The sequence below is a fragment of the Longimicrobium sp. genome, assembly GCF_036388275.1.
Taxonomy (GTDB): Bacteria; Gemmatimonadota; Gemmatimonadetes; order Longimicrobiales; family Longimicrobiaceae; genus Longimicrobium.
Genome location: NZ_DASVSF010000061.1, coordinates 1 through 112,907, shown reverse-complemented (window position 1 = coordinate 112,907; position 112,907 = coordinate 1). Strand labels below are relative to the sequence as shown.

109 protein-coding genes and 1 tRNA gene (1 of these 110 running past the window's edge) are annotated in these 112,907 nt (G+C 68.7%); 48 read left to right on the top strand and 62 right to left on the bottom strand.

Going from position 1 to position 112,907, the window contains the following annotated elements; translation table 11 throughout:
• Together VF632_RS14200 and VF632_RS14195 are read right to left on the bottom strand one after the other, a co-directional pair.
• On the bottom strand, window positions 1-1,186 hold the 5' portion of the coding sequence (locus tag VF632_RS14200) for a two-component system sensor histidine kinase NtrB (protein ID WP_331023569.1). The gene continues 503 nt to the left of window position 1, outside the view; 1,186 of the gene's 1,689 nt are visible here — the first part of the coding sequence; it begins with the start codon at window positions 1,184-1,186; its stop codon lies beyond the left edge, outside the window.
• A gap of 219 nt (window positions 1,187-1,405) precedes the next feature.
• Window positions 1,406-2,884, bottom strand: coding sequence for a class II fructose-bisphosphate aldolase (locus VF632_RS14195; protein WP_331023568.1), 1,479 nt, complete (start codon window positions 2,882-2,884; stop codon window positions 1,406-1,408).
• Between the two features lie 191 nt (window positions 2,885-3,075).
• Here VF632_RS14195 and VF632_RS14190 point away from each other — a divergent pair, with 191 nt between their 5' ends.
• Window positions 3,076-3,441 (top strand): hypothetical protein, encoded by a 366-nt coding sequence (locus VF632_RS14190; RefSeq protein ID WP_331023567.1) that lies wholly within the window; start codon window positions 3,076-3,078, stop codon window positions 3,439-3,441.
• A 3-nt stretch (window positions 3,442-3,444) separates the two neighbouring features.
• Here the strand turns inward: VF632_RS14190 and VF632_RS14185 are convergent, their stop codons facing one another.
• The 3 genes from VF632_RS14185 to VF632_RS14175 all read right to left on the bottom strand — a co-directional run bounded on the left by VF632_RS14185 (window position 3,445) and on the right by VF632_RS14175 (window position 8,721).
• Complete coding sequence (locus tag VF632_RS14185) at window positions 3,445-5,019, bottom strand: AMP-binding protein (protein ID WP_331023566.1); 1,575 nt, start codon at window positions 5,017-5,019, stop codon at window positions 3,445-3,447.
• A 538-nt stretch (window positions 5,020-5,557) separates the two neighbouring features.
• The gene (locus VF632_RS14180; RefSeq protein ID WP_331023565.1) at window positions 5,558-6,598 is read right to left on the bottom strand and encodes a GNAT family N-acetyltransferase; all 1,041 of its coding nucleotides are present in this window, start codon (window positions 6,596-6,598) and stop codon (window positions 5,558-5,560) included.
• Complete coding sequence (locus tag VF632_RS14175; RefSeq protein WP_331023564.1) at window positions 6,595-8,721, bottom strand: efflux RND transporter permease subunit; 2,127 nt, start codon at window positions 8,719-8,721, stop codon at window positions 6,595-6,597. Before VF632_RS14175 ends, VF632_RS14180 begins: the two co-directional genes overlap by 4 nt.
• 232 nt (window positions 8,722-8,953) lie before the next feature.
• Between VF632_RS14175 and VF632_RS14170 the strand changes: the two genes are divergently transcribed.
• From VF632_RS14170 to VF632_RS14135, 9 genes are all read left to right on the top strand, one after another.
• Window positions 8,954-9,382 carry a YciI family protein gene (locus VF632_RS14170; protein WP_331023563.1) on the top strand — a complete coding sequence of 143 codons (429 nt, stop codon included), beginning with the start codon at window positions 8,954-8,956 and terminating at the stop codon, window positions 9,380-9,382.
• Between the two features lie 160 nt (window positions 9,383-9,542).
• A complete protein-coding gene (locus VF632_RS14165; protein ID WP_331023562.1) occupies window positions 9,543-9,764 on the top strand; it encodes a hypothetical protein in 222 nt (73 codons plus the stop codon).
• A 152-nt stretch (window positions 9,765-9,916) separates the two neighbouring features.
• Entirely contained in the window at window positions 9,917-10,411 is a 495-nt protein-coding gene (locus tag VF632_RS14160) for a nuclear transport factor 2 family protein (RefSeq protein ID WP_331023561.1), read from the top strand.
• A gap of 100 nt (window positions 10,412-10,511) precedes the next feature.
• Complete coding sequence (locus VF632_RS14155) at window positions 10,512-10,730, top strand: DUF433 domain-containing protein (RefSeq protein WP_331023560.1); 219 nt, start codon at window positions 10,512-10,514, stop codon at window positions 10,728-10,730.
• A 232-nt stretch (window positions 10,731-10,962) separates the two neighbouring features.
• Window positions 10,963-11,307: a DMT family protein gene (locus VF632_RS14150; protein WP_331023559.1), complete on the top strand. Its 345-nt coding sequence runs from the start codon at window positions 10,963-10,965 to the stop codon at window positions 11,305-11,307.
• Window positions 11,308-11,351: 44 nt separating this feature from the next.
• Window positions 11,352-11,486: a hypothetical protein gene (locus VF632_RS28250; protein ID WP_414682894.1), complete on the top strand. Its 135-nt coding sequence runs from the start codon at window positions 11,352-11,354 to the stop codon at window positions 11,484-11,486.
• 339 nt (window positions 11,487-11,825) lie between these two features.
• Complete coding sequence (locus tag VF632_RS28070; protein WP_349264000.1) at window positions 11,826-12,011, top strand: type II toxin-antitoxin system HicB family antitoxin; 186 nt, start codon at window positions 11,826-11,828, stop codon at window positions 12,009-12,011.
• A 536-nt stretch (window positions 12,012-12,547) separates the two neighbouring features.
• Complete coding sequence (locus VF632_RS14140; protein ID WP_331023557.1) at window positions 12,548-13,096, top strand: hypothetical protein; 549 nt, start codon at window positions 12,548-12,550, stop codon at window positions 13,094-13,096.
• Between the two features lie 65 nt (window positions 13,097-13,161).
• The gene (locus VF632_RS14135) at window positions 13,162-14,052 is read left to right on the top strand and encodes a hypothetical protein (protein WP_331023556.1); all 891 of its coding nucleotides are present in this window, start codon (window positions 13,162-13,164) and stop codon (window positions 14,050-14,052) included.
• A gap of 121 nt (window positions 14,053-14,173) precedes the next feature.
• Here VF632_RS14135 and VF632_RS14130 read toward each other — a convergent pair whose 3' ends face one another.
• Window positions 14,174-14,347, bottom strand: a complete 174-nt coding sequence (locus tag VF632_RS14130; protein WP_331023555.1) for a hypothetical protein — start codon at window positions 14,345-14,347, stop codon at window positions 14,174-14,176.
• A 198-nt stretch (window positions 14,348-14,545) separates the two neighbouring features.
• On the opposite strand from VF632_RS14130, the gene VF632_RS14125 reads away from it, so the two are divergent.
• From VF632_RS14125 to VF632_RS14090, 8 genes are all read left to right on the top strand, one after another.
• Entirely contained in the window at window positions 14,546-14,812 is a 267-nt protein-coding gene (locus VF632_RS14125) for a hypothetical protein (RefSeq protein ID WP_331023554.1), read from the top strand.
• A 58-nt stretch (window positions 14,813-14,870) separates the two neighbouring features.
• Window positions 14,871-15,419, top strand: coding sequence for a hypothetical protein (locus VF632_RS14120; protein ID WP_331023553.1), 549 nt, complete (start codon window positions 14,871-14,873; stop codon window positions 15,417-15,419).
• A gap of 433 nt (window positions 15,420-15,852) precedes the next feature.
• Complete coding sequence (locus tag VF632_RS14115) at window positions 15,853-16,581, top strand: hypothetical protein (protein WP_331023552.1); 729 nt, start codon at window positions 15,853-15,855, stop codon at window positions 16,579-16,581.
• A 190-nt stretch (window positions 16,582-16,771) separates the two neighbouring features.
• Window positions 16,772-17,713 carry a Phenylacetic acid catabolic protein gene (locus VF632_RS14110; RefSeq protein ID WP_331023551.1) on the top strand — a complete coding sequence of 314 codons (942 nt, stop codon included), beginning with the start codon at window positions 16,772-16,774 and terminating at the stop codon, window positions 17,711-17,713.
• Window positions 17,713-18,114: a metal-sulfur cluster assembly factor gene (locus tag VF632_RS14105; RefSeq protein WP_331023550.1), complete on the top strand. Its 402-nt coding sequence runs from the start codon at window positions 17,713-17,715 to the stop codon at window positions 18,112-18,114. The genes VF632_RS14110 and VF632_RS14105 overlap by 1 nt, the downstream gene beginning before the upstream one ends.
• Window positions 18,115-18,209: 95 nt before the next feature.
• A complete protein-coding gene (locus VF632_RS14100; protein ID WP_331023549.1) occupies window positions 18,210-18,506 on the top strand; it encodes a hypothetical protein in 297 nt (98 codons plus the stop codon).
• Window positions 18,503-19,351 (top strand): 1,2-phenylacetyl-CoA epoxidase subunit PaaC, encoded by an 849-nt coding sequence (locus tag VF632_RS14095; RefSeq protein WP_331023548.1) that lies wholly within the window; start codon window positions 18,503-18,505, stop codon window positions 19,349-19,351. The genes VF632_RS14100 and VF632_RS14095 overlap by 4 nt, the downstream gene beginning before the upstream one ends.
• Window positions 19,351-19,539: a hypothetical protein gene (locus tag VF632_RS14090; RefSeq protein ID WP_331023547.1), complete on the top strand. Its 189-nt coding sequence runs from the start codon at window positions 19,351-19,353 to the stop codon at window positions 19,537-19,539. Before VF632_RS14095 ends, VF632_RS14090 begins: the two co-directional genes overlap by 1 nt.
• A gap of 125 nt (window positions 19,540-19,664) precedes the next feature.
• Here the strand turns inward: VF632_RS14090 and VF632_RS14085 are convergent, their stop codons facing one another.
• Window positions 19,665-22,154 (bottom strand): TonB-dependent receptor domain-containing protein, encoded by a 2,490-nt coding sequence (locus tag VF632_RS14085; RefSeq protein ID WP_331023546.1) that lies wholly within the window; start codon window positions 22,152-22,154, stop codon window positions 19,665-19,667.
• A 975-nt stretch (window positions 22,155-23,129) separates the two neighbouring features.
• On the opposite strand from VF632_RS14085, the gene VF632_RS14080 reads away from it, so the two are divergent.
• From VF632_RS14080 to VF632_RS14070, 3 genes are all read left to right on the top strand, one after another.
• Window positions 23,130-24,263 carry a GRAS family protein gene (locus tag VF632_RS14080; RefSeq protein ID WP_331023545.1) on the top strand — a complete coding sequence of 378 codons (1,134 nt, stop codon included), beginning with the start codon at window positions 23,130-23,132 and terminating at the stop codon, window positions 24,261-24,263.
• A gap of 247 nt (window positions 24,264-24,510) precedes the next feature.
• Window positions 24,511-25,053, top strand: a complete 543-nt coding sequence (locus VF632_RS14075; protein ID WP_331023544.1) for a hypothetical protein — start codon at window positions 24,511-24,513, stop codon at window positions 25,051-25,053.
• Window positions 25,054-25,246: 193 nt separating this feature from the next.
• A complete protein-coding gene (locus VF632_RS14070) occupies window positions 25,247-25,792 on the top strand; it encodes a hypothetical protein (protein WP_331023543.1) in 546 nt (181 codons plus the stop codon).
• On the opposite strand, the gene ligD is transcribed toward VF632_RS14070, so the two are convergent.
• Window positions 25,773-27,698: a DNA ligase D gene (ligD, locus tag VF632_RS14065; protein ID WP_331023542.1), complete on the bottom strand. Its 1,926-nt coding sequence runs from the start codon at window positions 27,696-27,698 to the stop codon at window positions 25,773-25,775. The two genes, VF632_RS14070 and ligD, sit on opposite strands and share 20 nt — an antisense overlap.
• Window positions 27,699-27,930: 232 nt before the next feature.
• Between ligD and VF632_RS14060 the strand changes: the two genes are divergently transcribed.
• Window positions 27,931-30,360: a zinc-dependent metalloprotease gene (locus VF632_RS14060; protein ID WP_331023541.1), complete on the top strand. Its 2,430-nt coding sequence runs from the start codon at window positions 27,931-27,933 to the stop codon at window positions 30,358-30,360.
• A 119-nt stretch (window positions 30,361-30,479) separates the two neighbouring features.
• On the opposite strand, the gene VF632_RS14055 is transcribed toward VF632_RS14060, so the two are convergent.
• The 4 genes from VF632_RS14055 to mpl all read right to left on the bottom strand — a co-directional run bounded on the left by VF632_RS14055 (window position 30,480) and on the right by mpl (window position 35,162).
• The gene (locus tag VF632_RS14055) at window positions 30,480-30,695 is read right to left on the bottom strand and encodes a hypothetical protein (RefSeq protein WP_331023540.1); all 216 of its coding nucleotides are present in this window, start codon (window positions 30,693-30,695) and stop codon (window positions 30,480-30,482) included.
• A gap of 138 nt (window positions 30,696-30,833) precedes the next feature.
• Window positions 30,834-32,204 (bottom strand): cytochrome P450, encoded by a 1,371-nt coding sequence (locus tag VF632_RS14050; protein WP_331023539.1) that lies wholly within the window; start codon window positions 32,202-32,204, stop codon window positions 30,834-30,836.
• A gap of 121 nt (window positions 32,205-32,325) precedes the next feature.
• Window positions 32,326-33,180: a signal peptidase I gene (gene lepB / locus VF632_RS14045; protein WP_331023538.1), complete on the bottom strand. Its 855-nt coding sequence runs from the start codon at window positions 33,178-33,180 to the stop codon at window positions 32,326-32,328.
• A gap of 527 nt (window positions 33,181-33,707) precedes the next feature.
• Window positions 33,708-35,162 carry a UDP-N-acetylmuramate:L-alanyl-gamma-D-glutamyl-meso-diaminopimelate ligase gene (gene mpl, locus VF632_RS14040; protein ID WP_331023537.1) on the bottom strand — a complete coding sequence of 485 codons (1,455 nt, stop codon included), beginning with the start codon at window positions 35,160-35,162 and terminating at the stop codon, window positions 33,708-33,710.
• Between the two features lie 145 nt (window positions 35,163-35,307).
• On the opposite strand from mpl, the gene arfB reads away from it, so the two are divergent.
• From arfB to VF632_RS14025, 3 genes are all read left to right on the top strand, one after another.
• Window positions 35,308-35,745 carry an alternative ribosome rescue aminoacyl-tRNA hydrolase ArfB gene (gene arfB / locus VF632_RS14035; RefSeq protein WP_331023536.1) on the top strand — a complete coding sequence of 146 codons (438 nt, stop codon included), beginning with the start codon at window positions 35,308-35,310 and terminating at the stop codon, window positions 35,743-35,745.
• Between the two features lie 152 nt (window positions 35,746-35,897).
• Window positions 35,898-36,137 (top strand): GlsB/YeaQ/YmgE family stress response membrane protein, encoded by a 240-nt coding sequence (locus VF632_RS14030; protein WP_331023535.1) that lies wholly within the window; start codon window positions 35,898-35,900, stop codon window positions 36,135-36,137.
• A 32-nt stretch (window positions 36,138-36,169) separates the two neighbouring features.
• Window positions 36,170-36,940, top strand: coding sequence for a DUF892 family protein (locus tag VF632_RS14025; protein ID WP_331023534.1), 771 nt, complete (start codon window positions 36,170-36,172; stop codon window positions 36,938-36,940).
• Between the two features lie 84 nt (window positions 36,941-37,024).
• On the opposite strand, the gene VF632_RS14020 is transcribed toward VF632_RS14025, so the two are convergent.
• Window positions 37,025-37,243, bottom strand: coding sequence for an MbtH family protein (locus VF632_RS14020; RefSeq protein WP_331023533.1), 219 nt, complete (start codon window positions 37,241-37,243; stop codon window positions 37,025-37,027).
• Window positions 37,244-37,510: 267 nt separating this feature from the next.
• Between VF632_RS14020 and VF632_RS14015 the strand changes: the two genes are divergently transcribed.
• The 4 genes from VF632_RS14015 (at window position 37,511) to VF632_RS14000 (ending at window position 41,421) form a co-directional block, all read left to right on the top strand.
• A complete protein-coding gene (locus VF632_RS14015; RefSeq protein WP_331023532.1) occupies window positions 37,511-38,692 on the top strand; it encodes a glycosyltransferase family 1 protein in 1,182 nt (393 codons plus the stop codon).
• Complete coding sequence (locus tag VF632_RS14010; RefSeq protein ID WP_331023531.1) at window positions 38,689-39,783, top strand: lysylphosphatidylglycerol synthase transmembrane domain-containing protein; 1,095 nt, start codon at window positions 38,689-38,691, stop codon at window positions 39,781-39,783. The genes VF632_RS14015 and VF632_RS14010 overlap by 4 nt, the downstream gene beginning before the upstream one ends.
• 84 nt (window positions 39,784-39,867) lie before the next feature.
• Window positions 39,868-40,593, top strand: coding sequence for an RNA polymerase sigma factor (locus VF632_RS14005; protein ID WP_331023530.1), 726 nt, complete (start codon window positions 39,868-39,870; stop codon window positions 40,591-40,593).
• A gap of 555 nt (window positions 40,594-41,148) precedes the next feature.
• Complete coding sequence (locus VF632_RS14000) at window positions 41,149-41,421, top strand: hypothetical protein (RefSeq protein ID WP_331023529.1); 273 nt, start codon at window positions 41,149-41,151, stop codon at window positions 41,419-41,421.
• 96 nt (window positions 41,422-41,517) lie between these two features.
• Here the strand turns inward: VF632_RS14000 and VF632_RS13995 are convergent, their stop codons facing one another.
• Window positions 41,518-42,567: a Gfo/Idh/MocA family protein gene (locus tag VF632_RS13995; protein WP_331023528.1), complete on the bottom strand. Its 1,050-nt coding sequence runs from the start codon at window positions 42,565-42,567 to the stop codon at window positions 41,518-41,520.
• A 531-nt stretch (window positions 42,568-43,098) separates the two neighbouring features.
• Between VF632_RS13995 and VF632_RS13990 the strand changes: the two genes are divergently transcribed.
• The 6 genes from VF632_RS13990 to VF632_RS13965 all read left to right on the top strand — a co-directional run bounded on the left by VF632_RS13990 (window position 43,099) and on the right by VF632_RS13965 (window position 54,346).
• Entirely contained in the window at window positions 43,099-46,131 is a 3,033-nt protein-coding gene (locus VF632_RS13990; protein WP_331023527.1) for a SusC/RagA family TonB-linked outer membrane protein, read from the top strand.
• Between the two features lie 47 nt (window positions 46,132-46,178).
• Window positions 46,179-47,759: a RagB/SusD family nutrient uptake outer membrane protein gene (locus tag VF632_RS13985; RefSeq protein ID WP_331023526.1), complete on the top strand. Its 1,581-nt coding sequence runs from the start codon at window positions 46,179-46,181 to the stop codon at window positions 47,757-47,759.
• A 106-nt stretch (window positions 47,760-47,865) separates the two neighbouring features.
• Window positions 47,866-49,455 (top strand): alpha-amylase family protein, encoded by a 1,590-nt coding sequence (locus tag VF632_RS13980; RefSeq protein WP_331023525.1) that lies wholly within the window; start codon window positions 47,866-47,868, stop codon window positions 49,453-49,455.
• A gap of 23 nt (window positions 49,456-49,478) precedes the next feature.
• Window positions 49,479-51,524: a glycoside hydrolase family 97 protein gene (locus tag VF632_RS13975; RefSeq protein ID WP_331023524.1), complete on the top strand. Its 2,046-nt coding sequence runs from the start codon at window positions 49,479-49,481 to the stop codon at window positions 51,522-51,524.
• Window positions 51,525-51,595: 71 nt separating this feature from the next.
• Window positions 51,596-52,792: an alpha/beta hydrolase-fold protein gene (locus VF632_RS13970; protein ID WP_331023523.1), complete on the top strand. Its 1,197-nt coding sequence runs from the start codon at window positions 51,596-51,598 to the stop codon at window positions 52,790-52,792.
• Window positions 52,793-52,969: 177 nt separating this feature from the next.
• The gene (locus VF632_RS13965) at window positions 52,970-54,346 is read left to right on the top strand and encodes an MFS transporter (RefSeq protein WP_414682895.1); all 1,377 of its coding nucleotides are present in this window, start codon (window positions 52,970-52,972) and stop codon (window positions 54,344-54,346) included.
• A gap of 95 nt (window positions 54,347-54,441) precedes the next feature.
• Here VF632_RS13965 and VF632_RS13960 read toward each other — a convergent pair whose 3' ends face one another.
• From VF632_RS13960 to VF632_RS13945, 4 genes are all read right to left on the bottom strand, one after another.
• Window positions 54,442-54,723 (bottom strand): helix-turn-helix transcriptional regulator, encoded by a 282-nt coding sequence (locus VF632_RS13960; RefSeq protein WP_331023521.1) that lies wholly within the window; start codon window positions 54,721-54,723, stop codon window positions 54,442-54,444.
• Window positions 54,720-55,070: a type II toxin-antitoxin system RelE/ParE family toxin gene (locus VF632_RS13955; RefSeq protein ID WP_331023520.1), complete on the bottom strand. Its 351-nt coding sequence runs from the start codon at window positions 55,068-55,070 to the stop codon at window positions 54,720-54,722. The genes VF632_RS13960 and VF632_RS13955 overlap by 4 nt, the downstream gene beginning before the upstream one ends.
• A gap of 251 nt (window positions 55,071-55,321) precedes the next feature.
• Window positions 55,322-58,021, bottom strand: a complete 2,700-nt coding sequence (locus VF632_RS13950; RefSeq protein WP_331023519.1) for an MGH1-like glycoside hydrolase domain-containing protein — start codon at window positions 58,019-58,021, stop codon at window positions 55,322-55,324.
• Between the two features lie 7 nt (window positions 58,022-58,028).
• On the bottom strand, window positions 58,029-59,651 hold the full coding sequence (locus VF632_RS13945; protein ID WP_331023518.1) for a sodium:solute symporter: 1,623 nt from the start codon (window positions 59,649-59,651) through the stop codon (window positions 58,029-58,031).
• Window positions 59,652-59,920: 269 nt separating this feature from the next.
• Here VF632_RS13945 and VF632_RS13940 point away from each other — a divergent pair, with 269 nt between their 5' ends.
• Window positions 59,921-61,141, top strand: coding sequence for an ROK family transcriptional regulator (locus VF632_RS13940; protein WP_331023517.1), 1,221 nt, complete (start codon window positions 59,921-59,923; stop codon window positions 61,139-61,141).
• A gap of 733 nt (window positions 61,142-61,874) precedes the next feature.
• On the opposite strand, the gene VF632_RS13935 is transcribed toward VF632_RS13940, so the two are convergent.
• From VF632_RS13935 to VF632_RS13845, 19 genes are all read right to left on the bottom strand, one after another.
• A complete protein-coding gene (locus VF632_RS13935) occupies window positions 61,875-62,507 on the bottom strand; it encodes a nucleotidyltransferase domain-containing protein (protein WP_331023516.1) in 633 nt (210 codons plus the stop codon).
• A gap of 175 nt (window positions 62,508-62,682) precedes the next feature.
• Window positions 62,683-62,753, bottom strand: a tRNA-Gln gene (locus VF632_RS13930).
• A 36-nt stretch (window positions 62,754-62,789) separates the two neighbouring features.
• Window positions 62,790-63,704, bottom strand: coding sequence for a 4-(cytidine 5'-diphospho)-2-C-methyl-D-erythritol kinase (locus VF632_RS13925; RefSeq protein ID WP_331023515.1), 915 nt, complete (start codon window positions 63,702-63,704; stop codon window positions 62,790-62,792).
• Window positions 63,688-64,749, bottom strand: coding sequence for a lysylphosphatidylglycerol synthase transmembrane domain-containing protein (locus VF632_RS13920; protein ID WP_331023514.1), 1,062 nt, complete (start codon window positions 64,747-64,749; stop codon window positions 63,688-63,690). The genes VF632_RS13925 and VF632_RS13920 overlap by 17 nt, the downstream gene beginning before the upstream one ends.
• 13 nt (window positions 64,750-64,762) lie before the next feature.
• Window positions 64,763-66,214: an Hpt domain-containing protein gene (locus VF632_RS13915; RefSeq protein WP_331023513.1), complete on the bottom strand. Its 1,452-nt coding sequence runs from the start codon at window positions 66,212-66,214 to the stop codon at window positions 64,763-64,765.
• Window positions 66,215-66,231: 17 nt separating this feature from the next.
• Complete coding sequence (locus tag VF632_RS13910) at window positions 66,232-66,957, bottom strand: pyridoxine 5'-phosphate synthase (RefSeq protein WP_331023512.1); 726 nt, start codon at window positions 66,955-66,957, stop codon at window positions 66,232-66,234.
• Window positions 66,954-67,841 (bottom strand): DUF2520 domain-containing protein, encoded by an 888-nt coding sequence (locus VF632_RS13905; protein WP_331023511.1) that lies wholly within the window; start codon window positions 67,839-67,841, stop codon window positions 66,954-66,956. The genes VF632_RS13910 and VF632_RS13905 overlap by 4 nt, the downstream gene beginning before the upstream one ends.
• Window positions 67,838-68,089 carry a DUF433 domain-containing protein gene (locus tag VF632_RS13900; RefSeq protein ID WP_331023510.1) on the bottom strand — a complete coding sequence of 84 codons (252 nt, stop codon included), beginning with the start codon at window positions 68,087-68,089 and terminating at the stop codon, window positions 67,838-67,840. The genes VF632_RS13905 and VF632_RS13900 overlap by 4 nt, the downstream gene beginning before the upstream one ends.
• Window positions 68,090-68,093: 4 nt before the next feature.
• A complete protein-coding gene (gene hflX / locus VF632_RS13895) occupies window positions 68,094-69,335 on the bottom strand; it encodes a GTPase HflX (protein WP_331023509.1) in 1,242 nt (413 codons plus the stop codon).
• Window positions 69,336-69,410: 75 nt separating this feature from the next.
• Complete coding sequence (locus VF632_RS13890; RefSeq protein WP_331023508.1) at window positions 69,411-69,623, bottom strand: type II toxin-antitoxin system HicA family toxin; 213 nt, start codon at window positions 69,621-69,623, stop codon at window positions 69,411-69,413.
• A complete protein-coding gene (locus tag VF632_RS13885; protein WP_331023507.1) occupies window positions 69,620-69,826 on the bottom strand; it encodes a type II toxin-antitoxin system HicB family antitoxin in 207 nt (68 codons plus the stop codon). Before VF632_RS13885 ends, VF632_RS13890 begins: the two co-directional genes overlap by 4 nt.
• Window positions 69,827-69,866: 40 nt before the next feature.
• Window positions 69,867-71,669 (bottom strand): TonB-dependent receptor, encoded by a 1,803-nt coding sequence (locus VF632_RS13880; RefSeq protein ID WP_331023506.1) that lies wholly within the window; start codon window positions 71,667-71,669, stop codon window positions 69,867-69,869.
• Between the two features lie 114 nt (window positions 71,670-71,783).
• Window positions 71,784-72,266: a DUF3368 domain-containing protein gene (locus VF632_RS13875; protein WP_331023505.1), complete on the bottom strand. Its 483-nt coding sequence runs from the start codon at window positions 72,264-72,266 to the stop codon at window positions 71,784-71,786.
• Window positions 72,263-72,781: a UPF0175 family protein gene (locus VF632_RS13870; RefSeq protein WP_331023504.1), complete on the bottom strand. Its 519-nt coding sequence runs from the start codon at window positions 72,779-72,781 to the stop codon at window positions 72,263-72,265. The genes VF632_RS13875 and VF632_RS13870 overlap by 4 nt, the downstream gene beginning before the upstream one ends.
• Before the next feature lie 36 nt (window positions 72,782-72,817).
• Complete coding sequence (locus VF632_RS13865) at window positions 72,818-72,994, bottom strand: type II toxin-antitoxin system HicB family antitoxin (RefSeq protein ID WP_331023503.1); 177 nt, start codon at window positions 72,992-72,994, stop codon at window positions 72,818-72,820.
• Between the two features lie 79 nt (window positions 72,995-73,073).
• Window positions 73,074-75,008: an ABC-F family ATP-binding cassette domain-containing protein gene (locus tag VF632_RS13860; protein WP_331023502.1), complete on the bottom strand. Its 1,935-nt coding sequence runs from the start codon at window positions 75,006-75,008 to the stop codon at window positions 73,074-73,076.
• Entirely contained in the window at window positions 75,005-75,493 is a 489-nt protein-coding gene (locus tag VF632_RS13855) for an LEA type 2 family protein (protein WP_331023501.1), read from the bottom strand. The genes VF632_RS13860 and VF632_RS13855 overlap by 4 nt, the downstream gene beginning before the upstream one ends.
• Before the next feature lie 346 nt (window positions 75,494-75,839).
• Complete coding sequence (locus VF632_RS13850) at window positions 75,840-76,571, bottom strand: ATP-binding cassette domain-containing protein (protein WP_331023500.1); 732 nt, start codon at window positions 76,569-76,571, stop codon at window positions 75,840-75,842.
• Complete coding sequence (locus tag VF632_RS13845; protein WP_331023499.1) at window positions 76,568-77,809, bottom strand: hypothetical protein; 1,242 nt, start codon at window positions 77,807-77,809, stop codon at window positions 76,568-76,570. The genes VF632_RS13850 and VF632_RS13845 overlap by 4 nt, the downstream gene beginning before the upstream one ends.
• Window positions 77,810-78,038: 229 nt before the next feature.
• Between VF632_RS13845 and VF632_RS13840 the strand changes: the two genes are divergently transcribed.
• The 4 genes from VF632_RS13840 to VF632_RS13825 all read left to right on the top strand — a co-directional run bounded on the left by VF632_RS13840 (window position 78,039) and on the right by VF632_RS13825 (window position 82,267).
• On the top strand, window positions 78,039-78,833 hold the full coding sequence (locus tag VF632_RS13840) for a DUF3108 domain-containing protein (protein ID WP_331023498.1): 795 nt from the start codon (window positions 78,039-78,041) through the stop codon (window positions 78,831-78,833).
• Window positions 78,834-79,114: 281 nt separating this feature from the next.
• Window positions 79,115-79,687, top strand: coding sequence for a YceI family protein (locus tag VF632_RS13835; RefSeq protein WP_331023497.1), 573 nt, complete (start codon window positions 79,115-79,117; stop codon window positions 79,685-79,687).
• 99 nt (window positions 79,688-79,786) lie between these two features.
• The gene (locus VF632_RS13830; protein ID WP_331023496.1) at window positions 79,787-81,118 is read left to right on the top strand and encodes a hypothetical protein; all 1,332 of its coding nucleotides are present in this window, start codon (window positions 79,787-79,789) and stop codon (window positions 81,116-81,118) included.
• 336 nt (window positions 81,119-81,454) lie between these two features.
• Entirely contained in the window at window positions 81,455-82,267 is an 813-nt protein-coding gene (locus VF632_RS13825) for a carboxypeptidase regulatory-like domain-containing protein (RefSeq protein WP_331023495.1), read from the top strand.
• 33 nt (window positions 82,268-82,300) lie between these two features.
• Here the strand turns inward: VF632_RS13825 and VF632_RS13820 are convergent, their stop codons facing one another.
• Genes VF632_RS13820 through VF632_RS13810 form a run of 3 tightly spaced genes read right to left on the bottom strand, consistent with a single transcriptional unit; the run spans window position 82,301 to window position 85,526 of the window.
• The gene (locus VF632_RS13820; RefSeq protein WP_331023494.1) at window positions 82,301-83,425 is read right to left on the bottom strand and encodes a sensor histidine kinase; all 1,125 of its coding nucleotides are present in this window, start codon (window positions 83,423-83,425) and stop codon (window positions 82,301-82,303) included.
• Window positions 83,422-83,877 carry a response regulator gene (locus tag VF632_RS13815; protein WP_331023493.1) on the bottom strand — a complete coding sequence of 152 codons (456 nt, stop codon included), beginning with the start codon at window positions 83,875-83,877 and terminating at the stop codon, window positions 83,422-83,424. The genes VF632_RS13820 and VF632_RS13815 overlap by 4 nt, the downstream gene beginning before the upstream one ends.
• Window positions 83,874-85,526, bottom strand: coding sequence for a sensor histidine kinase (locus VF632_RS13810; RefSeq protein ID WP_331023492.1), 1,653 nt, complete (start codon window positions 85,524-85,526; stop codon window positions 83,874-83,876). Before VF632_RS13810 ends, VF632_RS13815 begins: the two co-directional genes overlap by 4 nt.
• A 236-nt stretch (window positions 85,527-85,762) precedes the next feature.
• Between VF632_RS13810 and VF632_RS13805 the strand changes: the two genes are divergently transcribed.
• On the top strand, window positions 85,763-86,176 hold the full coding sequence (locus VF632_RS13805) for a cyclic nucleotide-binding/CBS domain-containing protein (protein ID WP_331023491.1): 414 nt from the start codon (window positions 85,763-85,765) through the stop codon (window positions 86,174-86,176).
• Between the two features lie 78 nt (window positions 86,177-86,254).
• Here the strand turns inward: VF632_RS13805 and VF632_RS13800 are convergent, their stop codons facing one another.
• Window positions 86,255-86,443 carry a hypothetical protein gene (locus VF632_RS13800; protein WP_331023490.1) on the bottom strand — a complete coding sequence of 63 codons (189 nt, stop codon included), beginning with the start codon at window positions 86,441-86,443 and terminating at the stop codon, window positions 86,255-86,257.
• A 25-nt stretch (window positions 86,444-86,468) separates the two neighbouring features.
• Window positions 86,469-87,125 (bottom strand): response regulator transcription factor, encoded by a 657-nt coding sequence (locus VF632_RS13795; protein WP_331023489.1) that lies wholly within the window; start codon window positions 87,123-87,125, stop codon window positions 86,469-86,471.
• Window positions 87,126-87,316: 191 nt separating this feature from the next.
• Between VF632_RS13795 and VF632_RS13790 the strand changes: the two genes are divergently transcribed.
• Window positions 87,317-88,000, top strand: a complete 684-nt coding sequence (locus tag VF632_RS13790; protein ID WP_331023488.1) for a nucleotidyltransferase domain-containing protein — start codon at window positions 87,317-87,319, stop codon at window positions 87,998-88,000.
• A 186-nt stretch (window positions 88,001-88,186) separates the two neighbouring features.
• On the opposite strand, the gene VF632_RS13785 is transcribed toward VF632_RS13790, so the two are convergent.
• The 5 genes from VF632_RS13785 to VF632_RS13765 form a co-directional block, all read right to left on the bottom strand.
• A complete protein-coding gene (locus VF632_RS13785; protein WP_331023487.1) occupies window positions 88,187-88,495 on the bottom strand; it encodes a hypothetical protein in 309 nt (102 codons plus the stop codon).
• A gap of 23 nt (window positions 88,496-88,518) precedes the next feature.
• Window positions 88,519-89,853 (bottom strand): replication-associated recombination protein A, encoded by a 1,335-nt coding sequence (locus VF632_RS13780; protein WP_331023486.1) that lies wholly within the window; start codon window positions 89,851-89,853, stop codon window positions 88,519-88,521.
• Window positions 89,850-90,581 (bottom strand): ZIP family metal transporter, encoded by a 732-nt coding sequence (locus VF632_RS13775; protein WP_331023485.1) that lies wholly within the window; start codon window positions 90,579-90,581, stop codon window positions 89,850-89,852. The genes VF632_RS13780 and VF632_RS13775 overlap by 4 nt, the downstream gene beginning before the upstream one ends.
• Window positions 90,582-90,657: 76 nt before the next feature.
• On the bottom strand, window positions 90,658-91,044 hold the full coding sequence (locus tag VF632_RS13770; RefSeq protein WP_331023484.1) for a holo-ACP synthase: 387 nt from the start codon (window positions 91,042-91,044) through the stop codon (window positions 90,658-90,660).
• A gap of 339 nt (window positions 91,045-91,383) precedes the next feature.
• Entirely contained in the window at window positions 91,384-92,805 is a 1,422-nt protein-coding gene (locus tag VF632_RS13765; RefSeq protein ID WP_331023483.1) for an alpha-amylase family glycosyl hydrolase, read from the bottom strand.
• 251 nt (window positions 92,806-93,056) lie between these two features.
• Here VF632_RS13765 and VF632_RS13760 point away from each other — a divergent pair, with 251 nt between their 5' ends.
• Both VF632_RS13760 and VF632_RS13755 read left to right on the top strand, forming a co-directional pair.
• On the top strand, window positions 93,057-93,713 hold the full coding sequence (locus VF632_RS13760; RefSeq protein ID WP_331023482.1) for a DUF305 domain-containing protein: 657 nt from the start codon (window positions 93,057-93,059) through the stop codon (window positions 93,711-93,713).
• A gap of 57 nt (window positions 93,714-93,770) precedes the next feature.
• A complete protein-coding gene (locus tag VF632_RS13755) occupies window positions 93,771-95,750 on the top strand; it encodes a hypothetical protein (protein WP_331023481.1) in 1,980 nt (659 codons plus the stop codon).
• A gap of 85 nt (window positions 95,751-95,835) precedes the next feature.
• Here VF632_RS13755 and VF632_RS13750 read toward each other — a convergent pair whose 3' ends face one another.
• From VF632_RS13750 to VF632_RS13730, 5 genes are all read right to left on the bottom strand, one after another.
• Window positions 95,836-96,411: a hypothetical protein gene (locus VF632_RS13750; protein ID WP_331023480.1), complete on the bottom strand. Its 576-nt coding sequence runs from the start codon at window positions 96,409-96,411 to the stop codon at window positions 95,836-95,838.
• Window positions 96,412-96,581: 170 nt separating this feature from the next.
• Complete coding sequence (locus VF632_RS13745) at window positions 96,582-98,198, bottom strand: hypothetical protein (protein ID WP_331023479.1); 1,617 nt, start codon at window positions 98,196-98,198, stop codon at window positions 96,582-96,584.
• A gap of 325 nt (window positions 98,199-98,523) precedes the next feature.
• Window positions 98,524-98,982 (bottom strand): hypothetical protein, encoded by a 459-nt coding sequence (locus VF632_RS13740; protein ID WP_331023478.1) that lies wholly within the window; start codon window positions 98,980-98,982, stop codon window positions 98,524-98,526.
• Window positions 98,983-98,993: 11 nt separating this feature from the next.
• On the bottom strand, window positions 98,994-100,472 hold the full coding sequence (locus VF632_RS13735) for an MATE family efflux transporter (RefSeq protein ID WP_331023477.1): 1,479 nt from the start codon (window positions 100,470-100,472) through the stop codon (window positions 98,994-98,996).
• Between the two features lie 76 nt (window positions 100,473-100,548).
• A complete protein-coding gene (locus tag VF632_RS13730) occupies window positions 100,549-101,223 on the bottom strand; it encodes an alpha/beta family hydrolase (protein WP_331023476.1) in 675 nt (224 codons plus the stop codon).
• Window positions 101,224-101,803: 580 nt separating this feature from the next.
• Between VF632_RS13730 and VF632_RS13725 the strand changes: the two genes are divergently transcribed.
• The 3 genes from VF632_RS13725 to VF632_RS13715 are packed head-to-tail and all read left to right on the top strand — an operon-like array spanning window position 101,804 to window position 104,221.
• Window positions 101,804-103,627, top strand: a complete 1,824-nt coding sequence (locus tag VF632_RS13725; RefSeq protein ID WP_331023475.1) for a carbamoyltransferase — start codon at window positions 101,804-101,806, stop codon at window positions 103,625-103,627.
• Window positions 103,628-103,634: 7 nt separating this feature from the next.
• Window positions 103,635-104,033: an SxtJ family membrane protein gene (locus tag VF632_RS13720; RefSeq protein WP_331023474.1), complete on the top strand. Its 399-nt coding sequence runs from the start codon at window positions 103,635-103,637 to the stop codon at window positions 104,031-104,033.
• A gap of 29 nt (window positions 104,034-104,062) precedes the next feature.
• On the top strand, window positions 104,063-104,221 hold the full coding sequence (locus VF632_RS13715) for a DUF5989 family protein (RefSeq protein WP_331023473.1): 159 nt from the start codon (window positions 104,063-104,065) through the stop codon (window positions 104,219-104,221).
• A gap of 467 nt (window positions 104,222-104,688) precedes the next feature.
• On the opposite strand, the gene VF632_RS13710 is transcribed toward VF632_RS13715, so the two are convergent.
• From VF632_RS13710 to VF632_RS13690, 5 genes are all read right to left on the bottom strand, one after another.
• Window positions 104,689-105,276, bottom strand: coding sequence for a hypothetical protein (locus VF632_RS13710; RefSeq protein WP_331023472.1), 588 nt, complete (start codon window positions 105,274-105,276; stop codon window positions 104,689-104,691).
• Entirely contained in the window at window positions 105,273-105,842 is a 570-nt protein-coding gene (locus VF632_RS13705) for a DinB family protein (protein ID WP_331023471.1), read from the bottom strand. The genes VF632_RS13710 and VF632_RS13705 overlap by 4 nt, the downstream gene beginning before the upstream one ends.
• A gap of 156 nt (window positions 105,843-105,998) precedes the next feature.
• Window positions 105,999-106,316: a hypothetical protein gene (locus VF632_RS13700; protein WP_331023470.1), complete on the bottom strand. Its 318-nt coding sequence runs from the start codon at window positions 106,314-106,316 to the stop codon at window positions 105,999-106,001.
• Between the two features lie 108 nt (window positions 106,317-106,424).
• Complete coding sequence (locus tag VF632_RS13695; RefSeq protein ID WP_331023469.1) at window positions 106,425-106,955, bottom strand: hypothetical protein; 531 nt, start codon at window positions 106,953-106,955, stop codon at window positions 106,425-106,427.
• A 28-nt stretch (window positions 106,956-106,983) separates the two neighbouring features.
• Window positions 106,984-107,289, bottom strand: coding sequence for a hypothetical protein (locus tag VF632_RS13690; RefSeq protein ID WP_331023468.1), 306 nt, complete (start codon window positions 107,287-107,289; stop codon window positions 106,984-106,986).
• A gap of 135 nt (window positions 107,290-107,424) precedes the next feature.
• Between VF632_RS13690 and VF632_RS13685 the strand changes: the two genes are divergently transcribed.
• Window positions 107,425-107,895 carry a hypothetical protein gene (locus VF632_RS13685; RefSeq protein ID WP_331023467.1) on the top strand — a complete coding sequence of 157 codons (471 nt, stop codon included), beginning with the start codon at window positions 107,425-107,427 and terminating at the stop codon, window positions 107,893-107,895.
• Window positions 107,896-107,916: 21 nt separating this feature from the next.
• Here VF632_RS13685 and VF632_RS13680 read toward each other — a convergent pair whose 3' ends face one another.
• The 5 genes from VF632_RS13680 to VF632_RS13660 form a co-directional block, all read right to left on the bottom strand.
• Window positions 107,917-108,504 (bottom strand): hypothetical protein, encoded by a 588-nt coding sequence (locus VF632_RS13680; protein WP_331023466.1) that lies wholly within the window; start codon window positions 108,502-108,504, stop codon window positions 107,917-107,919.
• Between the two features lie 3 nt (window positions 108,505-108,507).
• Window positions 108,508-108,948, bottom strand: a complete 441-nt coding sequence (locus VF632_RS13675) for a hypothetical protein (RefSeq protein WP_331023465.1) — start codon at window positions 108,946-108,948, stop codon at window positions 108,508-108,510.
• On the bottom strand, window positions 108,945-109,751 hold the full coding sequence (locus VF632_RS13670; RefSeq protein ID WP_331023464.1) for a carbon-nitrogen hydrolase family protein: 807 nt from the start codon (window positions 109,749-109,751) through the stop codon (window positions 108,945-108,947). The genes VF632_RS13675 and VF632_RS13670 overlap by 4 nt, the downstream gene beginning before the upstream one ends.
• A gap of 113 nt (window positions 109,752-109,864) precedes the next feature.
• Window positions 109,865-110,200: a hypothetical protein gene (locus tag VF632_RS13665; protein WP_331023463.1), complete on the bottom strand. Its 336-nt coding sequence runs from the start codon at window positions 110,198-110,200 to the stop codon at window positions 109,865-109,867.
• Window positions 110,201-110,208: 8 nt separating this feature from the next.
• A complete protein-coding gene (locus VF632_RS13660) occupies window positions 110,209-112,773 on the bottom strand; it encodes a class I SAM-dependent DNA methyltransferase (RefSeq protein ID WP_331023462.1) in 2,565 nt (854 codons plus the stop codon).
• Window positions 112,774-112,907 lie beyond the last annotated feature (134 nt).

The window sequence follows — 112,907 nt, the reverse complement described above, 5'->3', positions numbered from 1 at the left end:
CGTCCAGCGCCTGCCGCACCAGCGGCGCCACCTCCACCCGCTCGGTGGCGCGCATCCGCACCCGGGCGAAGTCGATGAACTCCGTCAGCAGGCGGCTCAAGCGGTCCGACTCGCGCACGACGAGGCCGCCCAGGACCACGCGGTCGTCGTTGTCGATGCGATCCCCGGCCAGCTGCTCGGTGGCGCTGCGGATGGAGGCCAGCGGGTTCTTGATCTCGTGCGCCAGCGACGCCGACAGCTCGGCGACGGCCTCCAGCCGCTCCGCCCGGCGGTTGAGCTGGTCGATGCGCTTGCGCTCGGTGATGTCCTGGAAGATGGCGGTCACCGACGGCAGCTCGCGCTCGCCGCGCTGGATGAGCGTGGTGCTGACGCCGAAGACCATCCCCGCCTCCGTCTCCTCCGTCTCGAAGCGGCGGATGGCGGCTCGCGTTTCCATCGACCGGCGAATGACGCTGCCCAGCCCCGGCGCGGTGGCCTCGAGCTTGTCCAGGAATGGCCGCCCCAGCCAGTCCGAGGCGCGCACCTTCAGCAGGTCGGCGGCGGCGGGGTTGATGAATCCCAGCCGGCCGCGCCCATCTACAGTGATCAGCCCGGTGGCGATGCTGGCCAGCACGTCGTCGGTATCCAGCCGCAGCAGCCGCAGCTCGGCCTCTACCTCGCCCAGCGTGGCGCCGGTCTGCCGCAGCCGGCCACCCAGGTACCCGGTGGCGAGCGCTACCACGCTGAACAGCACCCCCTGCAGGACCACGGCGACGTCGACCGTGTGCGCGCTCCACACGACGTCGGCAAAGTAGAGCAGGCTGGCCAGGATGCCGATGAGAATGCCGCCGACGAAGGGCAGCAGGATGGCGCCGGCCACGATCACCAGCACGAACAGCGGGGCGAAGTCGCTGTCCTTGCCACCGGTCAGGTGCACGACGGCGGTCACCAGGAGCACGTCGTACAGCACCTGGCAGTACAGGTAATTGGGCCCTGGATCGTGCCGATGGACGTGCGTCCACCAGAACGAGCCGGCGGCGAACGTGGCCGAGAAAATCAGCAGAAGCGTGGCGGCCAGCGTGGTGCTGGATGGCGCCTGGTCCCACGCCAGCGCCGCCGCGAGGAAAATGCCCGTGGCCAGGCAGGTGCGCCCCAGGTACACCCACGTCAGCACGCGCCGCGGCTGGGGCAGGCGGCCGGAGGTCATCGGAAAGTAACTGCGGTAAGAACGGTCACTACGGTCACTACGGTACCCGTCGCAAAGGGAACGATGGGAGCGCCGCACGAGAATAGCGGGCCAGAACGGATCAGCGACAGCCTGCGTACACCCAAAGACAAGAGCCGGCGCCGCTTTCGCGACCCCGGCTCCCCGTCGTTACCGTTGTTACCGTTGTTACCGTCGTTACCGTAGTGACGGTCGTTACCCTCAGTCCGACAGGTCCCAGTCGTCCGCGGCGGCCTTCATCCGCAGGTCGGCGGGGGTGGCGCGCGGCACGTCGGGAAGCGGCACGTACTTCTGCGCGATGTCCATCGTATTCTCTACCGCAAGCTGGCGGAAGAGGAAGATGAACTGGTCGTACAGCGCCGCGCGAATCCGCTCGCGGTCCTCTTCCGGCAGGTGCCACAGGTCGCGCTTGAAGTGCCCCAGCGCCTTCTTGCGGGCCTTGTAGATGAACTGCTCTTCCGTATCGCTGGGCTTGCGCTCGTCCTGGAAGTTCTGCCGGCAGTGCTCGTACATCAACTCGCGCAGCTCGGCCGGCAGGTGGTCGTACAGGATGTTCTGGAAGTTGGTGGCCAGGTGAATCTCGGCCGTCTCCACCGCCGGGAAATTGCCGAAGGCGCTCTGCGGCAGCGTCGACGCGCCGTGCTGAACCGCGCCGGCCAGGCCGTATTCGCGGCGGGAGATGTCCGACAGCGTGCGCAGCGTCTCGAAGTCGATCGCCACGTCCGCGATGGAGCCGTCGGGGAGCACGGTGCCGCCGTGCGTGGTGCCCGACTGCACGCTGATCTTGCTCTGCCCGGCCACCGGCTTGCCGACCTTTGCCGACACCTCGGCCAGCGCGCGGACGTAGCCGTCCATGTAGGCGCGCAGCTCTTCGGGCGTGCTGTTCTCCGTGCCCACCTCGCCGATCTCGCCGCCGATGCTCACCGTTACCCCCGCCGGCTCGTACTTGCGCACGTACGCCGTCAGCTCGGCCGAGAGGGTGTAGTTCAGGTGCTGCTGCTCGTCGAGCGAGCCCTTGTCCAGGTCGACGAGCGTGCTGGTGTCGATGTCGATGTTGTAGAACCCGGCGTGCAGCCCCTCGCGGATGATGTCCTTCACCGCGCGCAGCTCGGCGTCAGGATCTGCCTTGTACTTCTTGGCGTTCACCTGGAAGTGGTCGCCCTGCACGAACAGCGGCCCCGTCCAGCCTTCCTTGATGGCCGCCGCCATCAGCACCGCCACGTACTCCATCGGCCGCTGGTCGGTGTAGCCGATCTCCGACCGGGCGATCTCGCAGATCAGCGCGCCCACCTTCAGCTCGTTGGCCGCGCGGAACAGCGAGCGGCCCGTGTCGAACGAGGCCGCGCGCACGTTGATGGCGGGCACCGTGAAGCCGGTGATTTCGCCGCGGCCGCGGGCCATGTACAGCTCGTGGATGGACGCCGGGGCGATGCCCACCGCGCGGCCGGCCTGCAGAATCAGCCACCGGGCGGTGTCGCGCCGGTCCTCGTTGTCGGAGAGCGCGGCGTCGTGGGCCAGGCGTTCGATGCCGTCTGCGCGCAGCGCGTCGGCGCTCACCAGCTCGAACGCGCCTGCGTCGCTCACGCGGACGGACTCGCGGACTTCTTCCAGTAACGAGCGAACGGCCGGGCGGGAGAACAGCTCCAGCCCGTCCGCGGTGGTCGCGGCGGTGTTCACCATGATCTCCTCTGGATGGATCGCATTTCGGTCTTCAGCCGGGCCCAGGCCGCGGCGGCGCTAATGTGCGCGCGCCGCGGGGCAGCGGCAAGATGCGGGCTAGGGCGGCGATCACGTCCGTGATGGCGAATCCGCGATCGCACCGGTAAGATCGAGAACCTTCGATGCAGGGAAGCCCATCCTGGGGAGCACGGATGTTCGAGCAGATGCCAACTCCACGGCGACGCGTCCGGGTGGCGTTCATGATCGGGGCGATCGCGGGCAGCGTGGCCGCGGGATATCTGTGGTGGTACTTCGGTGACACCGGCCCGGTTGCGCACAGCACGGATCGTGGCGAGGCATTCGGCATCCTCGCCATGCTGCTTGCATTCCCAACGTCCCTCGTCACGGGTTTCGTCAGCGAGTTCGTGCCCGAGGACAGATTCGGGACGGTGCTGATGATCATGCTGATGATAGGGGGAATCCCACTCAACTGGGGGCTGATATGCGGCGGTGCCGTCGCGATCATCTCGTCATGGACGCGCGCGATGGCGAACCAGACGAACCCGCCTTCAACCTGAACGTCACCGCAGAGCCTGACGGAGCGCCGCGATGTCCGTCTTCGACGCATGGCGGGGATCGCGGGGGATGCGGCGCAACGCGCGCACCTCGTCCAGCGGCATGGGGCCGAGGGCTGCGCGGATCGCGTCGTGCTCGGCCGGGGTGAGTGAGCCGGACGCCGTCTCGATGCAAAGCACCGCGCGCTGCCCCAGCGTCGAATCGACGATGCCGAGATAGGCGGCGTGGTGCACGCCGGGCACGTCCAGCGCACGCGCTTCCGCCGCCCCACCCCACCACGTCTGCCCGTTCCGCAGAACCCGCTCGCCGACGCGGCCCATCAGCCAGAGCCTGCCCTGCTCGTCCATCCACGCCGCGTCTCCGGTGCGGTGCCACACGCGGGCGCCGTCGCGGATCTTGTTCAGGCGCTCGGCACCCGGATCGTTCAGGTAGCCGGCCAGCACGTGCGATCCCGCCACGACTACCTCACCCACCTCGCCGGGCCCGACTTCCCATCCACCGAGCCCATCAGCGCCGAAGGTGATCGGCCCATCGTGCGGGCGGAGCAGCTTCACCTCGACCTCGGGCACGGGAGCGCCGACGCAGATGCCCTCTGGCCGCTCGGCCTCGATTCCCCGCTCCATCGCGGCGAGCATCTCGCGCGCATCGATGCCGGCGATCGGCTCGGCCTCGCTGCTGCCGTAGACCACGCCGACGTCGCCATCCGCCACCGCCGCCAGGAGTCGGGCGAGCGGCGGGAGGACGGGCGCGCCGCCGGTGAACATCGCCCGGAGCGGAATGCGATTGCTCGTCTCGGCGCACCAGCGGCCGAGCCGGTCGTAGAACGCGGGCGAGCCGCTGCTGGTGGTGACGCCCTCGTCGCGCATCTGGCGATGGATTCGCGCGGGGTCGATCTCGGCCGGGCGGCGCGGATTGAAGTCGGGGATAACGCTGGGGGTGCCACTCGCCAGGTTGTTGAGGACGAAGACGGGCAGCGTGGGCATGTCGATGTCACCCTCGCGCGGGCGCAGGTGCGCCGCGAGCGCCAGGTGCTGCGCCCACAGGAACTCGTGCGAGCGCGCCGCCGCCTTGGGTGCGCCCGTGCTGCCCGTGGTGAAGGTGACGAGCGCAGGCGCGGAGCCCTCGACTGCGATTGCATCCCCCGCCCCGCCCGCCTCGTATCGCTCAAGCGAAAGGAGCCGCCCGCCCGCGACGAGGTGGATGGGAATGCGACGCACGGCGGGACTCACCAGCCGCAGCAGGTGCGCCTTGGGGGTACCGATGAATGCCTTTGGATTCGCGATGCGCACCGCGGCATCCAACCGCCGCCGGTCTGCCCACGCATCGACGAACACCGCCGTGGCGCCGCGATGCAGGCAGGCGAGCAGCGCCACGTACAGGTCCGCCGACATGGGCACGAACAGCAGCACCGAGTCCCCCGGGCCGATCCCGCGGTGGGCCAGTCCGCCCGCCAGCGCGTGCACCCGCCTGTCCAGCTCGCCAAACGTTGTGCGACGGGCACGGCGCCCGGCGCCTTCCACGATGGCAAGGTGACTTGGGTGCTGGGCGGCGCGCTCGCTGAGGCGCGCGGCGATGTTCACGGCGCCCCACCCCCCCGCCCCCTCCCCGCACAAACTACGTGCGGAGAGGGGGAGAAGGGCGGCGTAGCGCGGGCTTTCGTGACGCTACCGCGCCCGGGCTGAGAAGTGACGCAGGCTAGATCCTTCGGCGCGCGTGGGGTGTGCCACGGGCGAGTAAGGCGCGCCTGCGCCTCAGGATGACAACTGGTGCGCGCCCATCCTTCTTTGAGGTGCGAGCAGCACCCGGTGGCATCCGGCGTTAAGGTCTCCCCCTCCCCTGCGAAGCGGGGGAGGGGGCCGGGGGGAGGGGGCTGCCGTAGCATGCGACGAACCCCATCGAACCGCCACCTGCCGTTCTCCCCCTCTCCCGGCGCAGTTTGCCGGGGGAGGGGGCCGGGGGGAGGGGCCACCCGCAGCATGCAAGGCACCCCATCGAACCCCCACCTGACATCCTCACAAACTCTCCCCCTCTCCCGGCGCAGTTTGCTGGGGGAGGGGGTCGGGGGGAGGGGCCGCCGCGGGGAGAGGGCCAGGGGAAGGGGCCGATGCAGATCCACGACTAATCCACCAGCTCGTACAGCGCGTACCGCCGGAACACGCGCGCGCTGTGGCGGCTGATGCGGACCGACTCGTTGTCGGCCTGCATCAGCGCGTGGATCACCGACCGATACCCGTTCTCGTCCGCCACGCGCCGCACCTCGTCCGTAAGAAACGTCCCTAATCCCATCCCACGCGCTTCCGGAGCCGACGCGAGCGTCTTGAGAACGACGCGCGTCGGGCGGCCATTCGACGCCGAGAGCAGGTCCGGGAACGCGAACACGAACCCGAGCAGCCGCCCGTCCGCATCCTCCGCCAGGCGCACCATCTCCGGATCCAGCAGCGGGCGCAGCGGCAGGTAGCGCGCGCGGAACTCGTCGAACTCGATGGGCGAGTAATACAGGTTCTCGGCGAACGCGGTGCGGCTCAGCTCGAAGATCGCGCGCAGTTCGTCGTCGAACCGGCCCGGGTCCAGCGGGCGGATGGTCGCGCCGCGCGCTCTCACCCGCTCGGCAAGCTCGTCGCGGCGCGGGTCGGCCGTGCCAAGGTCCTCCACGATGGCGCTCTCGTACGTGGCGCCCACGCGGAAGCCGGCCGCCTGAAAGTCGAGCGGGTAGTCCGCGGGATTCGAGGGTTCGGAAAGGAATGGGGGCTCGGGGTCGCCGTCTCGTGGCTCCGGCGGCAGCGCCAGGCGGTAGCGGCCCCACGTGCTGCCGTTCATCGGGCCGAGAATGCGGTCGGCACCCTGCTCGCGCAGTCGCTGGACCGCGTGCTTCAGCAGGTACGTGCCGGATTTTGGATCGGTGCTCTCGTAGTGGCCGATGAGCCCCGTGTAGCCCGGCGCCCCCTGCACTTCGACCGCGATCGTGCACGAGAGCCTTGCGATCGGAATCCCCCGTTCCTTCACCAGCATGCAGCGCGAGCCGGGTGGAACGGGCTCGTCGGGCGTCGCGTATCCCACGCGGTCGCGAAGAGCATTGAATTTCGCGATCTCGACGTCGTCCCTTTCAAACTCCTGCACCGGGCCGCGCGAACGCTTCACAGGCTCACGTTTGCGCGTCACGAGACTGCCTCCTTGCGGCCGAAGAGCAGGAGCACGGGAAGAAGGAAGAGGTCCGCGAGCATCGCTCCGACGATGGAGAGTGACGCTACGATGCCGAAGTAGGCGATCGATTGCGAGCTGCTCGTCGCCAGCACCGCGAATCCGATGGCCAGAACCATCGACGCGAACACGACGGCGCGCCCCGTCTCGCGGTACGTGCGCCCGACCGCCTCCTCGCGCGAAAGCCCGGCCTGCCGCTCGGACCGGTAGCGAAAGAGGAAGTGGATGGTATCGTCCACGGCGATCCCCAGCACGATGGCTCCGATGGTGGCCGTGGCGATGTCCAGCGGAATGCCCGTCCATCCCATGATGCCAAAGACGAGCGCCACGGGAAACAGGTTGGTCGGCACCGCCGCGAGGGTCAGCGGAAGCGAGCGGAGGAGGAGGCCGACCATGGCGAAGACGATTACGGTGGAGATCGCCAGCCCCCAGATGGTGCCGCTGACGACGTAGTCCACAATGCGCAGGTACAGCGGCAGATAGCCTGATGCGCGAAGGATGACTCCGTCGGGGAGCACCCGGTCGCCCTCCTTCTCCAGCGCGCGCACCGTCCCGGCGAACCCGCGCGTGCTGGTCATCGGCACGAAGGCCGTCACGCGCGCCTCGCGTCCATCGGCCGACAGGTACGGACCGCCGGGCATCGCGCGAAAATCCGCCACCCCGAAGGTCCGGCCTACGTCGGGGCGCGCGTCGGCCCGGCGCTGCCACTGAGCGATGCCCTGGATCACCTGCGCGTTCAGTACGCCGCCCGGCGCGCGCACCACGAACTCCAGCGGCGTGTAGTTGCCGGCGTTCTGCTCGATCCATCGGCTGTCGGTGCGCGCCACGTGGTCCGGCGGCAGCAGCTCGATCGTGTACGTATCCGCCCTCACCCGCGCGGCGCCCGCGAGCAGGATGGCGGTGATGATCGCCATCGACCCCAGCACTGCCCAGCGGCGGCGGGTAACGTGGGTGGAAAGCGCGGCGAGCACGCGATCGAGGCGGTCGCCCTGTGGCCGCTCGGGTGGGGGCGGCACGTCCCAGATGGCCAGCGCCGCCGTGCCGACGAGTAGCGTCATCACCCAGAGGATGAGCATGCCGACGGCCGCGAACATCCCCAAGTCGCGGATGGCCGGCATGCGCGAGCTGGCCAGCGCCAGGAACCCCGCCGCGGTGGTGAGCGCCGTGAACAGGTTGGGGCGCGCCACCCACGCCGCGCTGCGCGCCACCAGCTCGCGCCGCGCATCCCGGTCCAGCGCTCCCGCCGCCCGCCGCTCCGCGTAGTAGTGGGCGACCAGGTGGATGGCGTCCGAAAGGCCGATCACCAGCACCAGCATGGGAAGGATGCTGGTCACCTGCGTGAACGGGCGCCCGGTGAGCACGAACAGCCCCGTGGTCACGGACGAGACCACGACTGGCGGGATGAGCGCGATGGCGACCGCCCGCCAGCGGCGCAGGGCCACCCACAGCAGCGCGCCCATCACCAGGAAGGCGATGCCCAGGAAGAACCCGCTGTCCTTGATGGTCTGCCGGTTCAGCGCATCGTACAGCACGCCGATGCCGGCGAAGTGCGCCGGCCGCCCCGCGACCCCCAGCGTGGCCGCCACCTCCGCGCGGATGCGGTCCAGGATGTCGCCGCGCACCGCGTCGATGTCGTCGCGCGCGGCCATCTGCACCAGCAGCGTCGCCGTACGTCCATCCTCCGAGACGAGCCCGGCCTTCTGCAGGTACGCGCGCGCCTGCGCCCCCGTGCCCAGGCTGTCGGCCAGGATGGCGGGCGCCGTCACCAGCTGCACGCCGTCTATGCGCCGCAGCCGGTCCACCGTCCGCCGCTGAAGCTGCGCCTCGTCCGCCGCCAGCGCGTCGCCGGGCGCGCGATAGGCGATGGCGACCACCTCGTCGTTCGCGAACTCGCGCACGAACTGGCGGTAGCGCACGAGCGCCGGATCGTCGTCCACGAACCACACCGACAGCGAGTTGTCGGGCTTGAGCGCCGCCCCGGCCATCGCCAGCGGCGCCACGGCTACGAGCAACGCCAGGAGCGTCGTCCAGGGGCGGGTGGCGACGAGCTTCAGGATGTGGTAGAGGCGAGAGTGCGGCGGCATGGCGGGCGGGTGAGGAGGCACGCGGGGCGGAGTGGGAAACATAGTGTCCGCGGCGTGGCCGCGACACAATCCCGAGCGCTGCACGTCTGGCCCGGCGCCCGGCGAGTGGCTACCGTTCAGGCCTGTCGATGATCCGGACGAACGAGTTGTCGATTTCGCCGATGCTCGTTCGTCGCATGGATAGAACGGGGATGAACCCCGGCCACCAACCTACCAATCAGGAGCGGAAGCAATGCGAGTCATGGTGATCGTAAAGGCCAGCGCGGACTCGGAAGCCGGTGTGATGCCGCACCAGGATCTGCTCGTGGCGATGGGCGCCTACAACGAGGAGCTGGTGAAGGCGGGGATCATGCTGGCCGGCGAGGGGCTGCACCCCAGCAGCCGCGGCAAGCGCGTGCGCTTTACCAGCGGCGGCCACACGGTGGTCGACGGCCCGTTCTCGGAAACCAAGGAGCTGGTCGCCGGCTTCTGGCTCTGGCAGGTGAGCTCGATGGAGGAGGCGGTGGAGTGGGCACGGCGCTGCCCCAACCCCATGCCCGGCACCGAGGCCGAGCTGGAGATCCGCCCGGTGTTCGAGAACGAGGACTTCGGCGAGGCGTTCACCCCCGAGCTGCAGGAGCTGGAAGACCGGCTGCGCGCCGAGGTCGCCGCGCGCCAGTAGAGCCCCGGCGCCATGCACACCGGGCGCTGACGGAAGATCCCGCGGGGCACCCGAGCTGCCCCGCGGGCTTCGGCGCGGCGACTTGATTAATTTCCGACATTTCGTGAGATTGGGGAACCTGCACACGCAGGCTCTCTCCTCCCCCATCACGGAGCTCCCGATGCGCAAGTTGAAGCTGGAATCGCTGCAGGTTGAATCGTTCGACACCGCGCCGGCCGCGGGTGAGCGCGGCACCATGTACGCCCACCAGCAGCACCACACGATCGAGACCTACGACATCGTAGAGTGTGGCGACACCAGGTACTTCGATTGTACGTACGGCTGCTCGATCAACACTAACTGCGCGACCGGCTGCCAGGAAACGAGCCTCGACTGCGCCTAGTCACGGACGGATCGGGGGCGTGCGCAAAGCTTCACCTGCGCACCTCCCCGAGCCTTGCAGTACCCTCCCCACCGAAGCACAATTCTCTCCGCGGACCGTTGCTCGCCTCACCATCCTGACGGACGGCAGGCCCACTTCTGCCCAGGAACGCCATGCATCCCAACGCAGCGCTCATCCACCGGTTCTACGACTCGTTCTCGGCGCTGGACGCCGCGGGGATGGCAGCGTGCTACCACCCCGAGGTCGTCTTCAGCGACCCCGCGTTCGGCGAGTTGCGCGGGCCGGAGGCGGGCGCCATGTGGGCCATGCTCTGCGCCCGCGCCACCGACCTGGAGGTCACTGCGTCCAACGTGCAGGCCGACGATGAGCGCGGCAGCGCGCACTGGGACGCGCGCTACACCTTTGGCCAGACCGGGCGAAAGGTGCTCAACCAGATCGACGCGGAGTTCGAGTTCCGCGACGGGCTGATCATGCGCCACACCGACACGTTCTCCTTCTGGAAGTGGGCGCGCCAGGCGCTCGGCCCCGCGGGATTCGCCCTCGGCTGGACGCCCCCGCTGCAGAACAAGGTGCGCTCGATGGCGCGGCAGGGCCTGGACAAGTACATGCGGGAGAGCGGCACGAGCGCGAATGCGGAGCCGACCTGAAGCGGCAATGTCCGTAGCGGGCCGCTACGGAGTGTGCGACGTGGACCACGACGTTCGATTCATCGGAGCGTCTGGCCGTTGACTCCTCGGAGCAGGAGCCATGAAGCAACGATCGTTCGTCCACAGCCATCCCGAAATCGTGAGCGGAGAACCCGTCTTCGTGGGAACCCGCGTTCCTGCCCGGAATCTGCTCGAGTGGATCGAGGGCGGGTCCACGATCGACGAATTCCTCGACAATTTCCCGTCGGTTACGCGTGAACAGGTGGTCGGCTTTCTAGCACAAGCAGAAGTGGTCCAAGTCGGTCCGCAGTATCAGTAATCCTCTAATCGAGAATCCCCTGTTCGAGCCTCGACGGTATCGGCGCAGAGGTAGAGCACGTTGTTCCCCCGGCCGCCGAAGGTGAAGTTGGCCAGTCGGGCGCTAGAATCCCGCCGATCAGGCCAGCCTCAATCCCGTTGGCGGATGGATGTTCGCTCCACCGCCGTAGACGGATCTTCAATACGGCAGACTGCCTTCTCCACTTCTTTCCTTCTCCGGCCCCCAAGCAACCGTGATCAAGCTCGTGTTCATTCCCTTCCTGATGCTCTGCTCGAGCGCCCTGATGGCGCTGGCCTGGCTGGGGCACCTGCGCTATCGCGACAGCATCAGCTTCTGGGTCGCGCTGGGCCTGAGTTGGCTGCTGGTGCTGCCCGAGTACGTGCTCAACGTGGGCGCTACCCGGTACGGGTACGGCACCTACACCGGCGCCCAGATGGCCTCGTTTCACCTCGCCTTCGGGGTGGTGGCCGTGGCGCTGGTCGCGCACTTCGTGCTGGGCGAGGCGCTGACTGCGATGCAGTGGATCGGCTTCGCGCTGCTGGCGGTGGCGACGGTGTTCATCACCTGGCGCCCGTGACGCGCGTTGGCCATCGCAGAGCGCGGCCACCCTGACAAGTCCTCGTGGAATGGATCGCGGGTGGGGCTACCCTCGACGAACTCCTCAATAACTTCCCGTCGGTCACTCGTGAGCAGGCAGTCGGCTTCCTGGAGCAAGCCTGTGAAGCATTCTTGTTCAGGGTGATGGTCGGACGATGAAGCAGGTTCCCGCACTCGCTACCTGCGGGCCGTGCTCCACCTACACTGGATCAAGCGAAGATGGGCAAACGCAAGCGGAGGCTGACCGCGGCGGAGAAAGCCGAGAAGAAGCGCAGGAAGGCGGAGTTCAGGACCGTGTTCATCGGCGGTAAGCAGAAGCGCGTCCGTCGCCCTCCCACGATCGACGGGATGGACGTGGAGGAGTTCATCCGCCGGAACGCCGACCCGGCCTTTCTGCACGAGATGGGGATGTGGGAGCTGATGGAGGAGCCGGACTTGTCCGAAGAGGCTGCGGGGCGGGCGCCTGGCGGTCGCTATCCTGAACCCGAGGCGCTTGTGATGAAGCACAACCTGCAACTCACCGCCGTGATCGAGCGAGAAGGCGACGGGTTCGTGAGCCTGTGCCCGGAACTGGATATTGCCAGTCAGGGTGACACGGTTGAGGAAGCCCGGGCGAACCTGATCGAGGCGCTGGAGCTTCACTTCGAAGTAGCCGATGATTCGGAAATCTCGCGCCACCTTTGATCCCGTCGTGCAGCATAAGGAGCTTCGGACAGGGACTCTGCTTTTCATCATCGGACAAGCTGGCGTACCGCGGGCGCTGGTTGAGGCCTGAAGGGTGCAGCCCCGGGCTCACCTCCCGCGGCTGCCGTTCGTCGCTCTCCGTTCCGCAACGCGCGCCGCCGTACCACCTCCACCCACGCCTCGCCTGTACACCGTGACGCCAGCCAACTTCTCCCGGTGGACCAACTACCATCCAGTCTCGGTCGCCACGTAGAGATCACGCCAGCGTAGCGAACCCACTTCCGCAACACGTTGGCTGTGCTACTCGCTACCGCAACCTAACCGGCTATCTAGCACAAACTTAGATCCGAGCTTCGTTACCACGGATGGATCTGAGATTCGCAGGAAGCTGATGGTGATGAGCAGGGGCTCCAACCACGCTCATCCGGAGACCGTCAGCGAGTGCACAACAACTCGATCTTGCGGTCCACTCCCTATGCTATATTTTGCATTTTGTGTCCTCACCCGGCCCAAATACTCCCTTCTCAAGATACCAGATGCCCGACCTGACCGTCGCGCGCGGCACCTTACACAAAGGCGCGCCCTGCTGGACACTGACAACCGATTCCGGCGAAACGTTATTTGTCCTTGGTGATCTTTCGAAGGTGCGGGACGGAGACACCGTCGTGGCCGCTGGGCAGATCTCCGCGCAGGGGTTCTGCGGCGGCCCGACACTCGTGGTGCACTGGATTGGCACGAACACTGGCGGCGCTGACGCCCTGCCCGACTCCGTGATTCGGGACATCACGGTCAAGGTAACGCTCAGTTCAATGGACCTGAGCCCCCGCTTCCGCTTAGAGGGGAAGTCTCTCGCCCTCACCGCAGACGGCTCCAACTGGGTCGGGTACTTTGCCAAAGTGACTGTGCAGGGAAAGCTCGACATCTACTTCGAAAGCGCGGCTTGGGATTTTCAGGAGTTCACGTTACTGGTCGAAGCCGTTGATTCGACGAGCGGGAAAACGTACAAGTCAGATTTTCCGCCTGTTAAGGAAAAGAAGGGGTATGTAGCGATCTCAAAGACCCTCGACGTGGGAGCCCGCGTATGAAATTCGGCCTCGTAACCGCCGTGCTTCTGACTACTAGCTCTGCATCCGTAGCCGCAGGGCAAACCGTGATGGAAGACGCGAATGGTCGCTCGAGCTACATTGTTCCGAGGGCGGGTGCGCTACTCGGAATCAACACTGCAGCTTCCAGTGCCGAGCTTGGATTCTACCGTCTAAAATCGGACCGTCCGATTTTCGGTGGTGCCTCGGTACAAGCTGCCACCAAGGAGGGCCTAAGCCCCATCTTCGGTTCCGGGGACGCCCGATCCGGCGTGGCGATTGAAGCACTGATCGGCCTCAAAGGTAAGCTCGGTGGAACTGGTGCTCGCACGCCTAGTGCTGCCGTGGGTATACGTGCGCGGCGAGCCTGGTCAGAGATCGCCTTGGCGAATCTCTCGACGCCCGCATCGCCGATTGATAAGGAGATCCGATTCTCGACCGACCTGGCATTGCACTTGTCCCTCGCAATTCCAAAGTCACTCCTGCCGCGATCCATGATAGTGGCTGTAGCGGGCGGTCGTCGCACGCTCGATAACTATACTGATCTAACTAAGGTGTCGGTGCGCACAGTCTCGACGGCCCAAACCACCGACGGCCGCACCGTCGAGATAGCCACAACCGAAGAGGCTCGCACGGGATCCTACAGTCGGCAGCATCACAACTTCGTGGATGTTGACGCTACTATGTCGCTGCTTCCCAACGCCTCGATCCGTGGGTTCGGTCGTTTCCTCCCGGGGCGTGAGGAAGGTAGTGTGGGTCGAAATAGTGGCGGTTTCGACATTGGAATACACAAACGCGGTGGGGATGCGATCCTGGACAGGCGTGTCGGCTTGGTATTCCAAGTCAACGAGAATCTTCCCGGGACCAGGCGAAAAGACTTCGTCGACCGTATCAGCATTGGACTAGTAGTAAACGCAATTCCGGTAGCACGGGCTCTTCTCAACGCCCTCTCACAGTAATCCAGGTTGGAATGGGGAGGTGCACGGACTACGCGTGGGGCGCAGTGAGCGTGCCTCCCCCGCTTCCTGAGCCGGCCGCCGCGGGCGTCCGCTCCCCCGGCGGCCGTTTTCAATCGATAGCTCAACTCGTCAGCCGCCGCACCACCTCCGCCGCGCCGCGCTTGTAGACGGTCAGGCACACCAGCTCGCCTTGGGGGTCGATCACCATCCAGTCCCGGTATCCGTGGCGCTTCTTGATCGTGTAGCCGGTCTGCGGCTCTGGCGCGGGCGCTTCGGGCTTCTGCTTGGTAGGCATGCTGGTCTCCGTCTCTCTTGACCCTCGCCGCCCGGCAGGGCTACACTTGCGGTAGCGGGCGGCCTTCGGGTCCGTTCGCGGGGTGAGGCTGGCCAGTCTTCTTCGCGGGAGTAACGGTCAGCCTTTTCTTTTGTCCCTGCTGGTCACAAATATACTAAACCAGTAGGCGCTGGTCAAGTGTAACATAAACCATGAATCATGATGGATGCAGCCAGTGAGCGCGCACGATTCCGAGATGCGGTTGATCGTTTACGCGAGTCTACCGGCGTCTCGATGGATGAGGTCGCAAAGGAGTTCGGCGTGAGCCTGAACCTCGCGCATCGCTGGCGCGCTGAAACCGGCCGCCACAAGCCACGTGCGGGCTGGGAGGTGGTGCTGGCGGATATGGCTGCACAGGGCGCGGCGACGAATCGAGAGCGCGCTGAGGCAGCCGAGCGGCTTGCGCTGGAACTGCGTACGGTTTGATGCGCCGAATAGCTGCTGCTATGTAGAGTGCTTTCTACAACGGACTGGATACCACAAGATGCAAGTTGCCTTGGAAAAAACGTGGCTCGACTACCTGACCGCGATCGGTGCGATCACGACGCCAATTTTAGTCCTCGCGCTAACGGCGCTTGGATGGCGCCTCCGCACAAGAATAGAACGGCGCTTCGCGTTAGAGGATCAAATGAGGGAGGATCGGATCGCCGTTTATCACGGGATACTCGAACCGTTCATACTCCTGCTGATGACGAAAGCAGCTTGGGATTCGGAGCCGAAAAATCGGGGCAAGAACAAAGACGAGGTAGCGGCCCGCATGCTACTGTCACTCGAATATCGCCAACTTGCCTTTCGACTCTCCTTGATCGGCTCCGATCCCGTCGTAAGTGCCTATGTTCGATTGGTGACGTATTTCTCCTCGCGCGATAGTAGCCTACCTGCTGGGCGTGAGGAAGCACGCATGACCATCGAACTGCTGAGTAAGTTCCTTCTGGAGATACGGCGAAGCATGGGGAATGAACAAACAACTATCACTCAGCGCCAGATGGTCGAGTGGTTCGTTGCAGAAAAGGATCTCTTGTCAGGGGCCTAACCCGCGCAACGGTCCCTTCGTGGCTACTAAATGGATGAAGTCGCGGCGGATCGGCGTCAGCCTAAACCTCGCCCATCGCTGGCGAGCCGAAACCGGCCGCCACAGCCGAGCGCGGGCTGGGTAGCGGTGCTAGCCGGCATGGCCGAACGAGGCGCGGCTGCTAATCGCGAGCGGGCGGAGGCGGCGGGAGCGACTTGCGGCCGAACTCCTGAAAGGAATATGACTCACCACTGTTAGAAATATTATGCACACTCTCTCGGTTTACACGGGTGCGGTTCTCCTAGGCGTTACGGCGATAGCCTTGAACAGGCTAGCCAAGCCCCAAGACACTCATTTTACCCTCAGCCGTAGTACATCCCAACCGGTACTCTTTTGGCACCGACGTAAACCCCTGGATGTATTCCGCACCAAATTTCGAGATGCGCTACGTCAAATGGAGTGGTCGATTGACCGTGCGGCCCCCTTTCTGCTTCTGCTCTTCATATTCGCGTTTTTCGTTATTGTAAGTTCATTCATGGCGAGCTTACCGTTGCTTGCCTGGATAACGCTCCTTTTCTTTTTCTTTTGCATCTATCTATACGGCCGTTCCCAATATCAGATGTTGTACTGCTTGCATGCCTGCCATCACCTTGCCTTTGGCTCCGACCGTCCTAAGTGGGTGCAGTTGCAAGGCCATGCACGACTACCTTCACGTGTTTACTACGAAGATTCCCGCATTATCTCAGTGGAGTTTAGGGTTGTAAATAGTGAACTTCGACTGTTGCACCCGGCTTTTACTGCAAGAGAATCGTTTGACCACGATAACGCGGCGGTGTCTTTAACGGCTCTAGCTTCCGCTATTGACGCACTGGAATTGGAACTCGTTGCAGGTGGATGTGAGATTGCCGGCAATTTGATGCAGTCTCAGCTACTGGACGCGACGCGAATCAATTTTCAATGGAGTTGTCATTTCCCGAAGTCTGGGACTCACGAAATTGCTCTTGTCGCGCGTCAGGTCACCTCGACAGGCAAGGTGGACTTAGGCCGAGTAGAACATTCTGTTCGGGTAGTAAAGTTCGGTCCATTCACTCAGCGGCAAGTGTGGGTGGTGGCAAGTATCTCCGCGGTGTTCGCGGGTGTGATTGCAGTCGCGAAGACTCTGCAAGAACTCGGTCTGTTCTAACGCGCCGTTCCACGCCCCTGCTTGACACCCCCCCCCACCCACGCTTACGTTCCCGCTTCCCGAACGGCCGTTCGAACGATCGTTCGATAGAGTGGCGGCACGGAAACGGCGGAGGGCTCTGGCCCACCGCCGCTCGCCGTGAGCGCACCCTGAGATACTGAGCCCTTCGCCCCCGCACGGAGACGAACGGATGGCCCGCTATACCGAAGAAGAGCTGAAGGAAAAGGTCCACAACGGCTTCATCGTCGAGTATCCCGACGAGATGACCGAGGGCTACCGGAAAGCGTTGATCGTGCAGCTGATGGTGCAGGCCGACACGGAGCTCGTCTCCGCGCCGGCGTACTTCGGCGCGGCCAAGGACGCCCCGTCGACGAACACGATGGTGAGCGCCACGGCCATCATCCAGGACGAGCTGGCACACGCCAACATCGCCTACCGCCTGCTGGAAGACCTGGGGCTCGACAAGGAACAGCTGGTGTACGGCCGGCAGCCGCACGAGTTCAAGCATCCGTACGGCTTCGACCATCCGCTGGAGAACTGGGCGGAGCTCGTGGTCGCCAACGGCCTGTACGACCGCGCGGGCATCACGCTGCTGGGCGACGTCTTCAAGAACACGTCGTACGGCCCGCTCAAGCGCGCTCTGGTGAAGGTGGACCAGGAAGAAACCTTCCACCTGCGCCACGGCGAGATGTGGATGAAGCGCCTCGCCAACGCCGGCGGCGAGGCCAAGGAGCAGATCCAGCGCGCGGTGGACTGGATGTTCCCCATGGCGGTGGAGTGGTTCGGCCTGCCCGACGACATGAAGCGCCACTCGGGCCAGCTGGACTACAAGCTCAAGGGGATGACCAACGACGAGCTTCGGCAGACGTGGATGCAGTCTACGGTGCCGCTCTGCGAGGGGCTGGGCATCAAGGTACCCGCGCACTGGAGCGAGGACGAGCAGAAGTTCGTGCTGGACTTCGCCTTCCCCTGCCAGTACGACGAAGACGAGAAGCGCTGGCTGTTCGGCGAGGGCCAGATCAGCTGGGAAGCCGTGTTCGAGCGCTGGAAGCGCCGCGGCCCAGCGAACAAGCAGTTCATCGAGGCCATCCAGGACGGCCGCGGCTTCCGCGCCCAGCTGGCTGCCGCCTGATGGCCTGCGCCACGAGCCCCGACCGGTTCGGGGCCGAGGACGGCGGCGTCGCCGTTCTCGACGAGCCCCGCGCCTATCCCGTTCCGCCCGAGGCGCGCACGGGCCCGCTGTGGGATGCGCTTCGCGAGGTGATGGATCCCGAGATCCCCATCTCGCTGGTGGACCTGGGGCTGATCTACGACGTGCGCCAGGACGGCGGATCGGTGGAGGTGGACCTTACGTTCACCGCTACGGCCTGCCCCTGCATGGCGTTCATCCACTACGACATCCAGGACCGCCTGCAGCGCGAGCCGGGCGTCGATGAAGTACGGGTGATCGAGACTTGGACCCCCGCGTGGACCAAGTCGCGGATTTCGCCCGAAGGCAGGGCGGCGCTGAAGACCTTCGGCGTGTCGATGTAGGGGATAGTACCAGGTGCCGAGTACCAGGTGCCAAGGTCCGGCACATGGTACCTGGCACTTGGCACTTCAGCATTCACTAGCACTCACGCACTTCCGTGATCGAACCGGTCTTCGAAGTCTTCGCCCGCAAGAACCGCGGCGAGCCGCTGCGGCACATCGGCTTCGTGAACGCCATGAACGGCGACCTGGCGCGCATCTACGCGTGGAAGGAATACGACGAGCAGAACTGGGAAGAGATGTGCGTGATCCCGCGATCCGCCATCATCCCGGTAGATCCCGAGCACAGCACCTTCGTGACGATGATGGGACAGGACGGCGCACAGGAGATCGTCCACACGCGCGGCACCGGCTCGTATGGCGGCAACGAGATGGCCGTGAAGGAGGCCCGATGAGCGTCGCCTCTCCGGAAGCACGCATCGAATCCGCATCGGAGCTCTCCGACGAGTCGCGCCAGGCGCTGCGCGACCTGATCCTGTCGCTGGCCGACAGCAAGCGCGTCTTGGGGCTGCGCTACAGCGAGCGCATGCTGGGCGCGCCCACGCTCGAGGCGGGAATCGCCGCGTCGTCCATGGCGCAGGACGAGTGGGGCCACGCGCGCCTCACCTATGCGCTGCTGGGCGACTTCGGCGACGAGCCCAAGGTGCTGGAGCACGAGCGCCCGGCCGCCGAGTACCGCAGCCACCCCGCGCTGGACGCCGGGTTCGAATCGTGGAGCGACTTCATCGCCTGCATCCTGCTGATCGACACGGCGCTCGCCACGCAGTACGGCGCGCTGGCCGACAGCCGCTACACGCCGGCGCTCAACCGCGTGCAGAAGATGCTGGACGAGGAGCGCTTTCACTTCCAGTACGCCACCGGCTGGGTGCGCAAGATCGCCTCGATCGACGAGCTGCGCCCCGAGCTGCAGAGCTCGCTCTGCCGCTACATGCCGCAGGCGCTGCAGTGGCTGGGGGACGATGCGGCCGCGGGCACGCAGCGGCTGACGAGCGAGGGGCTGTCCGCGTACGACCCCACGACGCTCCGCCAGCGCTTCCTGGCCAAGGTGGGACCGGTGCTGGAGGAGATCGGGATGGCGGAGGCGCTGGACGTGTCGCGCGGTGCGGAGGGCTTCGCCTGCGGCACGGCGCTCGACTGGATTGGATGGAACGAGCGCACCCGCCGCACGGGTGGCGAGCTGGACGAGGTGACGGCCGCCCGCGCCCGCGGCGACAAGAACCGCGCCCTGCTGCTGGACTGATGGCCGAGCCCCGCGCCGAACCGGCCCGGGTGGACGGGCTCCCGGAGTCTGCCCCCTGCCCGTTCTGCGACGGAACGGATACGAAGCTGCTCAACCCGTTCGGCGGGCAGCTTTCGGTGGCGCAGTACTGGTGCAACCACTGCCGCACGGGCTTCGAGTTCATCAAGTGGGACGACCACGACGACTGAACCAGGCAGAACAGCAGCACGCAGAGGGCGCAGAGGATAACGGAGAGGACGCAGAGAACCGAATGGGGTTCTCTGCGTCCTCTCTTTTTACTCTGCGTCCTCTGCGTGAAACCGCCGTTCCAGGATCAGAGGCCGCCGAACGGGGTGCCGCCGCTGTCCTGCTGCTGCGGGGTCTGCCGCACGCGCGGCGGCCGGCCGAACGTGTACTGCAGCGTCAGGTGCAGCGCGCGCGAGGTCTGCGTCCGCTCGGTGAGCTGGATGATGTTGTCGTCACCCGCCTGGATGCGGAAGCGCATCGTGTTGAACGGGTCCGACACGCGCAGCGTCAGGTTCATCTTCTCGCCGTACAGCTTCTGCCGGACGGACAGGTTGGCCATCTGCATGGCGGCGAAGCGGCCGCCCTCGATCTGCATGGGAGCGCGGTACTGGTACTGCGCCGTGAACGAGGTGCGGGGCGTGAAGTTGTAGGTGCCGTTGAACTTCGCCATCCACGTCACCGCGTCGGTAGCCAGGCTCGACTCACCGCCGGTGCCCGACGTGACCATCTTGAAGACGTTGAACGACGCCAGGCCGTTGAACGTCTGGCCCAGGCGCAGCGATCCGTTCAGGTCCGTGCCCCAGGAGGTTCCCGTGTCCAGGTTCTTGAAGCTCACCGAGGTCACCTCGCGCCCGTTCACCACGTCGTCCGTGTCCACGACGGCGCGGATGATGTCGGTGGTGCGGCGGTAGAAGGGCGAGAACTGAAGCGATCCCAGCGCGCCCGAGTGCTGAAGGCTCAGCTCCAGGGCGTCGGTGTACTCCGGGTTCAACCGGGGGTTGCCCACGAAAACGTTCTGGATGTCGAAGAACGTGGGGAACGGGTTCAGCTGCCCGCTGCCGGGCCGGTTGATGCGGCGCGAGTAGCTGAGCTTGGTCTGCGTGTTGTCGCTCACCTTGTAGCTCACCAGCCCGCTCGGAAAGAAGCTGGTGTAGTCGTACGGAAAGCTTTCCCCGGAGTTGGCCAGCGAGAAGTCGCGGCTGGCGTACTCCGCCCGCAGCCCGCCCTGCAGCTCCAGCTTGCCGATGCCGTGGCTGTACACGCCGTAGATGGCGTTCACGGTCTCGTCGAACTCCAGCGCGTTGCTCAGTTCGCTGGGTGCCCACACCCCGGTGCCCAGCGGGTCTTCGCGCACGTCGAAGTCACGGTCCAGCAGGCGCGAGGTGCCCTTGTACCCCGTCTCCAGCTTCGTGCGCTGCCCGAACGACCGCGTGTAGTCGGCCTGCGCGGTGAACTGGTACATCGTCAGCGCGGTGACGTTCTGCTCCGCGTCCCTCAAGCCCAGGCCGGGGGCCGTCTGGCGCCAGAGATCCACGCGGTCCTCGTCGGCCAGGCGATTGGCGCGCACCTCGGCCGAGAACTCGTGCCGCTGCGGCTGGTACGTGCGCTTGAAGGCCAGGGTGTAGTCCGCCATGAAGGCGTCGGTCTGCGTGTCGCGCACCCGCTGGTACTCGTCGAGCAGTAGCCGCGAGCCGTTGAACACGCCGTAGGCGCTCAGCGCGTTTTCGTTGGAGTTGCGCAGGTTCAGGGCGACCGCGTTGGAAACCACGTCACGCGAGTTCAGCCGGTAGTCCAGGGTGGCGTTCAGGTTGTGGCCGGCGTTTCCGTTGCCGCCGGTGATGTCCTGCTCCGTAAAGGAGAGCGGAGTCCCGCCGGACAGCCGCGTGCGGTCGTTGATGCCGCCCACGGTGCGGTCGTCGGTGCTGTAGCCGTAGCTGCCGAAGAAGGTGACGGCACCGGCCTGATACCCCACGTTGCCCGACCCTGCGTAGCGGTCCGCCGTGGACGCCGCCAGCTGAAGGCCGCCGCTGACGCCGAGGTCCACGCCCTGCTTGAGGACGATGTTGATGATGCCGGCCATCCCCTCGGGATCGTACCGGGCCGACGGATTGGCGATCACCTCCACCCGCTCCAGCGTGTTGGCGGGAAGCTGCTTCAGATAGGCGGCCAGCTGCGCGCCGCTGATGGGCGCGGGGCGGCCGTTGATCTGCACCACCACGCCCTCGTTCCCGCGCAGGCTCACCTTGCCATCCGAATCCACCTGCACCGAGGGCACCGACTCCAGCACCTCGCTGGCGCTGGTGGCCGCGGGGGCCACGTCTCGCACGCGGTAGGCGTTGCGGTCCGGCGCGATGGTGACGGCCTGGGCCTGCCCCGTTACCTCGATGGCGTCGAGCATCACGGCGGCGCGTGGCAGGCGGATGCTTCCCGCGTTGGCCCGCGGCGCGGCGGGCGTGACCGAAAAGGTGGAGGTCTGGGGAGCGTACCCCATCATGCTCACCCGGAGCACGTAGTTGCCCGGGCGCAGCCCGTCGATGCGGAACGACCCGTCCGGACGCGCGATGGCGCCGGCGACGAGCGTGGAGTCGGCCGCCCTGCGCACCGCCACGCTGGCCGAGGCCACGGCGGCGCTGGTGCCAGCATCCACCACCGTGCCGCGGACTTCTCCGGGGCCGGCGGCGGGGGGCTGGGGTGCACCGCCCTGCTGGGGCGGGCGCTGGGGGGGTGTCTGGGCCAGGAGCGGGCCGCCGCCGCTCAGGAGCGAGCAGGTAAGGACGGCTAACAGGAATCTCTGCATCGCAGGATCTCTCGGGGTGAGTGGGTGAGCGCTGTACCAGTCTACTGGTACACTAATGATCCAGGACGGTGGAGGCAAGGGTTTCGTTTCGAAGTCGGTCCCGCAGCGCAGGCAACCGGAGTCACGTCCCCCTGACAGCGTTCGCTACGAGACGGGAAGGCCGGAGGTTTCACCCGCCGCGATGAAAGCACTTTACATCACAAACTACTTTCGCGCAAGAGCGACGCTCATGGGAGCCAGTCGAGTCCGCGAGGTCGCCAGAGCGCACCTGTCATCCTGAGTCTGTCACCGTCCTGCGGCCGACCCTGAGGAATGAAAAAGAGGCGCGCGGGCGCCGTCCAAGAATTTGGACGAACTGGATTTTTTCTATTCAGGCCCAGGCGCAGCGTGCCCGCCCGCTCGACGAGCCACGCGGGCCGAAGGATCTACCGGCGGAACCGTACAAGCCTGGGCGCGGCAGCGGTCACGGATGCCTGGACCTCGGCTCCGCGGGGGCCCTCACCCGGCCGCGCTGACACGCGTGCCACCCTCTCCCACAAACAGCCTGGGAGAGGGGGTACACACCAGAGTCGAGTGCACGTCGTCGGGCCCCCGAAGCGCAGCCTCATCACTCCACACGCCGCTTCATGTGTGGCGCGGGTGTCCCATACTCCCGGACGAACCCCGGATTCGATTGTCCGTCCTGTGGCGGGAAAAGTGTTAAAAATATTCAGTGTTTTTGTTATCCACCGTGTTCACCTGTGTTTCATGGGTATACTTCATGTGTCGTCTGTGGCGTCAACTATATCCACTTTACAGGGCCGTTTACCCCTGCTAAGTTTTGCGAACGCCACGACGTGATCTACGCGCGCTAACCCGCCACTGCCTTTCCTTTCCGCCGAGTCGGAGAACGAAAGCGCAGGGCCGCACCAGCCGGCTGGCTGGGCGGCAAATCCCCGGCGCACCCGCGCCCATTCCGCACAGAGGAACCCTCGCATGGAAACTCGCAAGTACGCCTCCCTTGTGGCCGTGGTGCAGGAACACCTGGCCGGCCGCGACTCCGTTGCCCGCGACCTGCTGGCCGGCCTGGTCGACGGCCAGCTTCAGCCCGGGCGCCCCGAAGACCTTCGCTACTTCATCTTCGCCTCGGCACTGTCGCGGCGGCTGCAGTCCGACAAGTCGGCCGAGATCAACCTGTACCTGCGCCGGTACGAAAAGACGCAGATCACCCTGTTCAACCTGCTGGCCGAGCACCTGCCCACCGTGTCCATGGCCGGCCCGCTGGCCAACGAGGTGCTGGCGAGCTTCGTGGGCGGGCACGACGAGGTGACGCTGCTGGACGTGGGCATCGGCTCGGGGCGGCAGGAGGTGGCCCTGGTGCACCTGCTGGCCCAGCGCGGCACCCTGCCCCGCAAGCTGAACGTGGTCGCCATCGAGCCCGACGCGGGAAGCCTGCTGGAGGCCTCCTTCAACCTGGGCGAAGCCGCGGAGGCGCTGGGCTTCGAGCTCGCCTTCCATCCCGTGCACAAGCTGGTGGAAGACCTGGACGAGGCCGACTGGGCGGAGTTCGCCTCGTTCGGCGCGCCGCTGGTGGTGCTGGGCGCCTTTGCCGTGCACCACGTGCGCTCGGCCCCGGAGCGGCGGACGCGCGACGACCTGTTCCACCGCCTGCGCGAGCTCGAGCCGGACGCGGTGGTGCTGTGCGAGCCCAGCAGCAACCACGACTCCCCCGACCTGATGGAGCGGTTCCAGGCCGCCTGGCACCACTTCGGGCTCACCTTTGGCCTGATCGACAGCTTGGAGGTGGATGAGCCGACGAAGGCGGCGATGAAGATGTTCTTTGCGCGCGAGATCGACGACATCGTCGGCAACGCCGAAGAGGCGCGCTTCGAGCGCCACGAGCCGGTGGACAACTGGGTGCGCCGGATGCGCGACGCCGGCTTCGAGCCCTACCCCGAGCTGGAGGCCTTCCAAGGCCGCGAGTCCGGCGGGGTGCGCGTCCGGGCGCGCGACGGCTACCTGGGGCTGGACCACGGCGACGAGACGCTGGTAGCCATCGTCTGCGCCACGCCGGGCGTGCTTGCCGGCGTCGGGGCTCCGCACCCCGCCGAGTTGGCAGCGGTCGCCTGAGGCGATCGGGGGAACGCGGGGCAAACTCCCGCTTTCCGACATCGGCGGCACAGCCGGAGTCGTTCATCCAGTCCACTCCTCCTCGTCCGCAACTGTAACGGGCGAGGGAACATGGCCGCCGCGTCCTTGACAGGGGACGCGACGGCCACATTTATTGTCATTCGCTCCGTCCGCGTCACCGCAATGGATCGCCGCCGCCGCCGTTGCGCGCGGCGGTCCGGCGGCTCTCCCGAACCATCCCTGGCCCGTGACCAACCTCGACCGCATCCCCCAGGACGCCACCGTCAGCGGGGGCAACATCCTTTCCATGCTGGCCGCCATGGGGCCGTTCCGCCGCCGCGGCGAGCAGATCCTGGGCGATCATGGAATCCAGGAGGTGACTCCCGAGGACTGGTATCCGCTGAGGCCGTACGTGGATTCGCTGCTGATGATCGGCGAGAAGATGGGGCCCAACACCCTCTTCCAGATCGGCCGGCAGATTCCCAACCACGTGCCGCTGCCGCCGGGGATCGACACGTTCGAAAAGGTGATGGCGTCGTTCGGCATGGCGTACGACATGAACCACCGCGGGGTGAAGCAGGGCGTGATCCCCTTCACCATCACCGATCCGCGCCACGGCACCATCACCACCGGCACGCCGTATCCGTGCGACTTCGACCGCGGCGTCATCCAGGGCTTCTTCGCCAAGCTGCTCTCCACCCGGCCCATCGTAGACCCGATCGAGGGCCTGCCCTGCAAGGCGCGCGGCGGCGAAACCTGCACCTACGCGATCACCCTCCCCGCGCACTGACGCGGCCCGGCGGAGAGCGACGAAGCCCCGCGGCGCACCTGGCGCCGCGGGGCTTCTTCGTCCGAGCCGTTTCCCAGGACCCGAGTATCCCGCTTGACGGGACACCTCTCACGCGATTATTCATTGAATCGCTCCATGTGCGACAATATCGACGCAACTTCCGGACGGTATCCTCGCTACCGAAAGGTTATCAATGACCGCGTCCAATCACGACTTCCCCATCGCACTCGTCAGCGGCAAAATCATCAGTTCCACGCTGGACGCCACCGGGCCCGGGCCTCATCGCAGGCTCGCCCGGAAGGTCTTCTCCCAGCACAATTTATCGGACATAGCCAGCGACGAGTGGTACCCGTTGTCCTCTTACCTACAGGCCCTCGACGAGGTGGGTATCTCGATGAAGGCGGACTCGCTCTTTCACATCGGACGGAAGCTCAAGTTCCGTGCACCCGCGGGGTTCGAGATCATGAGTTTCGAATCCTTGATGCACTCGCTCCCCATCGCCTTCAACACGCATCATCGGGGGTTGGCGCCTGACGCAATCACGTATGTCATTCACGGCCCGCACCAAGCCACCGTTACCGCCAGCACGCCCTACCCGTGCGACTTCAACCGTGGCCTGCTCCAGAGCGCCTTCACGCTGCTCGGCGCGCGGAGCATCGTAGAAACCGTGGAGGGCACGCCATGCAAGGCACGCGGCGGCGAAACGTGCACGTACCAGATCACTCTTCCGCAAATCTGACGCGGCCCGTTGGCATCCAGAGATCACCAACCTCACGAATGCGGGCGGGCATCGTTTCCACGGTGAAGTCCAGAGGATCGAGAGCGTCGGACAGCTCGCTCCAGGCGAGCGGGGCGGAGACGGTCAGCTCCGGCGTGGCGCGGACGGCGTAGGCGCCGGCCACGTTGGCGCCGCGGCGCGACATCAGGTGGTCCACATACACGCTGTCCCGCGGCCGGAGCGTCGTGGACCGCTCCACCGTCGCCAGCCCCGGCGCGCGCCGGGCTACCTCGCGCGCCAGGCGCTCGGCCACGACACCCGCGGCCCGCACCGTGGTGCCCGGCGGCAGCCGGGCGTAGACGTGCAGGCCGGATCGCCCCGACGTCTTCAACCGGCTCTCCAGCCCCGCATCGCACACCACCTCTCCCGCCACGCGCGCGACTTCCACCACGCAGCTGAACGACGCGCCCGGCATCGGGTCCAGGTCCAGCACCACGTAGTCCTGCTCTTCGACGTCGGGGACGCGCGAATGCCAGGGATCGTGCGAGATGGCGCCGCGCGCGATGGTGAACAGCAGCGTGGCCAGGCCGCCGCCCACCAGCATCCGCTTCCGCTCGCGCCCCACCTGCACGGTTTCGACGCGCACCCCGTCCGGCGTGTCGGGCGGGGCGCTCTGGCGGTAGACCGGGCGCTTGCCGGGCGATCCGGGAAAGTAGGCGACGGCAAGCGGCCGGTCGCGCATCACGGGAAGGACATAGGGCGACATACGCACGTAGTACCGCAGCAGGTCTCCGCGCGTGAACCGCGAGCCCGGATAGGCGACACGGGCGAGTCCGGCGACTTCCAGCATCGCCCCGTCCACCTCGACGGTCCCGCTCCCCTCCCCTTCCTCGATCTCCCGCAGCGCGGCCTCGATGCGCCCCAACCCGCCATCGTCCGCACACTCCGAGGCCGCCGTCACGTCGCGCAGCAGGTCCGCGGCGTTCTTGTCGTCGCGTAGCCCCAGGAAGGTCGAATCGCGCAGCTTTCCGGCGGCCGTCCACTCGGAGTAGCGGATCTCCGCAACCAGGACCGGGTCGGCCCAGTGGTGCGCCTGAACGAGCCGCGGCTTGGGATCGAACGGGCTGGATTCGCGCTCCAGCGACTGCAGCCGGGCATGCAGCGACCGCAGCATCCGCTCGCTGAACCCCTTTCCCGTGTGGCCGACGTAGCGCAGCCGGCCGTCGCCGCCGTACCGGCCCAGCAGCACGGCCCCCAGCTTCCGCGCCGGGTGGGTGGGGTCCGTCCATCCACCGATCACGAATTCCTCCTGCGGCGCCAGCTTCAACTTCAGCCAGTCGCGCGAGCGGACGCCGGGCTGGTAGCGCGCGCCGGTGCGCTTGGCGACGACCCCTTCCCACTGCTCGCAGCGGGCGGCGTCCATCATGGCCCCGCCGTCCGGCGAGGTGGCGCCCAGCCTCACCCGGTCCGTCGCGCGCCCGTCCAGCACGCGCTCCAGCGACGTCCGCCGCTCCGACCAGGGGCGCGGCACCAGCGGGTCGCGGCCGGTGAGCAGCAGGTCGTAGGCGACGTACGCCGCCGGCTGCTCGCACGAAAGGCGTGCGATGGAGCGGGGATTCTCGGTGTGCATGCGACCGGCGAGCGCCTCGAAGCGAACCACCTGGCCCGCGCGCAGGGCGACGATCTCGCCATCCAGCACCAGGTCGGCGCCGTGGCGTTCGCGAAGGTCGCGGAGGGCTGCGACCAGCTCGGGAAACTGGGACGCCTTGTCGTTGCCGTTGCGCGTCAGCAGGACCACGGCCCCCGCGGTGACGATGGCGAAGGCGCGGATGCCATCGTACTTGGGCTCGAACGTCCACTCTCCGCCCGCCGGCAGGTCGCGGGCGAGCGTGGCGAGCATGGGGCGGAACTCCGGCGCCGCGGCCACGTCAGCCCGCGGCGTGCGGCAGCGAATGAGACGCCGGTTTGACTACTTTGTCCACAATAAATCCTCTCGGGACGTCCGTCGTCCACATCGTGCACACGTTGGCTACTTCGTAGCGATAAGGGCCTTGCAGCGCCTTTTCATGTTGCCGGAACCGCCGCGCGCACCTATCGTTGCGCGGCCCCTCGCACGTGCACTTTCCCAAGCAAGGCTTATGCGATCCGCACCGCGATTCGTGACCGCAGCCGGTCTGGCCCTCGCGCTGTTTACGGCATCCCTGGACGCCGCCGCGCAAGGTCCGCTCCCCTCCATCGCCGAAAAGACGCGCGGCATGGACCGCCGCGACGGCTTCGTCCCCGTGTACTGGGACGTCGCCGCCGGCAAGCTGTGGATGGAGATCCCCCGCGCCGGCGAGGAGCTGATCTACGTCGTCTCGCTCCCCTCCGGGCTGGGCTCCAACGACGTGGGGCTGGACCGCGGGCAGATCGGCGGCGAGCGGCTGGTGCGCTTCGACCGCGTGGGCCCCCGCGTGCTGATGGTGCAGCCCAACCAGGCCTACCGCGCGGTGAGCGAAGACCCCGACGAGCGCCGCGCGGTGGAAGAGTCGTTCGCGCAGTCGGTGTTGTGGGGCTTTACCGTCGGGGCCGAGACGGACGGGCGGGTGCTGGTGGATGCGACGGACTTCGTGCTGCGCGACGCGCACGGCGTGATCCCCGCCCTCAAGCGCGCCCGCCAGGGCGACTACAAGCTGGACGCCACCCGCAGCGCGCTGTACCTGCCGAACACCAAGGCGTTTCCGCGCAACACCGAGGTAGAGGTGACGCTCACCTTTACCGGCGACGCCCCGGGCGCCCTCGTCCGCACCGTGGCGCCCACGCCCGAGGCCGTCACGATCCGCCAGCGGCACTCGTTCGTGGCGCTTCCCCCGCCGGGGTACCAGCCGCGCCGCAGCGACCCGCGCGCCGGCTTCTTCGGCATCTCGTTCTTCGACTACGCCACCCCCGTGGGCGAAGAGGTGGTGCAGCGCTACATCTCGCGCCACCGGCTGGAGAAGCGAGATCCCACCGCCGCGGTCAGCGAGCCGGTGCGGCCCATCGTCTACTACGTGGACCGCGGCGCGCCCGAGCCCATCCGCTCGGCGCTGGTGGAGGGGGCGCGCTGGTGGAACCAGGCGTTCGAGGCCGCCGGTTACCGCGACGCGTTCCGGGTGGAGGTGATGCCGCCGGGGATGGACCCGCTGGACGCGCGCTACAACGTCATCCAGTGGGTGCACCGCTCCACGCGCGGATGGAGCTACGGCAACACCGTCACCGACCCGCGTACGGGCGAGATCATCAAGGGCCACGTGTCGCTCGGCAGCCTGCGGGTGCGGCAGGACTACCTGCTGGCCGAGGGGCTGCTGGCGCCGTACGCCACCGGGACGGAGATCCCGCCGGAGATGGAGCGGATGGCGCTGGCCCGCATCCGCCAGCTTTCGGCGCACGAGGTGGGGCACACGCTGGGGCTGGCCCACAACTACGTCGCCAGCGCGCAGGGCCGCGCGTCGGTGATGGACTACCCCCACCCCCAGGTGAGGCTGCGCGCGGACGGCACCATCGACCTGTCCGAGGCGTACACGGCCGAGATCGGGGCCTGGGACAAGCTGGCCATCACCTGGGGATACCAGCACTTTCCCGCGGGGATGGACGAGCGCACCGCGCTGGAAGGGATCCTGGCCGACACCCGCGGGCGCGGGCTGACGTTCGTGACGGACGAGGATGCGCGCGCGCCCGGCGGCCTTCACCCCCAGGCCCACCTGTGGGACAACGGTGCTGACGCCGCCGCCGAGCTTCGGCGCACGATGGCGGTGCGGCGCGCCGCGCTGGAGCGCTTCGGAGAGCGGGCCATCCGCGCGGGACGGCCCTTGGCGACGATCGAGGAGGCGCTGGTGCCGCTGTACCTTCACCACCGCTACCAGGCGGAGGCGGCGGTGAAGGTGCTGGGCGGGATGTCGTACACGTACGCGCTGCGCGGCGACCGGCAGGACCCGCTGACGCCCGTTCCCGCCAGCGTGCAGCGCGCCGCGCTCGAGGCCCTGATGCTGACGCTGGACCCGGCGGAGCTCGCCATGCCTCGGCCTCTGCTGGAGCTGATCCCCCCGCGCCCGTTCACGTACGGCGCGCACCGCGAGCTGTTCAACCGCTGGACGGGGCTGGGCTTCGACGCGGTGTCGCCCGCGGCTTCGGCGGCGGACCTGACGGTGGGGCTGCTGCTGAACGACGAGCGCGCCGCGCGGCTGGTGCAGCAGAACGCCCTGAACCCGGCGATGCCGGGGCTGGAGTGGACGCTGGATCAGCTGGTGCGCGGCACCTTCGGCCGCCGCCACGCCGACCCGTACCTGGCGGAGATCGACCGCGCGGTGGAGCGCGTGGTCGTGGAGCACCTGATGCGCCTCGCGGGCACGGCGCCCATGCCGCAGGTGCGCGCGGTCGCCGCCGGGCAGCTGATGCAGATCCGCACGAGCTACGGCTTCGAGCACACGCCCAGCAGCCCCGAACAGGCGCACCGCGCCCTGCTGACGGCCGACATCACGCGCTTCCTGGAGCGCGAGTACACCCCGGAGCAGCGCATCACGCCGCCCGCCATCCCGCCGGGCGCCCCCATCGGCGACGACGGCGAGTTCTGAACGCAGACCGGCCCCGCGGATCGATTCCGCGGGGCCGGCTCATTCATCGGTGTTCAATGGCTCCTGGCCCGCGGGCCAGGAGGACCCGGGGTTCTACCCCCGGGGATGACACATCTCACCTATCGGGCACCGGCCTCACGAAAGCGGCTGCCCACGTCCCACATGCTCGTCAGCGTGCCGCGGCCAGCGTTCAGTTCCGCGATGGCGGCATTCAGCCGCGCTTCGTTCGCGCGGGAGCTGCGCAGATGCTCCGTGTCGTTGCGGCTGATGCGCCCCGCAATAACGCGGCGCGCAGGGCGGAGTACGCCCAAGAGCCGGCCGATCGTGCGGATCATGTCTACCTCCGTCGTGACAGTCTCAGGGAGTGCGTGCGGACGAAAACGGGCTCGCCAACGCGCGCGCTTCAGAGCAGCGGGTGAAATATAAACTGTACAACACTGACGGCCAAGAGTGCAGATCCGGCCGGCCCCTCCTCACACCGCCTCCACGCGCATCTGCACGCCGATGGCGCGCAGGGTGATGCGGGGCTGGGGGGTGGGCGCCGCGCCCGGGACCGGGCGCAGGCGCCAGCGGCGGGCGAGCGTGGCCAGGGCGAGCACGCCTTCCATCCACGCGAACCCCTCGCCGATGCACTTGCGCGGCCCGCCTCCGAACGGAAAGTACGCGTACCGCGGGTGCGACGCCTCGGCATCGCCCAGCCAGCGCTCGGGGCGAAACTCCAGGGGCTCGCTCCACCACCGCGCGTCGCGGTGCACCACCCAGGGGCTCACCAGCACGATGCTCCCCGCGCGGATGCGGTAGCCCCCCGCCTCGAAGTCCTCCAGCGGCTCCCGCCCGATGGTCCACGCCGGTGGATACAGGCGCATGGATTCCGCCAGCACCGCCCGCGTGTACGGCAGCGCCGGATAGTCGTCCGCGCCGGGCGCGCGGCCGCCGAGAACGGTGCGCAGCTCGTCGTGAAGGCGCGACTCGGCGTCGGGGTTCTGCGCCAGCAGGTGCCACGTCCACGCCAGCGCGTTGGCCGTGGTCTCGTGGCCCGCAAGGAACAACGTCAGCATCTCGTCGCGAAGCTGAAGGTCCGTCATCCCGCCGCCGTCGCCCTCCTCGTCGCGTGCCGCCAGCAGAAGGCCCAGCAGGTCGTCGCGGTCCTCGCCGGAGCGGCGGCGCAGGTCGATGGCGCGGTAGATGGTGGCGTCCAGCTGGCGGCGCGCACGCTTCATCCGCAGGGTGCCGGGTACGGGCAGCCGGTCCAGCAGGGGCGCGAATGGGTTGTGAAGCCGGTCGAAGAGAGCCAGCGAGTCCGTCAGCGAGCGGTTGATCTCCTCCGCCTCGGCTCCTACGTCGGCGCCCATCAGCGTGTCGCCGGCGATGGCTAGCGCCATCCGCGTCATCTCGCGCCCGGTGTCGAACTCCATCCCCGGCCGCCACGACTGGGCCGTGCGCTCGGCGTGACGCACCATGGCGGCGGCCATCGCGGCGATCTTGTCCTTGTGGAACGCGGGCTGCGCCAGGCGCCGCTGGCGCAGGTGAAACTCGCCCTCGCTGGTCAGCAGGCCGTTGCCCAGCAGCACGCGGGCACGCTGCAGGGCCAGGCTCTTGATGAAGTTGCGGTGATGGGTGACCAGGACATCGCGCACCAGGTCCGGGTGCGTCAGCAGGTACGCGCGGCGGTTGGCCAGGTGGAACATCACCACGTCGCCCCAGCGGGCGCTCATGCGCTGGAAGTCGCCCAGCGGGTCGCGGCGAAACGCCAGCAGATGGCGCAGCGAGGGACGCTTCTCCGGCCCGGGGGGATCGGGAAGGTGCGCGAGGCTCGCGGGGGCTGCGGGAAGCGACAGGCTCATTGGGGTCGACCGGATCTCGTCCAGGTGCGGAACGCAAAAGGCGCCAGGGATTTCTCCCCGGCGCCTCCGCGTCTTTCGTACCTGCACGTCCCCACCCCGTCGCGCCACGGGCGGAACGCTTCTATCGCACGCGGTCGAAGAACCGGTCCCAGCGCGCGGCGGTGATGGGCCGCGGAAACGCCGCGTCCGCATCCATCTTGTCGTACGAGAAGTAGATGAACAGCGGCTTTCCGCGAATGTCCACGCGGGGCACCGGGCCCATGAAGCGCGAATCCAGCGAGCGGTCGCGGTTGTCGCCCATCAGCCAGTACTTGCCGGGCGGAATCACCAGCGGCCCCCAGTTGTTGCGGCTGGGGCGGTAGGCGCGCTTGTCGACGGACGGCACCAGCAGCGGATAGTGGTTGTGCGAGCCGTACGCGTCGGTGCGCACCGTGGGGTCCATCATCATCCCGGAACCGAACTCGGGGATGGGGTCGTCGCCCTCGTCCAGATAGCGCGCGTAGGACTCGTCCAGCCGCTTGCCGTTGCGGTAGATCACCTTGTCGCGCATCTGCAGCGTGTCGCCGGGAACGCCGATCACCCGCTTGACCACGTCGATGCGCGGCTCGTTGTAGCCCGGGCGGAACACCACGATCTCGCCGGGGTGCGGGTCGCGGATGGAGGGAAGCTTGATGCTGGTGAACGGGATGGTGGCGCCGAACAGCGCGTTGTTCGCCATCAGGTAGTCGCCGATCAGCAGCGACTCCTCCATGCTTTCCGACGGGATGGAGTACGCGGTGATGATGAACGTGCGGATGACGAAGAACAGCAGCACGGCCCAGAGCACGGACTTGATGCCCTCGACCGCGCCGCCCGCGGTGGCGGTCGCCCCGCTCTTTACGGCCTTGCGCGCCCGCTGGCCCTTGAGCGGCGCGGAGTGGTGCGGCTCGGTGTCGGCGCGGCGGCGCGAGGGAGCGTCGTTCGGGGGTTTCGCCACGATCGGGATCTCGGGGAAAAGCGGCCGGGCGCCGTCGGTGAGGGCGGACGGCCGTTGTCGCATTGGGTCACAAACGATAGCCGCCGCGCGGTCGTGCTGGCAACCACGCGGCGTGCGCTCCCGTGTACGCCGGTGCGCCCGAAATGTTTCGGAACCGACGCCGTCCGTCCGCAAAAACAACGGGGCTCACACGGAGGGCACGGAGTACACGGAGGAACAGCGGAGGGCATCGCGCTGTCATCCCGAAGGAGCGACCCCGCCCCACCTGACCGCACACCGAGGTACGCAGCGACTGAGGGATCCGCCACACACTCGGCGGATGATCACCGCGGCTCGGCCGGCTCAGACCTCTCTCGTCTGATGACGAGGGACTTGGCACGAGCAGCCGCGGCTCTCTTGCGTCACGCGCGCTGTGTGGCGGATCCCTCGGTCGCTGCAGGCGGCGGTGCGGCCGCGGGTTCGGCTTGGCCGCTCCGTCGGGATGACAGCGACGTGTGTCCGTGCGTCTCCTTCGAGGCCGAAATGGCCTACGAGCCCAGGGCGTCCAGCAGCTTGCCATGGATGCCGCCGAAGCCGCCGTTCGACATCACCAGCACTACTTCTCCACCCTTGAACTCGGGCGTCAGGTGAGCCACGATGTCGTCCGGCTCCGGGATGAAGTCGGCCGTCTTGCCCTCCGCGCGCCAGGCGTCGATCAGCTCGTGCGGGTTCATCGCCGTTTCGGCGGTGTAGCGCTCGGGATGGAAGAGCCCCGCCAGCACCACCCGGTCGGCCCCGGCGAACGACAAGCGGTACGCCTCCTGGAATTCGCGGCGCTGCGCCGTGTAGCTGCGCGGCTCGAACACGGCCACGATCAGCCGGCCCGGGTAGCGCTGCCGCACCGCGTCAATCGTCTCTCGCACGGCCGTGGGGTGGTGGGCGAAGTCGTCGATCACCGTTACCCCGCGCACCTCGCCGCGCACCTCCATCCGCCGCTTGACGCTGGCGAAGGTGCGCAGCCCCTCCAGCACGCCCTCGCGGTTGGCCCCCACGGACTCGGCCGCGGCGATCACCGCCAGGCAGTTCCGCACGTTGAAGGCGCCGGTCAGCGGGGTGCGGACTTCCCCCCACTCCCCGCCGTCGTGAAGCACCGTGAAGCGCGTGCCCTCTTCGCCGAACGACACGTCGCGCGCCGTCCAGCGCGGGTGCCCGTCTGCCCCGGCGGACTCGTCGCCGTAGCCGAACGACTCGATGGGCGCGTGCGACGCAGGGGCCAGCTCGCGCACCAGGGGCGAGTCCCATCCCGCCACCAGCGCGCCGTTGCGGGGCACCAGGTTGATGAACCGCGCAAAGGCAAAGTTGTAGGCGATGTCGTCGCGGTAGATGTCGGCGTGGTCGAACTCGATGTTGTTGACGATGGCCGTGACGGGCAGGTAGTGCCACATCTTGGGGCCCTTGTCGAAGTACGCCGTGTCGTACTCGTCGCTTTCGATGGCGAAGAACTCCGAGTCGGTCAGCCGGAACGAGGTGCCGAAGTTCTCTGCGATGCCGCCGATGAGGAACGACGGGTTGAGCCCGGCCGATTCCAGGATCCACGCCAGCAGCGACGTAGTCGTGGTCTTTCCGTGCGTTCCCGCCACCGCCAGCACGTGCTTGCCGCGCAGGAACTCGTCTTTTATGACCACCGCCGCGGCCGTGTAGTGAAGCCGCCGCTCCAGCACGGCCTCCAGCTCGGGGTTTCCGCGCGAGATGGCGTTGCCCACGACCACGATGTCGGGGTTCACGTCCAGGTTGGCGGGCGAGTACCCCTCGGCGTAGTCGATGCCCAGGCCGCGAAGCTGGGTGGCCATGGGCTCGTACACGTTCTCGTCCGAGCCGGTCACGTGGTGCCCGGCGGAACGCAGCAGGCCGGCCAGCGACGCCATGGCCGTCCCGCCGATGCCGATCAGGTGGTAGTGGCGCGGCGTGCGGGCGCTCGTCTGGGACGCGGTGGGCTGCGGCATTCCGGCGTTCTCCTCTCGGGTTCGGGTCAGGGCGGCAGGGGCTTTGCCAGAGGCGTGCCCGCCGTCACGAACGGAGTAGATTGTGGCCGCGCCGCACGCCCGGCAACGCCGCCGGCCGCCAGAAGAATCCGGGAAGCACCAGGGGATGAACGAAGAGACCGTCCTGCAGATCAACGACTCGCTGTGGATTCCGCGCGCGGAGCTGGGCTACAAGGCCACGCGGTCGGGCGGCCCCGGCGGGCAGCACGTGAACACGTCGTCCAGCCGCGTGGAGCTTACCTGGGACGTCGGCTCGTCGCCTAGCGTGACCGAGGAGCAGCGGGCGCGCATCCTCGAAAAGCTGACGAACCGCATCAGCCAGGAGGGCGTGCTGCTGCTGGCCGCCAGCGACGAGCGAAGCCAGCACCAGAACAAGGAGCTGGTCACCGGGCGCTTCGTGGAGCTCGTCCGCCAAGCGCTCGTCATCCCCAAGCCCCGCAGGAAGACGCGCATTCCCCGCGCGGCCAAGGAGGCGCGGCTGCAGGACAAGAAGCAGCGCTCCGAGACCAAGCGCAACCGCGGCTCCATCCGCCACGACGAGTAGGAAACACCGTATCGTTCCGGGGCAAAAAAGCAAGCCGGAGAACATTTTGGCGGCGACTGCCCGATTGGGCACGGAGTCTGCGTTGAGCGGCGCCCGACGGCGGGTCCAGGGGGAGCCGCCGGGGTACACGAAAATCAGAGGGGGAGGGGCTCATGTTGTGGATGATCCTGATCGGCCTGGTCGCCGGCGCCATCGCCAAGCTCATCATGCCGGGGAAAGACCCGGGCGGCATCATCGTCACCATCCTGCTGGGCATCGCCGGGTCGCTGGTGGGCGGCATGCTGTTCGGCGGGGGCGACAACCGGGTGGGCCTCATCGGGTCCGTCGTGGGCGCCCTGATCCTGCTGTTCCTGTACCGGCTGGTGGTGGGCCGCCGCCGCACGCACGTCTGACCTGAACCCCAATCACCCCGGAGGCGCACGCCATGCCCGCGACGGAATTGAAGGAGCTGCTGAAGCACGAACTGGGCGACATGCTCTATGCCGAGCAGAAGATCCTTCGGATGCTCGGCGCCATGAACAGGGAAAGCAGCAACCCCAAGATGAAGGAGCGGCTGGACGAGCACCTGACGGAGACGTACGAGCAGATCGAGCGGCTCAAGCGCGCCTTCGAGGTGATCGGCGAAGAAGCCGTAGCGGAAAAGTGCCACGCCGCCATCGGCCTCAAGGAGGAGCACGACTCCTTCGTCCGCGAAGAAGAGCCGTCTGCGCCCATGCTGGAAGCGTTCGACCTGGGCAACGGCCTGCGCGTGGAGCACTACGAGATCGCCGGCTACCGCTCGGCCATCGCCCTGGCACAGGCCCTGGGTGAGAACGAGTGCGTGGCGCTGCTCAGCGAAAGCCTGCGCGAGGAAGAGGCCATGGCCAGCTTCATCGAGCGCAGCGCGGTCCGGTCGCTGAAGCTGATCTCGGCCGCGATGGAAGAGGGCGAGGACGGCGAAGAGGAGGAAGAGGCGCCGAAGCGCGGCCGTTCGTCCGGCGCCAAGACCGCCAGCAAGACGGCGGCGAAGTCCAGCGCCAAGGGCGGCGGCAACGCGGCCGACACCGGGGCGAAGACGGCCAGCAAGTCGGCCTCGGGCAAGGGCGGCGCGGCCAAGTCGGCCAGCAAGACGGCGTCGAAGTCGGCGTCGGGCGGCGCCAAGTCCGGCTCGGCCCGGAAGACGGCGGCCAAGAGCGGCGGGCGCGGCAAGGGCTGATCAGGCGCCGTGCCGCAACGAGCGAGGCCCCTTCCCCGTGGTTCCGGGGGAAGGGGCCTCGCTCGTTCAACAGCCGTAGAAGGCTCAACCGAGGCCGGCTTCGGCCATCTTGTCGCGGAGGCTCTTGGGGCGCATGTCGGTCCACACCTCTTCGATCCAGGCCAGCACCTGGGGCTTGAGCCCCGGCGTGCCCACCGCGGTCCAGCCCAGCGGCAGCTCGCGGTCCGCCGGCCAGATGGAGTACTGCTCCTCGTGGTTCATCACGGCGGTGTAGATCGTCGTATCCTCGCGCTCGTCGGACATCGAATCCTCTCTGGCAAATCGGGAACGTCCGGCGGCGCGGACGCGGCCGGGGTTACGCCCGCCGGAAGTGCACCCCGCCGCAAGAGCGGGGGCGGGTGCGCGGGGGGCGGGCAGGTTGGATGCGGTGAATGTATGCCGCGCGGAGATGATGTCAAGCGACGGCGGATTTGGGGTGTGCCCGTCCCTGCATCCACCGTCAGCCTGTCTGCCGCGGCGCCGACGCCGTAGATTGGCGGGGCATTCCCGCCGCAACCCGTTCAGCCAGCCGTGCAGCCGACCGAATCCGACGTGCCGGGCCGCCGCCCCATGAGGGTGGTGTACTTCACCGAAAGCCTGCTCCCCCACGTGGACGGCGTGTCGCGGACGCTGGCGCAGCTGTTCGGGTTCCTGGAGCGCCAGGGCGTGGAGTTCCGCGTCTACTCGCCCTTCGTGCCCGGATCCGAGGTGTCGTGGAGCGGGCGGGTGCGGCCGGTGAAGTTCGTCCGCTTTCCCCTGTACCCCGACTACCGCGTGTCGCTGCCGCTGGGGCGAGGGATCGCGCGCGAGCTGCGGGAGTGGGCGCCGGACCTGGTTCACCTGGTGAGCCCCACGCCCATGGCGTCGCGGGCGCAGACGTGGGCCGAACGGAACGGCGTGCCCGCGGTCAGCAGCTTTCACACGCACTTCGTCTCGTACTTCCGCTACTACGGCGTTCCCGCGCTGGAGCCGTTCGGATGGCGGATGCTGCGCCGGTTCTACGCGCGGTGCCGCAAAGTGTACGCCCCATCGCACAGCATCATCGCCGAGCTGGCGGAACAGGGGATCGGCAACACCGAGCTGTGGTCGCGCGGCATCGACCTCGCCCGCTTTTCTCCCGGCCACCGCGACCCGGAGCTGCGCCGGCAGGCGGGCGCGGGGGACGGCGTGCCCATCGTGCTGATGGTCAGCCGGCTGGTGAAGGAAAAGGACATGGCCGACCTGGTGCGGATGGACCGCATCCTGCGGCAGCGTGGAAACAACTACCGGCTGGTGCTCGTAGGGGATGGGCCCATGCGTGGCGAGCTGGAGCGCGACCTCCCCGAGGCCTTCTTCGCGGGGCACCAGTCCGGCGAGGGGCTGGCCCGCTGGTACGCATCGGGCGACGCGTTCGTCTTTCCGTCTACGACGGAGACGTTCGGCAACGTGGTGGTGGAGGCGCAGGCCTCGGGGCTGCCTACGGTGGTGGTGAACCGCGGCGGCCCGCCGGACCTGGTGGAGCCCGGGCGCACGGGGTTCATTGCCCGCCCGAACGACCCGGAAGACCTGGCCTTGGCCGTCGAGAAGCTGCTGCGCGACCCGGAAGGCCGCGCGCGGATGGGCGCCCAGGCGCGCGCCGCCGCCGCCGAGCGCGACTGGGCGGCCATCAACGGCCGCCTGCAAGAAAGCTATGCCCGAGTGATCGACACCCACCGTTCGCCCCGTCGCCCATGACGCCCACGGCAGCGCCCGTAACTGAGCCCGGCAAGCTTTCGAAGCACCTGGACCGGGTGCTGCGGATGGCCATGTTCCTGGTGCCCTTCGGCGTGCTGGGCAACCTGGCGCTGTCGTGGTTCGCCACCGACCACGACGTGCTGCGGCAATTGGGCAGCCTGGACCGGCGCTACCTGTACCTGGCCATCGTCCTGGCCCTGCTCCCCTGGGTCACCAACACGCTGCGCCTGCTGATCTGGGCCCGCTTCATCGGGCACCGCGTCAGCTTCCGCGACATGTTCCGGGTGACGCTGGGCGCGGAGCTCACCTCGTCGGTGTTTCCCACGTCGTCCGGCGGCGAGGTGTTCCGCTGGGGGATGATGGTGCAGAAGGGCATTCCCCAGGGGCAGGCGGCGTCCATCGTCACGCTGGGGTACATCGAGGACCTGGTGTTCTTCGCCTTCGCCATCCCGGCCTCCATCATCATCTCCGAGGCGTGGGAGCTTCCGGTACTGCGCTCCATCGGCCGGGAGCTGCGGGGCAAGGTGCTGCTGGTGGTGGTGGGGCTGGCGGTGCTGATCGTGCTCGTGCGCCTGCTGTTCCGCGCGATCCTTCGCGGCGCGCTGGGCCAAAAGGCGCGGGCGTGGGGGCTGAAGTTCGCCGCGCGGTTCAAGCGGCGCACGCGCAAGACCCGGCACGACTTCCGGACGGTAAAGGACCTGGTGATCACCCGGGGCAAGAGCCGGTTCGTGCTGGCGGTGCTGATCACCGCCGTGCAGTGGACCTGCCGCTACTCGGTGGTCACCGCGCTGGCGTACTTCTTCAAGGCGCCGGTAGACCCGGTGCTCTTCTTCCTGCTGCAGTGGGTGATCTTCACGGGAATGATGTTCGTTCCCACGCCGGGCGCGTCAGGCGGCGCGGAAGCGATGTTCTACGTGGTGTACCAGGCCCTGCTCCCCGCGGGGCTGATCGGCATCGTCACCGCGCTGTGGCGGATGCTGACCTTTTACCTGAGCCTGGCGCTGGGGTCGGTGATCTTCCTGGCGTTCAACGTCGCGGATGCCCGCACGCGCGTACGCCAGCGTCGCAGGGACGTTCCCGAACGTGTGTAAGTGCCAGATTAACAACGGGTTAACCAGGCGGAAAAGCTCTCCCAACCCTCGACAAAAGCTCGCCGAGGCATTAGATTCCTCGGCATGAAGACCGCAATCGACCTCAGCAAGACGGCCGCGCTTTTCGAAGCGCCCACGCACGCCCCTAGCCGGGGGCTGCGTACCGACCGTGTGCGCCTGTCCAGCATCGAAGGGCTGGACGAGGTGAACCGGGAGCGGGCGGCGCTGCGCGACCTGGCCGACGAAGAGCTGTTTACCCGATATACGCAGGGCGACCAGGCCGGTTTCGACGTGCTGGTGCAGCGGTACGAGCCGCGGATCCAGGGATTCCTGCGCAAGCGCCTGAACGACGAGGAGCGCGTGGCGGACCTTACGCAGGACACCTTCCTGCGCATCCATCGCGCGCGTGAAAGCTACGATCCGAGCCGCAAGTTCTCGACGTGGATCCACACGATCGCGAACAACCTGCTGAAGAACGAGTTCCGCAACCGCTCGCGCCGCCGCGAGACGGCGTTCTCGGAGCTGCGTCCCGACGCCACGTCGTCGGGGGCCCCGGCCCGCCCGGTGGAGTTCGCCAGCGGCGCGGCCGATCCGTCGCGCGAGGCGTACCGCAGCGAGCTGCGCAAGGCCATCGACATGGCCATCGAGCGGATGGACGAGCACCACCGCATTCCGTTCGTGATGCGCGAGGTGGAGGACCGCACCTACGAGGAGATCGCCGAGGAGATCGGGATTCCCGTGGGCACGGTGAAGAGCCGCCTGAACCGCGCCCGCAACTCGTTCCGGATGCTGCTGCCCGTTCCGGTCTGAGCTTCGGCGTGAAGGTGTGATTCGGCCCGTCCCGGCAGCTGCCGGGACGGGCCGAACTGCGTTGGGTCACAACGGTAACAGCGGTCAGGACGGTCACCACGGTAACAGCGGCCGCCACGGTAACTGCGACCGCCACGGCAGCCTGTCATCCTGAGGCCCAGGCGAGCGACACCTGCCCGTACATCATTCTCCGCGGGCCGAAGGATCTAACATTGGGCGCCTTTCAGCCCGGGCGCGGAAGCGGCCACGGCAGCCAAGGCCTCGGCCCGGCTCCTGGTTCCCCCTCCCCCGGCCCTCCCCCGCAAACTGCGCGGGAGAGGGGAGAACGTCGAGTGCGGTTCGACAGGGTGCCGGTGCATGCCGCGGGTGGGCCCCTCCCCCCGTCCCCCGTCCCCCGCTTCGCAGGGGAGGGGGAGACCTGAACCGCGCTTCGGACGACTTGGCGCACCTCACTTCGCGAGCAGTCCGCCTTGGACCTCTTGCGCTCGGCGAGGGTATCACTAATTTGGAAGGAACTCTTCCAATTACGAACCGCATAGGTTTCTGGAGGTGCGCGTGAAGACCATGATCGCCCCGGCGAACGACCCGGCCCTGCACCAGGCCGAAGATCTGACAGGCCTGCTCTTCTCCACGCCCAAGGACCTCCGCCACAAGGCCGAGGAGGTGCTGGGTCAGCTCTTCGTGCCCATCGAGGTGCTGAGCGCCGGCGAGGAGTCCGCCGACATCGTCCTGCGGCCCTCCGGCCTCGGCGAGATCCACGTGCACGCGGAGCGCGAGCGGCACTGGTATCCGTACCAGATCACCCGTGTGGATACCGTGGTCCGCTGAAACGGCGGGGCCTCACGCGAAGCGCGGAAACGCGGAGAACTGCAGAGGAAAACGGGAGCGGGCGATTCGCATCAGCGCGAATCGCCCGCTTTTCGTTCATCGGAGCTGGATGACGGTGCCCTCGTCCGACGAGCGCCGTGCGGCTTCGATGATCTCCAGGCCGGCGATGGAGTCCATCGGGTCCACGGGGGGCGGAGCGCCGTCCCGGAGCGCGGCGGCGATGCCGGCGTAGAAGGCGCCGTAGTCGCCTCGCTCGGTGCGGACCGCTGTCCACTCGTCCCCGGCGCCCAGCCGGCCCCAGTCGACCTCCGGCTCTTCGCCCCAGCCGGGACCGGGGCGCTGCCCCGCCTTCAGCGCCGCCTCCTGCACGTCGAGCCCGCGCTTCACGTACGCCGCCCGCGTGCCCAGCACGCGCATCCGCGTTCCGTGCTCAGCGGCGGTGGCGCTCACGTGCAGGTGCGAGCGCACCCCGGACGCATGGGTGAGCGCCACGAACGCGTCGTCGTCCACCCGCACCCCTTCGCGGTGCGCGCTCACCTCGGCGTACACGTGCGTCACGGGGCCGAAGAGCACCAGCGCCTGGTCCACCAGGTGCGGTCCAAGGTCGAACAGCGTCCCGCCAGCCCCAGCCGGGTCGGGATCCTCGCGCCAGTCGCCCTTGGGCGTGGGCCGCCAGCGCTCGAACCGCGACTCGAAGCGGAAGACGTTCCCGAGCGCGCCCTCCGCGATCAATTTCCGCACGGTGAGGAAGTCCCCGTCCCAGCGCCGGTTCTGGTAGACGGACAGCAGCAGCCCGCGCTCGCGCGCCTCATCCGCCACCGCCCTGCCCTCCGCCGCGGTGGCCGCCATCGGCTTGTCGATCACCACCGCGAGCCCTGCCCGAAGCGCCGCCCAGGCCAGGGGAACGTGCGTGCAGTTGGGCGAGGCGACGACGACAAGGTTCATCTCCCCCGCCCTGCCCCACAGCCGGTCCGCGGAATCGACCACCTCCACGCCGGGATTCTCCGCCCGGGCCCGCGCGGCACGTTCCGCGTTGGACGTGACGACGAACGCGAGCCGCATCCCGCGCGTCGTGGCGATCAGCGGCGCGTGGAACGCAGACCCGGCCAGGCCGTACCCGATCAGCCCTACTCTGATGTCTCCCATGCCCTTACCTCCCTGGCCTCACATTCTTTGTCAGCGACGCGGGGGAGCGGATGCGGATGGGGCGGATCGTAGCACCGGCAGCACGCGCCGAACAAGGCCGCCATCCGCCAGCCCGCGCGCATTCGGGCGGATTCGCGGAACGTGGCGTGGACCGGCCCCCGTCCAGCCCGGCGCGGTCGCTGAGCCGGGCGTAGATGGAGGGGGAAGGGCGCCCGCCGCGAATTTGTAAAATCGCCTGCCAAATTCGCGCAGGCACGTATCACTACCGCCTCGGGAACCTTTTACGATGTTGACATTCCGAGTTTGGCAGCTTACGATACAAATCATCCAGTCCGTGTTCCGCCGCACCCCGTCCCACGATCCAGGCCGATTCCGCCGAGTGAGCCAGAGAAGGCTTCCGGGATTGCTGCTCGTAGGACACCAGTACGCCCCACAAGCTAAGACGGTACCGCTCCGGGCTTCCCCGCTCGCCACACGAAGGCGGCGATCGGGGGTGGATGCACCACTTCCCACCTCTGCGAGGTCACACCCATGGCACTCGGTCGTCAGTTTTTTCTCGCGCTTGCCGTCTTCCTTCTCGGGGCGGTGCCGTTGAGCGCGCAGTCGGGCACCGTCACCGGGCGCGTCGTCGAAGGGACGACGCAGGAGCCCCTGGCGGGCGCCACGGTGAGCGTGGCCCAGCGCACCACCGTCAGCGGCGCGGACGGCCGCTTCACCGTGGGCGGCGTTCCGGCGGGCACCCAGACGGTGACCGCCACGCGCATCGGCTACGGCACGGTTTCGCGCACGGTGACGGTGACCGCCGGCCAGACGGCCACGGTAGACCTGTCGCTGTCGTCGCAGGCGGTGCTGCTGGAGAGCGTGGTGGCCATCGGCTATGGCGAGCGCCGCATCCGTGACGTTACGGGCTCGGTGGCGCCGGTTTCCGAAGAGCAGTTCAACACCGGCCGCGTGGTGAGCCCCGACCAGCTGATCCAGGGCAAGGTGGCCGGCGTGCAGGTGGTGAGCACCGGCGAGCCGGGCGGGGGCAGCAGCATCCGCATCCGCGGCGGCACCTCGGTGAACGCCAGCAACGAGCCGCTGATCGTGGTGGATGGCGTGCCGCTTCAGCCCGGCGGCGGCCTGTCGGCGGGGCGCAACCCGCTGAACTTCATCAATCCGCAGGACATCGCGCGGATGACGGTGCTCAAGGACGCCTCGTCCACCGCCATCTACGGCTCGCGCGGCGCCAACGGCGTGATCATCATCGAAACCAAGACGGGCGCCTCCACCGGTCCTCAGTTCCACTACGGCAGCTCCGTCTCGTCGTCGACGGTCACCCGCTCGCCCGAGCTGCTGAGCGCCGCGGACTTCCGCGCCGCCGTCACCGAGTTCGCCCCCGGGCGCGTGGGCTTCCTGGGCAGCGCCAACACCGACTGGCGCAGCGCGGTGGAGCGCGACGCCGCCGGCCAGGAGCACGAGCTGGCCATGTCGGGCGCGGCCGAGAACCTGAACTACCGCCTGTCGCTGAACTACCTGGACCAGCAGGGCGTGCTGCGCGGTTCGGAGACGGAGCGCGTGTCGGCCGCGGTGAACTACAACCACCGCATGTTCGCCGACCGCCTGAACGTGCGCGCCAACATCCGCGGCGCCCGCACCGACGACGTCTTCACGCCGGGCGGCGTGCTGGGCAGCGCCACCGTGTTCGACCCCACGCAGTCCATCCAGACCGCCACCGGGGGCTACTACGAGGCCACGGCGTTCCCGCTGGGGCCCAACAACCCGCTGGCCGAGCTTGCCCTCGCCGTGGACCAGGGCACCACCTACCGCAGCGTCGGCAGCATCGAGGGCCAGTACCGCATGCCCTTCCTGGAAGGGCTGTCGAGCACCCTGCGGGTGGGCTACGACGTGGCCAAGTCCGAGCGCCGCCGCTTCTTCCCCAGCGTCATGCAGTCGCAGGTGGAGAACCGCACCACCTGCCAGCGCGCCGCGACGGATCCGCCCTGCCCCACCGGCTTCGTGGACCGCAGCAACCCCAGCGAAACGGCGGGGCTGCTGGAGGCGTTCGCCAACTACACCACCCGCCTGTCGGCGCTGAACAGCGACATCGACGCCACGGCCGGCTATTCGTACGAGACCTCGCGCGGCGACCGCCCGTACTTCTACGCGCGCGGCCTGAGCACCGACCTGCTGGGCACCAACGGCATTCCCACCGCCGTGGAGAACGTGTCGCGCGTGGATGTGGACGAGAGCAAGCTGGCCGCCTTCTTCGCCCGCGTGAACTACACCCTGGCCGACCGCTACCTGCTGACGCTGAGCGTGCGCCGCGACGGCTCGTCGCGCTTCGCCCCCGGCAACCAGTGGGGCACCTACCCCGCGGCGGCCCTGGCGTGGCGCCTGGGCGACGAGGCGTTCATGGACCGCTTCGGCTGGATGTCGGACCTGAAGCTGCGCGCTTCGTGGGGCATCAACGGCAACCAGTCCATCGGCAACTACCTGTGGGTGCCCAACTACCGCATCGGCGACGCCTTTACCCAGGCGCAGTTCGGCGACCAGTTCATCACCACCATCCGCCCCACGGCGGTGGACCCCGACATCCAGTGGGAAGAAACCACGTCGTACAACCTGGGCCTTGACTACGGCCTGTTCGACGACCGGCTGACGGGCTCGGTGGAGTACTACACCAAGGACACCGACGACCTGATCTTCACGGTCCCGGTGGCGGCGGGCACGTACGTCTCCAACTTCGTGACCACCAACGTGGGCAGCGTGCGCAACGAGGGCGTGGAGTTCAGCCTGAACGCGCAGGTGCTGGATGCGCCCCGCGGCGGCTTTACCTGGAACGCCAGCTTCAACGCGGCGCGCAACAGCAATCGCCTGCTGACGGTGAACCCCTTCGGCGGTGGCGCCGAGCAGATCCTGGTGGGCGGCATCGCGGGCGGCGTGGGCGCCAACATCCAGGTGCTGCAGCCCGGCTCGCCGGTGAACTCGTTCTTCGTGTACCGGCACCGGCGCGACGCCTCGGGGAACCCGCTGTACGCCGACACCGACGGCGACGGGCAGATCGAGGACATGGAGCTGTACGAGGACGTGAACAACGACAAGAACATCACCTTCGACGACCGGGTGGCCATGCACGACCCGGCGCCCGACTGGACGTTCGGACACACCTCGAACATCGGCTTCCGCAACTTCGACCTGGGCTTCACCCTGCGGGCGCAGACGGGCAACTTCGTCTACAACAACCTCGCGTCGAGCCAGGGCTACTACAACGCCCTGAACGCCGCGGGCGGCCTGGTGAACCTGCACTCGTCGGTGCGCGAGTACGGCTTCCGCGACCCGCAGTACTACTCCGACGTGTACGTGGAGGACGCCTCGTTCCTGCGGATGGACAACCTGACGCTGGGCTACACGATCCCCCAGTTCCGCGGCGTGCAGCAGATGCGCCTGTTCGGCACCGTGCAGAACGTGTTCACCCTCACGGGGTACAGCGGCGTCGACCCCGAGGCGGGACTGAACGGCATCGACCTGACCATCTACCCGCGCTCCCGCACCCTGACGGCTGGCATCAGCTTCGGGTTCTGAACCGCGCCGGCGTGAACTCAACGCATAGACGAGGACTGATAACAGCCATGAACATCAAGGCGTGCAAAACGCTGGTCTTTGCCTCGGGGCTGCTGCTTGCGGCCGGGGCGTGCACCGACCTGACGACGGAGCCCAAGAGCTCCGTCAGCGGCGGAACCGTGTTCTCCGACCCCAGCTCGTACCGCGCCTTTCTGGCGAAGCTGTACGCGGGGCTCTCGGTGACGGGCCAGCAGGGGCCCGATGGCTCCGCCGACATCTCGGGGATCGACGAGGGATTTTCGCAGTACCTTCGCCAGTACTGGTCGCTGCAGGAGCTTCCCACCGATGAGGCCATCATCGGGTGGGGCGACCCGGGGCTGCCGGAGATGAACCGCCAGGGGTGGACGGCTAGCAACCCCTTCGTCGCGGCCCTGTACTACCGGATCTTCTTCCAGGTGGCGCTGGCGAACGAGTTCATGCGCGAAACCGCCGACGACCGCATGGCCGAGCGCGGCGCGAGCGCCGAGCTGCGCGCCCAGGTGGCGAACTACCGCGCCGAGGCGCGCTTCCTTCGCGCGCTGAGCTACTGGCACGCGGCCGACCTGTTCGGCAACGTGCCCCTGGTCACCGAGGCCAACCGGTCGGGCGCCGAGCCGCCGGCACAGGCCACGCGGCAGGCGATCTTCACCTTCGTCGAGAGCGAGCTGAAGGCCATTCTGCCCCAGCTGCCGGCCGTGGGCCAGGCCGACTACGGCCGCGCCGACCAGGGCGCCGCGCAGATGCTGCTGGCCAAGCTGTACCTGAACGCGCAGGTGTACACCGGCCAGCCCCGCTACGCCGAGGCCCGGGCCGCGGCCGAGGCGGTGATCGGTTCCGGCGCGTACCAGCTGGACCCCAACTACCAGCACCTGTTCCTGGCCGACAACCACACGTCGCCCGAGATCATCTTCCCCATCACGTTCGACGGCAGCCGCACCCGCACCTGGGGCGGGATGACGTTCCTGGCCCACGCGGCGGTCGGCGGCAACATGAACGCGGGCAGCTACGGGCTGGACGGGGGCTGGTGGGGGCTGCGGCTGAAGCCCGAGGCCTACAACCTGTACCCCTCGAACGGCGCGGACCGGCGGTCGTCGTACTTCGTGATGCAGAACTCGGTGGCGATCACCGACGTGGGCGACTTCTTCCAGGGGGTCGCGGCGCCCAAGTTCCGCAACGTCAAGGCGTCGGGCGCGGCGGGGTCGCACCCCACCTTCCCCGACACCGACTTCCCCATGTTCCGCCTGGCCGACGCGTACCTGATCTACGCCGAGGCGGTGGTGCGCGGGGCGGGCGGCAGCCGCGCGACGGCGCTGGGCTACATCAACCAGCTGCGCACGCGCGCCTACGGTAACGCCAGCGGCAACATCACCGACGCCCAGATGACGCTGGACTTCATCCTGGCCGAGCGCGGCCGCGAGCTGCTGTGGGAGGCCCAGCGCCGCACGGACCTGGTGCGCTTCGGACGCTACACCGGCGGCGCGTACGTCTGGAGCTTCAAGGGTGGCTCTCCGGCGGGAACGGCCACGCCCGCGCACCTGGACCTGTACCCGATCCCGGCGGCGGAGCTTTCGGCCAACCCCAACCTGAGCCAGAACCCCGGCTACAACTGAGCCGGCACGGCCCCGGAGCAATCCGGGGCGCGGACTGACGTTTCCTGCAGCTCCGCCGCCCCCGCGGCGGGGCTGCAGCCCTTTGTGGACCTGGTGGACGATCGCCATGCTTCTTCTTCGATTCCGCCCCGGCGCGGCCGGCCTATTCGCCCTCGTCCTGCTGGCCGGCGGCTGCAAGGAGCCCGTCGGGCCTCCGCCGCCCATCATTGAGCCGCCGCCCGCGCGGCCGTCGCTGCCGCAGACGTACCGCGCCAGCGGCCACACGGCGGCGGGCGACGTCTTCGTTCACCTGTTCGAGTGGCGGTGGTCGGACATCGCCGCCGAGTGCGAGGCCGTGCTGGGGCCGGCGGGCTACGAGGCGGTGCAGGTGTCGCCGCCGCAGGAGCACGCGGTGATCAGCGGCCATCCCTGGTGGCAGCGCTACCAGCCGGTGAGCTACAGCCTGGCCCGCAGCCGCTCGGGAACGCGCGCCGAGTTCGCCGACATGGTGGCCCGCTGCAAGGCGGCGGGCGTGGACATCTACGTCGACGCGGTGATCAACCACATGACGGCGGGCGCCGGGACGGGGAGCAACGGCACCGTCTACACCAAGTACAGCTATCCCGGCCTGTACTCGCCGGGCGACTTCCACGGCGCATGCGGCGTCAACGACTACGGCAACGCCGCCAACGTGCAGGACTGCGAGCTGGTGGGGCTGGCCGACCTGAACACGCTGCTCCCGGACGTGCGCGGAAAGATCGCCGCGTACCTGCTGGACCTTTCACGCCTGGGCGTGGCGGGGTACCGCATCGATGCCGCCAAGCACATGCAGCCGGTGGACCTGGACAGCATCGTGGGCCGGGTGAACCGCGCGCTGGCGGCGGAGGGGCGTCCCCTGCCCTACTACTTCGCCGAGGTGATCGACTACGGCAACGAGGGCGTGTCGCGCACCCACTACTACGGCCTGGCCTACGGCTCCGGTGGCGCGGCCGACATCACCGAGTTCAAGTTCCGCGGCGTGGGCGAGAAGTTCCTGGGCGCCAACAGTGGGCGCCTGGCGCAGCTGAACCCCAATGGGACCACGGGGAACCAGTTCTCCGTGGGCGCGTGGGGATTGATGCCGCCGGACAAGGCCGTGGTGTTCCTGGAAAACCACGACACCCAGCGGGACGCGGCCGGCATCGGCTACCGCTCGCCCGTGGCGTTCCGGCTGGCGAACGTGTGGATGATGGCGCAGCCGTACGGCTATCCGTCCATCATGTCGAGCTACGCGTTCACGCTGGGCTCCGGGCGCGATACCGGCCCCCCATCCAACGCGGCGGGGGAGACGAACCCGGTCTCGTGCGTGGCCAGCATGGAGGCCGTGCAGAGCGGGCAGTGGGTGTGCGAGCACCGCGACCCCACGATCCTGCGGATGGTGGGCTTCCGCCGCGCGGTAGCCGGCACGGATCTGAACCGCTGGTGGGACAACGCGGCCAACGCCATCGCCTTTTCGCGGGGCGACAAGGGCTTCGTGGCCATCAACCGCGAAGCCGCCGCGGTGAACGTCGCCACGCCGACCGGGCTGGCCGCGGGCACCTACTGCGACGTGATCACCGGCGGCAAGGCGGGCGCCGCCTGCGCCGGCACCGCCGTGGTCGTGGGTGCGGACGGCGCGGTGCAGTTCAGCCTGCCCTCCAACACCGCGGTCGCCATCCACGCCGGCACCCGGCTCTGAACGGACGGATGAGGAGAATGCAGATGCACGCTCGGATGTGGCCCCTTCTGGCGGGCGCGGCGCTGGGCCTGGCCCTGTTCGCCGTCCCCGCGGACGCGCAGGACTCCCTGCGCGTCGCCTCGCCGGACGGGAAGAACACGGTGACGGTGCACGTCCGCGATGGCGGCCTGTACTACGCGGTCAGCCGCAACGGGCAGCCGGTGCTGCTTCCCTCGCGGCTGGGCTTCGCCTTTCGCGGCGGCGACTCGCTGCGGAGCGCGCTCCGCATTTCCGGGAGCTCGCGCAACACGGTGGACCAGACGTGGACGCAGCCGTGGGGCGAGGTGGCGCGCGTGCGCGACCACCACCACGAGCTGCGCGTGCGCATCGCCGAAGACCGCGCGCCCAACCGCCGCTTCGCCGTGGTGTTCCGCGCCTTCGACGACGGCGTGGGCTTTCGCTACGAGCTGGCCGACAGCGCCGGCTTCCGCGACTTTACGATGATGGAGGAGCTGACGGAGTTCGCCCTGGCCGACAACGCGCGCGCCTGGTGGATCCCCAGCAACCGCCCCGAGCCCGACCGGCAGGAGATCCTCTACTCGTCGTCGCCGGTGAGCCGGCTTGACTCGGTGCACACCCCGCTGACGCTGCAGATGACCAACGGCGTGCAGGTGGTGATCCACGAGGCCAACCTGGTGGACTACGCCGGGATGTACCTGGCGCGCACCGGAAACCGCACCCTGCAGTCCACCCTGGCGCGCTGGGCGGACGGCGTGGCGGTGCGCGGCCGTGCGCCCTTCGTCACCCCCTGGCGCACCATCCAGCTGGCGGACCGGCCGGAAGACCTGCATCCGTCCGTCCTGACGCTGAAGCTGAACCCGCCCAGCCGCATCGCCGACACGCGCTGGATCACGCCCATGAAGTACAACGGGGTGTGGTGGGGATTGCACATCAACACCGAGACGTGGGGCCAGGGACCCAAGCACGGCGCCACGACGGCCAACGTCAAGCGCTACATGGACTTTGCCGCGGCGAACGGGCTGGGCGGCACGCTGGTGGAGGGGTGGAACACGGGGTGGGACCACGACTGGTTCAACACCATGAAGGCCGACTTCTCGTTCACGCAGTCGTACCCGGACTTCGACCTGGCGGAGGTAGCCGCCTACGCCCGGCAGCGCGGGATGACGCTGATCGGGCACCACGAGACCGCCACGATGATCGACCCGTACGAGCGGCAGCTGGACTCGGCCATGGCATTGTACAACCGCGTGGGCGTGCGCGCGGTGAAGACGGGGTACGTGGGCGACAGGACGGAGCACGGCCACGCGCACCAGTCGCAGTTCATGGTGCGGCACCACCGCCGGGTGATCGAGACGGCGGCGCGCAACGGCATCATGGTCAACGTGCACGAGCCCATCAAGGACACCGGCGAGCGCCGCACCTGGCCCAACATGCTGTCGCGCGAGGGCGCGCGGGGGATGGAGTACAACGCCTGGGGCGGCGAGGGAGGCAATCCGCCGGAGCACGAGACCATCCTGTTCTTTACGCGGATGATCTCCGGGCCGATGGACTTTACGCCCGGCATCTTCGACATCCTCATTCAGCGCCCCACCGGCACGCCGCGGCAGCCGCACGACGCGCGGCCGCGCACTACGCTGGCCAAGCAGCTGGCGCTGTACGTGGTGCTCTACTCGCCGCTGCAGATGGCGGCGGACCTGCCGGAGAACTACGCGGGGCAGCCGGCCTTCCAGTTCATCCGGGACGTGGCGGTGGACTGGGACACCACGGTGGTGATCGATGGGGAGATCGGCGACCACGTGATCGTCGCCCGAAAGCAGCGCGGGGCTGACGACTGGTTCCTGGGTGCCATCAGCGACGAGGAGGGGCGGACGTTCGAGGTGCCGCTCTCGTTCCTTCCTGCGGGCCGCAGCTACGTCGCGAAGATCTACGCGGACGGACCGGGCGCCAACTGGCGCGACAACCCGCTTCCGATCGCGATTTCGCAGCAGCAGGTGACCTCGGGCTCGACGCTGCGCATCCAGATGGCCCCCGGCGGCGGCCAGGCGATCCGCTTCCGCGCCGTGCGCTGATTTACGATCGACGGCCGGCGGAGGCCATCCGCCGGCTGCCGTGCATCGAACCTGTCCCACTCCACCGCTCCATGACCGCCGTCCATCGCCACATCCGCCACACCGGCGCGCTCGTCGCCAGCGCGTTCCTGCTGGGCGCCGCGCCGGCCAGCGCGCAGCTCACCGTGCGCCTCAGCGTCCCCCGGAACACGCCGCCGGGGGCTACGATCTACCTCGCGGGTTCGTTCAACGGCTGGAACCCCGCGTCGCTCGCCTACCGGCTGACACGCGAGGCGTCCGGGGAGTACGCGATCACCCTGCACGAGGACGTGCGCGGCCCCGTCGACTTCAAGTTCACCCTAGGCTCGTGGGACGCGGCGGAGAGCGACAGCACGGGTGCGGACGCCCCCAACCGGCGCTTCGTCGTGCCGGCCACGGGCGCCGCGACGTACGCCGGATCGGTGGCGGGGTGGCGCGACGGCAGCCCGCGCCCGGCACGGCCGTCGACGGCAAGCCGATCCGTGACGGTGCTCGACACGGCGTTCGCCATCCCGCAGCTGGGACGCACGCGGCGGGTGTGGATCTACCTGCCGCCGGACTACGCCACGACCACGAAGACGTATCCCGTGCTGTACATGCACGATGCGCAGAACGTGTTCGACGATGCCACCAGCTACGCGGGCGAGTGGGGCGTGGACGAAACGCTCGACAGCCTGCACGCCGCGGGTGACTGGGGTGCCATCGTGGTGGCGGTGGACAACGGGGGGCAGCGGCGCCTGGACGAGTATTCGCCGTGGACGCATCCCCGCCACGGCGGCGGCGAGGGCGACGCGTACGTCGATTTCCTGGCGAACACGCTCAAGCCGTACATCGACGCGCGCTACCGTACCCGGCCGGACCGGCTGAACACGGGCGTGGCGGGGAGCAGCATGGGCGGGCTGATCTCGCTGTACGCCGCGCTGAAACACCCCGACGTGTTCGGCCGGGCGGGCGTGTTCTCGCCCGCGTTCTGGTTCAGCCAGCAGAACTTCGCATACGCCCGCGCGGCGCGTCCGCTCGGGGGCGAGCGCTTCTACATGGTCACGGGCGCGCGCGAGGGCGATGCGCCGCAGGTGTACGAGAACGACCACCGGCGGATGGTGGATACGCTCGCGGCGGCCGGGTTCCGCGTGGGGCGCCAGGTCGTCGGATACGTGCGGGAGGACGGGACGCACTCCGAGGGGTTCTGGCGGCGCGAGTTCCCGGCCGCGTACCGGTGGATGTTCGGCGGGGGAACCGACTGCCCGTAGAACCGCCTGGCAGTGGCGAAAAGTCTCTGGATCCCCAATTTTGTAAGAACAACGTACAATGGCCAGCGCGCCGTGCACCGCGCTGCAGCACAGTCGCTTCCGCGCCGTCCCCCACATCCCCCTGGAGCCACCTACGTGAGCAAGAAACCGCGCCTGAAGTTCGGCGAGATGTTCAACATGAGCTTCGGCTTCCTGGGCATCCAGTTCGGCTGGGGGCTTCAGCTGGCCAACATGTCGGCGATCTACGAACGGCTGGGGGCGCGGCCGGACGAGGTGCCCATCCTGTGGCTGGCGGCGCCCATGACGGGGCTCCTGGTGCAGCCCATCATCGGCGCGCTCAGCGACCGCACCTGGGGCCGGCTGGGACGGCGGCGGCCGTACTTTCTGGTGGGCGCCATCCTGTCGTCCATCGCCCTGTTCTTCATGCCCACCTCCACCTCGCTGTGGATGGCGGCGTCGCTGCTGTGGATCCTGGATGCGTCCATCAACGTGTCCATGGAGCCGTTCCGCGCCTTCGTGGCCGACAAGCTCGATGCCAGCCAGCGTACGGCGGGCTTCGTGATGCAGTCGTTCTTCATTGGCGTGGGCGCCAGCCTGGCCAATGCCCTGCCCTACATCTTCGGCCAGATGGGCGTGACGGGCACCACGGCCAGCGGCATTCCCCTGACGGTGAAGTACTCGTTCCAGCTGGGCGCCGTGGTGTTCCTGCTGGCGGTGCTGTGGACGGTGTTCACCACCAGCGAGGCGCCGCCGGAAGACATGGCCGAGTTCGAGCGTGAGCGGCGCGAGCGGGCCGGCGTGGGCGCGCTGTTCGGCGAGATCGGCGCGGCCATCACCAACATGCCGAAGACGATGAAGCAGTTGGCCGTCGTCCAGTTCTTCACCTGGCTGGGGCTGTTCTGCATGTGGATGTTCTTCGTGCCCACGGTGGCGCGCCACGTGTTCGGCGCCACCGACCCGGACTCGGAGCTGTACGCGCGCGGCATCGAGTGGGGGGGGATCACCTTCGCCTTCTACTCCATCACCACGTTCGTGGTGGCGTTCGCGCTGCCTGCGGTCGCCCGGGCCACCAGCCGCAAGGCCACGCACGCACTGGCGCTCACCTGCGGCGCCATCGGGCTGCTGAGCGTGTCGGTGATCCACGACCAGTACGTGCTGCTGCTGACCATGGTGGGGGTGGGCATCGCGTGGGCGTCCATCCTGTCGATGCCCTACGCCATCCTTTCCACCGCCCTGCCCGCCGCGCGGATGGGCGTGTACATGGGCGTGTTCAACTTCTTCATCGTCATCCCCGAGATCCTGGCGTCGCTGGGCTTCGGTCCGCTGATCCGCGCGGTGTACGGGCAGGACAATCCGAACACGTCGCTGTACATGGTGATGACGGGCGGCGTTTCGCTGCTGATTGCGGCGGCCTCGGTGATGCTGGTGCACGACGCGGGCGACGCAGGCGTGGACACCGTGATCGGGGGCGACCAGCACGAGCCGCTGACGGTGCAGGGCTCCGTGCAGCCGGTGCCAAGCAGCGGCCTCATCGATCCCGACCCGAACGGCTAAAGCTATAATCACGCTCAGGACCGCGGAGATGAAAGAAGAGGACGCAGAGAAAAAGGTTTTCTCTGCGTCCTCCGTTCGTTCTCGCCGTCTGCGCGTCAGACCAGCTCCACCCGAAGCGTGCGGCCGACGGCTTGCGCGGCACGCTGAAGGGTGTCGAGCTGCACCTTGTTGTTGTCGGGGTCCAGCAGCCGCTCCACCTGCGTTCGGCTCGTTTGCATCCGTGCGGCCAGCGCAGCCTTGGAAAGGCCGGCCTGTTCCATGGCCTCGCGGATCTGCCAGGTGAAGACCCGCTTCTGTGCGAGTCCCTCTACCTCGTCGCGAATCCCTTCCTGCTCCAGAAAGCTCTCGAACGAGCTGCCGATGTGCGGATTGTTCATGGTTCTAGCTCCTTCTGGCGTTTCCGGGCGAGCGCCGACTCGTCGTCCGGCGTTTTCCTGGTCTTCTTGATGAACCCGTGCAGGAGAACGAGGTGCCCCTGGCAGAAGCAGAAGAGCACGCGGGCAATCCGGTTGTCGGCCAGGTTCGTCCGTACCTCCCACAGGCCTGCTCCCATCGATCGGCAGGTCGGCATGCCCACAGGCCAGCCGTACTCCACCGTCGCGATGTCTCCTCCAATCGTCCTGCGGTCGTGCTTGCCGAGACCCTGAAGCCAGTCGCGCACAGGCTCCGTTCCACCAGCGTTGCTCCAGAATCTCGCAGGAACCTTCTTGAGTCCGTCTTCCACCCCGCACCTCCTGCGGTACAGTGTACCGTACAAGGTGCAGCTTGTCAAGAGCCGCACCCAACGAGAGAGCGGCAACGATACATCACAAGTGCGCAGAGTGTACAGAGTCGTGTTTCCGCGGCTCTCCGGAACAGCCATTTCATGCGAGAACGCGGAGAAGCAGAGAGGACGCAGAGAAAACCATATTTTCTCTGCGTCCTCTCTTTTTTCTCTGCGTCCTCTGCGTGAAACTGCCGTTCAGACTGGCGACCTCATCGGCACTCCGAGGTCGGCGCAAGGTGGATCAGGCGCAGGTGGTCCAGCAGCGCCGTGTTCACGCGCCGGTCCATGTTCTCGTCCAGCGGCGTGTAGGCGAGCGTCAGGCGATGCGCGCCGGGCGACAGGGTCACCCGGACCGACGTGCCGTAGCCCCACTCGTTCCACCGGTCCGTTCCCCGCTGCGGCATCACCAGCACGCCCGCGGGTTCGCCATCCACCAGCAGCGTGCGGATGGCCGCCTTCGCGTCGGTGTTGATGGGGCCGCTGCCGTTGGCGTAGCGCGCGTCGACCACGTACTCGCCCCCGCAGGCCACGATCACCGGAAACTCCACGCTCGTGTTCGTCTCGCGCGTCACCCGCACGTAGCCCGCGCCCGTGAAGCCCTCGTGCTCGCGCTCCAGCGGCGCTCCCCGGGGCCGCGCGACGACGATCGCCTCGTCGCGCGCCATCAGCACCGGCGCGCTCAGGAACGACTGCAGCCCCGCGGAATCCACCGCCAGCACCTGGTACTCCGCCACGCGGTCCAGCCGGCCCAGCGAAACGCGCGTCTCCGTCGTCGTCGCGGCCGGGCGCCCGTTGCGGTGGACGACGTAGTGCGCCGCGCCCGGGATGGGATCCCACGCCAGCACGTCTCCGCGTAGTGTGGCGGACGGCGTCTCGGGCGCCCAGCGGTTCTCGACCATGTTGACGCGCCCCGCCGGCCACCGCCCGTTCATCGTGATCTCCACCACGTGCTCGCCCGTGAGCGTCGCGGGAACCTCCGCCCGCGCCAGCGGCTGCCCGTCCAGCGTCGCGCGCGCCACGCCATCGCCGAAGCCGCGGACGGTGATCGACAGCGTCGACCCGCGGTAGCGAAGGTTCGAAAGCGTGCGCTCGCCCTCATAGCCGCGCGGCACCATCGGGCGGAAGGCCAGCCCGTGCGGCCGGAAGCGCATCCCGAAGAGCACGCGGTAGCTGGCGGCCAGGTTGCCGGCCACGCTCCACAACTGGCGGTCGGAGTTCAGCTCCGTGCCGTCGAAGTGGCCCGTGCTGGCCATCATGTTTTCCTTGTTGGTCAGGAACAGCGCGGCGGGGCGGTAGATGGAGGCCAGCGCATGCTCCACCGCCGCCGTGTTCCCCGCCTCGGCCGCGGCCCACAGCGAGTACGCGTTGACGAACGGCCAGATCGCCGCGTTGTGGTACGACGGAGTGCCGGGGATGTACGGCCAGAACGTCGGCGCGCCGAACTCCACCATCGGCGCGCGGGCGGAGATCAGCGCCTGCTGCTGGGGGTCGGCGACGCCGTAGATCACGGCCAGCGCCTGGGCCAGGGCGTCGGAGCGCGGGGCGAGGGACGAAAAGCCACGCCCGTAGCGGAAGACGGCGTAGTACCCCGCGTCGGGCATCCACAGGTGCTGGTTGATGGCGGTACGCAGGTCCGCCGCCACCTTCGCCCACCGGTCGCCCGGCTCGCCCAGCGCCTGTGCCATGTCGGCCAGGATGCGATAGGTGGCGTGGTGGACGACGTTCGTGCTCGTGCCAGCGGAGCGGGCGATGTCGCGTGGCTCCACCCAGCGCGGGTACGACTGCTCCCGCCAGTCCATGAACGACGTTTCGCCCGTCGCCAGCCCCGTGGCCGGGTCGAAGATGGCGTGCAGGTCCGCCTCCGCCGACCGGCTGATGATGCCGTACGCCTGCCGCAGCCAGTCGCGGTCCCCCGTCACCGCGTACAGCTCCCACGCGGCGAGCGCCCACGTCATCCGGTCCGTGGAGATGGGCCACGATCCCCCCGTCCCCGTGTCCTGGATGATGCGCCCGGCCGAATCCACCTTGGCCAGCAGGCTGCGCTTCACCGCGTCCGGCGCCGCGACCGCCAGGGCGAGCACCGAGGCGTACGACACGTCGCGCGTCCACACGCCCGGCCACTTGGCCCCGGCGCTGAGCGCACCATCCTCCCGCACCAGCTGCGTCAGCTCCTCGAGCGACATGCGATAGAGCGCATCCACCAGCCGCTCCGGCGAGCGCAGCTGGGGGAACGCCGACACGTCCGCCTGCCGCGTCCAGATGGCCCGTCCCGGATCCGCCAGCGGACGCGTGTACTGCGCCTCGATGGGCAGCGTCAGCGTGTAGATGCCGTCGCCGTCCTCGTCCCGCAGCTGCGCGGGCGAGCCGGGGCGCAGGGCGCGCGCGTCCCAGCTCAGCGGCTCCACGTCGCCGATGGCGTACACGCCCCGGAAGTCCGCGCGGCGGATGGGCGGGCCCTGCGGGGGATCGTACCTGCCCGTCCGCTCCATCTCGCGCAGCACGTGGCGCAGGTCCAGGCGGATGGTCACCCGCGCAACGCCCTCCTCGCTCGTCGAGTACGCCTCGGGCGTGGGGATGAACGGCGGCTGCTCCTCCCCGAAGACGTACACGGGCGAGACGATGGCGCCGTTTGCCGGGCGCACGTACAGCGTGTGCTCCGTCCCGGAGGGGAACTCGTTGTCCGCCCCGTTGAGGCTGAAGCGGAAGTGCATCTCGCGCCCGGCCCGCGGATACGTGCTGACGATGCTGTCCCGCGAGAGCGCCACCGCCGCGAACCGCCCCTGGTGCACGGACGTGTCGGTGACTGTGAACGCGTCCGATCGATACAGCTCGCGCTGCGCGCCGAGGTCTCCGGCCGACGCGACCAGTGCGGCGGACACGGCGCCGAGCGCGCGGATGCGATGCGTCATCGGCCGATCAGGAGAAGTACAGCCAGATCGCCACGACCGTGGCCACCAGCAGCCCGCTCAGCACGATCCCCTCGGTGCGGCTGCCAGCGTCCTCCGCCGGCTGCACCCGCGCGGTCGTCTGGAAGGTGAGCCCCTCCAGCTGCTCGCGCGACGGCGCCGGGGCGGTCATCGAAGCCGCCACGAGCACCAGCGAACAGACGATGAACAGCAGCGCCGCGAAGTGAAGGAAGTTGATCTCGGCGTAGGCCAGGAGCGATCCGTCCAGGTTCGCCTTGTTCAGCTCGGCCGCCAGGCGGCCCATCCCCAGGACGAAGCCCACCAGCAGCGACGCCATCGCCCCGCGGGCGTTCAGCCGGCTCCACAGCAGCCCCAGCAGGAACACGGCGGTGATGGGGGGCGCGATGTACGCCTGCACGCTCTGGATGTACTGGTACAGCTGCCCGGAAATCAGCTTCATCAGGGGAATCCACGCCAGCCCCAGCACCACCAGCACGCCCGTGGAAAGGCGCCCGACCAGCACCAGCCGCCGCTCCGACGCATCCGGCCGCAGCTTCTTGTAGACGTCCCAGGTGATCAGCGTAGAGGTGGAGTTGAACACGGACGACAGCGAGCTCATCAGCGCCGCCAGCAGCCCGGCGACCACCAGCCCGCGCAGGCCAACGGGAAGCAGCGTGCTCACCAGCGCCGGGAGCGCCTGGTCCGGGGCGCCCAGCTGCAGCTTGCCCTGGCGCGCCAGCACCGTCGCGATCACGCCCGGGATGACGAAGATGAACAGCGGCAGGATCTTCAGGAAGCCGGCGAACACCGTCCCGCGCCGCGCTTCCTGGAGGTTGCGGGCCGCCAGCACGCGCTGCACGATGAACTGGTCGGTGCACCAGTACCAGATGCCCAGGATCGGTGCGCCGAAGAGGATGCCGGTCCAGGGGAAGGAGGGGTCCGTCGCCGGCTTCCACATGTCCATGAACTCGGGGCCGGCCGCGCGGGTGAGCTCGCCCCATCCGCCCACGGCGTTCAGCCCGACCACCGTCACCACGATGGAACCCAAGATCAGCACCACCATCTGGATGGTATCGGTGATCAGCACCGCGCGCAGGCCGCCGAACAGGGTGTAGATGCCGGTGGCGACCACCACGACGAGCGCGCCCGTCCAGAAGTTGATCCCCATCACCGCCTCGAACACCACCCCGCCGGCGAAGATGGTCACCGAGATCTTGGTCAGCACGTATCCCACGATGGAGATGCCTGCCAGGTACCACCGCGCCGCGGGCGAGTAGCGGCGCTCCAGGAACTCCGGCATGGTGTACACGCCGCTGCGCAGGTAGAACGGGGCGAACAGCCACCCCAGCAGCAGCAGGATGAAGGCGGCCAGGATTTCGAACTGCGCCACGGCCACGCCGCTCGCCGCGCCGGTGCCCGCCAGCCCCACCAGGTGCTCGGAACCGATGTTTGACGAAAAGAGCGACGCGCCCACCACGAACCACCCGGTGTTGCGCCCCGCCAGGAAGTAGTCGGCCGAGGTTTCGCCGCCGCCCTCTCGCCGTTCCCGCCAGGTGGCGTACACCGCGCCGATCGCGGTCACGGCGAAGTACAGCGCGATCACCAGCCAGTCGATGGTCGTCAGGTGCGCCAAGGTGAGTTCTCCGGGTGATGTTCCGAGGGGCGGGTGTACCGTGCCAGCCACCGTGCGCAAACCAGCGGCGGAAAAGGGCTGACGGGTGGCAAGCGGCAGGGGCCGGATGACGGCGGGCTTGACGGCGCGGGTCCGGAAGCCGACTTTCCGGTTTTGGAACGATCAGTGACAAAATGGATGGCCGTACGATAGCGGCCCTCCCACGGGTCCGCAAGCACTTTTCGCCGCGCATCCGGCGCCGCCACATCCATCCCCCGCCCCCCCGCATCGTGCGCAAGATCGACCCCCGCAACTTTCAGCGTGCCACCCGCACCACCAGCAAGGAGATCAACCGCCAGATCGTGCTGAACCTCGTTCGCGAGTACCAGCCGATCTCGCGGGCAGACCTGGCGCGCCGCATGGAGGTGGCGCGCGGAATGGTGAGCCCGCTGGTGAACGAGCTGATCGAGGGCGGGCTGCTGTACGAGGCGGCGGTGGGCACCTCGCGCCGCGGGCGGAAGCCCACGCTGCTGCACGTGCGCGCGCACGACCGGCTGGCGGTGGGCATCGACGTACGCCTGAGCGAAACGCAGGTGATGCTGGCCGACTTCGCCGGCCGCACCCTCGCCCTGGAGATGCTGAGGACGCCGGCCACGCCGGAGGAGCTGATCGCGGAGCTGGGCACGCGCGTCCGCCGGCTGCTGGAGGCCAACTCCGCCGCGGGCGAGTGCCAGGGGATCGGCCTCGTGGTTCCCGGGACGGTGGACAGCGAGACCGGGCGGCTGGTGAACGCCCCCACGTTGGGCTGGCGCGACGTGGACTTGCGCGGCGCACTGGAGGCGGCGGTGGGCATCGAGGTGACCATCGAGCGCGACGCCGTGGCCTGCGCCCTCGCGCAGATGTGGCTGGCGCACCCCGTGGGCGGCGCCCTGGACAGCTTCGCCTACGTCACCTTTTCCGACGGCGTGGGCGCGGGCCTGGTGATCAACGGGCGGGTCGTGCGCGGGCACCGCGACGCCGCGGGCGAGTTCGGTCACATCCCCCTGACGATGGACGGGCCCGCCTGCCTATGCGGGTCGCGCGGCTGCTGGGAGGCGTACACCTCCAGCCACGCCATCGTCGCGCGCTACCTGGGCCGCGAGCTGGCGACGCGCGACAGCTACGCGGCCGTCCGCGAATCAGGGATGACCGTCGCCGACGTGATCGCCCGCGCCCGCTCCGGCGATGCGGGGGCGCTGTCCGCGCTGGAGCTGACGGGGCGGCTGATGGGGCTGGGGCTGGCGGCCATCGTCAACGCGGTGAACCCGGCGAGGATCGTGGTGGGGGGCGAGGTGGCGGCGGCGTGGGACATCGTGGGTCCCCCCGCCCTGGCAGCCATGGCCGAGCGCACGCTGACCACCGGCACCGCCTCCACCCCCGTGTCGCCCGAGGCATCCGACCAGCAGACCCGCCTGCGCGGCGCCGCGGCCCTGGTCGTCGCTCCCACCTTCGCCGCGCCCGCCATCGGCTGACGGCGGCGGATCACCCGGTCGCGGCGCAGGCGCATGCGACCGGCCACGTCCGCCCTCGAAAGCGGCTCGTGCTCGCGAACCAGGTTCAGCACGATCTTGCGGTTGCTCTCCCGGGGGTGGACCGACGTCGCGCGCCAAAACTGCCCCGTGTTGATCTCGCGCATCCGTTGTTTCCGATTTTGGAAGCTTCTCTTCCACTTTCTACGGATCGCGCTCGTGACACAAGACTCTCGCTCGCTGTCCACCAAGACGCATGAAACAGCTGGTGGCTGACGGGACGCGCGGCTGTAAGTCGCGCAACCCAGCCGGTCACGTGGGCGGGCGCCGCTGGTATGCTTCCTCGGCCCACGCGCAGAACGACTCCGCCTTGCGGAGGATCGCGGACGCATCTGCCCTCGTACTGTATACTCCTGGTAGGAGACCGCGTCCTTCTTCTTGACGACGGCGCGGAGCAGGTCGACCGCCTCGGGTGAAGGGTTCTTCAGTGCGGCCAGCAGGGCGTCCGGCGCTCTGACGTGCTCGCCTTCGGTGGACTTGAACCCGCCATATGCGATGGTGATCGCGTCGTTGTACGCGATCGCCGCGTGGATGGCGATCACCGAAGTGGCGTTGCCGTAGCGAGTCTCATCCGTTGCGAGATCTTCCAGATCCTTTGCGCTCTGCAGGAGGGCCGAGCCGACGTTGCGGTACTTCGCCGCTTGGTGCCGGTCGGTATCCTTGCGGCGCCCCCGTGTTACCACAGCAGTTCCTTCAGTGGCCTTCCGTAGATCCGCCGGCCCTCGCGGATTGCGTCACGTAGAAAGCTGTCCGCACTGCCCGCCTGCTCACGAGCCGTCGCCAAGTCCAGCACCACGGGCGAGAGCACCACACCAAAGTACGTTCGGAGTGCTGGCGCACGCGCCGAAAGTGCATCGTGCACCGCTTCGGTAGCCCGAGCGTCGGGCGTGATGACGAGAACGTCGAGATCGCTTCCGGGAACGTCATCGCCCCGAGCGGCGCTCCCGAACAGATACGCAGTCAGCACATGCCCCGCCGCCGCGCCTGCCTCGTTCAGCAGTATGCGCCGCAGTTCCTCGAACAACTCTTCAGCCCGCTGACGCTCCGCCCGAAAGAGCGGCAGGAGCCCATCGCGCACGAGGTGGTGGTTCTCGTTCAGACGATAGAGATGCTGGGCCGACGTTTCCTCCATCAGAACCACACCGAGTTGCGTCAGCTCTCCCAATCCGCGTTGCGTCATCGCGCGGCTGGCGTGTGCCTGCCGCGCGATCTCACGCCCGGACAGCGGCTGATGTGCGTCCGCCAGAACGCGCAGTGCACGCACGCGTACGCCTGAGGAAAGGATACCATTGAGCGGGCTGAAAAGCATGGTCTACGGCGTCGCTGAGGCTCCCGTCCAATGATCTTGCATGTGGCCGCTCGAATAGGCCACGTGGCCTACTTTTGCGGCCACCTGAAGATGCCGGCACTCGCGACATAGCGCAAGCGCCAGGGTTGCAACGTGAAAAAAAGCAGGGTGGCATCAAAGCCACCCTGCCTGAAAGTTGCCCCCGGAGGATTCGAACCTCCACTAGAAGTTCCAAAGACTCCTGTGCTGCCATTACACCAGGGGGCACCGAGCGTAGCGACTAAGCGCTACGCACGCCGAAAATTATCCCACCTCGCCAATCGGGTCAACCCGCACGTCCGGCTCGTTTTCCAGCGTCTCCGCCGCCCACACGCTCATCCCCATCCCGCGCAGGCGCTCCATCGCCCCGTCGCGCTCCGCGGCCTCGCCGAACACGCCGAACACGGATGAGCCGCTTCCCGCCATCAGCGCGACGGATGCGCCGGCATCCCGGAGCGCATCCACGGCTTCGGCGATCAGCGGGATCTGCTCGGCGACGACGGGCTGAAAGTCGTTCTCAGCCAGCGCGGCGACGGCGTTCCAGTCCGTCAACTGCTCGATCGGGATGGATCTGGATCGGGGCTGGTATCCCCCGCCCCGTTGCTCGGCCACGCGGCGGAACGCGTCCGGCGTCGCCATCGCCACGCCAGGATGCGCGATTACTATTGGATGCGTGGGAAGGGGCGGCAGGGACAGCAGGCGCTCGCCGCGGCTCCACGCCAGGGCCAGCGGTGAGCCGCAGAGGAAGAAGGGAACGTCGCTGCCGAGCTCGATCGCCATCCCCAGCAGCGCGGCGCGGTCGAACGGCTGCCCATGGAGAGCGTTCAGCGCCCGCAGCGTGGCCGCGCAGTCCGACGATCCGCCCCCCAGCCCCGCCGCGGAGGGGATGCGCTTGGTGAGGTGGATTTCCACCGCCGCGGCCTCACCCAGCTCGCGGTGGAAGCGCTCCGCCGCGCGAACCGCCAGGTTTCGCTCGGGCGGGCCGGTATCCACGCCACCCTCGACTACAAGCCGGATTCCCGGCGCGCCGCGGCGGACGGTGACCCTATCCGCCAGCGACACTGCGCAGAACAGCGTCTCCAGCCCGTGGTACCCGCTTTCCTCGCGCGCCAGGATGCGGAGGAAGAGGTTCACCTTCGCCGGTGCGCTGACGGTGACGGATTCAGTGGGGGCGGGCATGGGGGTTCAGCGTCGGATCCGTTTCCACCGCCTCCTCCACACGCGTCTCGCTGCGGCGCAGGTCCCGCCAGCGCAGGTTCAGCCGCGCGGCGTAGTACACGCCCAGCCCCGTAACCGTGAACCATCCGCCCAGGTGAAACCCGATGGCGAACGAGGCGGCGCGGCTCTTGTCCACCCCCCACAGCCCCAGCCCCCACACGCTCGCCGCCTCGAACGGCCCGAAGAACCCGGGCCCGGACGGGACGGAGACCAAAAGCGCGATGCACGACTGCAGGAACAGCGCGCCCACGTACCCCGGCTCGTCGATCCCGAACGCGCGGAACGCCAGCACGAACGAGCCGGCGAGGAACGCCCACTGGAAGAGCGCCCACGCCACGGATACGGCCAGCAGGCGTGGATTCCTCAGCACGTGCAGGCCAGCGAGGAACGCCCTCAACGCGTCGACCAGCGGCCGGCGGAAGGCGGAGGGTAGAACGACCGCGACTCGTTCCGCCACCGACGCCGCGCGCGCGGGGAAGTAGGCCATCCACACCAGCGCTCCCATCAGCACGGCGAAGACGGCCATCACCACGCGCACGGTGGCCTGCAAATCCACCGGGCCGCCCGCTGCCAGCTCGGGAAACCCGGGCAGTGACATGGCGAGGAGCAGAAAGGCGATCATCACCAGTCCGTCCAGCGCCCGCTCCAGCACCAGCGACGCGAACGCGGCGCTCAGGGTAACGTTCGCCTGGCGCGCCAGCACCCAGGTGCGGGCGAACTCGCCCAGCCGCGCGGGGAACACGTTGTTGGCGCCGAAGCCGATGCAAACACCCGCGATGCGCGGCTTCCAGCCGATGCCCGGCGCCACCGGGTCCAGGAGCGGCTTCCAGCGCATGGCGCGAATGTGCATTCCCACCGTCGACACCAGCACGGCCGCGCCCAGCAGCAGCAGGTCCGCCTCGCGCAGGTGCCTCCAGACGTCCGCCCACTCCACGTCTTTCAGCGCCAGCCACAGGAAAAAGACGGTCGCCGCAACCCCGACGACCGTCTTCAGGTGCTTCTTCATCGGCACGGCCCCGTCACGACGGCGCCCCCATCGCCAGCTGCACCAGGCCGAACAGCTCGTCCAGCGCCTCGGTCAGCGCCGGTCCGTTCTCCCCGGCCGCCAGCTGCTCGATGCGGCCGCGCAGGCTCAGCGCCACGCGGAAGGCGTCGCCGGGATCGTAGAGCAGCGTTTCCACGGGAACGACGCCCTCCTCCTCGGCCGCCAGCGTGGATGCCGCGGGTGCGGCGGCGGTCGCGGCGGGCTCCGCCGGCTGCGCGGCGACGTCCGGAGCCGGCAGCGATTCCGCGGCGGGCGGGGGCGGCGCGCCGGGAAGGGCGTAGCGGAGGGTGCGCAGGGCCTCGCGCGCCTCGTCGGGTGTGGTGGACGCGCCGACGCGCGTAGCGGCTAGGTCTGCCGCGGCGGACATCCCCGCCACGCCGTAGGTGGTCGCCAGCTCGCGCACGGAGGCCGCCAGTTCCGCCACCTCGCGCGCAATCCGCCCGAACCGGCGCGGGCGCGCGGGAAGGCTGGCCAGCAGCCCCTCGGCACGGTCCAGAAATCCGGTGCCTTCGATGCGCAGGAACTGCTCGACCTCGGGGGAGGCCCCGCCGCCCTCGCCCGGCACCGGCGCCATGGGCGACGACACCAGGTTGCCCACGCCGCCGTCCGCGAACAGCCGGCTGATGGGCACCACGTCGGTGTCGCCCGCGTCCTGCGCGTCGTCGGCGCGGTCGCGCAGCTCGCGCATGCGCACCAGCTCGGCCGAGTCGCCCGGCGGCTCCCCGTTCGCCAGCGTGCGGCCGGCGGCATCCAATGCATCGCGGGCGGCGCCCAGCAGCTCCAGCTCGGCGGCGCTGACGGCGGAGGCGCGGCCCAGGATCTCGTGGGCGGTGTCCTCGATCCCCTCCAGTCCCTCCAGCACGGGGGCCAACACCTCCATCCCCGCCACGCCACGAACGGGACGCATCCGCCGCAGGACCACGCGAAGCGGGTCGCGCGCCTCGGGGTTCTCGCGCAGCTCACCGAGCACGCGGTCGAGCTCGGCGACAACCCCGGTGATCTCGCGCCGTACGAAGCCGAACAGTTCGTCGCCGGGCGCCTGCTGGCCGGTCTCGCGGCGCGCGCCGGCCACGTCGATCCAGCGATCGGCGGCGGCGCGGGCGCGATCGTCGTCCGCCGCGGCCCAGTCGGCGCCGAAGCGGATCACCAGCGCGCGCAGGTCGCCGGCCGTGGCCCGGGCGCGGTCGCGCACCTCGGGCGACCAGGGGAGCACGCCGTCGCGGATGGCGCGGGCGCCGTCTTCCAACCGCTCCGCCACCGTGGCGATGGCCGTGGCGCCGGCAAGCTGGGCGCTGCCGCGCACGCCACGGGCAAGGCGGAAGAAGCGCATGGGGTCCGGCCGCTCGGAGCTGGCCAGCAGCGCGTCGAGCTGGTCCAGGAACTCGCCGGCTTCCAGCGCGAAGTATTCGCTGAGCGGTTGGGCCATGGGATTGATCTGGCGGGTCAGCGGCGGGCGCGGCGGATGATTTCGGCCATGTCGCGCACCGCGCGCTCCATGCCGGTGAACATGGCGCGGCTGACGATGGAGTGGCCGATGTTCAATTCCTCGATCTCTTCCACGGCCGCCAGGGGTGCCACGTTCTCGTACGTAAGGCCGTGGCCGGCGTGCACCGCCAGCCCCAGCGAGCGGCCCAGCGCGGCGGCGCGGCGCAGGCGTCCAAGCTGGTCGTGCCGCTCGGCGCCGCGGGCGTTGGCGTACTCGCCCGTGTGAAGCTCGATGGCGTCGGCGCCCAGCTCCAGCGAGGCGCGGACGGACTCGGCGTCGGGGTCGATGAACAGCGAGGTGCGGATTCCCGCGTCCTTCAGGCGCCGCACAGCCTCGCCAAGCCACCCCCGCGTGCCCTCGCCCGCGAAGGTCAGCCCGCCCTCGGTGGTCACCTCTTCGCGCCGCTCGGGAACCAGCGTGGCCTGGTGCGGCCTCCACTCCTCCGCCAGCGCCAGCACGTCCGACGCGGCGGCCAGCTCCAGGTTCACCACCGTCCGCGCCGTTTCCATCAGCAGGCGAACGTCGCGGTCCTGGATGTGGCGGCGGTCTTCGCGCAGGTGAACGGTAATTCCGTCGGCGCCGCCCAGCTCGGCCAGCACGGCGGCGCGGACCGGGTCCGGCTCGTCGGTGCCGCGCGCCTGCCGCACCGTGGCCACGTGGTCGATGTTGACGTAAAGCCTCACTCCGCCCCTCCCAGCAGGTCCGCCAGCCGTGCCGCCGCCGCGGGATCCACCCCGGCCAGCCGCGCCAGCCGCAGGGCCTCCCGCCCGAGCAGGCAATATAACGGGCGCTCCGCCGCCGACAACCGTTCCAGGTGAAGCGCCACCGTCTCTACGTCGCCGCGCAGGATGGGCCCGGTGAGCGCCGCCACCGGGCCGCGCGCCGCCACGTTCTCCACCGCGCCCGCGGCCAGCGCCGTCAGGGCGGGCCGCGCGTCCCGGGCGTGCACGCCGGCCTGCTCCATCAGCCCCTCGGCCAGCGATAGTACAGCGACCGCGTAGTTGCTGGCGAACACGGCCGCCGCATGGTACGCCGGCTTCCCGCCCGGCGCGATCCGCAACGCCCGTCCCCCGCACGCCGCGACGATCCGCTCCGCCAGGTCCAGCGCCGCACCGTCGCCCTCTACCCCCCACGACACGCCGGCCAGGCGATCGGCCCCGTCCACCGGGTCGGAGATGGCGGCCAGGGGATGCACCGAGCCCACCGCGTGACCCAGTGCCGAGAGTGGCGCCAGCACCTCCATCGACCGGCTGCCGCTGGTGTGCAGGACGGGGAGTTCGGGGGATGGATGCAGGGACGCGAGGCGGTCCGCCACTTCGGCGATGGCGCCGTCCGGGACGGCGATTACGATGCCGCTGATCCCCTCCGGCACGCCGTCCAGCGCCGGGCGATACGCCGCGCCGGCCTCACCGAAGAGCGGATGGTCGGGCGCGGACGCGCGCCGCCCCGTGACCGTCAATCGATCGACCGCTTGGTCCCGGTGCAGCCGCAGCCCCAGCGCCAGCCCCGTCCGCCCCGCGCCGATGATCCACAGGTGCCCGAGCCGCTCTGCCGCGTGCGTGTTCAACGCAGGCGATCTCCCGCGAACGAGCTCCACGGATTGGTGGGACCGGTTCCGTACCGGGCAGCATACCGCCGCGCCGCATCGAGATCTTCCCGTTCCAGGTATGGGAAGTCGTTCAGGATCTCATCCTCGGTCATCCCGCTTTCCAAGTACTCCATCACGTTCCGAACGGAGATGCGCATCCCGCGGATGCATGGAAACCCGCGCTTCTTCCCCGGCTCCACGGTGATGCGCGATTCCCAATCGCCCATGGATTCACCCCCAGCCGTAGATCTTCACGCCGCGTGTGCGCAGGCGGCCGAGGGAGGCTTTCGACAGTCGGGCGCGGATGTGGATCTCGGCGCCCTTGTCCTCGCGCTCCAGCACCTCGCCGTCGCGGTAGATCTCCGCCAGCAGGCCCCCGTGCGAGGACGACAGCGTCAGCCGCACGTCCGGGCGGATCTTCTGAAGCTCCTCGTGAAGCAGCACGCGCAGCGGCTCCAGCCGTCCCTCCTCCACCGTGCTGACGAAGATGGAGCGGGCGCTTCCGAACGACCGCTCGCGTAGCGCCTGCTCCTCGGCGTGCGTCAGGCGGTCGATCTTGTTGAAGACGAGCACGGTCGGGCGCTCGGCCAGCCCCAGGTCTCCCAGCACCTCCGTCACTACCTCCATCTGCTCTTCCCACTGCGGATGGGACGCGTCGATGGTGTGAAGCAGCACGTCGGCCTCGGCGGCTTCTTCCAGGGTGGCGCGGAAGGAAGCGACCAGGTGGTGGGGAAGCTTGCGGATGAACCCCACCGTGTCGGTCAGCAGCACCTCGGCGCCCTCGCCCACCTCGATGGCGCGCGTGGTGGGGTCCAGCGTGGCGAACAGCCGGTCTTCGACGAACACCTCGGTTCCCGAAATCCCCCGCAGGATGGACGACTTGCCCGCGTTGGTGTAGCCCACGAGCGAGGCGCGGAGCTGGCCCTCGCGGCTCTTGCGCTGCGTGGCGCGGGTGCGGGCCACGCGCTCCAGCTCGTCCTTCAGCCGGGTGATGCGGTGGTCGATCATCCGGCGGTCGGTTTCCAGCTGCGTTTCGCCGGGGCCGCGCATGCCCGGGCCGGAGCGCGACCGCGAAAGGTGCGACCACATGCGCGTCAGGCGCGGCCGCATGTACTGAAGCTGCGCCAGCTCCACCTGCGCACGCGCCTCGCTGGTGCGGGCGCGCGTGGCGAAGATGTCCAGGATCAGCTCCGCGCGGTCCATGATGCGCGTGCCCAGCAGCTTCTCGAGGTTGCGCCCCTGCGCCGGCGAAAGCTCGTCGTCCATGATGATGAGCGTCGCGCCCGCCACCTCCACCCGCTGCTTCAGCTCCTCGGCCTTCCCCTCGCCGATGTAGAACTTGGGGTGCGGCGAGTCCAGGCGCTGGACGAACGTGTCAAGCACCTCCACGCCGGCGGTGTCGGCCAGGCGCGCGAGCTCCTCCAGGTGCTCCTCGGTTACCTCGGCGGTCTGCTGCTTGGAGGGAGCGGCCACCAGGATGGCCTGCTCCGTCGGCGCGGCCAGTTCGATCAGATCTCGCGTGGTGATGGTAGTCCCGTCGTGTAGAGGTTACAGGTCGTCGGGCCTGAGCCCCGTCCGCTTCGAGAGTCGGGCGAGCATCTTCGGGCCGATCTCGTCCGAGTCGTGAAACGAGAAAACGATGTTGGACCAGCCGTTACGAACAAGCGTACGATGCGATCCTCGTTCCCGCACAATCGACCATCCGATGCACAGCAGTGCGCCCAACACTCGCTTGGCTTTCGCCGATGGCCACTCGCTCATGCAGCCTGGATCGTAACCCGCAGAGGATCCGCAGCGGCCTCACCATGTTCGATCCGGTCTGCGATGACGTGCAACGCAAGCGCCTGGGCTTTGGTGACAGCCTGCGCGCGCGTGTCTCCATACACCATTACGCCAGGGAGCGACGGCACTTCCGCGATCCACCGGCCGTCCTCCTCGCGATCGATCTCAATTTCGAAGTCCATGCGCGTCTCCAGTTCAGAAGCACCTCATGTTCATCATGCATCACCGGCCGCCCAACCACTCCAGCCCGATCATCACAGCGCGGCCCGGGGCGGCGAGGCGGCTAATGTCGAGGTAGTCCGCGTCGGTCGCGTTCTGCACGTCGGCGAAAACGCGGAGGGCGCGAATGTCATACGAGGCGCGCGCGTCCAGCCGCAGGTACGCTTCTTCGCCCACGCGTCGCGCGCGGCGGCCGAGGAGCGACACGTTCAGCCGGTCCGCGAACGTGCGGCGCGCGCCCAAGGTGACGTTCTCCATCACCGGCCGCAGCGCGGACTTGCTGGTGAATCCCTCCGCCGCGTCCGTCGTGAACGAAAGCCACGTGCCCGTGGCGCTCCACGCGACGCCCAGCGGGCCCGCCCACGACGCCTCGGCCTCGATGCCGCGGAAGCGCGCGTCCGCGACGTTGCGCGTGCGCCAGGGCTGGTCGGCCGCCCCGTCGGGCTTGGCCCAGTCGATCAGCTGGTCGGCGTGGCGCACGAAGCCCGCGACTCCCAGCCGCACGCCGCGAGCCACGAAGGCGCTGGCGCCCAGCTCGGCGCTCCAGGACTGCTCGGGTTTCAGGTTGGGATCGCCCACGTTCGCGGGATCCTGGTAGTACCGCTCCGTCCACGTGGGCGCGCGGAATGCCCGTCCGGCGGATGCCCGCAGCCGAACCCCCTCCGCGGGCCACCACGCCGCGGCGGCGGACGGCGACCATTCCGTCCCGTAGCGCTCGTGCCAGTCGGCGCGGACGCCAGCCGTGGCGGAAAGTCGTCCCACGCGGCCAGCCGCGGCTTCCACCAGCGCGGCGGCGCGCTGCTCGGCGCGGTCGCCGAGGCGCGCGCTTTCCAACTCGTCGCTGAACCACTCGCCGCCGCCGGCCAGCCGCAGCCCGCTCGGCACCCGCCAGCGCGCCATCACCTCACCGCCCCAGCGGAGGTTCGTGTGCTGGTTGCGGTAGAACGAGGGGTCGGCGCGGCGCAGGATGAAGTCGTCGGCGTGGCGCCGCACGCTCAGCGTGGGCTCCACGGCGAACCGCGCCTCCGGGCCCGCGCGCAGGGCCAGCGTTCCCGTCGTGGTGCGCGTCTCCTCGTACGATGGGAACGGACCGTAGAACCCGTCCGCGCCGAAGTCGCGCGCCGCGTGCCCCGCGTCGGCGTTCACCGTCCACTGGCCGACCGCCATCGAGAGGGCCAGGCGCCCGCTGGCCACCTCGTAGTCCGTCCCCGCGCGATGCCCGTCGGAACGCTGCCACTCGCCGCCAAGGTCCGCCCGCACCCCGCCCACGTGAGTCGCGTACGACAGCGCGGCCGAGCGCGTATCCCACGATCCCGCCTGCGCGCGCACCCTGGCACCCGCGCCCTCGCGCCGCGTGACGACGTGGATCAGCCCGCCCACCGCGTCGGCGCCGTACAACGCCGACGCCGGCCCGCGGACGATCTCGATGCGCTCCACCTGGTCCAGCGGCACCGTCAGGTTCAGGTCGAAGTGGCCGGTCTGCGCGTCGCTGGCACGAACGCCGTCGACCATCACCAGAACCTGCTCGAAGGTCCCGCCGCGCACGGCCACGTCGGCCAGCGCGGGGGAGCGCGGCATCACGTCCACGGCCAGCGCCCACTCCAGCACGTCGGCGACGGTGCGGGCAGGCAGCGCGCGGATCTGCTCGGCGGTGATCACCTCCACGCCACGCGTGGCGGCCACCAGCTCAGCCGCGGCGCGCGATGCCGCCGTCACCTGCACCGTATCGAGGGGAACGGTCCGGTCCTGCGCGGTGAGGGCGGCCGGAAGGAAAAGAAGACCAACGATCAGCAAACGAGCACGCATCAGCATCTACCGGGACGACAGCCGCCGCCGGGCGACGAGAGCTTGCGGCGGCGAAAGGGCTTGTGAGTCGCGGGAAGATAGACGGCGGCGAGCGGAGGGGCCAGCGCGAGCAGGTCAGAGTTCGCCCGCGTCGCGAAGAGTCTGGTCGTACAACGACTTTCCCAGCCGGAAACTCAGCACCATTACGAGTTGATCCAGCACCGGGCGGACTTCGGGAATGAATCCGCGCTGCTTGGCCAGTTTGAGGACCCCTACCACGCCGATGACCTGCAAACCCATGCTGACTGCCAGTTGACGTGCGCTACGCTCGTCCAGCAGGAGCGTGTCGGCGCGTACGTCGGCGGCGAGGGAAATTGCCTCCGCCTCTCCGCGATCGAGTTCAGTTCGCAGGGCGAGCAGGTAGGAATCGTCCGCGACGGCGACGACCCTCACCCAATCTGCAGATAGAATCTCGGCAACTTCCGGTCGATCCACCTGAACGACTTCGTCCCAGACCGCGCCCGGGACGAGCACCTCTCCGAACAGAATCTGGAGCAGGTGAAGCTGGCCGACTCGAGCGAGCGCGATCAGTGGTGACGAGTCACTGACGACGATCACCGAGCGACGAGCCTGCGCACGGTCGCGAAATCCCGCGCCAGCTCCCGCTCATCGTAGTGCATCGGGATGTTTCGCTCGGCGAGCAGATCGTTGAATACCCACTTGTTCATGCCCGCCAGTTCAGCCGCGCGGCCGAGGGACAGCTTCTCGCGCTCATAGAGCACGACGGCCAGTTCCGTGGCCAGGTCGGCATCCGTCAATCCAGCCGCCGCCATCACTTTGTCAGGGATGACAGCTGCTCCCAAGCCATCGCCGGGATCCAGGAAATCTTCCCTGACCACGGCGGCACACATGCCGGAACCAGCATTGGCGTCAATGGGATCGGCCCAGTCCACCGGGACATCACGGCTCGCGAGCAGATGCTGGAACTGCAGCCTGCCCATGCGTGCGACTCCCGCGGCAGCCGCGACAGGTAACCGGCCACGGTGATACAGGACGGTGGCAATCTCCGTCGCCAGCTCCTGCTCCGTCAGGTTCGTCGCCAGGAGCAGCTTGTCCGAGATCGTAAAAGCCATGACAGCACCTCCGTCCACAGTGTACGATCCCGCAATCTACACGCCGACCCGCGGCTCGACATCCTCAATCAGCATCTCGACGACTTCATTGAGGTTGGCCGTCAACTCCGCGATGGTCTCACCCTGTGCATGCGCCCCTGGAAATCCCGGGATGTGGCCAACGTACAAACCGGTATGTGGCGACTTTTCGATGACGGCCGCGTATCTCCGCATGACTCATCCCAGGTGCAGTGCGGGCCGGCAAGCCTAGGCGGCGACGCCGATCCGTCGTCCAGAGTGTCCGACCTGCAATCTACACGCCGGCCAGCTCTTCGCCAACCTTTTCCCACGCGGCGTAGCTTTCGGCCAGCTCGGCCGTCAGGCGGTCTCGCTCGGCGGCCAAGGATTGGGGGCGCGACGGGTCGGAGCCGGCGGCGTACAGGGCGGGATCGCCCAGGCCTGTCTCGATCTCACCCACGCGCTCCTCGATCTCGGCGATGCGCGCCTCCAGCTTCTGCATTTCGCGCTCGCGGCGGCGGATCTCGTTCTTGGACATCGCCCCGCCCGCGGACGGCGAGCCCGTGGAGGCGCCCTTCGGCTCGGCGGCGCGGGCGAGCGTCGCCGTGGCCGCGGATTCGGCCTTGCGGCGCGCGCTCCACTCCAGCCACTCGTCGAAGGTGCCCGGATAATCGACGAAGCGCCCGTCCTCGTATGCCCACACGCGGGTGGAGATGGACGATAGCATGGCACGGTCGTGGGAGATGAGGATCACCGTGCCCTCGTATCCCTCCAGCGCATCTTCCAGGACCTCGCGGCTCTCGATGTCCAGGTGGTTCGTGGGCTCGTCGAGCAGCAGCAGGTTGGCCTTCTGCAGCGTGATCTTGGCCAGGGCCACCCGGGCCTGCTCGCCGCCGGACAGGTCGCCCACGCGCGCCTCCTGCTCGTCGCCCGAGAACAGGAAGCGGCCCAGATGGCTGCGCAGTTCGGTAAACGTGAGCGACGGCGCCGCTTCCGCCACCTCTTCGCGGATCTTCCTGTCCGGGTTCAGGTGCGTGAAGTCCTGGCGGTAGTATGCCGGCCGCACCCCTGTTCCCATCGTCACCGAGCCGCGCTCCGGCGGTGCGACGCCCGCCAGCACGCGCATCAGCGTCGACTTGCCGCAGCCGTTCGGGCCGACGAGCGCGATCCGCTCCGCGCGAGAGACCTCCGCGCTGAATGGCGAGAACAGCACGCGCTCACCATAGGCGCACTGCACACCGTCCACCCTCATCACCACCCCGCCGCTGCGCCCGCCGGACGCGAACTGCAGCCCCATCGCTTTCTCGTCGCGCCCAACCGCGCCCACGCGCTCCAGGCGGCTGAGGAGCGTGCGGCGGCTCTTGGCCTGCTTGGTTCGCGTGCCGGCGATGAACTTCTGGATGAATGCCTCGGTCCGGGCGATGTGCGCCTGCTGCTGCTCGAACTGCTTGCGCTGCAGCTCGCGCCGGGCCTCGCGCTGGTCCAGAAAGCTCTCGTAGCCGCCCGTGTACGGGTACGCCGTCTGTTCTTCCAGGTGAAGGACGTGGTCCGCCAGCCGCTCCAGGAACACGCGGTCGTGCGACACCACCATCACCGTGCCCGGGTACCCGCGCAGAAACTCTTCCAGCCACTCGGTGGAGCGCAGGTCCAGGTGGTTGGTGGGTTCGTCCAGGAACAGGACGTCGGGTTGGGCGAGAAGCGTCTGCGCGAGCCGAAGTCGGCCCAGCTCGCCGCCGGAGAGGGCGCGGATGGGCTTTTCCCAGGTGTCCTGCGGAAAACCCAGCCCCTCGAGCGTAGCGTCGGCGCGGGAGCGCATCTCGTAGCCGCCGCGGCGCCGGAATTCCTCGACGTGCCTGTCGTACGACTTCAGCAGGCGGCCCGCCTCGGCGGGGTCGGGCTCGGCGCCCAGCTGCTCCAGCTCGCCCGCGATGCGCCGTTCCATCTCCACCAGGTCGGCGAAGGGCTCCAGCGCCGCCTCGTGCACGGTGGCCGCGCTCTGCTCGCCCCGGTTCTGCTTGAGCAGGGTGAAGCGCAGGCCGGGATGGCGCCACACCTCACCCTCCGTCGTTTCCTCTTCACCCGTCATCGTGCGGAACAGCGTGGTCTTGCCCACACCGTTACGGCCCACGATCCCCCAGCGTTCGCGCTCGGCGACGGTGAACGAGACGTTGCGGAAAACCCAGCGGTCGCCGTACTGCTTGCCCGCGTTCTGCAGCCGGACGATGGTCATCGGCCCCCAAGCACCATCACCGAGCCCGTCTTGCGGAAGGGCACCTCGCGGCTGGCGCCGCCCGCGCGCACCCGCACCGTTCCGTTGGCGCGGTAGCTGATCTGCCCGGAGCGCAGCACCGAGCGGAAGGCGTCGCCCAGCTCGGAGTAGCGGAAGTCGACGGGCACCTGCACGGTGCGGCTCTGGCGCGCGCCCACCTCGATGCGCTCGTTGTAGGTGCCGCTGCTCATTCGCTGCCAGGCGTTTTCGTTGGCGCTGTCCCGGGGCGCGCGGATGAACAGCTCGTAGCGCAGGTCTTCGGCGCGCACGCCGATGGGGTTGGGGTTCGTCACGCGGACGTTCACCAGCACGGTTCCGCCGGTGAGGCCCAGGCTGCCGATCTCCACGTTTTCCAGCTCGATCTCGGGGCGCTTGAAGCCGGTACACGCGGCGGATACGAACGCCAGCAGCGCGAAGATCGTGAGCGTCAGGGTACGTCTGGTCATCGGGTACTACTCCGTCGTAAGTGAAATATCGACAGCCCGTTTCGGTTCGGGCTGATGTCGGCGCATTCGGCCGGGTGGCCCCTCCCCCGGCCCCTCCCCCGGCAAACTGCGCCGGGAGAGGGGGGAACTTCGATCGGGGTTCGATAGGGCGCATCGCATGCCGCGGGAGCCCCCTCCCCCCGGCCCCCTTTCCCCGCTGCGCAGGGGAGGGGGAGACCTGAATTGCGCTTCGGCTGGCCGCGCGCACCAGACTGGCTCCCTTCCCCCGCGCAGTTTGCGGGGGAAGGGCTGGGGATGGGGGGCCCCGCCCTCGCACCGGGCCTGCCTGCCCACACCTTGATCCGTGTCAGCGCGGCCGGGGGAGGGCTCGCTCCAGTGATGGTGCGCGGCGCCACGCCTCCCACTCCTCGCCCTCCAGCATCCGCCACTGCGCGCCCGGCTGAAGCATCAGGCCGCGGCTGCACCAGGATCCGACGAAATCCAGGTCGTGGCTGCTCAGCAGCACCGCGGCTCCCTCGGCGCGGCGGGCGTCAAGCTCCGCCGTCAGCCGCTCGGCGGAGGTGCGGTCCAGCCCGTTCAGCGCCTCGTCCAGCAGGATCGCCTTCGGGCCGTGCAGCAGCGCCGCGATGATCGCCGTCTTGCGCCCCATCCCCTGCGACAGCTCGCGGCACAGCGTGGATTCCGCGCCGGCCAGCCCGAGCAGCTCCAGCAGCCGCGCCGATTCCCTGCCGGCCTCGCCCGCATCCATCCCGCGCGCCGCCGCCACGAACTGCAGCATCTCGCCCACCGTCAGCTCGGGATACAGGAACGGCTGCTCGGGGACGAATCCCATACACTGCGCCGCGGCGGCGAGGTCCGTGAAGGGGTCGTGCCCGCACAGCCGCACGGTGCCCCGGTCCGGCAGCCGGTCGCCGGTGATGCAGCCCAGGAGCGTGCTCTTTCCCGCGCCGTTGCTCCCCAGCAGCGCCACCGCCTCGCCGGGCTTCAGCGCGAAGGTCACGCCGTCGAGCACGTCGCGCTTGCGGTACGCCTTCCGCAGCCCGTCTACCGCCAGCGGCGCAGATCCGTCGCCCATCATCGCCCCGCCGCGGCCAGCGACGCCGCCGAGCCCACCGCCGCGCTCGCCGCGGCGGCCAGCAGCCACATCCATCCACTCGAATCGGGCACGATCAATCCCCAGGTGATCCCCACACAAGCCGCCAGTGGCAGCGCCATCCCGAACGCCGCGGCCCAGCGCCCCAGCAGCCGGTCGCGCGCGGTCAGCCCCACCGTGCGGTCCATCCACCGCATTCCCCCACGCTCCAGCCGCCCCAGCCCGATCAGCGCGGCGGCGTGCATCGCCAGCACCAGCGCGCCGGCCCCCGTCACCCATCCCTGCACGGCGGCGCTCTCGCCCGCGCGGAGGAGCGCCAGCACGCAGATGATCGCCACCGGCCAGGTGATGCGCCCCGCCCAGCGGAACCGGCGTGACACCACGGCGGCGTCGCGCGCCCGCACGGCGCCCGCTCGCCGCGGCAGCACCCGCGCCAGACCTCGCCCGATCACCAGCCCCGCCTCACCCGCGCGCGGGGGCGGCGCGTACGCCATCTCGTTCGCCTGCGGGCCGAACCGCGGCAGCGCCCGCGCGAACCGGCCGGCGCCCAGCCACGCGAGCCCGAGCGCGCCAGCGGCGAGCAAGGCCGTCCACCCGAGGGGCGGCAGCGCGCCCACCAGCACCAGCCGCGCCGCGAACGCCCCCGCGATCACTGGCGGCAGGGGCGCCCACACCAGCGGACCGGCCGACACCAGCTCGGGATCGGGACCCATCATCCGGGACGTCAGCTCCACCCGCCGGCCGGGCGTGACGATGCGCATGGCCGCCCCGCTCAGCCCGAATAGCGCGGCGCCCCACGCCACGAGACCGGCGGCGAGCGCCTCCGCGATCGGCACCGTGCCCAGCACGCCGGTCGCGGCGTATGGGACCATCAACAGCAGCACGACCGCGAGAGTCAGCGCCAGCAGGCGGAGGGCGCGCAGGGCGTACGATGCGCGTGGCGGAATCCCCAGCCGCCGGAGCAGCGCGTCGTCCGCCGGGCGAAAGAGGACGGGATAGGTCCAGAACGCGATGGGCGATGAGACGAGCAGGCCCAGCCCAATCGCCCCGTCGCCATTCGTCGCGTCCGGCCGCACCGACTCCGCGCCCAGCCACAGTGCCGCGATGCCGAGCGCCACGGGCAGCAGCACCGCGATCCACGCACCCGGCCGCGGATGCCGGACGGGGTCCGCCAGCCGGCGAAGCTCGAGGCCAAGGAGAAGGCGGACCGCGTTGGGAGCCACGATGTATGGGTCTGTGCGATTCGGTGCCGATCAGAGGCGCGGAATATGGAACGCGCCGGGGGACGGCGGCAACGGCGCGCCAGGTGTAGGGCTTCCCCACCCGCAGGAGGGGGATGCGCCCCACGCCGGTTTCGGCCAGCGGCGGACCCGCGCCGCGTCGCGCGGGCGTAGCGTCGTGTACAGGCGCGCGCCCTTCGCTCGCGCAGGCATCACGGCAGGGACGGACCGCATGATTGCGTCACGGTGGATCGACAGGAGCGCGGGGAGGTTGCTGGTCGCCTTGCTCGTCGCGGCGGCGGCGGCACCGGATGCCGGGTCGCAGCCCGTGGAGCCGGGGCTGCCCTTTGCGCCTGGCGAGCGGTGCGTGTACCGCGGCAGCAACCGCCTGGGCCGGGTGGGCACCGGAACGATGTACGTGGAAGGGCCGGCGCGCGAGGCAGGGCGAAGCACGTGGCTGCTGCGCTTCGACTTCAACGGGCGCCTGGGGCCGGTCAGCGTCACGGACCAGACCACGTCGTGGTTCGATCCCGCGACGCGTGCCAGCGTGCGCTACGCCAAGCGCGAACGCTCGCCCGTGTCGTCGGCTACGCAGGACGTGAGGATGGACCTGGCCGCGCGGCGCTGGCAGGGGCTGAACGGCACCGGCGGCGCCATGACGACGGCGGCCCCGCTGGACGAGCTCTCGTTCCTGTACGTGCTGCGGACGCTGCGCCTGGACGACGGCGACACCTACACGCTCAACCGCCACTACGAGCCGGGGCGCAACCCGGTCACCGTGCGGGTCATCGGGCGAGGCACCGTGCGCGTGCCGGCGGGCGAGTTCCGGACGATCGAGGTGGAGCTGCGGGTGCGCGACCCCAACCGGTACGGCGGCGACGGCATCATCCAGGTGCACCTAACCGACGATGCGCGCAGGATCATGGTGCGGATGGAGTCGTCGGTGCCGCGGGCCGGGCGCGTGGTCCTGTCGCTGCAGTCCGGCACCGGCGGGTGCGCCACCCCGGGTGGCATCGCCAGCCGCTGAAGTCCGTCGCCGGAGATCCGAAGCGGACCGTCCTTCCCCGGGGTGGTCCGCTTCTTCGTTCCCCCGCCTGGGCCCCGTGTCAGGGATTTCTCGATCGGCACCATCAACGCGGACCACACCGCGGCGCGCCTGGCGCCCCACAGCGTTTCCACGACACACCCGACAATCCGCCCCCCTGCCATGCCGTAGCTTGGTTGCAGTCGGAGGGACGCAACGGCGCCCCTCCCCGCCACGGGCCGGGGGCGGATGAGATCGCCGGCCGCGCAACGGGAGAAAGCACCATGCGCAACCAACTGTTCGCCGCAGCCCTGATGATCGCCACCCCGGCGCTGCTCGCCTCGTCGGCGGCCACGCTGACCTTCGGCAACGGCAGCAAGGTGTGGGTCGAGGGCACGTCCACCGTCCGCGGCTACCGCTGCGAGAGCACGCAGGTGGCCGGCACCGCCGACGCGGCCGGCACCGAGCTGAGCCAGGTGGGCCAGGCCCGCGGCGAGATCACCATCCCCGTGCAGACGCTGGACTGCGGCAACCGGACGATGGACGCCCACATGCGGAGCGCCCTCAAGGCCGGGCAGAACCCCAGCATCCGCTTCCGCGCCACCTCGGTGCGGGTGACGCCCAGCAGCCCCACGCAGGGCGCCGTGGCGATGACCGGCCAGCTGACCATCGCCGGCCAGACGCGCGAGGTGACGATCGACGGCACGGCGGCGCGCGAAGGCAACGCGCTGCGGGTGCGCGGCAGCGAGCGGATCACCATGACGGACTTCGGCGTGCAGCCGCCCCGGCTCATGGCGGGGACCATGAGGGTGCACGCGCCGGTGACGGTGGGCTTCGACGTGGTGCTGAGGCCCTGAACGATGATCGGGCGGCGGACAGGCTCGCCGCGGCAGTGAACGGGGGCGCACCTCCGCGCCCCCGCTGGACGGGAGACTCCGGCTGACGGAGAAAGTTCGATGAAAACCCTCAATCGTACGCTGCTGATCGCGGCCGCCCTGGTGGCCGGCCCCCTCGCGGCGCAGGACATCCCCGGCGGCGGCGTGGCCACCCCGGCCGACACCACCCCGCCCGCCGCCGCCGTTCCGATGGCGGTCGTCACGGTCGGCTCGCCGGCGGCCGGCGCCATCGGCCAGTTCGAGGCGCCCAAGCAGGGGCTGGAGTTCAACGGCCTCAGCATGCAGATCGGCGGCGCGTTCGCGCAAACCTTCCAGTCGCTGGACCACGAGAACACCGCCACGCCGGCGGCGAAGACGGTGCTGGGCGAGATCCGCCCCGGCTTCAGCCTGGCGAACGCCAACCTGAACATCGGCGTGCAGCTGGCGCGCGGGATCCGGGTAGACCTGGAGAGCTACATGGCCAGCCGCCACCACAACGAGTTCTGGGTGAAGGGCGGCTTCGCCACCATCGACGCCTCGCCCTTCGACGTGCCCGTGCTGAACCGGATCATGGAGTTTACGACGATCCGCGCCGGCCACTTCGAGATCAACTACGGCGACGCGCACTTCCGCCGCACCGACAACGGGAACGCGCTTCGCAACCCGTTCGTCGAGAACTACATCCTGGACGCGTTCACGACGGAGATCGGCGCCGAGGTGATGCTGCGCGGACCGATGGGTTCGTTCGTCCTGGGCGGCGTGACGACGGGCGAGAACAAGGGCAACATCAAGGAGGGCGCGGTCGACGCCTCGCCCGCCTTCCTGGGCAAGCTGGGCTTCGACCGCCAGTTCACCGACGCCCTGCGCCTTCGCCTGACGGGCAGCATGTACACGGCAGAGTCGTCGCCCGCGGTGACGCTGTACGGCGGCGACCGCACCGGCTCGCACTACTGGGGCGTGATGGAAGACAGCTCGACGCTGCGCCAGGGCACCGCGTTCACCAACGGGCGCATCAACCCCGGGTTCAGCAACGAGATCCGCGCCGTGCAGCTGAACCCCTACGTGGAGTTCGGGAACCTGGAGGTCTTCGGTGTGATCGAGCGGGCCAGCGGCAAGACGGCCGCCGAGGCGGAGCGCCGCGAGGTGAATCAGCTGGCCGGTGACGTGGTGTACCGCCTGTTCCGTGACCAGCTGTACGTGGGCGCCCGCTACAACCGCGTGAACGGCGACTTCGCGGGGCAAAAGGACCTGGAGGTGCGGCGCACGGCCCTCTCGGCGGGGTGGTTCCTGACGCGAAACCTGCTGACCAAGGTGGAATACGTGACGCAGGAGTACGACGGGTTCGCGGCCACGGACATCCGCAACGGCGGCAAGTTCAACGGGTTCCTGATCGAGGGCGTGATCGCCTTCTGATCCACGGCATCTCGGGGGCGCCGTCCCGGGTCATTCATGCGGGCCTGAAGGAACGACGGACGACAGGGTCAGGTACGCGACCTCCTTACCGGACGCGCGCACGGAGCGGGGAGCCCGATCAGGGCTCCCCGCTCCGCTTTCGTATGAGCAACTGCACCCTCACGCAGAGTCGCAGAGCCGCAGAGAGAGAACAGCAGAGGACCCGCGGGTGGGTCCTCTGCTGTTCTGCGTCTCCACGCCGACCGCGCCTCCGTGGGACTTGGACACATCCCATGGCCCGCCTATCTTATGTGCTCCCAATCGAAGCCCCCGCGCTCCCTCCCAATGTTTGTTCCGATGAGATTTCGCGAGTTCTTCACTCACCTCCGGTGGTTCGGGATCGTGACGGCGCTGGCGCTCGCCGCCTCCTCGCCCGTACGCGCGCAGACGGGCGAACAGACCAGCGCTCCCGCGGCGTCGCCCGGCGGAGCCGTGGTGCTGGGCCGCGTGGTGGACGCGGCGACCCTGGCGCCGCTGCCCGGGGCGCAGGTTCGCGTTTCGACCGTGCCGGGGGTGGCGCTGGCCGATGCCAACGGCGTGTTCACCGTGCGCGACGTTCCGCCGGGCGACCACGAGACGATGGTCTCCCGCATCGGCTACCGCTCCCGCGTGGCGGTATGGCGCGTGGGAGAAGAGGGGTTGGAACTCGAGGTGCAGCTGGAAGTGGAACCGCTGGTGATGGAGGCCATCCAGGTGCAGTCGCGGCGGTTCGAGCGCCGTATGAATTCTTCCGGGGCCGCGGCTCGCGGCTTCGATGCGAACGAGCTGAGGTCGAGCAGCTATCCCAACGCCAAGGAGTTCGTGCGGGCGCGGATGGGCTTCGCAGGCGTATCGTGCGGCGCGTTGGCGAAACCCGGCGACGGCCCGCAGGATTGCGTGGTGATTCGCGGGGCGCCGACGCGCGTCTGCATCATCATCGACGAGCGGCCGGCGTTCGGGGGCTGGTTCGAGATGGAGCTCCTGAACCCGCAGGAGCTCTTCCGCGTGGACGTGATCGGTGGGGGACGAGTCGTGCAGGTGTACACGACTTCCTTCGTGGCGCACATGACGGCCCGTCGCCAGACGCCCACACCCGCCGACCTCCTGTCCATGATCGCCTGTCCACGCTGAGGAGGCCGATCCGGGCTGGTGAACCGCGGGCGTTCAGGCCAGCGGCAGCGTGAAGTGGAAGGTGGTTCCCCGCCCTGGCTCGCTCTCCACGCCGATCTCGCCGCCGTGCGCCTCCACGATCCCGCGCGCGATCGCCAGGCCCAGGCCCGCGCCCGCTCGCCGGGTGCTGCGCGCCTGCCAGAAACGGTCGAAGACGTGCGGAAGGTGCTCGGGCGGAATTCCCGGCCCCGTGTCGGCCACGGAAACGCGGATCTCGCCGTCTTCCGCCACGGCCGTGACGAGGACGCGGCCCCCCTGTGGCGTGAACTTGATGGCGTTGCCGACGAGGTTGGAGAGCACCTGGTGGATGCGCTCGCGGTCGGCCCACGCGGCGGTGAGATCCGCGCCGATGCTCGCACTCACCTCCATCTCCTTCTCCCCAGCCATCCCGGCGACGCCGGCGAGCACGTCGTCCACCACCTCCCCCACGTCCAGCTCCGCGGGCTCGAACGAAAGGCGGCCCGCCTCGATCGCGGCGACGTCCAGCAGGTCCTGCCGCAGCCGGTCCATCTGCTGGGTGAGGTGGCGGATGGACTCGATGCGACTCCGAGCGTCCACCTCGTCCGCGGGCAGGGTGCGCTCCAGCACCCTGGCGTGGATCTTCACGGCGCTCAGCGAGTTGCCGATGTCGTGGGCCACGATGCGCAGCACCTCGTCGCGCGCCATCACCGCTGCCTCGGCGGCGGCGCGGGCCTCCTGCTCGTTGCGCAGCAGCCGCGCGCGCTCGCCCTCCAGCCGCTTGCGCTCGATGGCGTAGCGGATGGCGCGGGCCAGGGTGCCGCCCTCCACCGTGCCCTTCACCAGGTAGTCCTGCGCGCCCGACTGCACCGCCTGCACGGCCACCCTCTCGTCCGCCAGCCCCGTCAGCACGATGATGGGCACCTCCGGCGCGGCGTCCAGCATCCGCCCCACCGTCTCCATCCCGTGCGCGTCGGGAAGCGAAAGGTCCAGCAGCACCACCTCCGGCGCCTCGGTGGCGACGAGCTCCAGCGCCTCGGACAATCGCGACGCGTGGACGAGGTCGAACGACAGCGAGTGGGCTTCGCGCAGCGTTTCCCGTAGCAGGCGCGCATCCCCCGGGTTGTCCTCCACCAGCAGGATGCGGACGGTCTCGCTCACGGCCGCGGCTCGGGCGGCAGCTTTACGATGGTGAACCAGAAGTCCTCGATGGACTTCACCACCGTGATGAACTGGTCCAGGTCCACCGGCTTGGTGATGTAGCAGTTGGCGTGCAGGTCGTACGCGCGGGCGATGTCGCGTTCCGCTTCGGAGGTGGTGAGGATCACGACGGGGATGGTCCGCAGCGCCGGATCGGCCTTGATCTCTTCCAGCACCTCGCGCCCGTCCTTCTTGGGAAGGTTCAGGTCCAGCAGGATCAGGTCGGGCCGGGGCGCGTCGGCGTACCGGCCCTGGCGGCGAAGGAAGGCCAGCGCCTCTACCCCGTCGGGGGCGACCGACAGGTTGTTGTGCACCTTGCCCTCCTTGAGCGCCTCGCGCGTCAGCCGCACGTCGCCCGGGTTGTCTTCCACCAGCAGCACCTCGATGGGCTGCGACGCAGTGCGCGCGCTCATTCCGCCTCGTCTCCCGCGGGAAGGGTGAAGTAGAACGTGGAGCCCTGCCCTTCGGCGGATTCCACCCAGATCCGGCCGCCGTGCCGCTCCACGATCTTCTTGCAGATGGCGAGGCCGATGCCCGTTCCCGCGTACTCGGCCCGAGTGTGAAGGCGCTGGAAGATCACGAAGATGCGCTGCGCGTACTCCGGCGCGATGCCGATGCCGTTGTCGCGCACCGAGATCACCCACTCGCCGCCCGTGCGCTCGGCGGAGACGTGCACGCGCGGAGGCTCGGCGCCGCGGAACTTGAGCCCGTTGCCCACCAGGTTCTGCAGCACCTGGCCCATCTGCACGGGGTCTGCCTCCACGGTGGGGAGCGGGCCGGCGGTCACCGTGGCCCCGCCTTCCTCGATGGCCGTCCGCAGCACGTCGAGCGTGCGCTGGAACACCGCCTCCAGGTCTGCCCGTTCCACCGCGCCGCCGCCCTTGCCCACGCGCGAGTACGCCAGCAGGTCGCCGATCAGCGCCTGCATCCGCGTTACGCCGTCCACCGCGTAGCCGATGAACTCGTGGGCGTCGTCGTCCAGCTTGTCGCGGTAGCGGCGCGCCAGCAGCTGCGTGTAGCTGGCCACCATCCGCAGTGGCTCCTGCAGGTCGTGCGAGGCCACGTAGGCGAACTGCTCCAGGTCGGCGTTGGAGCGGGCCAGCTCCTGGGCCTGCCTGGCCAGCGCATCCTCCGCCCTCACCCGTTCCGTCACGTCGCGCAGCACGGCGGTGTACAGGCGCTTGCCGCCTACCTCCAGCTTGGAGATGGACGCATCCGCCGGGAACACCTCACCGCTCCACCGGCAGCCGGAGATCTGCCCGCGCTCCCCCATCCGCCGCGCGACGATGGGCGACTCGCCGAATTCATGGACGCGGGCCTCGTGGTCGGCGCGGTGCTGTTCCGGGATCAACATCTCCACGCGTTCGCCCATCACCTGCCCGGCCGTGTAGCCGAAGGTCTGCTCGGCCCCCTGGTTGTAGAAGACGATGCGCTGGTCCTCGTCGATCGAGACGATGGCGTCGGACGAGATGGAGATGATCCCCGCGAACTTGGCCTCGGAGAGCCGCAGCGCCTCTTCGGCCCGGGCGCGCTCGATCACCCGGCCCACCTGCGTGCCCACGTTGGCCATCACGCCCATCAGCGCCGGGTCCGGCGCCAGCGGGCGGTCGGCGAAGAACTCCAGCACCCCCGCCACCTCGCGCCCCACCAGCACGGGAAAAGCGACCGCGGAGTGGATTCCCTCCTCCGCCGCCACCGTACGGACGAACTCCGGGTCGCGCCGCACATCCTCGATCCACCCCGGCTCGCCGGTGCGTAGGACGCGGCCCGCCAGCCCCTGGCCGGCGGCGAAACGCGTCTGCCGCGTCACCTCGCGGAACCGGGGGAAGCGCGACGGGGCGGCCAGGTGCCAGATGCCGGTGGGCGCCAGCTCGCCCTCGGCATCAACCAGGTACGCATGTCCCGCGGGCCAGCCCGTGTGGCGGCAGACAGCATCCAGGCACGTCTGCAGGGCGCCTTCGATGTTGGTGGACTCGTTCGCCGCCACGGCCACCACTTGCAGTAGCCGGACGAGGCCGGGCTCTTCGGTGGACGCGTCGCGGATGGGGGACGGATCGGTCATGCAAGCTCTTTGATTGCGTGTGCGCGGTCGGCCAGAACTTAGGTTGCCGTCAGCGGCGCGAACAGGATTGGTCCGCTCTCCGGCCGACCCGTGATGCGCGGATGCGGAAACTTCCCCACACGGCGTTCCTGCGCCTCCCGGCGACGCGCGGCGCTCGGCGCGGCTAGCTTCAGGGCAGATCGCGCGAACTCCGGCTCGCGCTCATGCACGGTCAACCGAGTGGGGAGAAGCAGGCGATGAAAACGGCTGCCGCGCGGGCGCTGCGGGCGACCACGGTGCGCGACGTCATGAGGATGCAGATGGTGACCGTCGTCCCCGAGATGACGCTGCCGGAGCTTGCGCAGACGCTGCTGGAGTCGGGCGTACGCTCGGCCCCCGTGCTCGCGCCGACGGGAAAGATCCTGGGCGTGGCGTCGCAGACGGAGCTGGTGCGCCTGTCCATGGGCTCTGGAAACGCGCCGGAGCGCCTGCGCGTTCGCGACGTCATGGGCCCGGTGGGCCCCACCATCAGCCCCGACGAGCCCCTGCCCCGCCTGGTCCGCCGCTTCGTCCGCGACCGGGTGCAGCGCGCGCTGGTGGTGGAAAACGGAATCCTGCTGGGCATCGTCACGCCCATCGACGTGCTGACCGCCATCGACGAAGCGCACTGAGCCCACTCGGTCGAGCGGGCTCAGTGCGTATGGCGAGAAAGCCGCACGAGGTCCACGGCTTAGACGGGGGACACCGCGTCAGGCCAACTCGGCCGGCTTCGTCTTTTCCGGCGCGAGTTGCGGAGCCATTTCGATCACGGTTTCGCGTCCGGCGAGCTTTCGCCGCACAATGGAACCCGCCTCCCGCTCCCCTTGTTCGATCGCGACCGCCTGTTCGACGCTGCGCCGCAGCCTCTCAGCAAAATCCTTGCTGGTTACCCGCGCCATGGTGCTCCTAACGTTGTAGTCCTGGCTACGCCGGCTTGAGCATTCCCGTTTCCAGCGCCAGCTTCACCAGCTCGGCGCGGTGGGTCAGCCCCAGCTTCTGCATCATCCGGGCGCGGTACGTGTCCACCGTCTTGGGTGAAAGGAACAGCTTCTTGCCGATCTCTGCGCTGCTGTAGCCCTCGGCGGTCAGCGTAAGCACCTCGCGCTCGCGCTCGCTGAGCTTGTCGAGCGGCCCCACTTCCTGCGGCTCGCGCGCCTGCTGGTACTTGCGCAGCAGCACCCGCGTGGCGCTGGGATACAGGAACACCTCGCCGCCCGCGACGGTGCGAATGGCCGTCAGCAGGTCCACGTCCGCACTGGTCTTGCGCACGAACCCGCTCGCTCCCGCCTCCAGCACCGGCAGCAGGAACTCGTCCTCGGTCTGCGAGGTCAGCACCAGCACCCTCGCGCCGATCTCCAGGGCGGCAATCTGGCGCGTGGCCTCCAGCCCGTCCATCCCGGGCATCGCCAGGTCCATCACCACCACGTCGGGCCGCAGCAGGCGCGTCTTTTCCACCGCCTCCTCGCCGCCCGCCGCTTGCCCGACCACCTGGAAGTCGTCCTCCAGGCCGAGCAGGGCGTCAAGCCCGCTGCGCAGCACGGCGTGATCGTCGGCAAGCAGGATACGGATTTTCGATGACATCTTCGGATCCGGATTCAAGACGGGAAGCGCGCTCGGGTACGCGATGAATATATCGCGCCAGACCGCCGCCCGAGTCCGGGGAAGCGAATCATCTCTGAGGGAATTTTCCCCACATCAAGCAGATGCCGTGCGGGTACGGCTTGCGGCCCGATCACTATGCACCCAAATTTCGTGCGAACCATGGAGAGAGCATGAGTGCAGCAGTATATCAGACCCGGCCGTCATCCAGGCACCACGCCTCCTACGCGGTGCGCACACCGAAGCGCAGCGACGCCCTGTCATCTACCCTTGCGTCAGGCGCCATGGCGCGCGTGGTCATCGATTTCGCGGTGCATCCAGACGATGCTTCGCACGGGCGCGAAATCCAGCGTCGTACGGGGCTTACCCCGCGCTCGCTGAACGCCGAACTGGCGCGCCTGGAATTGCTCGGCGTGATCCGTCGCAGACCAGAAGGACGGCTGGTGCGCTATGGGCTCGTCGAGAGCAACCCGCGCTGGAAAGCCCTGCGCGAGTTGGTCGCGCACATGGCCGACCCCGCCGACGTGCTCCGGAATGCGCTTGCCGACGTAGCCGGCGTGGGCGCGGCATTCATCTTTGGCTCGATCGCGCGAGGGAATGCGCGGGAGGGCAGCGACATCGACGTCTTCGTTCTGGATGAGGGCGTGGACGAGGACCGGCTGGCTAGGCGGACGCTGGATGTTGGCGTGCTGCTCGGACGCGAGGTGAACGTGGTGCAGATGACGCCCGGGCAGCTGGCTGACCGGATCGCCTCTGGAAGCAGCTTCATCCGCGAGGTGCTGCGTGGAAAGAAGCAATGGGTGGTCGGCTCAGAAGCGGATCTATCACCAAGGCTGAATCACGCGGAGACGATCTGATGACAGTGAAGATTCACCCGATCCGCACAGAACCCGAGTACCGAGCGGCGCTCTCGCGAGCGGACGAGCTGATGGACTCCAAGCGAGGCACGTCAGACGGTGACCACTTGGACCTACTGGTGAAGCGGATCGAGACGTATGAGGCGCAGAACGAATTCGATGTTCCCTCCGACGACCAGATACTGGCTAAACCTCCAGGCCGTAGTCCTTGAGGCGCTTTCTTGCCGTCGCGAGTTCGTCGGCAGTAAACAGGTCCTGCCACTCGGGTTGGAGGACAACGTACTCCACGGTGAGATCCAACCGACCTTTCTCGAAGAGCTTCGAATAGCCCTCGGAAACGCCGGGGGCGTGCAGGAGTATCCTGGCGGTCTCCAGCCCCCCATGCTCCGATAGCATCTGTAGGAACCGGGTCGCGTTGTACTTGCATTCCGCCTTCGCCCGCGAGTAGGCCGTCATCAACGCCTGCGTAAGTCCCCGTTCCTGCTTCGTCTCCATAGTTGATCCTTTAGTATCAAAGTTTAGCCCGGGTCGCCGCGGTCTCGCATGCGGGCGGCGATCTTGGCTTCGTAGCCACGGTCCGTGGGCTCGTAGAAGCGCTGGTCGGCGATGTCGTCCGGTAGCGTCTGCAGGGGCGTGTAGCCGCCCGGGTAGTCGTGGGCGTACTTGTAGCCCTCGCCGAAGCCCCACTCCTTCATCAGCGACGTGGTGGGATTGCGCAGGTGCAGCGGAATGGGCGCGTCGGGGTGCTCGCGCGCTGCCTGCGCGGCGGCGCCCCCCGCCAGGTACGCGCGGTTCGACTTGGGCGCGTTCGCCACGTACAGGATGGCGTTGTACAGCGGCAGCAGCCCCTCGGGCACGCCCAGCCTCTCGTACGCCAGCATGGCGTTCACGCAGACGATGCCCGCCTGCGGGTCCGCCAATCCCACGTCCTCGTACGCGGCGGCCACCAGGCGGCGGAACACCGTCTTGGGGTCTTCGCCCACCTGGATCATCCGCATGGCCCAGTACAGCGCGCCGCTTCCCGTGCTGGCCCGCAGCGACTTGTGGAAGGCGGACAGCATCTCGTACATCAGCGAGGTGTCGTAGCGCGCGGTGGGCCGCTGCAGCGCCTCGCGCACGTCCTCGGGGCCGATGGTGCCCGTTTCCGCCAGCCGCGCCGCAATCTCCAGCCCCGTCAGCGCCTGCCGCGCGTCGCCGCCCGTGTGGCGCACCAGCACGTCCTCGGCCTCGGGGTCGATGGAGACGCCGGCGCCGCCCAGCCCCCGCTCCTCGTCCGCCAGCGCGCGGCGGACCACGCTGCGCACGTCGTCCTCGCTCAGCGGCTCCAGCACCAGCACGCGCGAGCGAGAGAGGACGGCGGGGTTGATCTCGAACGCCGGGTGCTCCGTCGTGGCGCCCACCAGCGTCATCAGCCCCGACTCGATCCACGGAAGGAGGAAGTCCTGCTGCCCCTTGTTCAGCCGATGGATCTCGTCGACGAACAGCAGCGTGCGCTGGCCGGCCTTCTTCCGCATCTCGGCCTCCTTCACCACCTCGCGCAGCCGCGGCACCCCCTCGCTGACCGCGTTGAAGGGAAGGAACGAGAAGCCGCTCTCCCCCGCGATCACCCGGGCGAGCGTGGTCTTGCCGCTTCCCGGCGGGCCGTGGAGGATCAGGTTGGGCAGGTGCCCCGTCGCCAGCAGCTTCCGCAGCGTGCCGTCGGGCCCGGCCAGGTGCTGCTGGCCCACGATCTCGTCCAGCGTGCGCGGCCGCATCCGCTCCGCCAGCGGCGCAGACGATTCTGCCACGGGCGGCGCGGCGGCGGACTTCTTCGCGGGCGGCTGGGCCTCGCCGAACAGGGACAGGTCGCTCACGGGTGCACGTAGCGGCGAAGGACGAGGTACGTGGCGTAGAACAGCCCCGCGCCCAGGAACACGGCCAGCGCCGACCCGCGGCTGGGCTTCTTCTGCACCTCGGGCACCAGGTTGGATGCGCCCACGTACAGCGTGACCCCCGCGCTCAGCGCCAGCCCCGTGGTGGAAAGCATCTTCACCTGCGACGTCAGCAGCACGCCCAGGACGGTGGAAAGGCCCAGCAGCAGCACGGCCACGATGGCACGGCGGCGCGAGTTGCCGCTGGCCAGCATGATGGAGGCGACGGTGACGCCCTCGGGCATCTTGTGGATCAGGATGGCCAGGAACACGAGCAGCCCCAGCCACTCGCCCACCGCGAAGCCGCTGGCGATGGCCACGCCGTCGAAGAAGGTGTGCAGCAGCAGCCCCAGCAGCGCGGCCGTCCCCACCCAGGGGTTCACCATCGCGTGCTGGTGCGTTTCCTCGCCGAAATGGAAGTGTGGCGTAAGGACGTGCTGCGTCAGGTGCACGAGCAGGTAGCCCACCAGGACGGCGACCGCGGCGTTGGGCCCGGCCTCCACGGCGTGCGGAATCATCCCCACGAGCGCCGTGGCGATCATGAAGCCGGCGCCGAAGGCGATCATCAGGCGCTGCGTGGCCCGCCCGGTGTTCGACGGGGCGGTGATGATCAGCCCGCCGAGCAGGTTCGCCCCGGCGGCGGCCAAGGCGTACAGCAGCGCCGTGTTCAAGTTGCCAGCGGTCCCGCGTACGGTCGGAGAAGAACGGTGCGAATGGCGGCAAAGTGGCCGCGCGACGCAAGCGCTGTCAACCGGCCTCGAGCACCACGAAGGCGGCGGCGGTGTCGTCGGTGTGGGTCAGCGACAGGTGGATGCGGACGATCCCCCGCTCCGCCGCGATCTCCGCGGCGCGCCCCGCCAGCTGCAGCGACGGCGCGCCCGACTCGGCCGACACCACCTCCACCTCCGTCCATCGACCCCCGAGTCCCCAGCCGGTGCCCAGGGCCTTGAAGAACGCCTCCTTGGCCGCGAACCGCGCCGCGAACGATTCCGTCGGCGACTTCGACGCGGCGCAGCGCTCCGCCTCGCCCGCGGTGTAGAAGCGCGCCACCGCCGCCTGGCCCCGCCGTTCCATCAGCTCGCGGAAGCGGGGGATGTTCACCATGTCGATGCCGATGCCGGCGATCACGGGCATGCCCTTGCGCGGGGGGACGGCGGGCGGCGACCTTGCCGGCCAGCGCGCGCTGGGAGGGATGCGGCACGGGTTTGGCGAAACGGCTCCGCACCGGCGGGGCGGCTGGCCGGAACTGGATTCGGAATCGAAGAGCGAGGAGACGTGGCCCGGAATCCCTGGAAGAACCGGTTTCGCCTGCTGACGCCGGTACTCATCGGTATCGTCGCGGGAATTTTCATGGGCTGGGTGCTGGTGCAGCTGCTGATCCTGCGGTGACCGCCGGCCGCGCCGGCCTTTCCTGCTGCGAGCAAAAGAGACGCCCCCGCGGGCGTCTCTTTCCGTTCCACCCCGCTTTCCTCCCTAGCGTACCAGCACGCGGTAGCCGTGCGCGGGGATGTTCAGCCGCCCGGCGGCGCCCAGCTGCACCCAGTCCTTGCTGAACCAGTCGGTGTACGCGCCGGGCTGCGCCAGCCCCTGGTACCCCACCGCCGCCGTCCTGTCGCCGAAGTTCACCGCCACCAGCACCGTGTTCGCGCCCTGCGTGCGCGTGAAGGCATACACGCGGTCGCCGCCGTCCGTCTGCAGCTTTACCTGCGGCGCGCCCCACGGGCCGTTGCCCAGCGCCGGCTGGGTGTGCTTCAGCCCGAACATCGCCGAGTAGAACGGGGCCAGCGACGGACCGCTCCAATCCACCGTGTCTTTTTCGAAGAAGCGCAGCCGCTTGTTCAGGCTGGCCTCCTGGCCGGTGTACAGCAGCGGGATGGAGTTCTGCGCGGTGGCGCTGAGCACGAAAGCCGGAGCGTGGTTGCGGCCCATGCGCTCGAACTCGGTGCCCTGCCAGCTGTTTTCGTCGTGGTTGCTGGTGAACGACATGCGGTACGCACCCCGGCCGTACAAGCTGTCCTGCCGGGCGAAGTAGGGGTCCAGCTCGGCCGTGCCCTTCTTGCCCTGCGCGATCTCGTTCAGCAGGTGGTGCATCTCCCACGCGTAGGTGGCGTGGAACCACTGGTGAAGGCGCGGGTCCTCGGCCTCGGCGAGAAGGAACAGGTCGGGCTTGGCGGACACGAGGGCGGGGCGCGCCTCGGCCCAGAACTCGTAGGGAACGCCCCACGCCACGTCGGCGCGAAAGCCGTCGATGCCCATCTCGTCCAGCCACCACCGCATCTCGCGGATCATCGCGCGGCGCATGTCGGCGTTGCCGAAGTTCAGGTCGGCCACGTCGGTCCAGTCCGTCTCCTTGCCCTGCTGGTCCAGCGGATAGGAGATGGAGCCGTCGCTCCGCAGCGTGTACCAGTTCCGGTGCTCCCGCGTCCACGCGTGGTCGTGCGCCGTGTGGTTGGCCACCCAGTCCAGGATCACCCGCATCCCCTGCCGGTGCGCCGCGTCGACGAAGCGCTTGAAGTCCGCCTCGGTCCCGTGCTCCGGGTTGATGGCGGTGTAGTCGCGAATGGAGTAGTAGCTGCCCAGCCCGCCCTTGCGGTTCTGCACGCCGATGGGCTGAATGGGCATCAGCCACAGGATGTCGACCCCCAGCCCCTTCAGCCGCGGCAGGTGCGGCTCCAGCGCGGCGAAGGTGCCCTCGGGGGTGAACTGGCGCACGTTCACCTCGTAGATCACCGCGTTGCGCGACCAGGCGGGATAGAACGAGGTGTCGGCAGCGGCGGGGGAAAGCGCGATGGTGGCCGACGGGATGCCGGCCCCGCGTACCGTGCCGGGTGCCGGCGGTGCCGCGCAGGCGGCCAGCGCGAGGACGGCGGATATGCGCAGCAGGGCTGTGTTCATCGAAAACGGCAGGTGTCGGGGAAGAACGAACCAGGCGGGGGATGAGTTAACGATTCCCGCGCCGATTGTCCACCTCGGCGCCCGCGGGAGGGGGACGTGGAACCCTCGCGCCCGTTCTCGCGTACGTCACGCGGGCGCACCGCACTTGCCAACGCCCCCCGACGTGCTAGAATTGCAGCATGTAGGAAGCCCGGCCCATTCCGCACCCGCAGGAGCCACCCGGAATGCCGTTCTCGCCCGTTCGATCCTGTTTGGCCCTCCTGGCCGCCGCCGCGCTGTCGGCGTGCGGCGGCACGACACCGGAGCCTGTCGCAACCCCGGCGCCCGTATCGGCCGCGCCCCAGCCCGTCTCCACGCCGCAGCCGGCTGCGCAGGGCGGCATGACGGCGCTGGACGTGGCACGCCACGCGTGGGTGCCGGCGGACGCCGAGTTCATGACCGGGATGATCGGGCACCACGCGCAGGCCGTCGAAATCTCGCGCCTGGTGCCCACGCGCGCGCAGAGCCCCGCGGTCAAGCGGCTGGCGGAGCGGATCATCAACGCGCAGGAAGACGAGATCGCCACCATGCAGCAGTGGCTGCGCGACCGCGGCCAGCCGGTTCCGGACGCGGCCCACGCGCACCACGCGGCCGGGCACGCGATGATGCCCGGCATGCTGACGCCGGAGCAGGTGGCCCAGCTGCAGCGGGCCACCGGCGCCGAGTTCGACCGGCTGTTACTGAACCTGATGATCCAGCACCACCGCGGGGCCGTGTCCATGGTCCAGCGGCTGTTCGGAACGCAGGGCGCCGGCCAGGACGAAACCGTGTTCAAGTTCGCGTCGGACGTCGGCGTCGACCAGACCACGGAGATCGCCCGGATGCAGCGGATGCTCGCGGATGTGACGTTCGGTACCCCATCGCCCTGACCGCTCTTAGCCGAGCGGCCGCGGCGCGCCCCACCTCACCCAGCTAAAGGAACACCCATGTCCGTCTCTCCGCCCCGCCCCGCGCGGGTACCATTCACCGCCCCGTGGGCCCGGCTGTCGCTGGCCCTCGTGCTCGCGGCGGGCGCCGTGCCCGCGGCGGCCCAGGGAACGTCGCAGACCGACCCCCGCGTGGGGCTGCGCGCCGGCATGTACGACGCCGCCGAGGCCGCGTGGAACCTTCGCGTGGTCAGCAAGTCGCGCCCGGCGCCCGGCTTCGAGCGCAGCACCAACTCCGACCTGGCGTTCAGCGGCAAGTACGCCATCCAGGGCAACTACAACGGCTGGCAGATCTGGGACATCTCCAACCCGGCCCAGCCCTCGCTGGCGACGGCGTTCGTGTGCCCGGCCTCGCAGAGCGACGTGTCGGTGCACGGCAACCTGCTGTTCATCTCCGGCGAAGGCCTTTCCGGTCGCCTGGACTGCGGCACCCAGGGCGTGCGCGACACGGTGAGCACCGAGCGGCTTCGCGGCCTGCGCATCTTCGACATCAGCGACATCCGCAATCCGAAGAACGTCGGCAACGTGCAGACCTGCCGCGGCTCGCACACGCACACCGTGCTGGCCGACCCGCGCGACCGTGAGAACGTGTACGTTTACATCTCGGGCTCGTCGCAGCTGCGCTCGCCCAACGAGCTTCCGGGGTGCGTAGGCGGCGCGCCGGGCGAAAACCCCAACTCGGCGCTCTTCCGCATCGAGGTGATCAAGGTGCCGCTGGCGCACCCCGAGCGTGCGGCCATCGTCAGCTCGCCGCGCATCTTCAACGACCTGACGGCCCCCGCGCGCCACGGCGAGGCGCCCGAAGACGTGGCCCGCGCCGCCGCGACCGCGGCCGCCGCCCGCGCCCGCGGTGAGTACACCGTGACCATCCAGGGCATGGAGCGCGTGGCGCCCGGCCAGTTCATCCAGCCGCTCCTGGACAGCATCGTCAAGCAGCGCGGCGGCACCGGCCCCGCCACGGCGGCCGACAGCGCCACCCTGCGCCGCGACCTGCAGGGCATCGTCAACAGGATGTTCGCCGAGGACGCGGGCGAAGGCCCCCAGCCCGGCCCCACGCAGTGCCACGACATTACCGTGTACCCCGGCATCGGGCTGGCGGGCGGCGCGTGCGAGGGCTACGGCATGCTGCTGGACATCCGCGACCCGGCCAACCCGGTGCGCATCGCGGCCGCGGCCGACAGCAACTTCTCGTACTGGCACTCCGCCACCTTCAACAACGACGGCACCAAGGTGCTGTTCAGCGACGAGTGGGGCGGCGGCGGCCAGGCCAAGTGCCGCGCCACCGACCGGCCGGAGTGGGGCGCCAACGCCATCTTCACCATCGAGAACGGCCGCGACCTGCGGTTCCGGAGCTACTACAAGCTCCCCGCGCCCCAGACGGCGCTGGAGAACTGCGTGGCGCACAACGGCTCGCTGATCCCCATCCCGGGGCGCGACGTGATGGTGCAGGCGTGGTACCAGGGGGGCATCTCGGTGTTCGACTGGACGGACGCGGCGCGCCCGTTCGAAATCGCCTACCATGACCGCGGGCCGTCGGATTCCACGCGCATGGGCCCCGGCGGGTCGTGGTCGGTGTACTGGTACAACGGCGCCATCGTCAGCTCCGAGATCTCGCGCGGGCTCGACATCTTCGAGCTGCAGCCCAGCCAGTTCCTGTCGCGGAACGAGATCGACGCGGCCAACACGGTCAAGCTGGAGCAGCTGAACCCGCAGGGCCAGCCCAAGTTCGTGTGGCCGCCCAGCTTTGCGCTGGCGCGCGCCTACGTGGACCAGCTGGAGCGCTCCAGCGGCCTGAACGCCGGGCGCATCACCGCGGTGCGGCAGGCGCTGACCACGGCGGAGCGCGCCTCGGGCGCGGGCCGCCGCACGGCGCTGAACAACCTGGCCACCAGCCTGGACGGCGACGCAGGCCGCTCGTCCGACGGTGCCAAGGTGCGCATGCTGGCGGGTGCCGTCCGCGACCTGGCCCGCGCGCGGTAAGCCGGGCAGTACGGTCGATGGACAACGAGAACCGCCCCGGGCACGGTGCCCGGGGCGGTTCTTCGTTGCGCCGCGCCGCACGCTCCTACGGCCGGGGCGGCTCGCGGAACCCGGTGCGGGCAAGGGCGTCGAGCCTGGACCGCGCCGCCGCGCTGCGCACCGCTCCTCGGCGATGAAGATCGCGCAGTACAGCCCGGCCGGGGTCTCCCATGCGGGCAAGACTCTCGACTGCCCAGACGGAAGCCTCGGGAAAATCCTGCCGAGACTCTGCCTGCATCGCCACGTCGCGCAGTATTGGCAGCGCGGGCCCGGGCTCCGCCAGATGCGGCAGCGACATGCCCACCAGTAGCGCCTGGAGGCCGGTATCGGAAGTGCCGCGGTAGATGGCAGCAAGGCGATTGCCGGCCCGCGGGGAGCGCGGTTTCGGCCAATGCTGACCCGCGAACGCGAGCAGACCGACGGCATCCGTCCGTACCTCCCGCCTGGGAGAGGTCAGTGCAAGGCGTTGCAGGCCGTCGAGCACGGAATCTATCATGGCAACCGGGAGCCGGTCGGCGTGCGTGAGCACCGATCCCACGACGAGGACCGGAATGTTCGCGCCTTGGTGATCGCGGTCAAAACGCGCGAGGAGAACCGGAACCGGGCCGACGTCAATACGCATGAAAGATCCGGGCGTGGACCCGGGGCGCGAGATCGTCCATCCTGAGGGCGTCCGGATTACCTCCGTCGTCGGTTGGGCGCTCACGGGAACGCAGGCGAGCACCCCGGCAGCGGTTGCCAGCGCCAGAACGGCTGCCCTGTACATCGCAATGGCTTTCATAGGTCCCATCCTCACATAGTGTGGGTAGCGGAGACGAACGATCCGGAGTTCGGATCGTACAACCAGATAACACCTGACCAGTTCCCGCTTGCACCATTGGAATGGGCCGCCGAGTAGTTCGAAAGCTCTGCGCCTCGCTCGAAGGCTCGGTTCAACACTCCCGCGCGCAGGTGCGCCTCTTCACCCGCGACTAGAGGTTCGATTGCGGCGTACGGATCGTACTGCAATGTTGCAGCAGCCGCTCGCGCAACGGATTCGTGGCCGTTTGCTCCCGTGGTTCCAAACCCCTCATGCGCCCACGCGGCACTCAGGAAAGCATCCATGGCGACGCCCTTGCAGTACTTGTTGAACTCATAAAAGTTCGCGGAGATCTGTGTTCCGGTCATTCCCCCGTTCCGGCATTCCTGTGCCTGCGCCGGATCCGACACGAGGAAGCGTGCGCCGCCTGGCAACGCATTCGGATTGATGTTGGACCCACGGTCCATTCGGTAGCTCGCCGATGTCACATACCAGACGCCGTTGTTCGGACCCGAGGGTACCTGGGCGATGGTATACCCATTTGTCACGTCCTGCCGCGGATCCGGGTCGACGCGCACTCCCGCGCACGAGCTACGGGACCTGTTCCACCCCAGCACGAAACTTGGTACCGCGGCCGGCATGCTTTCGCACACCTGTGCACCCCCTTGAACGAAGCTCCATTTGGTATTGTCCCACCGCCAGCCCCGGTTCGTCACTTCGAAGCTCGACATCAAGTCCCGCACGCCGTGCGAGTCTTCTATCGTGAGAGTGACCGTTCCGCCATGGACGGCCATTCCAGACCAGACCATCTCCGCGTTGGTCTCCTCGAAGGAAAGGTGGCTCGTATCCGCCCACCGCCACCGGATCACCCGTGTAGTAAGCTCGTCGGTGATGTTCGACGAGCAAGTGACCGTCTCACCTCTGCGGACCTGCGCCGTGCAGACGAGCATGGGATCGCCATAGGAGCAGTTCCAGCACGGCGCTTGGCCGCCCGTACCCCCACCAGCACTTTCGGTCGGTTCCGTCGACACGATGGGGCCGGTGGTGGCGTCCGGCGGACTACCGGTGCCTGCCCCGGTTGGCGGGCGCCCGACAGCCACGATGGTCTCAAGCGTAAAGCAGGTCTTGTTCTCATCGTAGATATCGCCCACCTTCGAGGCGCAATCACCTTCTTCCATGATGGTGATGTCGCCCTTGGTGCGGTGAGAGTACTGGTATCGCGCATCCGTGGGAACGCGGAGCTGCGCCTCGAGGATCCGGACAGCGAGCCTTGTCCGAGGGATCACGCAGTTGGCGAGCAGCACAGGACTTTTGCCCGGTTCTTCCAGTCGAAACTGGTACTTCAGGGTTCCACCGTCCGCAGCCAGCGCAGCGCGTGGGAAATCCACTGGTAGCTGAGAGTACGCATAGGCATAGGGCAGCCCCTCCACGGCCTTGCTGACGAAGCAGCCGTACGGGCTGCTATTTCGATTGAGGTTTGCCGCCGCACCGGCACCGGAAATCGTTGCCGTTGGTGAGGGCGCCCCGTCGGTACATGCACTCGCCGCAAGCATCCATACGAGTGCAAGCATGTACCGCCTCCAACCAAAACCGACCTTCATACGGCTCATGTAATGCTCCAAACATTGTGAGGGGTGCGCCAGGGATTGCGTAGCAGAGGCGATGGGGGGACGGCTCCGCGACGAGCCGCACAGTTCAGAGGTGACGCTCACAGCGATCAAGGTATGTCTCGATCGGTGCGCTGTCAAATGTTTCCGGAAGTTCGTGGCGAACGCCCCCGGTCCGACGCGCTACGGTGCGCACGCGCACAGTGGCGGGCGCCGTTCGCGACCTGGCCCGCGCGCGGTGAGCCTGGCAGTATGGTCGATGGACAACGAGAACCGCCCCGGGCACGGTGCCCGGGGCGGTTCTCGTTGGCGGCGCGGCGGAAGGGCTCTACCCGCGCACGAGGCCGATGTCGGAGTGGCTGACGAACTCGCGGCGGACGCAGCGCCAGCCGCCGGGCCCGCGGACGAAGAACAGGTTGTGCTTGTCGTGGTACGCCGTCATCGCCTCGTCTGGCCGTGGGGGCCAGCTCGTGCCGACTTCCACCAGCACGACCGCGGTGTCGGCCCGCATCGCGACGCCGCGTGTGCCGATCCAGCTGCGGTAGCCGGGGCGCTCCGGCAGGCTGGCCTCGGGCACGGTCCGCAGCAGCGTGGCTACGGCGGAGTCGAACGCGGACGCCGGCGGGAGCACGTCCAGCCGGTTCCGCCGCCCGATCGCGGGGACGATCGAGTCCGCCAGCAGGGCTCCCACCGTGCTCACCAGGCCCGCGGTGTCCGGCAGTGTCTGCGCAGTCCCGGACTCGGCGCCAAGCACCAGGGCCGCCACCGCGAGCGCGCATCTTCGCATCTCCTTCGCCCCTACCGCCGGACGTCCACCGCGATGTTCCGCCACTTCCCCTGCCGGAAGCGGAGGACGCTGAGCGCGCAGCGCGTCGTATGCCCCGCAAGGATCGCCAGCCAGATGTCCAGCGGGTCCAGCGTGGCCACGCGCTCCACGACGGCGCAGATACCCAGCGGTACCATCACCTGCGAGACGATGGAAATGTAGAGCGGCCCCTTGGTGTCGCCCGTGCCCTGCAGCCCGCCGGTGTAGGTGAGCGCCACGGCGATCATCAGCCCCGAAACGCTCAGGATGCGCAGCAGCTGCACGCCGAGGTCCACCACCCCAGGCTCGTCCATGCCGAACACGCCCAGCAGCGTGCGGGGAAGGAAGAAGAAGAACAGCCCCAGGAAGCCGGCGCCCGCCATGGCGATGCGCGCGGCCACGTGCACCGCCTCGTTGGCGCGGTCCGGCTGGCCGGCGCCCAGGTTCTGCCCGGCGACGGCGGCGGCGGCGCCCATCAGCCCCACCGACGTCCAGGTGACCAGCGAAAAGAGCTGCCCGTACGACACCGCGTACGCCGCCTGCGCCGCCGCGCTCTGCGCCAGCGAGCCGATGAACGCCAGCAGCAGCAGCCCGCCCACGTTCATGGCGATCCCCTGGATCCCGGCCGGCAGGCCGAAGCGGAAGAGCGACTTGATGATGCCCCAGTCGGGCGCGTATCCCCGGCCCTTGGGGAACGAGACCACCCATCCGCCGTGCCACAGCTTGAAGAGCGAGTACACGCCCAGCAGCCCGGCCGCGATGACCGTTCCCATGGCCGCGCCGGCCGTGCCGTAGGCGGGAATGGGGCCCACGCCGGTGATGAACACCACGTTCAGGGCAATGTTCATCAGCGTCATGGCGATGCCCAGCACCATGGGCGTCCGCGCGTCGCCCGCGGAGCGCAGGGCGCCGCTGGTGAGGAAGAAGATCAGCATTCCGCTGCTGAACACCATGGAGATGCGCAGGTAGGGCAGCGCCTCGGCCTGCACGGCGGCGGTGGCGTTCACCAGGGTCAGCAGTGCCGGCGCCGCAAACCATCCCACGGGCGCCAGCACCAGCAGCGAGATGCCGAGGGCGGTCAGGAACGCCTGGTAGACCGTGCGGTCCGCCATCTCCTCGTCGCCCGCGCCCACGAAGCGCGCCACCAGCACGCTCATTCCCGTGAACACCGACATGATGAAGACCACGATGACGATCCAGATCTGCGTGGCCACCCCGATGCCGGCGTTGGCGGTGAAGCCCACGTAGTGGCCCACCATCACGTGGTCGATGATGCCCTGCAGCCCGCCGAAGATGTTCGTCAGCATGGTGGGCCACGCCAGCTTCCACACGGCGGGCGCCAGCGGGCCCTCGATGATGGAGCGGTCGTAGCGCCGCCCCGGCGCGGCGATGGCGGCGGGCGCGGCGGTGCTGGCGGGCGGCGCGGCGGCCGTCTGCGGCGGATCGGTCGGTGCGGCTGCGGACGGATTCAACGAAAGCTCTCCAGGTTCAGGACGTACCACAACGGATACTGCCCATCGCCGCGTGCCGCATGGGTCAGGTGGCCCATCAGCGTAAGCCCGCGAGCCAGCCGCGCGTGGTGTCGGCCACCTCGTCCACCACCTGCTCGTCGGTGCGGCCGGACGACTTCAGCACGTGGAACGAGTGGTCGGCGCCTTCCAGCCAGTGCATCGTCCAGTTGGGGCCCACGCGCTGCAGCGTCGCCTCCATCAGGTCGCGCCTGCACAGCGCGTCGCGAGTGCCGTTGAAGCAGAGCACGGGTGCGTGGATGGACGGCAGGTGGGCGTCGCGAAGCTTTTCGGGTTGCTTGTCGGGGTGCAGCGGATAGGCGAGAAGGAGAAGCCCGTCGCACGCGAATCCCTCCGCAGCCAGCATCGACGCGGCCCGTCCCCCCATCGACCGCCCGCCAATGACCAGCAGCGGCGGGCCAACCTCGTCGCGCACCCGCGCCACGACGGCCGACACGCACTCCATCAGCCGCGGCATGGGGTCCGGCCGGCCCGACCCCTTCTCGCGATACACGAAGTTGAACCGCACGGTGGACAAGCCGCGCGCGCGGAATGCCGCAGACAGCCTCAGCATCCCGGCATCATCCATCCGGCCACCGGCACCATGCGCGAACACGAACACGCCACGCGCATCCCCCGCGGCTTCGTACACGGCCGTGACCGCGTCCGCGCCAACCTCCACCCGCCACGTGATGCTCGCTGGTGATGCCGTCATTTCACGCGGGAGAGGAGGAAGGGGATCGCGAGGAAAGTGCGCGCGAGTCGTCCCAAGCTCAGGCACCCCACCCCCGCGCGCAAGGCCTGGAAAGCCCGCGCACCTGTGGCCGCGCGAAAATCCTTGTAGAATACACTTGGCTGGGCGAAAGCATGGGCGCGCCACACCGGCGCCCCTGCACCACAGCAGGCCAGTCCGCGAAGGCGGACTTCGTGTGGTCGTTGCAGCGAATTCATTCGCCCGCGGCCGCGGGCGTTCCAAAAACGCAGGTCCGAGCGCTTCGGAGAGGGCCGTGCGAGCCCCGGCTGCCCTCTCCCCCCGGCCCCCTCTCTCGCAAGCGGGAGAGGGGGAGAACTGCACCACCTTCCGGGCGCGCGCCTGGCTTCGACCGACACCCGGGCAAGCCAGTCCGCGAAGGCGGACTTCGTGTGTTTGTTGCAGCGAATTCATTCGCCCGTGCGGACTTGCGGCTCGGATGGCATCCAGTCGCACCTCCACCCCACCGGGCGGACCCTGCGGCCTTCATGGCGGCCACCGCGACATCAAACCACACCCGACCCGCTCCCCCACCGCATCCCGAATGGCCATTCACATCCTGGGCATCTCCGCGTTCTACCACGATTCCGCCGCCTGCCTGGTGCGGGACGGCGAGATCGTCGCGGCCGCACAGGAAGAGCGGTTCACGCGACGTAAGCACGATGCGGCCTTTCCCAGCGGCGCCGTGGAGTACTGCCTGCGCGAGGCGGGGATCACGGCGGAGCAGCTGGACCACGTGGCGTTCTACGACAAGCCCTGGCTCAAGTTCGAGCGGCTGCTGGAAACGTACCTGGCCTACGCGCCATCCGGCTTTTCGTCGTGGGTGAAGGCGATGCCGCTGTGGCTGAAGGAAAAGCTGTGGATGGGCGACGTGGTGCAGGACGAGCTGGGCATCGACCGCGACCTGCTGTATCCCGAGCACCACCAATCGCACGCGGCGTCGGCGTTCTTCCCGTCACCGTTCGAACGCGCGGCGGTCATCACCTTCGACGGCGTGGGCGAGTGGGCCACCGCCTCGTGGGGCGTGGGCGCCGGCAACCACGTGGACCTGCAGTACGAGATGAAGTTTCCCCACAGCCTGGGGCTGCTGTACTCGGCGATGACGTACTACCTGGGATTCCGCGTGAACTCCGGCGAGTACAAGGTGATGGGGCTGGCTCCGTACGGCGAGCCCAAGTACGCCAGGCTGATCATGGACGAGCTGATGGACGTTCGCGAGGACGGCTCGTTCCGGCTGAACATGAAGCACTTCAACTACACGCGGGGCCTCACGATGACGTCGGAGAGCTTTCACCAGCTCTTCGGCGCGCCGCCGCGCACCCCCGAGTCGCCGCTGACGCAGCGCGAGATGGACCTGGCGCGCTCCATCCAGGACGTCACCGAAGAGCTGATGCTCCGTACCGCGCGCCACGTTCGGAAGGAGACGGGCGAGCGCAACCTGTGCCTGGCCGGCGGCGTGGCGCTGAACTGCGTGGGCAACGGCCGCATCCTGCGCGAAGGGATCTTCGACGACATCTGGATCCAGCCCGCGGCGGGCGACGCGGGCGGAGCGCTGGGGGCCGCGCTCTTCGCCTGGCACCAGGTGCTGGACCAGCCGCGGACGGTCCACCCGGGGCGCGACGCCCAGCGGGGCTCGTTCCTGGGGCCGGCGTTCGAGCCGGACGGGATCGAGGCGTGGCTGCGCGAGAAGGGCGTCCCATATCGCCGCTACGCCGGGGACGAGGCGGCCGGGGTGGCGGCGGGGCTGATCGCGGAGGGGAGCGTCGTCGGCTGGTTCGCGGGGCAGATGGAGTTCGGCCCGCGGGCGCTGGGGGCGCGCAGCATTTTGGGCGATGCGCGCAGCACCCGCATGCAGTCGGTGATGAACCTGAAGATCAAGTACCGCGAATCGTTCCGCCCCTTCGCCCCGTCGTGCCTGCGCGAAGACGCAGCGGAGCTGTTCGAGCTGGATCGCGAGTCGCCGTACATGATGCTCGTGGCCCCCGTGCGGGAGAGGTACCGGACGGCGGCGACGGACGAGGACCGAGGGCTGTTCGGGATCGACAAGCTGAACGTGCCGCGCAGCGTAGTGCCGGCGGTCACGCACGTCGACTACTCGGCGCGCATCCAGACGGTGGACCCGCGCGACCACCCGCGCTACCATCGCCTGCTCGAGGAGGTGAAGAAGCGCACGGGCTACGGCGTGGTGATCAACACCTCGTTCAACGTGCGCGGCGAGCCCATCGTCTGCACGCCGGAGGACGCGTACGTCTGCTTCATGCGCACGGGGATGGACGCGCTGGTGCTGGAGGACATGGTGCTGCTGAAGGCCGAGCAGCCGCCGCTGGCCGACGACGCGGACTGGCGCGCCCGGCTCGAGCTGGATTGAGGGGGCGATGAAGAACCGGGAAAAGACGGCCGCCGACCTGCGCAGGTTCGGCTTGGTGATGGCGGCCCCGCTGGCGCTGATCGGCGGATTCCTGCTGTGGCGCGGGCGGCCGGCGGCGCCCTGGATGCTGGGGATCGGCGCGGTGTTCCTGGTGCTGGGGCTGGTGGCGCCGGGGGTGCTGCGGCCGGTGGAGCGGTGGTGGATGGCGTTCGCGATGAAGATCTCCATCGTGAGCACCTTCGTCCTGCTGGCGCTGAGCTACTTTCTGATCGTTACGCCCATCGCCATCGTGCTGCGGCTGCTGGGCAAGGACCGCCTGTCGCTGAAGGCCGACCCGTCGCGCGCCTCGTACTGGGAGCGGGTGGAAGCCGGCGGCCCCGCCACCCGCCCCGACAAGCCGTACTGACCCGCATCACCCCCGGAAAGGAAGGCTCCATGGCATCGCAATCCAGGCTGAGGTTGCTCTTCGGCTTCATCCGCGCCCGCAAGCGGTGGGTGCTGATGCCCATCATCATCTTCATGCTGCTGCTGGGCATGCTGATGGTGCTTACGCAGGGCTCCGCACTGGCGCCGTTCATCTACACGCTGTTCTAACCGAAGCCCGTGGTCGGCTTGGCGTTGGGCGCGTACGGGTGCAGGATGCGCGACGGCCTCGCGCTGGTCCGCGGGCACGGGCACCGCGCCCGAAGTGCGGAACCACCACTTCCAGCACAGGCGCAGGCGCAGCGTTCCGCGGTCCTTCCCCTCCCAGTCGTAATACTCCACCTCGCGCCACGGCCACACGTTCTCCACCCCGCAGCGACGATGAAGAAAGCACCCAGGCAGGCGGGCACGAGCGCAATCGTCGGAACGCGCGGCCTGAACGTGATCACTGCAACGAGCAGTTGCACGGCTCCTGTGACGAGGAACGCCCACTGCGTGTGCCCACGCGGCAGGCGAACGAGCACCGCACCCAGCTTTCGGCGCCGGTGTTCGGTGATAGGCTGGTGGCCACCAGCAGAGGGCGCCCAGCCAGATGAGGGCATCGACGAAGCGGTCGAACGGAAGCATCACCACGGTCTTTATCCCAGGATCCCACGCGCGCGAAGCTCGGTACCGAGGGGCGTCGCGACGCTGTCCAGCCAGGCGATGCAGCCCTCGGGGTTCACCTCGATGCCGGCCTGCGCGTGCGGAATCAACACGGGGGGCACCCACGACACCAGGTATACGCCCCTGCCGCTGACCCTGCGGGCACCTTCATCCACGAACAACCCGGCCCAGGTATCCCACGGCGGGGTGTTGGTGAGGTCGAAAAATCCGCCGCTCTCCACCTCGGCGGCGCCGTCGGACAGGTCGGCGTCGGGGTAGTACACCAGCAGCCGCCCACCTTTCAGGCCACCGGCATCGCCCACGGGCGGGAGATGCCGGGGCACGCGGTCCTCACGCGTGTGCAGGACGAACCTCATGGCCGCACGGTCCACCACCAGCACGGGCGGCCGAAAAATCTCGGTTCTGAGCAGGCCGCGCGGATCGCTCGCCGACGCCCGCGGCCCGCACCACGCGATCGCCTGGGCCAGCCGTGCCGGGAACGACTCCCGGTCGCCGCTGGAACCGGCCTGCATGACACCCGCCATCATCCGGTCGAACAACCTGAACACGCGCGCCGTCACGGGGCCACCGGCGCGGCGAGGCGCCGCTGGACGGCGGCGACGTGGTGCTGGTTGTGGTAGAGCGTAAAGAACAGCATCTCGCGCGTCGTCAGGCGGCCCAGCAGCGGGTGCGGCATGCGGATGCCATCCAGCTGCGGCTCGGTCCAGCGTTCCAGCCCGCCGCGCAGCCGAGCGTTCGCCCGCTCCCACCGCGCCAGGATCTCCGCCCTGCGGCGCCCGGCGTCGTCGGCCGACACGACCTCGGGCGGGGGCACGAACGCGCCCGACGCCTTGCCCCCGGCCGCGAGCGCCGCGCGGTACGCGTCGCGGACCTGCACGTACGAGCGCGACGGCGCGCGCGCCCGGCCGAAGCGCAGGCGCAGCAGCAGCTTGGGAGCCGCGAGCCCCCGCGCCACGGCGTTTACGGAGGTAACGAGGTGGGTCAGGTGCTCGGCCGGCGTCCAGGCGTCCCCCGTCCGCTGGTTGAACTCGGCGCCGAGCGAGCCGAAGTACGACGCGACCTCGGCCTGCACGTGGCCGAGCGCCTCCAGGATCTCGATGCGGATGCGTGGAGCGTCCAAGGGCACGGGCGGTTCTCGCGGAGAGGTGGCGTTGAGCAGAACGTGCTGGTCGCGCGGAATGTGACGGGTCGGGCGTCCTTGCGGGCGATCCGCCCGAATGGACGAACCCCGACACGGACGCTGGCGCGCTCCGGCCGGGGTTTTTGACGTCAGGCTCGGGCGTCAGGCGAGGCCGGGCGTTCGTTCCGCGGGAGGCGCCTGGGCAGGTGGATCGGTCGGTGCTTCTACGACGGTGCGGACGGATGCCGCGGATCCGGCGGCCACGTCGTAGCGTTCCCACCGCTTGCGGGCCGGGCGCCGAACCCAGCGCACCGTCATGTCGATCGCGACCAGCGGAAGGACCAGCACCGCCGCGAACAGCAGCAGGACCCAGGAATTGTCGATGCGCCCCACCGCGAAGAACACGATGAACTCGGCGGCCACCACGGCCAGCCACAGGCCCGCCAGGAAGCTGCGGGTGCGGGTCCAGAATTGGGCCATGGGACCTCCGGGCGCTCGGGGAACGTGCCGCGGGGCAGGCGAACACGGGTGGGACGGGAAACGGAAGATGTTGAACCCTAACGCAATAGGTGGCATGGGCGCAATGGATCACGGCGCGAGGGAGGGGACGCCGCGGGGCGCTTCCGCCAGCGCGGCCTCCACTTTCTCCGCCCACTCCCGGCTGCCCTCCACTTGCAGCGTCTCCACCGTTCCGTCCCTCAGTTCCAGACGCAGGTCCGTCGCGAAGATCCCGGCGTAGCGGGTGGCACGCACCTCGGCCAGCTGCGCCAGCGGCACCGACAGGTCTTCCTTCCCGCCCACGCGGTACAGCACCAGCCTGCGGTCGGTCAGGAACAGCCATCCGAAGTACCCCGCCTGGTACCGGTCCGCCGGGCCGTCGTGAAGCACCTGCTCGCCGTCCGCCAGGACCGGGCTCCAGCTGCCCCGCAGGTGCCGGCGGTTGAGCACGCTCACCGCCGCGGGGGTGAGCAGCGTCAGCACGAGCACGGCGGCCAGCACCGCGAGAGTGCGCCCGTCCACTTCGCCCCCGGTCGCGAGGACGATTGCCAGGGCGTACAGGGCGAAGAGCGGGAGGGAGATCCCCAGGTGGCGCCGGATGGACCAGAGGAGTGAGGGCATGGCGAGGAGGGGGAACGGGGGATGATGGTCAGAGGGCCGCGGCCAGGAGCGCCAGGAACGCCGCCGTCGCGGCCCAGCACGCGGTGGTGATGCCGGCGCAGCGCAGCATGCGCCCACGCGGCGGAATGCTCCCGTCGCGCGAGACGCGATAGCAGCTGGTCGCGCCCGCCACGCCGATGACGATGGGCACCAGCCCGCCCACGGTCAACACGGGGATGATCGCGCACGCCAGGACGAAGCCCCAGCCCCACCGCGGCACGTCGGAGGTCTTCACCGCTCCGCCCGTCTCCACTGAGCGGCCATCGGCGTCATCGATCCGGATCTTTCGTGCCATGTTCGTGTCGGTGGGAGCGCGCCGGGGGGAGGGCGGCGCACGGTGGTGCCGGGCTCGAAGCTCACTTGCTCGGGGCGGGCGAAACGTCCATACTGGATTTCCCCTGCCTGCCGCACCCGCTCCCGGTTCCCCGCGATGATCCTTGAAACCGCCGCCCTGGTGGCGCTCGTCTCCGTTCCCGCGGCCGCCGCCGTGCGTGCCGGCTTCCTCTCCTGGCGCGGACGTCGGCGCAACCAGCGGGACCTGTGCGCCGACTGCGCGGGCCCGCACTACGCCGCTCCCGCCTACGACGCACCCGCGCTGGTGCAGGGGCGCACGGTCTGCGGGCCGTGCGCGGCGCGCCATCGCCGCAGGCTGCGCGTGGCGCTGGGGCTCGTCGCCGTTCTCACCGGCACGGCGGTGGTGGGCGGCGTCGCGGCAGCGGCCATGGGCGCCATCGGCTGGGGGCTGCCCGCGCTGCTGGCCGCCGAGTACGCGGCCGTGTTCGGCGGCGCGCTGGCGTGGATGAAGCGGCGCAACCGCCAGGCGCACCAGGAACTGCTCGCGGGGACCGGTGCCGCCCCGCGACTTACGTCGGGCGCGGGCACGGCGGCCAGCGCGCGCTGATTGCTTCTCGACGGCCGCGCGTCAGGGGCTCGGCCACTCCATCTTCTTGAAACGAACGGAGCGGAAGACGGCCAGCGCCTCTCGCTGGCCCGCCACGTCGGCGGTCGTGGCGATCATCGTCAGGTGCAGCGCGCCTGCTTCGTCGCCGTTCTCCAGCTCGCGCCAGGTCACACCCGCGAGATAGCCTTCCTTCTCCGAACGCGCGGTGACGATCTTCGCCAGGTGCCCGCCGATCTCCATTCGGCAGGAACGGAAGCCCGCGCCCGCGGATCGCCACTCCTGCAGCGTCGACGAGTACGGGCCGTAGTCGAAGTGGAGCGCGCGCCCCGGCGCGCGGTACTCGCCCATGAACGAGTCGATCCCCTGCACCTGCACCTTGCGGTACCCGCGCGGAAGCCTCAGCGAGAACGGACCCACATCGGCCGAGGTCCACCCGGGGCCCGGCTCCGGACGATCGAGGCAGGGCGGGAGCTCTGCGACCGAGACCAGGCCGCGCTCGTGCGTTACCTTCTCGATTGGGTCGGCTCCGCGCTCCGGCTGCCGCTTGCAGGCGGCCAGCGGCGCGATGCACGCCAGCACGACGACGGCGGCCCGGCGGAATCCGGGCATCGTTCAGCTTCCCGGGAACACGACGTCCACCCGAACCCGCGCCGGCGTGTCGTCCTCGTCGCGCAGTTGCACGACCGCGCCTTCGGTGATGGCGCTGTCCGCGGACGTGCCCACTCCGCGGGTGGCGCTCACCCGCAGGCACACCGGTTTGGGCCCCCCAAAGGAGATGAAGCGGCCCTCATACGCACCCGCGGCGTTGGTCTGGGCGGGGTACGTGTCCTGGTCCGCGGGTTCGCCGAAGCCCTGACCGCACTGCTCGCGGTAGAACGATGCGCGCATCACCGCGCCCGGAACCGGCGCGCCGGCGGCGGTGCGCACCACGCCATGGATCTCGACGTGGCTGCGGCTGGGCGGGCACCCGCACATGCCCGTCGGCGTGGTGCACGAAAGCACCAGGGCGATCGCCAGGGTAGGCGCCAGGCGCAGCAGGATCGGTCGTTTCATCGGGTCGGGGTAGATTCCTGGTAGCGCGCCGGGGCAAAGCGGCTGGCGATCAGGCCGGTCGCTGCTTCCGGGTCGATGGACTGCACCAGCACGCCCTCCTGGCCGTACGGCAGGTACGCTTGGCACTCGCCCGCCGGGTCGATGAGGGCCGTGGCGGATTCCGGGAAGCGCAGCGCGTAGTTGACGCTGGCGAAGTAGATGGTGTTCTCGATGGACCGCATCACCATCGCCTTTTCGTAGTACGGCCGGTCGGCCCCGCCCCACTCCTTCAGGCGGATGCCGTCCTGGTTGCTCCCGGTGTGCTGGGGATGGAAGACGATCCGGGCGCCGCGCGCCGCCGCCCACCGCACCGTCTCGGGATAGCGCCACCCCTCGTGGCAGATCGCCACGCCGAACCGGGTGCCGTTGACCGCGAAGATCCGCCGCGTGTCGCCAGGCACGTAGAACGGGTCTTCGCTGGGGGCCAGCTGGTTCTTGGTCTGGTATCCCAAGTCTCGCCCGTCCGCATCGAACACCACGGCGACGATCTGCCGCCCCGCATCCGTCAGCCGCTCCATCCCCATGATGGTGGCGATGCCGTGCGTCCGCGCCAGCTCCGCCACGGCGCGCGTCGCCCGGTCCTGGTCCGCCTGGTCGAACGGGGGCACGTCGATGTCCACTCCGCGCAGCCCCGGCAGGTAGGCTTCCGGAAAGCAGACGATCTCCGCCCCCTGCGCCGACGCTTCGGCCATGAGCCACCGGACGTTCTCCAGCCCGTCATCGAGCGACGGGGCGACCCGGGGCGATGCCAGGGCAACGATCATGGACGGTTCCGGTGGGGTGGGCCAGCATCACACAGGCAGATGCCAAGTAGATCGAAAATCCCCGCCCGACGCAAGCTTTTCCCTGCCGTAAATCCAAGAGTGGTGGGCGATCCTCACCAGAGCTTCCACCACGGTTTGCTCGGCGGCTCCTGGGGTTCCGATTCCGGCTCGTCGACCGTGAAGACGTGGCCGTCGAGGTTGAGCCCGCGCCAGAGCGACAGGTCGATGTCGTCCTCACACTTGAGGGTCAGCCCGGTGCGGCTTCGCTGGCCCGATGCGTCCACGGCCTCCACCCCGTGCACCGGCGCGGTTATGGTGACCATGTCGTTGAGCGGCACCTGCAGCACCATCCCGGGGCGGACGGAGCCCTCCACGATCTCGCCGGCCAGGACGAAGAGGCCGCGCTCCGCGATGACAAACGTGTATTCGACGCGGAATCGGACAGACATGGATGCGTTCAGAGCGGCTCGGTGACAGCCTGGTAGCGACCATCCGCCAGCGTGCGTACCTCGCCCACCATCGCGAGCGTGTCCAGGTAGCGCGCAACCAGGGTTGCGGGTGCGCCGGCGAAGGCCACGCGCACCTCGGACGGTGTAGCGGGCGCGGTGGACACGTACGCCTTGATCGCGCCTAGCTGGCCGATCGCATCCGTCGGCCAGGGCTTCGTATCGACCACTTTGACCACTTCTGCTGCCGCCGGTTCGTCGGGCAGGTCCAGCGCAGGCTCTTCCGGCGCAGGCACGCCGCCGCCGAAGCGCGGAACCTGGTACTCCGGCCGCAGCCACCGCACGATGCCGCGCTTTTCCTCTTCCACGCGCTCGTCGTGCAGGGCCACCAGGCGCTCCAGCACCTCTTCGCGCTCCATGGGCCAGGGCCAGCCGTACGCCTGCGCCACCAACCGGTCCAGCTCGTCGTGCATGTCGCGCAGCACGCCGCACGCGGCGATCTCGTGCACGGCGCGCTCCTTGGGCGTGAGCGCCTCCCCACTCCGCAGCTTCTCGACGACGTTGTACATCCCCGTCATCGTCACACGCTCATCCCGCGCGATCGCGTCCTTCCGGTGCTGGTCCAGCGCCTCCGCCACACGCCCGATCTCCTCCCGCATTTGCTTCGGAGGATCGGGAAACGGGAACGGGTCGAAGCAGGCACTTTTTACGTAGACGGGATCGTTCCCAACACCCAGCCTTCCTCCGGCCGCCGTTGCCCAGACGACATGTGCGGCTGACGAGAGCACGCCCAGGTGATACGAACTCGCAGATGCTACACAGACAAGTTTATCATCGGAGATTGTGACTGCCTCCATGAAGAGGAAGTACCGGTGGCGCGCTGTATCTACAGTAGCCACATACCTGGTCAGCCCCCGAGATGCCTCTCGCCAGTCAGGTCGGGGCTCTCCGAATCGCCACCAATAGGTACGATAACTAGCGCGCTTGTTTGCGTCTCGTTCAGGCTTGACCCGGGCCCGCGCAAGGTCGAAGACGACGGGGTACCGTCTGGCTTCGGATTCATGCATCAATCCAAAGTCAAGCACGTACAAGTCGCGCAGGTGTTGGGCAATATCACGTCCGTTACGATACGGTTTGAGTACCTCCCGATATTTCTCGTCTTTCTCGATTAGGGTCTTTGCTTCCGCTGCTGGAAGCAGGAAACCTTGCCCGTGGAGTTTCACGCCATCCGATGACATGCCACGATTGGACAGCAACCCCGTCTTTGCTGCGCCTGCAACGTCGGCATGGATTGAGAGATCTGCGTTCAGGCGGGACACGGTATGTTCGGAAAGAACGTTCGCCTTATCATCAACCCGCACCAGCGTCGCTCGCGTCCCGTCTCGCGCAACCACTGTCATTGCCACACGCACTGCCGCCCCGTCCTGTTCGTCGACCCACGGGTGATCGGGAATGGTCCACAAGACCAAGGCGCCCCGGGCAGCGGCGGCTTCAATGACGAGTCGATTCTGTCCCTGAGAAATCGTGTTCGTCGTAAGGAGCCCCGTCCTCAGCGTTCGCCCACTAGCGACCTCACTGGCGGCACGATGCCACCAATACATTACTAGATCAGCACTGTTCGTGATTGCAGGATACGCCCTGCGGAGCGCTTCGACGTAGCCATCTCCAAAGGCATCGCGCATCCTCGCCTGCCCTAGGTAAGGCGGGTTTCCGACGATGAAGTCCGCGTGGGGCCATTCCGCTGGACGCGAACCACGATATTCATAATACGGCAGGCGCGCTGCGGGATCGGGTACGAGTTCACCCGTGACCGGATGCCGAAGGCGCGGCGTGGGATCTGGGCGCGACTTCTCGGGAATCTCAACGATCTCGTCCCAGGCGAGCACGGCGTCGCGCAACTCGAGCGTGCCCGTGTCCTTGAGCACCGGCTCCGGCGGATTGACGCCCTTGTGGTGCTCCATCCAGAACTGATGATAGCCAATCCATAGAGTAAGTTCGGCAATTTCCCGAGCCCATGCCTTAACCTCAAGTCCGTAGAACTGCCAGGGACCAACTTCCTCGATCCCCAGCTCGGGATTGCCAGTGATCTCCTCGATCGCACGCAGAACCTCAAGCTCAACCCGTTTGACGAGGTGGAGGCAAACGTACAAGAAATTCCCGCTGCCACAGGCGGGATCGAGGAAGCGAAGCCCACGCAGCCATGCGTGGAAGTCGCGCAATTCATTGAGTGCGGCGGTCGCATTTTTCTTCTTTCCCGTCGCTCGCAGTTCCGCCACATGGGCCTGCACCGGCGCCCAACGCTCGCGCAACGGCACGTCCACGGTCTGGCGGACCACGCGCTCGACGTACTCGCGCGGTGTGTACTCCGCGCCAAGGCGATGGCGTTCCTTCGGATCGAGCGCCCGTGTTAGGAGAGTGCCGAAGATCGTCGGCTCGACGTATTGCCAGTTGGCCTGAGCGGCTTGATACAGCACCGCGACATCAGCGCGGGTGAGCGGCAGGACTTCGGCGTCGCGGAAGAAGTGGCCGTTGAAGCGCAGCAGCTTCCAATGCCCAAAGCGCTGCCCCTGGTCCATGGCGACCCACAACGCATGGATCGCCTCTGCAAGGTCGGTGAAATCATCCGGGACTACGCCGGACGCATCCTCCTCACCTCTGGGGATATCATGCTGGGAACGTTTGGCAAATGGGGGGGGGGGGGGGGGGGGGG

Bases quoted from the DNA above. Each gene is read 5' to 3' on its own strand.
- VF632_RS14195 (WP_331023568.1), bottom strand. From the start codon at position 2,884: ATGGTGAACACCGCCGCGACCACCGCGGACGGGCTGGAGCTGTTCTCC.
- VF632_RS14190 (WP_331023567.1), top strand. From the start codon at position 3,076: ATGTTCGAGCAGATGCCAACTCCACGGCGACGCGTCCGGGTGGCGTTC.
- VF632_RS14175 (WP_331023564.1), bottom strand. From the start codon at position 8,721: ATGCCGCCGCACTCTCGCCTCTACCACATCCTGAAGCTCGTCGCCACC.
- VF632_RS14170 (WP_331023563.1), top strand. From the start codon at position 8,954: ATGCGAGTCATGGTGATCGTAAAGGCCAGCGCGGACTCGGAAGCCGGT.
- VF632_RS14165 (WP_331023562.1), top strand. From the start codon at position 9,543: ATGCGCAAGTTGAAGCTGGAATCGCTGCAGGTTGAATCGTTCGACACC.
- VF632_RS14160 (WP_331023561.1), top strand. From the start codon at position 9,917: ATGCATCCCAACGCAGCGCTCATCCACCGGTTCTACGACTCGTTCTCG.
- VF632_RS14155 (WP_331023560.1), top strand. From the start codon at position 10,512: ATGAAGCAACGATCGTTCGTCCACAGCCATCCCGAAATCGTGAGCGGA.
- VF632_RS28070 (WP_349264000.1), top strand. From the start codon at position 11,826: ATGAAGCACAACCTGCAACTCACCGCCGTGATCGAGCGAGAAGGCGAC.
- VF632_RS14140 (WP_331023557.1), top strand. From the start codon at position 12,548: ATGCCCGACCTGACCGTCGCGCGCGGCACCTTACACAAAGGCGCGCCC.
- VF632_RS14130 (WP_331023555.1), bottom strand. From the start codon at position 14,347: ATGCCTACCAAGCAGAAGCCCGAAGCGCCCGCGCCAGAGCCGCAGACC.
- VF632_RS14125 (WP_331023554.1), top strand. From the start codon at position 14,546: ATGATGGATGCAGCCAGTGAGCGCGCACGATTCCGAGATGCGGTTGAT.
- VF632_RS14120 (WP_331023553.1), top strand. From the start codon at position 14,871: ATGCAAGTTGCCTTGGAAAAAACGTGGCTCGACTACCTGACCGCGATC.
- VF632_RS14115 (WP_331023552.1), top strand. From the start codon at position 15,853: ATGGAGTGGTCGATTGACCGTGCGGCCCCCTTTCTGCTTCTGCTCTTC.
- VF632_RS14110 (WP_331023551.1), top strand. From the start codon at position 16,772: ATGGCCCGCTATACCGAAGAAGAGCTGAAGGAAAAGGTCCACAACGGC.
- VF632_RS14105 (WP_331023550.1), top strand. From the start codon at position 17,713: ATGGCCTGCGCCACGAGCCCCGACCGGTTCGGGGCCGAGGACGGCGGC.
- VF632_RS14095 (WP_331023548.1), top strand. From the start codon at position 18,503: ATGAGCGTCGCCTCTCCGGAAGCACGCATCGAATCCGCATCGGAGCTC.
- VF632_RS14090 (WP_331023547.1), top strand. From the start codon at position 19,351: ATGGCCGAGCCCCGCGCCGAACCGGCCCGGGTGGACGGGCTCCCGGAG.
- VF632_RS14085 (WP_331023546.1), bottom strand. From the start codon at position 22,154: ATGCAGAGATTCCTGTTAGCCGTCCTTACCTGCTCGCTCCTGAGCGGC.
- VF632_RS14080 (WP_331023545.1), top strand. From the start codon at position 23,130: ATGGAAACTCGCAAGTACGCCTCCCTTGTGGCCGTGGTGCAGGAACAC.
- VF632_RS14070 (WP_331023543.1), top strand. From the start codon at position 25,247: ATGACCGCGTCCAATCACGACTTCCCCATCGCACTCGTCAGCGGCAAA.
- VF632_RS14055 (WP_331023540.1), bottom strand. From the start codon at position 30,695: ATGATCCGCACGATCGGCCGGCTCTTGGGCGTACTCCGCCCTGCGCGC.
- VF632_RS14050 (WP_331023539.1), bottom strand. From the start codon at position 32,204: ATGAGCCTGTCGCTTCCCGCAGCCCCCGCGAGCCTCGCGCACCTTCCC.
- mpl (WP_331023537.1), bottom strand. From the start codon at position 35,162: ATGCCGCAGCCCACCGCGTCCCAGACGAGCGCCCGCACGCCGCGCCAC.
- arfB (WP_331023536.1), top strand. From the start codon at position 35,308: ATGAACGAAGAGACCGTCCTGCAGATCAACGACTCGCTGTGGATTCCG.
- VF632_RS14030 (WP_331023535.1), top strand. From the start codon at position 35,898: ATGTTGTGGATGATCCTGATCGGCCTGGTCGCCGGCGCCATCGCCAAG.
- VF632_RS14025 (WP_331023534.1), top strand. From the start codon at position 36,170: ATGCCCGCGACGGAATTGAAGGAGCTGCTGAAGCACGAACTGGGCGAC.
- VF632_RS14020 (WP_331023533.1), bottom strand. From the start codon at position 37,243: ATGTCCGACGAGCGCGAGGATACGACGATCTACACCGCCGTGATGAAC.
- VF632_RS14010 (WP_331023531.1), top strand. From the start codon at position 38,689: ATGACGCCCACGGCAGCGCCCGTAACTGAGCCCGGCAAGCTTTCGAAG.
- VF632_RS14005 (WP_331023530.1), top strand. From the start codon at position 39,868: ATGAAGACCGCAATCGACCTCAGCAAGACGGCCGCGCTTTTCGAAGCG.
- VF632_RS13995 (WP_331023528.1), bottom strand. From the start codon at position 42,567: ATGGGAGACATCAGAGTAGGGCTGATCGGGTACGGCCTGGCCGGGTCT.
- VF632_RS13990 (WP_331023527.1), top strand. From the start codon at position 43,099: ATGGCACTCGGTCGTCAGTTTTTTCTCGCGCTTGCCGTCTTCCTTCTC.
- VF632_RS13985 (WP_331023526.1), top strand. From the start codon at position 46,179: ATGAACATCAAGGCGTGCAAAACGCTGGTCTTTGCCTCGGGGCTGCTG.
- VF632_RS13980 (WP_331023525.1), top strand. From the start codon at position 47,866: ATGCTTCTTCTTCGATTCCGCCCCGGCGCGGCCGGCCTATTCGCCCTC.
- VF632_RS13975 (WP_331023524.1), top strand. From the start codon at position 49,479: ATGCACGCTCGGATGTGGCCCCTTCTGGCGGGCGCGGCGCTGGGCCTG.
- VF632_RS13970 (WP_331023523.1), top strand. From the start codon at position 51,596: ATGACCGCCGTCCATCGCCACATCCGCCACACCGGCGCGCTCGTCGCC.
- VF632_RS13965 (WP_414682895.1), top strand. From the start codon at position 52,970: ATGAGCTTCGGCTTCCTGGGCATCCAGTTCGGCTGGGGGCTTCAGCTG.
- VF632_RS13960 (WP_331023521.1), bottom strand. From the start codon at position 54,723: ATGAACAATCCGCACATCGGCAGCTCGTTCGAGAGCTTTCTGGAGCAG.
- VF632_RS13950 (WP_331023519.1), bottom strand. From the start codon at position 58,021: ATGACGCATCGCATCCGCGCGCTCGGCGCCGTGTCCGCCGCACTGGTC.
- VF632_RS13935 (WP_331023516.1), bottom strand. From the start codon at position 62,507: ATGCTTTTCAGCCCGCTCAATGGTATCCTTTCCTCAGGCGTACGCGTG.
- VF632_RS13925 (WP_331023515.1), bottom strand. From the start codon at position 63,704: ATGCCCGCCCCCACTGAATCCGTCACCGTCAGCGCACCGGCGAAGGTG.
- VF632_RS13920 (WP_331023514.1), bottom strand. From the start codon at position 64,749: ATGAAGAAGCACCTGAAGACGGTCGTCGGGGTTGCGGCGACCGTCTTT.
- VF632_RS13915 (WP_331023513.1), bottom strand. From the start codon at position 66,214: ATGGCCCAACCGCTCAGCGAATACTTCGCGCTGGAAGCCGGCGAGTTC.
- VF632_RS13900 (WP_331023510.1), bottom strand. From the start codon at position 68,089: ATGGGCGATTGGGAATCGCGCATCACCGTGGAGCCGGGGAAGAAGCGC.
- VF632_RS13890 (WP_331023508.1), bottom strand. From the start codon at position 69,623: ATGAGCGAGTGGCCATCGGCGAAAGCCAAGCGAGTGTTGGGCGCACTG.
- VF632_RS13885 (WP_331023507.1), bottom strand. From the start codon at position 69,826: ATGGACTTCGAAATTGAGATCGATCGCGAGGAGGACGGCCGGTGGATC.
- VF632_RS13880 (WP_331023506.1), bottom strand. From the start codon at position 71,669: ATGCGTGCTCGTTTGCTGATCGTTGGTCTTCTTTTCCTTCCGGCCGCC.
- VF632_RS13870 (WP_331023504.1), bottom strand. From the start codon at position 72,781: ATGGCTTTTACGATCTCGGACAAGCTGCTCCTGGCGACGAACCTGACG.
- VF632_RS13865 (WP_331023503.1), bottom strand. From the start codon at position 72,994: ATGCGGAGATACGCGGCCGTCATCGAAAAGTCGCCACATACCGGTTTG.
- VF632_RS13860 (WP_331023502.1), bottom strand. From the start codon at position 75,008: ATGACCATCGTCCGGCTGCAGAACGCGGGCAAGCAGTACGGCGACCGC.
- VF632_RS13855 (WP_331023501.1), bottom strand. From the start codon at position 75,493: ATGACCAGACGTACCCTGACGCTCACGATCTTCGCGCTGCTGGCGTTC.
- VF632_RS13850 (WP_331023500.1), bottom strand. From the start codon at position 76,571: ATGATGGGCGACGGATCTGCGCCGCTGGCGGTAGACGGGCTGCGGAAG.
- VF632_RS13840 (WP_331023498.1), top strand. From the start codon at position 78,039: ATGATTGCGTCACGGTGGATCGACAGGAGCGCGGGGAGGTTGCTGGTC.
- VF632_RS13835 (WP_331023497.1), top strand. From the start codon at position 79,115: ATGCGCAACCAACTGTTCGCCGCAGCCCTGATGATCGCCACCCCGGCG.
- VF632_RS13830 (WP_331023496.1), top strand. From the start codon at position 79,787: ATGAAAACCCTCAATCGTACGCTGCTGATCGCGGCCGCCCTGGTGGCC.
- VF632_RS13825 (WP_331023495.1), top strand. From the start codon at position 81,455: ATGAGATTTCGCGAGTTCTTCACTCACCTCCGGTGGTTCGGGATCGTG.
- VF632_RS13815 (WP_331023493.1), bottom strand. From the start codon at position 83,877: ATGAGCGCGCGCACTGCGTCGCAGCCCATCGAGGTGCTGCTGGTGGAA.
- VF632_RS13810 (WP_331023492.1), bottom strand. From the start codon at position 85,526: ATGACCGATCCGTCCCCCATCCGCGACGCGTCCACCGAAGAGCCCGGC.
- VF632_RS13805 (WP_331023491.1), top strand. From the start codon at position 85,763: ATGAAAACGGCTGCCGCGCGGGCGCTGCGGGCGACCACGGTGCGCGAC.
- VF632_RS13800 (WP_331023490.1), bottom strand. From the start codon at position 86,443: ATGGCGCGGGTAACCAGCAAGGATTTTGCTGAGAGGCTGCGGCGCAGC.
- VF632_RS13795 (WP_331023489.1), bottom strand. From the start codon at position 87,125: ATGTCATCGAAAATCCGTATCCTGCTTGCCGACGATCACGCCGTGCTG.
- VF632_RS13790 (WP_331023488.1), top strand. From the start codon at position 87,317: ATGAGTGCAGCAGTATATCAGACCCGGCCGTCATCCAGGCACCACGCC.
- VF632_RS13785 (WP_331023487.1), bottom strand. From the start codon at position 88,495: ATGGAGACGAAGCAGGAACGGGGACTTACGCAGGCGTTGATGACGGCC.
- VF632_RS13770 (WP_331023484.1), bottom strand. From the start codon at position 91,044: ATGCCCGTGATCGCCGGCATCGGCATCGACATGGTGAACATCCCCCGC.
- VF632_RS13765 (WP_331023483.1), bottom strand. From the start codon at position 92,805: ATGAACACAGCCCTGCTGCGCATATCCGCCGTCCTCGCGCTGGCCGCC.
- VF632_RS13755 (WP_331023481.1), top strand. From the start codon at position 93,771: ATGTCCGTCTCTCCGCCCCGCCCCGCGCGGGTACCATTCACCGCCCCG.
- VF632_RS13750 (WP_331023480.1), bottom strand. From the start codon at position 96,411: ATGCGTATTGACGTCGGCCCGGTTCCGGTTCTCCTCGCGCGTTTTGAC.
- VF632_RS13745 (WP_331023479.1), bottom strand. From the start codon at position 98,198: ATGAGCCGTATGAAGGTCGGTTTTGGTTGGAGGCGGTACATGCTTGCA.
- VF632_RS13740 (WP_331023478.1), bottom strand. From the start codon at position 98,982: ATGCGAAGATGCGCGCTCGCGGTGGCGGCCCTGGTGCTTGGCGCCGAG.
- VF632_RS13730 (WP_331023476.1), bottom strand. From the start codon at position 101,223: ATGACGGCATCACCAGCGAGCATCACGTGGCGGGTGGAGGTTGGCGCG.
- VF632_RS13725 (WP_331023475.1), top strand. From the start codon at position 101,804: ATGGCCATTCACATCCTGGGCATCTCCGCGTTCTACCACGATTCCGCC.
- VF632_RS13720 (WP_331023474.1), top strand. From the start codon at position 103,635: ATGAAGAACCGGGAAAAGACGGCCGCCGACCTGCGCAGGTTCGGCTTG.
- VF632_RS13715 (WP_331023473.1), top strand. From the start codon at position 104,063: ATGGCATCGCAATCCAGGCTGAGGTTGCTCTTCGGCTTCATCCGCGCC.
- VF632_RS13700 (WP_331023470.1), bottom strand. From the start codon at position 106,316: ATGGCCCAATTCTGGACCCGCACCCGCAGCTTCCTGGCGGGCCTGTGG.
- VF632_RS13695 (WP_331023469.1), bottom strand. From the start codon at position 106,955: ATGCCCTCACTCCTCTGGTCCATCCGGCGCCACCTGGGGATCTCCCTC.
- VF632_RS13690 (WP_331023468.1), bottom strand. From the start codon at position 107,289: ATGGCACGAAAGATCCGGATCGATGACGCCGATGGCCGCTCAGTGGAG.
- VF632_RS13685 (WP_331023467.1), top strand. From the start codon at position 107,425: ATGATCCTTGAAACCGCCGCCCTGGTGGCGCTCGTCTCCGTTCCCGCG.
- VF632_RS13680 (WP_331023466.1), bottom strand. From the start codon at position 108,504: ATGCCCGGATTCCGCCGGGCCGCCGTCGTCGTGCTGGCGTGCATCGCG.
- VF632_RS13675 (WP_331023465.1), bottom strand. From the start codon at position 108,948: ATGAAACGACCGATCCTGCTGCGCCTGGCGCCTACCCTGGCGATCGCC.
- VF632_RS13670 (WP_331023464.1), bottom strand. From the start codon at position 109,751: ATGATCGTTGCCCTGGCATCGCCCCGGGTCGCCCCGTCGCTCGATGAC.
- VF632_RS13665 (WP_331023463.1), bottom strand. From the start codon at position 110,200: ATGTCTGTCCGATTCCGCGTCGAATACACGTTTGTCATCGCGGAGCGC.
- VF632_RS13660 (WP_331023462.1), bottom strand. From the start codon at position 112,773: ATGGACCAGGGGCAGCGCTTTGGGCATTGGAAGCTGCTGCGCTTCAAC.